Origin of the sequence: Burkholderia arboris, from assembly GCF_038723655.1 — a bacterium.
Taxonomy (GTDB): Bacteria; Pseudomonadota; Gammaproteobacteria; order Burkholderiales; family Burkholderiaceae; genus Burkholderia; species Burkholderia arboris.
This window is the reverse complement of record NZ_CP109822.1, coordinates 3,123,379-3,238,721: the sequence shown is the minus strand read 5'-3', so window position 1 is coordinate 3,238,721 and position 115,343 is coordinate 3,123,379. Positions and strand designations below refer to the sequence as shown.

Sequence of the window (115,343 nt, the reverse complement as noted above, 5' to 3'; positions counted from 1 at the left end):
TCGATCGGCAACGTCGCGCCGACGCTCGTCGACAACGAGCGCTACGAGCCCGAGCAGGTGCTCGTCGCCGAAACGTCCGACGGCGTGCGCAGCGTCGATCTCGCCGCACGCGCGAAGGCATGGGTGCTGCCGAAGCGCAAGCCCGGTGTCGAGCAGTCGGACGACGATCCGCCGTACGAATGGAACGTGGCCGACATCAGCGACGCGGTGCTGAAGCAGTCGAAGCCGCTGCCGCTCGAAGCGGTGCCGACCGAGAACGATTTCGCGACGCTGCAGAGCTTCAAGTATCACGCGACACCGGGCGACCGCGTCGTCGTGCGGTTCGAGGGCGACCTGAAATCGGCCGGCGGCTACCTGCTCGGCAAGCCCGTGACGAGCGCGTTCACGGTGCCCGACTATCCGAAGCTGCTGCGCTTCATGGCCGATGGCTCGCTGCTGTCGATGAGCGGCAGCAAGCGGCTGTCGGTCGTGTCGCGCAACCTGCCGGGGATGAAGGTCGAGATCGGCCGCGTGCTGCCCGACCAGATCCAGCATCTCGTGAGCTTCAACAACGGCACGTACGCGCGGCCGGAGCTGTCCTATTCGTTCAGCGAGGACCACATCGTCGAGCGCTTCGTGCAGACGCGCGCATTCCCGGCCGGCGAGCCCGGCAAGGCGCATTACGAAGGCATCGATCTCGGCCAGTACCTGAAGGGCGGCAAGCGCGGCGTGTTCCTGCTACACCTGTCGCAGTACGACCCGGCGGCCGAGAAGAAGAAAGCCGACGATGCGAAGGACGGCGATGCATCGTCCGGCGACGGCAGCCAGGATCAGTCCGGCGATGCCGATTCGGGCGACAGCAGCGGCAATGGCGACAACAGCGACAGCGCACTCGGCGACACGCGCCTGATCGTCGTGACCGATCTCGGGATGCTGGTCAAGCGTTCGCTGGACGGCAGCCAGGACGTGTTCATCCAGTCGATCCGCACCGGCAAGCCGGTTGCGGGCGCAACCGTGTCGGTGCTCGCGGTGAACGGCCAGGCGCTGTTCACGCAGACCACCGGCGCCGACGGCGTCGTGCATTTCCCCGCGTTCAAGGGGCTCGACCGCGAGAAGCGTCCGCAGCTGTACGTCGTGAAGAAGGACACCGACCTGTCGTTCCTGCCGGTGGCGGGCCGCGATCGCCAGCTCGACTTCTCGCGCTTCGACGTCGACGGCGAACGCAACGCGACGGGCCAGGGGCAGCTGTCCGCGTACCTGTTCTCGGATCGCGGCCTGTACCGGCCCGGCGATCCGTTCCACATCGGCCTGATCGTGCGTGCGGCCAGCTGGGCGCGCAGCCCGGCCGGCGTGCCGCTGCAGGCGGAGATCGTCGACCCGCGCGGGATCACCGTCGAGCGCAAGCCGGTGACCGTCGACGCGACGGGTTTCACCGAGCTCGGCTATACGACCGCCGAAACGGCGCCGACCGGCACGTGGACGGTCAACCTGTATATCGTGAAGGACGGCCAGCCGGGTGCCGAACCGATCGGCAGCACGACCGTGCAGGTGAAGGAATTCCTGCCCGACCGGATGAAGGTCGACGCGAAGCTGTCGCAGCAGGTCGTCGAAGGGTGGGTGAAGCCGAAGGGGCTGAAGGGCATCGTCGATGCACAGAACCTGTTCGGCACGCCGGCCGAGAAACGCCGCGTCGCGGCGACGCTGACGCTGCGTCCCGTGTGGCCGTCGTTCCGTAGCTGGCAGGGCTATCACTTCTTCGATGCACGCCGCGCGAAGGAGGGCTATACGACGACGCTGCAGGACGGCACGACCGACGACCGCGGCCATGCCGAATTCGATCTCGATCTCGACAAGTACGCGGACGCGACCTACCAGCTCTACTTCCAGGCGAAGGCGTATGAAGCGGAAGGCGGGCGCAACGTCGCCGCGAACGCGCAGACGCTCGTGTCGAACAACGACTGGCTGGTCGGCTACAAGTCGGTCGACGATCTCGGCTACGTGAAACGCGCCAGCCCGCGCACGGTGCGGCTCGTCGCGATCGACCCGGTCGCGAAGGCGATCGACGTGAAGGACCTGCGCGCGCAACTCGTCGAGGAACGCTACGTGTCGGTGCTGACCAAGCAGGATTCCGGCGCGTACAAATACGATTCGCGGCTGAAGGAAGTGCCGGTCGACGAGAAGCCGCTGTCGATTCCGGCGGCCGGGCTCGACTTCGCGCTGCGTACCGACAAGCCGGGCAGCTATGCGCTCGTGATCCGCCGCGCGGACGGCACCGCGGTGAACCGGATCGAGTATTCGGTCACCGGCGCCGCGAACGTCACGCGCTCGCTCGACCGCAACGCCGAGCTGCAGGTGAGCCTCGCGAAGCACGACTTCAAGCCGGGCGAGCAGGTGGAAATTGCGATCCGCGCGCCTTACGCGGGGAGCGGCCTGATCACGATCGAGCGCGACAAGGTGTATGCGCATGCGTGGTTCCATGCGGATACGACGAGCTCGATCCAGCACATCACGGTGCCGGCCGGTTTCGAGGGCAACGGCTACATCAACGTGCAGTACATCCGCGATCCGTCGTCGGACGAGATCTTCATGAGCCCGCTGAGCTACGGCGTCGTGCCGTTCTCGGTGAACCTCGACGCGCGCCGCAACGCGGTGAGCGTCGATGCGCCGGCGCTTGTGAAGCCGGGCGACACCGTCAACTTCACCGTGCATTCCGCGAAGCCGGCGAAGGTCGTCGTGTTCGCGGTCGACGAAGGCATCCTGCAGGTCGCACGCTACAAGCTCGGCGATCCGCTGAAGTTCTTCTTCCGCAAGCGGATGCTCGAAGTCGGCACGTCGCAGATCCTCGACCTGATCCTGCCGGACTTCGAGAAGCTGATGGCGATGGCCGCACCCGGCGGCGACGCCGACGATGCGATCGGTCGCCAGTTGAACCCGTTCAAGCGCAAGCGCGACAAGCCGGTCGTCTACTGGTCGGGGATCGTCGACGTGAACGGCGATACGCGCCTGAGCTACACGGTGCCCGACTACTTCAACGGGAAGCTGCGCGTGATGGCCGTGTCGGTGTCGCCGGACCTGGTCGGCACGTTCGAAGGCGCGACGACGGTGCGCGGCGATTTCGTGTTGTCGCCGAACGTGCCGACGACGCTCGCGCCGGGCGACGAGGCCGACGTCAGCGTCGGTGTCGCGAACAACCTGACGGGCGTCGGCAACCAGCCGGTGCCAGTGGCGGTCACGCTGAAGACGGGCCCGCAGTTGCAGGTGATCGGGCCGGCGACGCAGAACGTCGCGCTTGCGCCGCAGCATGAAGGCGTCGCGATGTTCCGCGTGAAAGCGACCGAGACGCTCGGCTCGGGCGCGCTGTCGTTCGGCGCGCGCTACGGCGCGAAGGGCGCTCAGCAGCGCGTCGACGTATCGGTGCGGCCGGCCGCCGCGTTCCGCACGCAGCTCGACATCGCACGCGTCGATCCGGGCAAGAAGGCGAGCGTGCCGAACCTGCGGTCGATGTACGACGCGTATGCGTCGCGCGACGCGAGCATCTCGACCGCGCCGCTGGTGCTGTCGGAAGGGCTGTCGTCCTATCTCGTCAACTTCGACCACTACTGCAGCGAGCAGATGGTGAGCGCGGTCGTGCCGCGCGTGTTCGCGGCGAAGTGGCTGTCGGTGCGCGCGCTGACGAGTGCGATGCATGCGCCGGAAGCCGGCGCCGATGCGGCAAACGCGACCGCGATCACGCAGTTCCTTGACGTGCTGCGCGGCCGGCAGAACGCGCAGGGCGGTTTCGGGTTGTGGAGTGCAACGCCCGATGCCGATCCGTTCGTGTCAGCGTATTCGATGCACGTGCTGCTCGATGCGCGCGATCGCGGTGTGGCGGTGCCGAAGGACATGCTCGACGCGGGCAATGCGTATCTGCAGAAGCTCGCCGCGAACGATTCGCTCGGCTCGCTCGACCTGCTGCGGCAGCGCGCGTATGCGGTGTACCTGCTGACGCGCCAGGGCAACGTGACGACCAACAGTCTCGCGGCCGTGCAGAAGCGGCTGCAGGATGCGTATCCGAAAGACTGGAAGAACGATCTCGCGGCGGCGTGGCTCGCCGCGTCGTATCAGTTGCTGAAGCAGGACAAGGAGGCCGCCGCGCTGATCGCGGGCCCGCAGGCGTTGCTCGAGCGCAAGCGCGCGTCCGACGGCGACTACGTGACCGGTTACTACATCGACCCGCTGACGCGCGACGCGAGCGTGCTGTACCTGCTCGCGAAGCACTTCCCGGAACGCGTGAGCAAGCTGTCGCCGCGCGCGATGGACAACATCGCCGCGCCGCTCGTCGACAACCGTTACAACACGCTGTCGTCGGCAATGACGATCCTCGCGCTCGACGCGTATGCGGCGTCGAACGCGGGCCAGCTCGACCAGCTCGCGATCGACGAAGTGCGTGCGGGGGCCGGCGCGAAGGACGTGTCGTCGATCCAGGCGAACCTCGTGCGTTCGGGCACGTGGGCGGCCGGCGCGTCGCGCGTCGACTTCGTGAACGGCAGCGCGTTGCCGGCGTGGTGGATCGCAAGCCAGTCGGGTTACGATCGCGGCACGTCGACGAAGGCGATCAAGAGCGGGCTGGAGATCGTGCGCGACTACACCGACACGAACGGCAAGCCGCTCGACAAGATCACGCTTGGCCAGGAGATCGACGTACACCTGAAGATCCGCGCGACGGGTTCGGCGAGCGTCGGCAACGTCGCGATCGTCGATCTGCTCCCGGGCGGCTTCGATCCGGTGATCGCGCCGCCACCCGTGACCGACGCGCAGGAGGGTGACAGCACCGGCGGCGGCGCGCCGGCGCCGGTGGCCGATGCGCCGTGGCGTTCGCCGATCGGCGTGACGGGGTCGACGTGGCAGCCGCAGTTCGCGGATGTGCGCGAGGACCGCGTGGTGATCTACGGCACCGCGACGACCGACGTGCGCGAATTCGTCTACCGGATCAAGGCGAGCAACGCGGGCCGCTTCATTGCGCCGCCTGCTTACGGCGAGTCGATGTACGACCGCCGCGTGCAGGCGCAGGCGCCGGGCGGCGCGGCGCTGACGGTGGAGCGCGTGCGATGACGGCGCGGCTGCAGCGGCGTGGCAGGCCGCGCCGAAAGCGAGGAGCACCCGCGCGTGGCTGAAGCACCCATGCTCCGGCGCGCGCTGCACGGCGCCGGCCGCTGGCTGCATCGCTGGCAGAACTGGCTCGTCGGCGTGCTGCTCGTGTTCGGCATGCTGGCCGCATGCCGGCTGTGGCCGCATCCGCCGTTGCGCGACTGGAAGCCGTCGTCGGTCGCGGTGACGGACGCGCAGGGCCGGTTGCTGCGGCTGACGCTCGCGAAGGACGACCGCTACCGGCTGTGGGTGCCGCTCGACCGGATGTCGCCGCAGCTCGTCGAAGCGGTGATGCTGCACGAGGACCGCTGGTTCTGGTGGCACCCGGGCTTCAACCCGTACGGGCTCGCGCGCGGCGCGTGGATCACGTACGTACGCGGCGGCAATCCGCAGGGCGGCTCGACGCTGACGATGCAGCTCGCCCGCTCGCTGTGGAAGCTGAACACGCGCACGCCGGCCGGCAAGCTCGCGCAGGTCGCGCGTGCGATGCAGCTCGAACTGTTCTACTCGAAGCGGCAGATCCTCGAAGCCTATCTGAACGACGCGCCGTACGGCCGCAACGTCGAAGGCGCGGGCACCGCGAGCGTTGTCTATTTCGACCGGATGCCCGATGCGCTGACGCTGCCCGAAGCGCTCGCGCTCGCGGTGATTCCGCAGGACCCGGCGCGGCGCGTGCGTGGCGGGCAGGACGAGATCAACCGCGCGCTGGCGGCGTCGCGCAACCGGCTGTATGCGCGCTGGCTGACGGCGCATCCGGGCGATGCGTCGCTGAAGCCGCTGTTCGCATTGCCGCTCGCGATGCGGCCGCTGTCCGCGCTGCCGTTCGACGCGCCGCATGCGGTTGCGCAGGCGCTCGCCGCGCGCAGCGCGTGGCGCGCGACGTCGGGCGGCGCGGCGGACGACAGCGATGCCGGCGCGCGGCTCGCGACGACGCTCGACCTCGACCTGCAACGCACGCTGGAGCGGCAGATCGCACGCTATGTCGCGCGCAACGATACGCGCGGCGTGCGCAACGCGGCGGCCATCCTCGTCGATACGCGCGACATGGGCGTGAAGGCGCTCGTCGGCTCCGCGAACTTCTTCGACCGCTCGATCGACGGGCAGGTGAACGGCACGCTCGCGCGGCGCTCGCCGGGCTCCACGCTCAAGCCGTTCATCTATGCGCTCGGTTTCGACCAGGGTGTATTGCATCCGCAGACCGTGCTGCGCGACGTGCCGACTTCGTTCGGCCCGTACGCGCCGGAGAATTTCGACGGTCACTTCCTCGGGCCGATCACCGCGACCGATGCGCTGAACCGCAGCCGCAACGTGCCGGCCGTGTGGGTCGCGTCGCAGCTCAAGTCGCCCGACCTCTACCAGTTCCTGCAGGAAGCCGGCGTGCGCCGGCTCGCGAGCGCGCAACACTACGGGCTCGCACTCGTGCTCGGCGGCGGCGAAGTGACGATGCAGGATCTCGCGGCGCTGTACGCGATGCTCGCGAATCGCGGCGAGTTCCGGCCGCTGCGGCTGCGCGCGGACGAGCCGGCGCTGCCCGGCCGGCGCCTGCTGAGCGCCGACGCGAGCTACATGACGATGGACATGCTGCGCCAGCACTTGCGCCCCGACGAGACGAGCGGCGCGCAGCCGTCGAGCGTGCCCGTGTACTGGAAGACCGGCACGTCATGGTCGTTCCGCGATGCGTGGACGGCCGGCGTGTTCGGCCCCTATGTGCTGGTCGTGTGGGTCGGCAACTTCGACAATTCGACCAATACGGCGTTCGTCGGCGTCGATGCGGCCGCGCCGCTGTTCTTCCAGGTCGTCGATGCGCTGAATGCGGAGCGCACGCTCGTCGAGCCGCCGCGCGCGGTGCCGCCGCGGCTGAAGCGCGTGCGGATCTGCCTCGCGAGCGGCGATCTGCCGAACGAGTGGTGTCCGCAGCAGGGCTGGACGTGGTTCATGCCGGGCACGTCGCCGATTCGCGTGAGCACCGTGCACCGGCCCGTCGTGATCGACGACGCGACGGGGAAGGCCGCGTGCCCGCCGTACGACGGCAAGCGCACGCATACGGAAATCTTCGAGTTCTGGCCGTCGGATCTGCAGCAGGTGTTCGCGCAGGCGGGCATTCCGCGCCGGCGGCCGCCGCAGAATGCGGACTGTCGCGAGGCGGGGCAGGTCGAAGGCGATCCGCCCCGCATCACGTCGCCGCTGCGCGGCAGTACGTATGCGATGCGGGTGAAGCGCACGGAGGAGACGCGCATCGCGTTCAACGCCACGGCCGATGCGAGCGCGCATGCGTTGTACTGGTTCGTCAACGATGCGTATGTCGGCAGCAGTACGCCGGGCGATGCGCTGTTCTGGCAGCCGCGGACGGCCGGCAACTATACGGTGCGGGTGGTCGACGATCACGGGCGCAGCGATCAGCGGCCGTTGGGCGTGGGGTTGGAGCAGTAGGGGGCGGCAGTGCTTCCTTTGCTGCGTTTTTCAGTTATCCGCTTTCGGCTATACCGGAGTGACCATGACGCACCCTGTTTCGCAATCCGTCGACGGCTTGGCACGGCACACGCGCGCCGTCGCGCTGGTCGCGCTGATCCTGGGAAGCGCCGGCACGGCCTTCGCTGGCCAACTCGAGGATGCTGACAGGGCGTTTCAGCATGCGGACTACGCAACAGCCTTTGCACTTTGGCGCCCGCTTGCCGAACACGGCAACGCACGAGCGGAAGTCGGTCTGGGCAGGCTCTACGACTCCGGATTTGGCGTGCCAAAAGATCACGCGCAAGCCACCGTCTGGTTTCAGAAAGCCGCGAATCAAGGTGACGCCGAAGGCGAATGCATCGTCGGTCTGGGAAATGTGATTGGGGCCGGCGGCCAGCCTCAGGATGTTTCGCGGGGAGTGGCCCTGATGAAGAAGGCCGTCGATCACGGAAATGCAGGATGTGCAACTCAGATCGGAGAACTCTATCGAAACGGTTTGTTTGGCGTACCCAAGGATCACGTCGAGGCAGTCGCATGGCATAGACGTGGCGCGGAGATGGGGGATGCGCTTGCCGAAAGGCGACTGGGGACAGACTATGAGCTCGGCATTGGCGTGCGTCAGGATTCCATGCTGGCTGCATACTGGCATGGAAAATTTGTAGAACACGTGCGCAAAGAGGCTGATCGAGGCGATGCCGTTGCGCAACTGATCTTGGGCGAATCCTATCAATGGGGCGGATCGGGCCTTGTCACGGACAAGGCTGCGGCCATGTATTGGTGCAAAAAGGCGGCGCAACAGAAGAGCCGCGTTGCAGATTCCGCCAAGCAATGCGTCGCGCAGATCGAACGGGCATCATTCGCTACCGAGTCAAAGTGACGATCGCGTTGGCGTCGTGAATGGCGGATCTTTGCGCTCCTCGATCGCGGAACGGGGCGGCAAGCGTCAACCGGAGGAACCGGCGCTCGCCTTGACGCGCGTCCCGTCACCCCAGCTCGAACGACGTCACCCCGAACACACGATCGATCGCAATCGCGGGTGCGCGTTGCGTATACATCCGCGCGGTTTCGAACACGCTCGTCATGCCGTGCCGTTCCGCCAGCGCAACGGCCGCGGGATTCGTTTCCGGTACGTCGAGCACGATGACCTCGCCGGGCATGCGTGCCGCCAGCGCACGAAACAGCCCGGTGGCGACATCTGCGTCATCGGCGAATAACGGGCCGATCTTGCAGCCGGCCTCGCAGCGTCGTATGACACCGTATCCGGCGATACGGCCGTCATCGACAGTTGCGAGCGCAATGGCATCCGGCTGCGCAATCCACGCCGAGATGAAAGGTTCGCGCGCGGCGGGGAAACACTGGCGATCGTACGCGAGCAATTGCCCGAGCGGCACATCGGCCGCCGCAGTCACCAGCGCGCATCCGATACCGCTCACAAGCCCCTGATAGCGAATGTTGCGATATGCGAGCCGGAAGCCGGATTTCCGGTAGTTCGCCTGCTGCGCGACGACGCCATCGAGTCCGATGTTGCGTTCTCCAAGGTAGCGCATCCCGTGCTGCCAGATCCGCATGCCGAAGCCTTGGCCGCGAAACCCGGGTTTGACGATGTAGAGGCCGATGAAGCCGAAGCGGTCGTCGTAGGCGACGGCGGCGAGGCATGCGACCGGTTCGTTGCGCCAGACGCCAACGAAGAAGCCGGCCGGGTCGGCTTCCCTGAAGCAGGGCGGGTCATGCAGGCCGGGGTTCCAGCCTTCCGCGGCCGCCCATTCGACCGACAGGGCGACCTCGTCGGCCGACATGGTGCGCACGATGAAGTCTTCGTCTCGATCCATGGTTCGCCCTCGCGCTGCTGACCGAATCATCATAGTCGCGGGGGCGGCAATCGGCACGGGCATTTCATGCCGTCACCGGCGCGCGGGTTGCCGGTGGAAGCGGACGGGGCGGTCTGCGCTTCCTTCAACTGCCCCATCACCCGTCATCCGCCTTCGCCTGCAAGTCCTTCAACCCCTGGATCACGACCAGCAGCGCGCGGCCGTGCTCGTCCGACCCGTCCCATGCGTCGACGATCGCGTCGCGCAGCAGGTCGTTATAGCGGCGGCGCGACGGCTCCGTATCGACTCCATAGAAACTGCATAGCTTGGTGAATGGCGCGCTGCGGCGCAGCCGCCGCCCGTTCGATAGCCGCAGGCGCGACACGGTCGGCTGGCTGACCCCGGAAAGTCGCGCAATTTCGCTGGACGAGCGTGTATCTGCCATCAGGCGGCGCAACAGGTCTTGAACGGGAAAATCTTGGTCCGGGGCTTCCATGCAATGCATTATACCTATACAGTTACGGCTGTTGAATGGGCTTGCTGTCACCAGCGAGGCTGTATCCCGAGAAAGTTGATGACACTGAAACACCTCCCACCCACGTTCTGCTGGACCAAGATCGGTACCGAGTCCGGCGAGGAACTGCCGACCGTCGTGCTCCGCAAGGAATGGGAGCGCCGGCTCGGGGGCGGACGTTTTCTGTGGGGCATCAACCAGCCGCTCGGCAGCAGCGCACAAGTCGCCGCGCATCGCACGGGCTCGCTGCTCGCGCTGTTTTCGCCGGTCGCATCGCGCCCGCGCGCGGGCGAGCGCAAGGACGCGCTGCTGTGGAATGCATGGGTCGACGCCAGTGGCCAGGTGCGGCCGTTGCCGCCGCATACGTTCATCGCCAGCCGCTCGACGTTGCCGTCGGGCCGGCGCCGCGAACAGCACTACGCGCTCGTGTGTGCGTCGTCCACCGCGCTGACGGTGGGTACGCAGCTGCGCGTGTTTCCCGATCACCTGCGCAGCGTGAGCACCGGCCAGCCGCTGGGTGCCGCACAGGGTGCGGCCGTGGTCGATTGCGTCGGGCGGGCGAAGGAGCAGACGGGCAAGAGCTACCCGCTCGCGCTGTCGGTCGAACTCGAGGCGCCGTATTTCGTGCGGCTTGCGCAGCCGTGCGTGCTGAAGGCGCGCGATCTCGCGGAGGTGAACAAGGCGACGCGCGCGGGCGATTTCGATCGCTTCGTCGAGCTCGTCGCGCGCTTGCGCGGCCGTTCGCCGACGGATGCCGTGCGCGGCGTCACGCGCGATTTGTTCGACGTGCCGCCGATCGAAACGGCGGCCGCGTATGTTGCGCCCACGCATGCGGCGCGCTTGCGCAACCGGCCGGCAGCCGAGCATCCGCGCGATCTCACCGGCGACCTGTTCGACCTGTCGCCGGGCGAGGCGGCTGCGTTCGCGGGTCTTGCGCATCCGCGCATCGGGCGCGCGTGACGCCCGGCGCGAAGCTCATCGCGCAAGAATTTGTTGCAATCTCGCCGTAGCGGATCGGCGAGCGTAGAGGGACAATCGGCACGAAGCGCGCTGCGCGGCGGCCGATGCGTCGACACTCGATGGATCGCGGTTCACGCCGCCGACATGCGCACCACGCACACTGAGCGTCGGCGTGCTTCACACTGCAATCCTGAGGGAGGAGTGTCGATGTCGACCCACATCTGTTCGCGGGAAGCGCAGGCCGCACAACGCTTCGTCGAAGCCACGCGCAACGTCGATCAGGCGTTTCGCGCGGTGCGCGGCGAAAGCGACGACGACGCTTCGTCGGCCGAATACGCACGCGCGATGTCGCGCCTCGATTGCGCGCTCGACGAGCTGGCGCGTGCACAGGAATGCTTCGATCGCGTCGTCGGCGCAGGCGCTGCGCACGGCAACTGACCATTCGTCGCTGCTGCTTGATTCGCGCGTCGGACGACGCGCGTGCCTCTTCATGCCGGGCGTGTCGCCCGGCATGTCCGTTCATCCTCCCGTTCCGGCTTCAGACCTGGCGGCCTTCGACCGGATAGCCGGGATCGGTATAGCCGTGCGTCGATACGTGCCCGGGCGGTACGAGTGCATCGACGAACCGTTCGTCGTCGGGGCCGAGTTCGAGCGTCAGCGCATCGATGTAGCTGTCCCAGTGCGCTTCGGTGCGCGGCCCCGCGATCGTCGAACTGACGATGCGGTTCTTCATCACCCATGCGAGCGCGAACGCGACCGGCGTCGTGCCGCGCGCGGCCGCATGCGCAGCCACCTGCTGCGCGATATGCAACGATTCGGGGCGCCATTCCGTTTGCTGGATGCGCCGGTCGCCACGGCCGGCGCGCGAATCGGCGGGCGGTTGCGCAGCCATCGCGTATTTGCCGGTCAGCACGCCGCGTGCGAGCGGGCTGTACGGCACGACGCCGATCCCGTAATGCGCGGCGGCAGGAAGCTGTTCGACCTCGGCCGTGCGATCGACGAGGTTGTACAGCGGTTCGCTCGCGACCGGACGATCGATGCCGAGCTGATCCGCGAGCCGCACGATCTCGGCGATGCGCCAGCCCTTGAAGTTCGACAGTCCGAAGTAACGCACCTTGCCCTGCCGGATCAGGTCGGCGATCGCGCGCATGCCTTCGTCGAGCGGCGCGTCGGTCAGCGCGCGATGGAAATAGAGGATGTCGATGTAATCGGTACGGAGCCGCTTCAGGCTCGCGTCGACCGATTCGACGATCCATTTCCTCGACTGGCCCTGCCGGTTCGGCCCGGCGTCCGGCCCGCCCGGATAGCCGAACTTCGTCGCGACGATCCAGCTGTCGCGACGCGGCGCGATCGCGCGGCCGACGACCTGTTCCGAGCGGCCGGCGTGATAGACGTCGGCCGTGTCGATGAAATTGACGCCCTGGTCGAATGCCTTGTCGATGATGCGCGCCGACGTCGCTTCGTCGGTCTCGCCGCCGAACATCATTGCGCCGAGACACAGCGGCGACACCTTCAGCGCGCTGCGCCCGAGATAGCGGTAATCCATGTGAGGCTCCATGCAGGCGTGCGCCTGCCGGTTGAATGAAGGGCCGCGCTCAAACGCCGGCTTCGTCGAACACGCGTTGTGCGATCGGCAGCGCCGAGCTTGCGGTCGGCCAGCCCGAGTAGAACGCGAGGTGCGTGATCGCCTCGATCAGCTCGTCGCGCGTGAGGCCGTTGTCAAGCGCTTTCTTCAGGTGGAACGGCAGTTCGTTCACGCGATACAGCGACACGAGGCTGGCGACCGTGACGAGGCTGCGGTCGCGCGGCGACAGGCCGGCACGCTGCCAGACGTCGCCGAACAGCACGTTGTCGGTGTAGTCGGCTAGCGCGGGCGCAATCGCGCCGAATGCCTTGTGCGCGGGGGAAGTCGGTTCGGACATCGAGGGCTCCGGAGAACGTGGGGAATACCGGCGATGGTAGTCACCGACGCGCCTATCGATAATCCCCAACAATTCGCATGCACTTATCGAACGGATTCATGAATCGCGGCGGGTGGGCGATATCCGCGGTTCGGCCGGGGCCGGCTCAGGCTCACGCTCACGCGCGAATTCGCAGCGCCTCGACGATCACCGCGAGCGCACGCGACGACTGCCGCCGGCTGGCGTAATACAGGTGATGGCCGGGGAACGTCGGGCACCAGTCGTCGAGCACGCTGTCGAGGCGGCCCGCTTCGACGTGCGGCGCCGCGAGTTCGGCAGGCACGTACGCGAGCCCGTAGCCCGCGAGCGCCGCGTCGAGCATTTCGTACGTGCCGTTGAACGTGACTTGCCCGTCGACGCGCACTTGCAGCGCCTCGTCGCCGCGTGCGAGTTCCCACGCATACAGCGCGCCGTGCGTCGGCAGGCGCAGGTTGATGCAGTCGTGCGTGACGAGATCCTGCGGCGTGCCGGGCCGCGCACGTTCCGCGAAATACGCGGGCGCGCCGACGATCGCCATCTTCAGGTCGGGCGAGATGCGCACGGCGATCATGTCCTTCGCGACCTGGTCGCCGAGCCGCACGCCGATGTCGAAGCGTGCCGCGACGATGTCGGACAGCCCGTAGTCGGTCACGAACTCGACCTTCAGGTCGCGATAGTCGCGCAGCATCGGCGCGAGCTTCGGCCACAGCAGCGTGCGGATCACATAATCGGTCGCGTTGATGCGCACGGTGCCGGCCGGCTTGTCGCGCAGCTCCGCGAGCGCGGACAGCTCGGCCTCGATTTCGTCGAAGCGCGGCGCGAGGTTTTGCAGCAGGCGTTCACCGGCTTCGGTCGGCGCGACGCTGCGCGTCGTGCGCGTGAGCAGCCGCACGCCGAGGCGCGTTTCGAGCGAACGGATCGTATGACTGAGCGCCGATTGCGACACGCCGAGCCGGGCGGCCGCACGCGTGAAGCTGCGCTCGCGCGCGACGGCGATGAAGGCGAGCAGGTCCGCAAAGTTGTCGCGCGGCATGGAAGGAGTCGGGTGGTCGATTCCAGCGCATCGTATCACCGCGTTCGGCGGGCCGCGCGGCGGCGCGGCGCGTGCGTCAGCCCGCGCGCGTCATGCCCGGCGCAGCGGGCGCGGGGCGGTACGCGTAGCCGCGATGCTGGAACGAGGACGCGAAGAACCGCATCTGGTAGCGGATCGCGTTCGACCAGTAATCCCAGGTATGACCGCCGGGCCGTTCCGTGTAGTCGTGCGGCACGCCGAGCGCGACGAGCCGTTCGTGCAGCGCGCGGTTCGAGCCGACGAACGAATCGTCGCGGCCGCAATCGATCGTCAGGTCGAGATGCGCGCGCACGAACGCACGCGCGCTTTCGACGATCACGTTGCGATTCCAGAACGACGGATGGCGGCCGGGATCGCCGAACACGTGGTCGATGCCGGGCTCGTCCTCGCAGCAGCGCGGATCGACCGCGCCGCTGATGCTGCCGACCGCGCCGAACGTGTCGGGCCGGTCGAGCGCGATGCGCAGCGCGCCGAAGCCGCCCATGCTGAGCCCCGTGATCGCGCGCGCGTGCTGGGTCGCGATCGTGCGGAAATGGAGGTCGACATAGGACACGACTTCGTCGCCGATGAAGGTTTCGTAGCGGCTGCCCGAATCGAACGGGCTGTCGATGTACCAGCTTTCGTGTCCGCCGTCGGGCATCACGAGGATCACGTGATAGCGGTCGGCCAGCGCGGCGATGCGCGTGTTCGACGTCCAGTCGGTATGGTCGCCGCCCGAGCCGTGCAGCAGATAGACGACCGGATAGCGTTCGTCGCCGCGGTTGCTGCGTGCGTAATCGTCGGGCAGCACGACGGTCGCCTTGAGCGTCTCGCTCATCGCGGCGCTCGGGATCGCGACGACCCGCGCATGGAACGCGAAGGCAGGGCTCGCGACGGCGATCAGCAGAAGCAGCCAGAAGGTACGTGCCAGGTTCATCGATCCTCGCATGTGTCGACCCAGTCCGGCGCGGGGCGCCGGGAAAACCCTGTTCCGGCGACTCTAGCAACCGCGCCTTTCAACCATATTTCGGCGAATCCTACGGGTTGTCAGGCAGGCGGCGCGCATGCAATGCGCTCGATGGCGGCGCGCAACGCGTCGGGCCGCTCGGCCGGGATCAGGTGCCCGCAGCGCCCGATTGTCTCGAAGCCGGCGCAGCGTGCGAGCGCCCAGTCGGGCACATGCCAGCCCGCGCGCGAGCGTTCTCCGGCGACCAGCCAGACGGGGTGGCGCTCGAACACCTTCTCGAGCACCGGCAGGTAGCCCGCATCGCCCGTCGTCGCGACCACCGAGCGGCCCATCGCGCGCAGCGTCGATGCCGGCTGGTGCGCGAGCCAGCGGCGCGCGTCGTCGAGCTGGCCCGGCGACGGTGCGTCGATCGCGCCACGCAGCCAGTCGAGCGGGGCCGCGCGCAGGCCGTTCAGCATGGCATCGGCTTCGCCGGGCGTCATGCGGCCGACCGATGCCGACCAGAACGCGTCGTCGAGCGTGAAATTGCCTTCGACGTTGACGATGTACCGCACGCGTTCGGGGTGCGCATGCGCGAACAGCATCGCGATTGCACCACCGACCGAGTGGCCGACGATATCGACCGGCTGCGCGCCGAAATGTGCGTCGATGGTTTGTCGCACGTGCTCGACCTGCGCATCGAGCGAGATCGCATCGAACGGCACCGCGCGATACGCGCCGTAGCCGAGCAGGTCGGGGCAAAGATGCGGGCCGTTCCAGGCGCGCACGTCGAACGTGCCGATGAAACCGTGCACGAAGACGACGGGTGTGGGCCGGGTCATTTCGCGGCTCCGGAGGGCAGGGGCGGCAATTGCAGTTCGGCGAGCAGTTCGTCGAGTTCCAGCACGTGCGTGCGGTCGTGATCGAGCAGTTCGCGCACGAGTTCGTCGAGCGACATGCGGCGGATGCCGTCGCGCAGACCGCAACGGGCGAGTTGCGACGGCTCCAGCGCGGCCGCGGTGGCGCACAGCGCGGCGCGGCCGGTGCGGAACGCCGCGACCGCGTGGTCGAGCGGCTGGGCGAGGTAGTCGCGTTGCGCGGCGAGCGCGGTGCCGTCGACGGATGCGATCACCGGCAGCTCCGCCGTGCGCACGGCGTCGATGCGTTCGGCGAACACCGAGTCGAGATCGCGCAGGTGGCACGCATGTTCGACGAGCGAGAAGCCGGTACCGGCCGGGCGGCGCGTGGCCAGCGCGGCCGGCACATGCGAGGTATACGCGGCGAGCCGGTCGGGCATGCGCGCCAGCGCGGCGGCGACGTCGGCGAACGGCAGCCGGTGCGGGAACGGGCTGAACACCGCGCCATAGCTGAACAGCGCACCGCCGAGCCGCCCGCGCACCTGCACGACCTCGTGACGGTGGCGGCGCATGACTTCCGCGACCATCGCGCCGCAGAACTGGCGGGCCGTCGTGTCGGTTTCGATTTCGGGGAATGTGCGCGCGATCTCGTCCTGGATCGCGCCGATCGCGGCCACGCCGACGCGCGACAGCGCCGCGAATTCCGGATAGCGCTCGGGTTGTGCAATCAGCGCCTCGAGCTGCATGCCGAGCGCGGTGGTGCGGAAACGGTCGAAACGGGAATGCATGGCGAACCGGCCCTGGCTAGTAACGTATCAAAACGATACGTTACTAGCCAGGGCCGCGTCAACTGCCCGGCGCTAGCCGGCGAGCGCCGTGAGCAGCTGGTTCCGGACGATCGCGGTCGCCAGCGGCTGGCGGCCGAATTCGTACCACCCGATGTGACGCCGCCACGTCGCGCCCGGAATCGGCTTCACGAACAGCAGCGGATCGTCGCTCCACGCGGCATGCCGCAGGCGCGGCACGATCGTCACGCCGACGTTCTGCCGCACGAGATCGGCGATTGCGGCGATCGAGTTCATTTCGAGCACGGGATTCACCTCGACGTGCAGGCGGCGCAGCAGGCTCGTGACATGCCGTCCGGTCGGCGACGCGGCTTCGAAGCCGATGAACGGGTGACGCTTGAGCAGCGACGCCACCGATGCATCGGCCGGCGCGAGCGCCGGGTTGGCCAGCAGCACGAGCGGTTCGTCATACAGGTACTCCCACGATTCGGGCAGCGTGGTCGCGCGCGGCTCGCCGATCAGCACGGCCGCATCGATCTCGCCGGCGCGTACCTGGCGCTCCAGTTCCGGGCTGCCACCGTGCGTGAGCCGCACGTTCAGGCCCGGATACTGCACTTTCAGCCGGATCACGTTGGCCGCGAGAAACCCCATCGACGACACCGTCGCCCCGATCGTGATCGAACCTTCGATGCTGTGCTGCCCGCTCACGCCGCGCACCAGCGAGTCGTACGCGGCCACCACCGAGCGCGCCTGCTCGAGGATCGAACGGCCGGCATCGTTCAGCTGCACGCTGCGCCCGCTGCGGTCGAACAACTGCCGCTGGCATACGCGCTCCAGCGTGCGCATCTGCGCGCCGACCGCCGCGTGCGTCAGCGCCATGCGGTCGGCCGCGGCGGCCATCGTGCCGTGTTTCTCGATGGCCAGGAACGTCCTCAGCATTCGAATCTCGCTCATCCCTCTCTCCTGGAAGCCGTCCGGCAACGTGCGCGCGCTGCACGTTCGACCGGTGTCGCGATGCGCCGGATGATCGCACGAAACTAAAAAAAATCTTTCGTTTATGGAAAGAAAATAACGCTTTTTATTTTGTTTATCGCGCCCGAGAATCGTTTCGTCCGATTCAGCGCAAGGAGTGTTTCGATGTCGTCCATCCAGCCTTTTCCCTTCGTCAGCGTGTCCGGCAAGCCGTACGAGCGGGGCGTGCAATACGGCCGTGCCGTCGCGGCGCGCGTACGCCTGAGTGCGTCGCGTTACGGGCAGACGCTGCGCAACCTCGGCTACGGCGCGGCCGCGCAGGCAGCGTTCATCCGCTCGCTCGAACAGGCGATCGGCGCGTTCCAGCCGGCCTGTCTCGACGAGATGCGCGGCATTGCCGACGGGGCCGATGTGGCGTTCGACGACATCGTGCTCGTCAATGCACGTACGGAAGTGCTCGCGAAGGCGCGCGCGGAGCACGCGCTGCCGGCCGGTGCGGACGCCGAGGACGAAGATGGCTGCACCGGCGTGCTCGTGCTGCCGTCGCGTTCGGCGACCGGCAAGCTGATCCACGCGCAGAACTGGGACTGGAAAGCCGACTGCGTCGATACCGGCATCGTGCTGCGCGTGCATAACGACGACGGCCCCGACTTCCTGACGTTCGTCGAGGCGGGCGGGCTCGCGCGCAGCGGGCTGAACGCGAGCGGCGTGTCGATCACCGCGAACTATCTCGAATCCGACCGCGATTTCACGCAAACCGGCGTGCCGCTGTCGCTGCTGCGCCGGCGCGTGCTCGAGGAGCCGGTGTTCGCGAATGCGCTGCGCGTGATCGCGACGACGCCGAAGTCGTGCTCGAACAACATCATGCTCGGCATGGCCGACGGCTTCGGCATCGATTTCGAATGCGCGCCGGACGAGGCGTTTCCGGTCTATCCCGGCGACGACGACCTGATCGTCCATGCGAACCACTGGGTCAGCCCGGTCGCGCGCACGAAGCTGCGCGACACGGGGTGCGAGAACTCGCCCGACAGCTACTACCGCGACTGGCGTGTGCGCCGGCTGCTCGGTGCGCTGCCGAAGATCGACCGCCAGGCGGTCAGCGCGGCGCTGTTCGACGACTTCGGCGCGCCGTACTCGGTCTGCCGGCCGCCGCGCCCCGGCACGCGCCACACGCTGTCGGCGACGGTCGCGATGATCGTCATGCAGCCGGGCGACGGGGAGATGGACGTCGCGCCGATGCCCGCGCTCAACCGGGTGTTCACGCGCTACAGCCTGACGCGCGAGCCGCTTCGCGAAGCGGCCTGAACGGCGGCCGCCGCCCGCACGCGATCCAGCACACCAGAATCATTCAGGAGACAGACAGATGTTCGATACCGCAACGACGCCGGCCGGTTCCGGCGAAGCCCGCGCAGAGGCGCTGTACGACCTCGGCTCGACCACGGTCTACGCGAGCCGGCACGATGCGCGATTTCCGTACGTGCTGTACGTGCCGGACGACATCCGGTCGCCGGACAACGACGTCGAGCTGGTCGTCGTGATACATGGCACGGGGCGGCAGTTCACGCAGTACCGCGACGCGTTCGCGCCGTTCGGCCGCTGGAACCGCTGCATCGTGCTGTGCCCGCTGTTTCCGGTCGGCGTGTGCGGCGACGGCAATCGCAACGGCTTCAAGCGGCTCGCCGAAAGCGACATCCGCTATGACCGCGTGCTGCTCGACATGGTGAGCGAAGTTGGCGAGCGCTACGGCAAGCGCTTCGACCGGTTCGCACTGTCCGGCTATTCGGGCGGCGGGCAGTTCGCGCACCGCTTCGCGTATGTGCATCCCGAGCGGCTGTGGGCCGTGTCGATCGGCGCGCCGGGCAACGTCACGCTGCTCGATCCGCAAAAGGCGTGGTGGCTCGGCCTCGGCGACGTCGAGCGGCAGTTCGGCAAGCCGTTCGACGCGGCGGCGCTGGCGCGCGTGCCGGTCCAGATGGTGGTCGGCCGCGCCGATCTCGAGACGTGGGAAATCACGGTGCGCGAAGACAGCGCGATGTACGTGCCCGGCATCAACGATGCGGGCGCGACGCGGCCCGAGCGGCTGCGCGCGCTCGCGGCGTCGTTCGAGGCGGCCGGTGTCCGCGTGCGCTTCGACGCGTTGCCCAACGTCGCGCACAACGGGATGCAGACCGTCGAGACGGTGCAGGACTTCCTTGCGCAGACGCTGCGTGCATTGCGCACTGGAGGCTAGGCTCATGGAAATCGGCGACGAAGCGGGGCAGGCCCGCAAGGTCATCGTGTCGACCGTGATCGGCGGCACGTTCGAGTGGTTCGACTTCATGGTGTACGGCTACTTCTCGAGCCTGATCGCGCGGACGTTCTTTTCCGGCGTCGGGCGCGGCGAATCGATGCTGCTGACGTTCGCGACGTTCGCCGTCGGGTTTCTCGCGCGGCCGGTCGGCGGCGTCGTGATGGGGATGTATGCGGACCGTGCCGGGCGCATGAAGGCGTTGTCGTGGATCATGGTCGCGATGTCGGTCGGGTCGCTGCTGCTCGGCCTCACGCCGGGCTACGCGACCTGGGGCATCGCCGCGCCGGCGCTCGTCGTGGCGGGCCGGCTCGTGCAGGGGTTCGCGGTCGGCGCGCAGTTCGCGCTGTCGTCGGTGTCGATCTACGAGGTTGCGCCGCCGGGCAAGAAGATGTTCTACGGCAGCTTCAACATGCTGTCGCTCGGGCTCGCGGCGATGTTCTCGTCGGGCGGCAGCTACCTGCTGTCGCGCTACCTGTCGCATGCGGCGATGGCCGAATGGGGCTGGCGCGTACCGTTCCTGATCGGCGCGCTGGTCGGCCCGCTCGGCTTCTACATCCGCCATCACGTCGACGAATCGGCGGCGTTCCAGCGGATGCGCGCGCGGCCGGCCGCGCGGGCGCCGGCCGGCGTGCGCGCCCGCGCGTTCGTCCGCGAGAACGGCGATGCGCTCGTCTGCGCGATCGGCGTGATGATCGCCGGCACGTCGCTGAACTACGTGTGGAATGCGTACCTGCCGAACTACGCGCAATTGCAGCTGCATTTGCCGCTCAGCTCGTCGCTGCAGGCCGTGTTCGTCACGAGCATCCTGTCGTGCGTGCTGTCGCCGCTGTTCGGCAAGCTGGCCGACCGGATCGGCCCCTACCGGTTGTTCTGCTGCTTCATCGCCGGCTGGCTCGTGTGCGTGTTCCCGCTGTTCTGGTATCTGCTGGACGCGCCGACCGCGAACCGGCTGATGATCGTGCATCTGATCGGCATGCTGTTCCTGACGCTGCAGGGCGCCGCGCATCCGGGGATGCTCGTGCAGATCTTCACGGTCGAAGGGCGTTCGACCGGGGTGGCGATCGCATACAACTCGTCGGTGACGCTGTTCGGCGGGCTCGCGCCGTTCTACATCTCGGTGGTCGCGCACCTGACCGATGCGCGGTTCATCCCGCCGAGTTACCTGTTCGGCACGAGCCTGCTCGCGATCGCGCTGGTGCTGGCCACGCGTACCGGACGGCGCTCGATACGGCACGACTGCGCGCAGCGCGGGCGCGGCGACGCCGTGCATGCGGGCGAGTTTGCCGGTTCGGGCGGCACCGTTCCGGCGCATGAACGGACGCAGGCGCGGCCGTGACGTCGCCGGTTGCCGCCACGGCCGACGGCAACCGTGCGAAGCGGGGCGGGCGCGAGGTGCACGCCCGCCCGCCGCTCACGACTTCGGCCGGGCGTCGACTTCCGCACGCATCCGCGCTTCCTGCTCCTTCAGCTCGGGCGTGAAGGCGTCGCCGAAATCGGCGGCTTCGAACAGCGGGCGGATCTCGATGTCGGAGTCGCCCGGCATCGGATTCGGGCAGCGCTTCACCCATTCGACGGCTTCTTCCATCGATTTCACCTGCCACAGCCAGTAGCCGGCGACGAGTTCCTTCGTTTCGGCGAACGGGCCGTCGATGACGGCGCGGTTCTTGCCGGAGAAATGGACGCGCTTGCCGTGGCTGCTCGGGCGCAGCCCGTCGGCGTCGAGCAGGATGCCGGCTTTCACCAGCGCCTCGTTGAAGCGGCCCATTTCGGCCATGCTTTCGGTGTCGGGCAAGCGGCCGGATTCGGAATCGGCGGTGGCTTTGACGATGACCATGACGCGCATTGTCGTATCTCCTGAAAAATGAACGGGTAACCGCCGACGGTATCGACGGCAAAAAAGACCGGTTACGACAACACGACGCACGAGAATGACGCGAATCGACATCGTGCACGAAGAATTTTCGATGACAGGCCGGCCGGCGGGCGCCGCCGCGGAGCGCGCTGCCAAAACTGGTATGCTGATCCTCGCCACGTTGACGCGGAGGGTGCCATGGCTGCTAAGGAAGTCTCGAAGAAGAAGTACCTGAAAATCCTGAACAAACGCCTGCGTGCGGAGCCGAAGGCCCCGGCCGGCGCGTCGTTTGTGTTTTTCCCGCTGGGCGCGAAGGCGAAGCACGCGACGGGTGTCGTGTCCGGCGACGCGCGCAGCAAGGGCGAACTGGCCGTGATGGCCGCGGTCCAGCGCAAGGCGGCCGAAGAGTTCGTCGTCGCCGGCGCCTGACCGGCACCCGCTCGACCTCCATTGGAATGCCGCCGCCGCGGCTTACGCGGCGGCGGCTTCGCAGTGCGCGATCGCGCCGGCGAGCACACGCGGGATGTCATGCGTAATCGCCGGGCCGTGCATCGGCAGGATGAGGTCGAGATCGAGCGCCTGGATCCGCCGCAGTGCGCTCGCCATGTGCGCGAGCGACGGCAGATAGTCCGAGCGCCGGATCGACTCGAGGATGACCGGCAGCGGGTCGTCCGTTTCCTCGTCGCCGAAGCGCATCAGGATGTCCGACGACAGCAGCGCCCTGTACGCCGGCAGGTACACGACCAGCGCATCCCATTGATGGACATGCTTCGTGAAGACCGGCACGACGTCGACGCCTGCAATGGTCGTCGGCTCGCCGTCCTTCAGCAGCTTCGTGCGCACGCCGAAGATGTCGGCCAGCCCGTGCGTGCACATCGGATGGCCGTACGCGACGAGCGCCGGATTGGCCGCGAGAAAGTCGGGCAGCGCGCCCATCTCGTCGACTTCGAAATGCGGCACGATCACGCTGCTCACCATCGACGGCGTGATGCCGACGGTCGCGAGGCTCGCGCTCAGTTGCGGAAAATTGGCGCGCGTGCCCGTTTCGATACACACGACGCCGCCGTCCGGCGCGCGCACGAAGAACTGGCTGAAACCGAGCTTCAGCTTGTCGATGTAGGTCGTCGCGCGAAACAGGCCGCTGCGGATTTCTTCGATTCGGGCGTGGTCCATCGATGCAATCCTCGCGCGGGGAGTGGGGCGGGACGGCACCGTCGCGCGCTCGCCGCGACGTATTGAACGAGGGCTGCGCGTGAACCGGTGCGTCGATGCAGTCTAGCAGCGTCGCCCCGGATCCGAAGCCTGCCGGTTTGCGTAGCGGCCGGGAACGGCGCTGAACGCGTTCCCGGCCTGACAGCCAACCCCGACGGTCAGGACAGCTTGTCGGCCGCCGTCGCCGGATAGCGGCCGTTGCCGCCTGTCTCGCCGCCTGCCGCCAGTTGCTCCAGCGCGAGGCCCTTCGTCTCGATCCCGAGCGTCCACACGGCGATCGCCGCCGCGATGAACGACAGCGCGCCGAGCGTGAACACACCGCCCTGGCCGAACACCGGCAGCACGACGCCGACCACGTAAGGCCCGATCAGCGAGCCGACGCGCCCGATCGCCGATGCAAAGCCCGAGCCCGTCGCGCGCGCGCCGGTGCCGTACAGCTCGGGCGTGTACGTGTACAGCGCGGCCCACATCCCGAACAGGAAGAACTGCATTGCGAGGCCCGTGACGATCAGTAGCGTCGTGCTGCCGCCGTACAGCGCGCTCTGGCCATAGGCGTATGCCATCGCACCGCCGCCGATCAGCGACGCGATGCAGGTCGGCTTGCGCCCCCAGCGTTCGACGAGCCACGCGGCGCACAGGAAGCCCGGCACGCCGCCGAGCGAGATCAGCACCGTGTAGAACACCGATTTCGTGACTTCGAAGCCGGCTTGCTGCAGCAGCGCGCCGAGCCACGAGGTGAGACCGTAGAAGCCGAGCAGCGCGAAGAACCACAGCAGCCACACCATCACCGTGCGGCGACGGTACACGCCGCTCCAGATCTCGCGCAGCGCGCCGTGGCCGCGTGCCACAACCGGTTCGGCGAGCCGCGACGGCGGCGGCAGCGTCGTGACGCCGGCCGAGCGCATCACCTTCGCCTCGATCGTGTGCATCACGGTGTCGGCTTCCGTGTGCCGGCCCGCATGTTCGAGCCAGCGCGGCGATTCGGGCACGATCCGGCGCACGACGAGCACGAACACCGCGGGAATCGCGAGCAGCGCGAACACGGTGCGCCAGCCGAACTGCGGCAGCACGAAGTACGCGACGACGCCGGCCGTGATGAAGCCGAGCGGCCAGAAGCCGTCCATCAACGCGATCAGGCGGCCGCGCTTCTCGGTCGGCACGAACTCGGACAGGAGCGTCTGCGCGACCGGGAATTCCATCCCCATCCCGATGCCGAGCAGCACGCGGTAGACGATCAGCGCGTCGACGCTCTGCGCGGTCGAGCACAGGTACGACGCGGCGCCCCACAGCACCATGCTCCACTGGAACACCGGCCGGCGGCCGAAGCGGTCGGCGAGCAGGCCGGCGACGGCCGCGCCGAGCACCATCCCGAAGAAGCTCGCGCTCGCGACGAGGCCGGCTGCCGCGGTCGACAGACCGAACTCCTTGCGGATCGAGCCGAGCACGAACGTCATCGTGCCGAGGTCGACCGAGTCGAAGAAGAACGCGATCGCGATGATGAAGAAGATGCGCTTGTGATAGCCGGAGAACGGCAGGCGTTCGAGCCGGGCAGCGGCGGAGGCGGGAGCGGTGGCGGCGGGCATGGCGTCCTCTGAAATGAAAAAGGGGCCGCGCAGCGCATGCTCCAGGGCCCCGATGCTTCACATTCAGTAGACGCGACCACAAACTGCCGCATCAGAGGAAAAGCGCCGCCTGCTTGCCCAAATGCGTCATCGGCGGGCGGCGCGTGCCACGTCAGTTCTTCAGCTTGTAGCCGGTGCGGAACATCCACGCGACGATCGCGAGCAGGATCACGAGGAACAGCCCGGTCGCGGCGAGGCTGATCCATACGTGCACGTCGGCGAGCCCGTAGAACGACCAGCGGAAGCCGCTGATCAGGTAGACGATCGGGTTGAACAGCGTGATGACGCGCCATGCGGGCGGCAGCATGTCGACCGAATAGAAACTGCCGCCGAGGAACGTGAGCGGCGTGATGATCAGGAGCGGCACGAGCTGCAGCTTCTCGAAGCTGTCGGCCCAGATGCCGATCACGAAGCCGAACAGGCTGAACGTGATCGCCGTCAGCACGAGGAACAGCACCATCCAGAACGGATGCAGGATGTGCAGCGGCACGAACAGGCCGGCCGTGGCGAGGATGATCACGCCGAGCAGCATCGACTTCGATGCGGCCGCGCCGACGTACGCGATCACGATCTCCCAGTACGACACCGGCGCGGACAGGATCTCGTAGATCGTGCCGGTGAAGCGCGGGAAGTAGATGCCGAACGATGCGTTCGAGATGCTCTGCGACAGCAGCGACAGCATCACGAGGCCCGGCACGATGAACGACCCGTAGCCGATGCCGTTCACGTCGCTGATGCGCGAGCCGATCGCGGAGCCGAACACGACGAAATACAGTGACGTCGAAATCACCGGCGCGATGATGCTCTGCATCAGCGTGCGGCGCGTGCGGGCCATTTCTGCGCGGTAGATCGCGCGGATTCCATGCCAGTTCATGCGTCAGGCTCCTTGCACGCCGTTGCGGCGGTTGTCGATCAGGCTGACGAAAATGTCCTCGAGCGAGCTCTGCGTCGTGTGCAGGTCGCGAAAGCCGATGCCGGCCGAGCCGAGCGCGTTGATCAGTTTTGCGATGCTCGCGTCGTCGCGCTGCGAGTCGTACGTGTAGACGAGCGCGGCGCCGTCGTCCGCGCGTTCGAGCCCGAACGGCGCGAGCGCAGGCGGCACGTCTGCGAGCGGGTGCTCGAGCTGCACGGTCAGCTGCTTCTTGCCGAGCTTGCGCATCAGCTCGCGCTTTTCCTCGACGAGCACGAGCTCGCCGCCGAGGATGATGCCGATCCGGTCGGCCATTTCCTCGGCTTCCTCGATGTAGTGCGTGGTCAGCAGGATCGTCACGCCGCTTTCGCGCAGCGAATCGACGAGCTTCCACATGTCGCGGCGCAGTTCGACGTCGACGCCGGCCGTCGGCTCGTCGAGGAACAGGATGCGCGGCTCGTGCGACAGCGCCTTCGCGATCATCACGCGACGCTTCATGCCGCCCGACAGCGTCATCAGCTTGTTGTCGCGCTTGTCCCACAGCGACAGCGCCTTCAGCGTCTTCTCGATATACGCGGGATCGGGCGCCTTGCCGAACAGGCCGCGGCTGAACGACACGGTCGCCCAGACGGTTTCGAACGCGTCGGTGGTCAGTTCCTGCGGCACGAGGCCGATCATTTCGCGCGCCGCGCGGTATTGATCGCGGATATCGTTGCCGCCGACCGTCACACGGCCTGCGGTCGGCGTGACGATCCCGCAGATCGAGCCGATCAGCGTCGTCTTGCCGGCGCCGTTCGGCCCGAGCAGCGCGAAGATCTCGCCGGGGCGGATGTCGAGGGTCACGTGCTTCAGCGCCTGGAAGCCGGACGCGTAAGTCTTGGAGAGGTCGGAGACGGAAAGGATCGGTTGCATGCTCACGGATGGCACGGCCGGCCGGCGCGACGCGGGGTGCCGCGCGTGCCCGGTGTCGCCGCCGCTGCGAAGCGGACGGGACCGGGGACGGCATGGCGAACGGGCGTCATGTCGAACGGCGTTGTGGTGCGGGATCGCGGGACCGCCATATTAGCAATCGGTAGATCGAAATGCATTCTGATGGAAAGGCGGGGCATTGCCGATGCCGGATTGGCATGAACTGAGCGGTCATCAGTCAATAAAAAAGAGCTTTATTTGAATTGAGCGAACAATTGCGGGCATTTTCCGCAAACCGGGCCGTGACCGCGTCGCCGCGCGTGCGGCCGGCCGACTGTGCTGCCCGAAGGACCTTGCGCCGTATCGGGACGGAACGCATCGCGCTCGCGATAATGCGTTCCTTTCATCGTTTACGGAGCGGCGCGCATGTCTTTGATCGATTTCAAATCCGTGGCGGACGCCCAGGCCGCCGCATGGAAATCCACGATCGTCGGCGAGGTCGGGCCGGCCCGGATCAAGGTGCTGCGCATGGATGCGCAGCCCTACGAGGCGGAAGTGCACGACTACAACGAGGGATTGCTGGTGCTCGACGGCACGCTGATGCTCGAAGTCGAAGCGGAAACGGTCGTGGTCGGGGCCGGGCAGATGTATCTCGCGCGGGCCGGCATCCGTCACGCGGTGCTGCCCGGCAGCCACGGCACGCTCGCGATCATCGACGTGTAAGGTTGCGCTGCAACATGCGCGGCGGCCGCTGAAGGCCGGCTGGCTTGGCTCGGCGCGGATTGGCGGTCGCCGTTCAAACGCGTGTTCCACGGCCCCGGTATTTGTCTGAGCAAATAAAATGAAGGCTGTTTGAAAATCTGTCAAATACCGTGTAAACGCTAGGATCGCGCGGGTTCATTCGTTTGGAACTCTGCATCCATTTACTTGTTTGAATGGTCCGATCATAGTCTCGACAAACGACGCATCACGATAACGAATCAAGCGTACGGATGGAGACCACACCATGAGACGCCTATCCGCGGGGCCAGCCGGACTGCCGTTTCCCGATTTTTCGCTGCATGCAGGCGCGACGCAGGTCGCATGCCTGCGTCGTCACCTCGCCGTGTAGCGGCGAACCACTTTCCGTTTCGATCGTTCCGACGGCGCCGTGCCGCATGACGGCGCTGCGGGAGCGCGCTCGTCTGCCGCCGCGGCATGTGCCGCATCCGCCTGACCGGCATCGCGGCTGCCTTGCGCGCACCGTCATGCGCCGCGCATTCGTGCGGCGGCGCGATACCAACCGGCGGGCCATGCAGCCCGGCCGGACGAGACTTGTCGTACCTGAAAAGGAGGGGTTGATGATTTGCATTCCTGAATGGCGGAAGGCGATCCTGTCGTGCGCGGTGCTTGCGTTGCCGTTCGTCGCCGGTTGCGGCGGCGGCGACGATCCGGGGCCGATCAACGTGCCGCAGTGCTCGGGCAGCGCCTGCGGGCCGAGCGGTGCTGAAACGACGCCGCCAGTGGTGACGAAGCTGTGTCCGGACGCGCTCGATTACACGACGACGTATACGGGCGGTTCGGGCAGCGGCGAATACGTGAAGGTGAAGTTCGACACGACGAAGCTCACCTATCAGATGCAGTTCATCGACTCGTCGGTGCCGACCTCGGCAGGGCAGATCAACAACACGCGCGCAGGCCTGACGATCAGCGGCGCGTTCCATCATCCGACCAATCTCCCGACGGCCGAGCAGAATCGTTGCGCGTTCGTGCTCGACAGCGGCGCGACGAGCGACGGTACGTATTCGGTGACGATCAACCGCGCCGATCCGCCGATGCTGTTCGTCGGCAACGGCGTGGTGGGCGGCGGGATTCCGGGCGCGACGATCGCGTTCCAGGGCATCGACGTCTTTGGATCGATCATCGGGGCGGTGCCGTCGCGTACGTTCGACTTCTACCCGTTCATTGGCTTCACCAACACCGAAACGGATTTCACGAAGGTGGCCGGCGCGTATAACGAGGTCGGCATTCACCTGTCTCCGCCCGGTACCGGCTATCAGACCAGCACTCCGGAAGGGTGGCAGCCGGACGTCGTGAACTGGAACCAGACGTTCAATGCGGACGGGACGTGCACGATCACGCAAGGCAGCGACTACTCCTGCCAGACGACCGGTACGCCGTGGACGTTGCGTAAAAACGCGGACGGCACACCCGATAACGTATTCGTCAGCAACGCGCAACCGGGGCAGGCCTATCCGACGGCCGGCCAGGGACAGCCGCTGGTGCTCATCGTGCCGAGCCAGGCACACGGCGTGATGATCGTCGGCAAGCTGAATGGCGCGCTGGTGCCGATCGTGATCCGCGTCGGGTATGCGTATGCTCCGGCGGGTAATCCGCTGGGCTCGGTGGCCGATGCGGAAGTCGGCATCTCGATGCTCGCGCCTTCCAAGGCTGTTGCGACCAACCTGCTGAAGGGCGGTTTCATCGGTGCGACGAGCGCATCCGCGTGTGGTGTGGTGACCTCCAACGGGCCGTCGAGTGTCGCAGCGACTTCGAAGCCGAGCTTCAATGCGCTCGTCCCGCATCCGGACCTGCCTGGCGTGTACAACACGACGTTCAATTTCTTCATGCCGGCCGCCGGCAACTGCAGCGACGGCACCGCCGTGTCGACCATCGCGGCGAATTACACGTCGACGCTGTTCCAGGGCAATACCGCGGCTTTCATCGACCCCCAGACGTCGTCGGAGACCGCGCAGTTCGGGCTGGACTATACGCAAGCCACACCCGGCAAGATCGCGGTCACGGCCAACAGCGACTTCAACGCGAAGGGCGCGAACGGCAACGTGGCGATCTTCAAGAAGGGCGATACGGGCTGGATCCTGACGGCTGGCAACGTCTACGCGATGGTCGTCAACAACAGCCAGGTCAACCCGTTCTTCACGGTCGGCGCGTTCGTCCAGTAACCCTGCATTGAACACGTAACACCGGCGGCGCATGCGTCGCCGCCGGCGAATCGAATTTCAAGAGGATTCCTATGAATTTGAAACAATGGATGGCTGCGGCGTCGCTCGCGCCCGTGCTGGCCGCATGCGGTGGAGACGGCGACCCGCCGCCCGCGCCGGTGGTCCGGCTGTGCCCGCAGACGATCGACTACAACACGGTGTTCATCGGCGGGTCGGGGTCGGGCGAACTCGTGAAGGTGCAGCTCGACACGACGAAGATGACGTACCGGATGACTTACCTCGCATCGCCGGTGCCGACCACCGCGGGCACCGTTCAGCCGACGCGCGACACGGCCCCCGCGAATGTGGTCGACGGCACGCTGGCCGACGAAACGGGGCTGCCGACGGTGAAGCTGAACCAGTGCACGTTCCGGATGCAGAACGCGAGCCTCGACCCGAGCCGGCCCGCGCGGCTGTTCCTCGGCGAAGGCGTGCTGGGCGGCGCGATTCCGGGCGCGACGATCCAGTTCAACGGCGTGATCGGCGTCGGCAAGATTCCGCAGACGACGTTCCCGTACTACCCGTTCATCAGCTTCTCGTCGCTCGAAACCGACCTGACGAAGATCGCCGGCACGTACAACCAGCTCGGCTATCACCAGGTGCCGTCGCAGAACTTCCAGCCGGTGGCGCTCGACCAGAAGGTGACGATCAACGCGGACGGCAGCTACATCGAGACCGACAACTTCGGCAAGAAGAACGGCGGGCAGCCGCTTGCGTCGAGCGCGACCGTGAACCAGCCGTTCACGCTGCGTCCGGATGCGCCGGCGTTCCAGTCGCTCAACTACCTGCCGCAGATTCCGCCGACACTCGCCGCGCTCGATCCGGCGAAGGCCGGCAAGGGGATCCTGATCGTCGGCAAGCTGCGCAACCAGCTCGTGCCGATCTTCATCCGCACCGGCGCCGCGAACGCGGACCTCACGCAAGGGCCGCCGAGCGCGGACGACGAATCGGGCATCTCGTTCCTGAGCCCGCAGACGGCGATCGCGCAGGGCTCGCAGGACGGCGAGTACACGGGCGTCGACAGTGCGTTCAACTACCGCGCGACCGCGCTCATCGGTGCACAGGCCACGCTGCTCGATCCGTTCAACGCGTCGCAGGCCGCGCTCACGCGCGCGCTGAACCTCGACTACACGCAGAAGGTGCCGGGCGTCGTGACGACCGTGCATGCGGATGCGGCGTCGGGGCCGGCAACCGGCAAGTTCGTGTTCACCGGCGGCGTATTCGGGTTCCTCGACATGAACGATACGAGCAACCCGTACTTCACGGTCGGCGCATTCGTGCAGTGACGCACGCCTGGATGGAGACACGGCGGCGCCGCGCGCAGATGCGCGGCGCCCGGACAGAATGAGGGGAGACTTCATGAAGAAGCTGATTGTCGCGGGTATCGTCGCAGGCGTGTCGACGCTCGCATCGGCCCAGCAGGCGGGCGACAACGTCGCGACGCTGGGCTGGCTGCACATCATGCCGCAGGATTCGACCAACGGGCTGACGACGAATCTCGCGGGCATGCCGATCAACGGGCCGCTGCGCCTGCCCGGTTCGTTCACGTCGCCGGGTACGAGCCTGACGGTCAACAACGCCGATACGGTCGGCCTCACGCTCACGCACTTCTTCACCGACCACATCGCGGTGACGTCGGTGCTCGGTGTGCCGCCCGAGTTCACGCTGACCGGGCACGGCACGATCAAGCCGCCGGGCCCGGCCGGTGCGCTCGGCAGCGTCAACATGGACGACCCGGCGAACCAGCCGGCGGTGAAGAACGCGCGGCAGTGGAGCCCCACGATCATCCTGCAGTACTACTTCAATTCGTCGACGGCGCGGTTCCGGCCGTTCGTCGGGATCGGCGTGGCGTACAGCTGGTTCAGCAACATCGAACTGAACGGCAACTTCGCGAGAGACATCAACCAGAACCTCGGCAGCGTACTCGCGGCCGGCGCCGGCAAGCCGGGGCCGACGTCGGTGGAGGGCAAGGCGTCGTCGTCGTTCACGCCGGTCTACAACATCGGCGCGAGCTATGCGATCGACAAGCACTGGGGGCTGACGGCAACGCTGACGTACATGCCGCTGAAGACCTACTCGTCGCTCGTGATCAAGGCGGCCGACGGCTCGACGCTCGCGACCACGCGCACGAAGTTGAAGGCCGACCCGCTGATCACGTTCGTCGGGATTTCCTACAAGTTCTGAGCCGACCGGCGCGCATGACGCGTGCCGGCGGTTTCCTGCGACCGGCTGGCCGGATCGTTCCGGCCGGAAGGTTGCGTTCCTGGCGGCGTGCCGCCATTTGTAAAGAGAGGGGGCAGTTCAAATGAGCATTCGCAAAATCGTATCGCTTGTTGCTGCAGTGGCTTTCACCGCGGTTTCGGCCGCGCCTGCTTTTGCCGTCACCGTTTCGCGCGTGGACGGTCAGCCGATGAATCCGAACGGCGAGCCGTTTTCCGCGTCGGGGCTCACGAATCTGAGCAAGGGGCAGATCAGCGCGCCCTGTACCGCGACCTTTAACGGCACGATCACGTCGACCGGCATCGTCAACATCACGTCGACGACGTTCTCGGGCGGCGCGACGTGCGGCCTGATCAGCGGCAGCGCGAGCAGCACGTCGCCGTGGACGGGCCAGGCCGACAGCACGACGCAGCTGTCGATCAACAACGTGAAGGTGAACGTCACGCTGCTCGGCGCGTGCGGGCCGAGCAAAGTCGTGACGGCGTGGAGCGATGCGAACTCGTCGCTGACGTTCAACAACGCCACGCTGACGCCGGACTGCACGGTGGGCGGCACCGTTCTGACGTCGCCGAAGTTCCACGTGCAGTAAGCATTGCGGATCGAAGCGGATACCCGTTGCGCGCGAGGGCCGTGCGGTAGGCGCGGCGGGTTTTCGCGGTTTCGATGGGTTCGTGCCGTCGCGCGTATCGGCGCGGCGGCCGGATTCATTCGCAGAGCGGCCGCAGTTCGGGTGGCAGGCCGCCGCATATCGAGAGAGAGAGGGCCTCACAAATGAAAGCTCGTCGAATCACGTTGCTTGTTGCGGCTGTGGCATTCGCCGCGGTTTCGGCCGTGCCTGCATTCGCAGTGACTGTTTCGCGCGTGGACGGCATGCCGATGAATCCGAATGGCGAACCGTTTTCCGCGACGGGGTTGATGAACGTCGGTAAGGGAGCGATTGTCGCGGTCTGCAGTACCACGTTCAACGGTACGATCTCGGCGACCGGTATCGTCAACGTGACGTCGACGCAGTTCACCGGGGCTCCCCTCTGCGGCTTGTTCGCCGGTAGCGCGAACAGCGCTTCGCCGTGGACGGGACAGGTGGATAGCACGACGCAGTTGTCGATCAATAACGCGCAGATGAACGTCAATTTGCTCGGGGCTTGCGGGCCGGGAAAGATAGCAACGACATGGAAAGACTCGGACTCGTCGCTGACGTTCATGAACGTCGTGCTGCCGCGTGATTGCACGTTCGCCGGGACGCTCGCGACGTCGCCGAAGCTCCACGTACAGTAACCATGACCGAGCGAAGCGGGGCGCCCGCCCGTGCATGAGGATCGTGTGGTTCGCACGTGAGTTTTCGCTTCCTCGATGTATTCGCGTCGTCGCGCTTATCCGCGTGACGGCCGAGCCACCCGTGTCGCGATCCGATTCGGGTGGACTTGCCGGGCTGGCGTGACGTACTGCGCCCCCGACTCGATCGAAACAAAACGATTCCAATTCGACCAGAACTATCCCGGACGACCCATGCTTACCGATCCAGCAAAGTATGGCGAGGCCCGCGGTGCGACGCCTGACCGGCTGCGCACGGCCGCGTGGCTGCAGTACCTGATCGACCATCTCGACGCGATTGCTTGCGCGGCGATGGCGGGCGACGCGTACGACATGACTGTCGTCGCGTCGCACGCGATACGCATGCAGGCCGGCGTCGACCTGTCTCATGAAGCCGCCGCGATCCTCCACCGGCTCGTTCCGTGGATCGCGACGGACGGCGGCGGCTGCGCGTGCGACCCGGCCGATCCGCTCGGCGCATGCTCGCATGTGCCCTCCGCGCAGCAGCTCGCGGAGGCCGAACGTTGCTGCCCCGGCTCGCGCGCCGCATTCGACACCGCGCACGGCGTGATCGATGCGTGTGCGTTCGACGACCCCGAGGTCGGCTGGGCCGCGCTCGAACGGATTGCCGGCGGCGTCGAATGCAGCAACGAAGACGCCGTCGAACGCATCGCCCACGAAAATGACGCGCCCGGCGAGACGCCGCCTGCGAAGAACCTGAGAGAACGACTGACCGCCATCGCGGCGACAAGCGCGCAAACACCGGACCGCCCCGGCGCCGTCATCGACGCGATCGTGTTGCGCGCATGCGGCCCGCGCGACGACGCGGCGCGCATCGACGAGATGGCCGCGCTCGCGATGTTCGCGGCCGAACTCGCCGCCGGCAACGGGGTGTCGGTCGCAGCGTACGGCGGCCAGCACAACCTCGTTGCGCAAGCGATCGGAACGCATCGCGCCGATCTCGCGTCGGTGGACGGGCTGTTCGCGGCGCTATCCGTATGCCGGCTCGATCGACTGACGGGCGCCGGCAGTTTCTGGGCTTACTCCCTGCTGGCGGGCATCGTGATTGCCGCGCCGGACACGGTTCGGGAAGTCGGCCGCCGCTTTCATGGCGACACGTGGCAAACGTGGCTCGACCACGTGCTCGCGTGGCCTGCGGTCAGCCGCTTCGGGACGAAGGAGGATGTCGCGTTCGACCGTTTGCGCGGCGCGATGAGTCTAACGTCGCGCAGGAACCCGATCATCCGCGCCAAGCGGATGCGGACGCGCGCCGTCGCGATCTCCCGGTTCGGCGAAGACGAGGGCAACGCCGGCTGACGCGAAGCCTTTGCCGAAACGAAACGACGGGTATCGCCCGGCGCGAGCGTCCCGTTTGCGCTGAAGAAACACCGGGCCCCGTTCGCACGCGCGAGCGGGGCGTCACGCCGTCGCCATCCACGCGCGACCGCGCCTCATCCCCATCCGACCGCCCGCGCGGCACCCTCCGTTCCAGGCCTCGTCGCCCGGACGCAGTATGATTCCGCAGGCGATGCGGTCGATCGGCCGATCCGGGCCAACCGATCGACCGCACCGCCGAAGATCCGCCAGGCTGGTTGAAAGCCGGACGCAAGATGCCGCCGCGTAACCGCGCTGCTGCCGACCCGCATCCGGACCCCCTTCATCGAAACGGTCAGTCAGATGTCAAAGCAAAACAAGAAAATCCTGCTCCTGAGCGTCAGCGCCGGCGCCGGGCATACCCGCGCGGCCGAAGCGATTCGCGCATTCGCCGATCACCATCCGGCCGGCATCGAAGCCACCCACCTCGACGTAATGGATTTCGTGTCCACCGGCTTCCGCAAGCTGTACACCGATTTCTACATCAAGCTCGTCAGCAGCCAGCCCGCACTGTGGGGCTACTTGTACCAGAAGACCGACGAAGCCGATCCGGCCGCCGCGTCGCAGAAGATCCGCCGCGCGATCGAGCGGCTCAACTGCCGCCAGCTGCTCGCGGAGATCGAGCGGCAGCGCCCGGACGCGATCATCTGCACGCACTTCCTGCCGGCCGAACTGTTGTCGCGCGAGATCCGCAAGGCGCGCATCGACACGCCGGTGTGGGTGCAGGTCACCGATTTCGACCTGCACAGCATGTGGGTCGTGCCGCACATGCGCGGCTACTTCGCGGCCAACGACGAGATCGCGTGGCGCATGCATGCACGCGGCATGGCGCCGGAAACGGTGCACGTGAGCGGCATCCCGATCATGCCGGCGTTCGGCCAGCCGCTCGATCGCGCAGCGTGCGCGGCCGAGTTCGGCCTCGATCCCGCGCGCCGCACGTTCCTGATGATGTCCGGTGGCGCCGGCCTCGGCGGGCTCGACGTGCTGGCCGCGCGGCTGCTCGAGATGGACGCCGATTTCCAGCTGATCGCGCTGGCCGGCAAGAACCAGGCGATGCTCGCGTCGCTGCAGGCGCTCGCCGCGCAGCATCCGGGCCGGCTCTTTCCGCAGGGCTTCACGCAGCAGGTCGAACGCCTGATGGCGTGCGCCGACCTCGTCATTACGAAGCCGGGCGGCCTGACGACGTCCGAATGCCTCGCGATGCAGTTGCCGATGATCGTCAACTCACCGATTCCGGGCCAGGAAGAGCGCAACGCGGATTTCCTGCTCGAACAGGGCGTCGCGCTGAAGGCCATCGACGACGATGCGCTCGTCTACCGGATCCGCGCGCTGCTGCAGACGCCGGAGCGCCTGGCCGACATGCGTCGACGCCTCGCGCCGCTCGGGCGGCCGCTGGCCGGCCGTTTCGTGCTCGACCGCGTGCTGGGCCTGGAGCCGGTCGCATGAGCGTTGCGCGTTTCATCCCGGCGCGCCATACGCTGTTCGTCGTTGCCTGGGTCGTGCTGCTCGCGTATTGCTTCGCGAACGTCGAGATCCAGATCGAGGGGAGCGCGGGCTGGGCCGCGAACCTGCCGACCTGGCGCATCGAACATCACTGGCTGCTCGACCTCTTTTGGGGCGGGCGGCCGATGACCGGCTACCACGCATGGGTGTTCCCGTTCGTCGCGCTGTTCTTCCACTTGCCGCCGATCTTCAACGGGCGGTGGTCGTGGCGCATCGAAGCGCGGATCGTCGCGTGCATCATGGTGTTCTGGCTGACCGAGGATTTCCTGTGGTTCGTGCTGAATCCGGCCTACGGTCTGTCCCGCTTCAATCCGGCCCACGTGCCGTGGCATATCCACTGGCTGGGCGTCGCGCCGACCGACTACTGGACCATGAGCGCGGCCGCGATCGTGCTGTTCGTCCTGTCCCGCGAGCGCAAGCGCGCATTCTATTGAACCGACATGAAAATCGCCGTCATTGCCTCGCTCGCCGTCACGCTCGCCGCGCTCGTGCAGCCGGCCCACGCGGACCCGGCCTCCGACGCGTCCGCCCGGCCGATCAAGTGGGCGCAGAGCGTGGTCGATGCGCACGTGAACAACCTGCATCGCATCACGCCGACGCTGTACCGCAGCGCGCAGCTGTCGCGCGCGGACGTGCCGGAACTGCAGAAGCTCGGCATCCGCAAGGTAATCAGCTTCCGTTCGTTTCACGCGGACGACACCATTCTGGCCGGCACGCAGATCCGGATGCAGCGCATCCGGATCAACACGTGGGACATCCGCGACGAAGACATGGTCACCGCGCTGAAGGCGCTGCGCACGGCCGACCAGGACGGCCCGGTGCTGATCCATTGCCAGCACGGCGCCGATCGCACGGGCCTCGTGTCCGCGCTGTACCGGATGGTGTACCAGGGCTGGACGCGCGAGCAGGCGCTCGATGAACTGCAGCACGGCGGCTACGGCTTTCATCCGGTCTGGCAGAACATCACGAACTACCTGAAGCACGTCGACGTCGAGCGTTTGCGGCAGGCAGTGAACAACGGCTGAGCCGGAAAGGAAAACGCCGCCGACGGGAACCGTCGGCGGCGTTTCTTTTTGGGCGACCGGACGGCATGCCCGAGGTCGTCAAACCGTCTCCGGCTGCCGCGCCGCCTTCGCGATAATCCACGCCATTGCCCCTGTTCGCGACGAAATAAGGCACGTCCACGCGCGCGAGCGGTTGCTTGCCACGGATCTTGTCAGGGATATCGATCGCCGATTGGCGCATCGTTTCACGTCATCCAGGTTTGATTCCCGATCAAAATGCCTTGCTGAAGGTTTGTTAGATGCAATGCAATGCTCATGAAAATCGCTTGATGAATTTCTGATTCGTCCGATAGACCTTAAGGCGATTGACCGGTACTTTTGGTCCCCGTCCAACAGGCGCCGACGCTATTCGCTATAGCGGGACAGGAACGGGGGAAACCTGATGATCACAAAGCTTGAACTGCAGCAATGGTCTCGCCGAGTGGTGAAAGCACTGCCACATACGAACTGGACGACGTTGACGCAGGGGCCACGTCCGTGGCTTTGCCTGAGCGGTACTCACAGCGATTCGCTTGAAGAGGAAGTCCAGGCCGTGACCGGGCGGTTCCAGTATCGCTGGGTCTGGCGCGATACCACCTGGGAGTATGGCATCCCCGGTTACCGCCAGGGGCCGCTGCTGGTTCCCCTTGACGAGCCGCTCTATGCACATGCCGTCGAGTGCTGGCTACGCCGGCAGGCCGGATTTATCCTGCTGGGTCCCGACGAAGAAGACGCCTTGGTATTCCACCTCCAGCGATTGCGTTTGCTGGAGGCATCCGACGGCTTTCCGATCAGCATCGGCCTGCATGCCGGGCGACCACTCGAAGAACTGTGCGAAGGGTTGCCGGCGGATCGTCTGTCCGAACTGTTCGGCCCCATCAAACGCCTCATCTGGTATGCGGGCGACGAGCATGCGGGTGAGTGGCTGTTTGCCGATGTGCCGGCCACCGATCGCCCGACATCAGTGCCAGACGGGCACATCGCGTTGACGTTGAACGACGAGATCGCACTCGATCAGGCCAGCCTTGCGTGGTTCATGCGCGACTGCGCCCGCGCGTTCCGTCAACGCTTTCCGGCCTACAACCATCCGGATAACGAACCGGTGCTATGGCAGCATCTGGCCCACTTTGCCAACGAAGCGACCGACCCACTGGCGCTCACCACGGAGCGCGACGTGCGCCATTACATGGAACTGCGCTTCCGGTATTCGCATGAACTGTTTGCCAAGGATGCCACGTTGCGTGACATCTTGATCCAGCGGCAGGTGGATGGGAAGCAGCGCCTGTTCGCAGCCGAAGCGCGGCTCAAGACACTCGCTTTGACGGCGTAAGGAAAGGATTATGGCAGCCCAGTACGACAAGGCGTTAGGCCCGAATCATCCCAGCGAACAACAAGTCGGCAAAGCCATCTCGCCGCCGCCGTGCGAGCACGGTATCCCCATCTATCCGTTGCGATATGGCGTGGCGGACGCTCCGTGTCATGCGAGCACCGGGTTGAGCAGTCCATACCCGGCACTTTCGGCGGGGAAGCAGCAGGGGCTTCGCATGTTGCGGTCGGGATGTTACCTCTATGTTCGTTACGTCAGGAACGGGCGTATGTGGGCGCGGCAATACAGAGTGACTGAAAACGGGCGCTTCATCGCATTGTGGTGGACAGAGAAGGACTATCAGGGCGAATTCCCGGGGCGCCATGCGCGAATCGATGTCGGCACCGACCGGCCGTATGTGCTCATTCCCAAGGAGCAGGCAAGCGGTTCGGTGTGGTTGATGGTGAGCGACAGCATGCTCAGTCATCGCGCGTTATGCGAAATAGAGCGTGATTCAGCACAGCGGGATTTGCTGGCGCGCGAGATTAAACCACTCGGTGGCAAGCAAGCCCACTGCTTTGCTGCTGATCACCTTCCGCAGGCGCTACCGGAGCATTCAGGGCAGGTCTATCCCTGGAGTGCGAGCTTGCCGAAGAAGGCGGCAGGGCAATCTGTTGCTGATGCCATGCGGGTTGCTGCGCTTCCTCAGAAGGACGTGGACCTACTCGCCGTGGCACTGCCTGATCCAGTAGGCATGCTGATGGATCTCAATCAGTTGGTGGGTGCTGCGCTTCAGGATCAAGAACCCTATGTGACGGAGGCCGCGCGCAAGCTGAGAGTATGGGGAATGATCGAGTCGCTTGCTGATGCAGCTCGACAGCGTGCGATCCAAGAGGCCGTGGCGAGCGTGACTATAGGGGGCGTCAGGACACACGCGGATTATCCCTATCAGCGCGGCAAAGCCGGCTACGCCAGTCGTATGCGCTTCGCCGACCATCAAGCTTACGACGCGTTCATCAAGCAACACCCGAAACGGTTGGCCAGTCTTCAGAAAGCGGTGGATGTGGCTGCGGCGGATTTGTGGGAGGTATTTCAGTCAGTCAAGCCCGCCTATACCACGCTGCTGACGCTTTACGAAAATAAGGACATCGAAAATTTTATCGACAGGCGACAAGTCGGCGCTTGCACATTGACAGGTCTGGTCCACCATCCGAAGGGCGAAGCATACCTGCAAAAGTGCGTGACGACGGATGGCTTGACGGGTTGGCTGCACGATCTCGTTCTCGGAAATCCGCTAGTCGGCGACTGGGTGGACTGGCGCAACAGTGGTGCCGTGGCTGGTGGCCTCATCAACGACACGGTCATCGAGCGTGCGCAGACGCTGTTGAAGTCGATTCCGGCGGATGCCGCGTCGCAGCAGTTGAGCGTCATGATCGGCGCGCTTGTCGCCAGGAGCAAACTGCGCAGCCCGGCGCAGTTTTGGACGAGTGCATACCGTCCTGCGTTGGAAGAACTGGATGGTCAATTGGCGGGCGCTGTACCGGTCAAGCTAAAGGACGCGGGTACTTGGGTGCGGGACCAATTGGGGATCGAAGGCGGGGATGGTTTTCGGCCACGCACCGTCGCGCAAAAGGCCAACGAAATGCTTGTGCTGTACAAGATGCAGGATGTCCAACAAGCGCTGAACGACATGGAAAAAGCACCTGCCGAACTTCGGCGGGCGCATAACACGCGTGTGGGCATCGGCGGGCTCGCCGTTATGGTGTCTACCTATAACGCGGCCGTGGCTTTCAATGCATTGGGCAAAGAGGATGGTTTGACTTTGGCGAGCGCATTGGATGCTGGCGGTAAGGTGCTCGGCTTCGGTTCCAGCAGTTTGTTCATGGCGCAGGTGTATCGGAATCGGTTGGCGAATCTTGCGAGGGAAGCTGGTCAAGGGGCGAAGTCCGAGGTGTTGATCGCTTCGGCTAACAAATTGGAGCTTTGGGCTATTGGAACTGCCGCGATAGCTGCCGGAGTCTTCGCATTAAAGGACTTCTACAGTGCTACATCTGGTACCGAAAAGGGTGGATCCGCGGCGTGGAGTGTAATTAGTGGTGCGATTTCTGGCACAGCCAGTGGTTTAGGTGGCCTTTACGTACTCGGCACGGTCAGTCCAAAGTGGCTGACCAAACTCGCTGCCGCCGAGGTTTCAGTTGCCCGCGTTCCGTTCGCTGTCGCGAGGATGGGATCCGGACCCCTAGGGTGGACGTTACTTGCGCTTGATGGCCTCTACTCAGTCGCTCGTGTTATTCATGATCGCATGGCCGCCGAACAAGTGGTGGCCGAGTGGATTGCTCGCAGTGTCTGGGGTAACCGACGCAGCAGTAGCCTCTTCGATCATAAGTCGTTAGAGCCGTACAAGGACGATATCGAGGAACTACACGCGTTTTACACATTGTTCCTCAAGCCAACTATTACGACAGACGTGCAGGTTCTCAATACCGTTGGGACATTGACGATTCCCGGGGTGGCGGAACTGCGCCGCATTACGATCACTCTTCCGGGGTGGAGGTCACAGATCAGCAAATTCGAGCTGACACAGATTCACGGTGCGCTAGGTCGTGTCGCCACGTATAAGGATCCGGATCTGGTGGTTGAACAGGATGGAGTGGGTGTCATCACGTTGTCGAACGATACATTGATTGGCCAGACCAAAGTCGTGTATTGGCCGAACCACTTCACCGAGCCTGATTACAAACTTCCAGCAAGCAACTACCTATGAGTGCGACTAAGGACGATCCCAGCCTGCTGCCGATGGATGCAGCAGGCTTCGAAAAACAGATCGAGGCACTCCGTGCCAAAAGTGACCATATCGGATTGCCAGGCATCACGATAGCGATGTGGCCACCTAAAGTTTGTTTTGCTGACGATGTGTCGGATCCGCAAGTGTTTAACGAACGATATATCGAACCAGATTTTATTCGAGGGCAATGTTCGATGATTATGTATTGCTCTGCACTGATGCATCACTTTTCTCTGGCAATTCTACTGATTGCATTTTTCAAGAATCTGGGCGGCATCATTGAGGCAATTTTACAAACGGGTGTTGCATATGCTTTTTTTTTGATCATCTATGGCTTTATCTTTCGGCTTGCGGCCCTAGGTGCGATATCACCAACGCACCGCTTCAACCGCCAGGCGCAAGTCGTACACATTCCATGGGGCAATCAAACATTGCATCTGAGGTGGCGAGACGTCCGGCCGTTCACTCAAATTGGACAAACGTTGAATGGCCGATTCCGTCTTCATCTCTACTTCCCCCAACCGCACCTGACATTCGGAAAGGTATCCAAGAACTTTATTCGTAAGCTTTACAGTGGACCATTCGATTTAGAAGGTGACTTTGCCTCGCATGACGGCACGACCTTTTGGGCCAATCTGGATCGCCTCGAATTCATCCGTCGCTACATGGAGCACGGCCTGGAGGCGATCCAACCGGATGATCATTTGCGAAGACTCGGCCGCGTACACAAACCGAGCGGCTTTCCAGTGAGCACCCCCAATCCGGACTGGTGGGACCTGTATGTCAGTCGCCCCTTTGTCCGTCTGCTCTACTGGTGTGCGACCGGACCGCTGATCGACTGGTGGGTAGCACGCAAGCGGGCCGCCTATCGCTGGCCCGAAGAGGTGGAACGTTTGTGTGCCCCGGATGCGGATTTGAGCGGCTTCGACACGACGCCTGTCAAATCTCGCACGGACGTTTTCTACCGCTATGCAGGCGACCGCGGCTACGAGTTGGTCGATGCCAAGGGGCGTCCAGTCTCGGAGTGGGGCGTGTCTCGATAGAGGCCGCGGAAACTCGGCGTTCAACACAACGGATTTCATTGGCCGTAGCAGGAAGCGGGGCGCATCCCGCGGACCGAGTGCTGAATCGAAGGCGAGCCCGGCATGAGGCATCAGCCACCACCGTTACGATACCTGGCGGCATGTGTTGGCTTCGTAACTCGACAGAACTGCCGCGAAAGGGACGCCCCTTCTGCAGAATACGAAACCGATCGAACTGGCTTTAACCGGGAGCATGCGCGTCACGGAGAATGCAGACCGGGATAGAGCAGACGTCATGCGAATCCCGGTCATGCCTTGTATCGGCGTCGCCCCCGTCAGACCGTCTCGGGCTGCCGCACGGCCTTCGCGACATTCCGCGCCAGTGCGCCGTTCGCGACGAAGTACGGCACGTCGACGCGTGCGAGCGGCTGGCGGCCGCGGATCTTGTCGGCGATCTTCTCGGCGATCATGATCGTCGGCGCATTGAGGTTGCCGGTCGTGATGATCGGCATGATCGACGCATCGACGACACGCAGCCCTTCGAGCCCGTGCACGCGGCCTTCCTCATCGACCACCGCCATGTCGTCGTAACCCATCTTGCACGAGCACGACGGATGGAACGCGGTTTCCGCGCGGGCGCGCACGAACGCGTCCAGTTCCTTGTCGCTCTTGCAATCGGCGCCCGGGTTCAGCTCGCGGCCGCGATAGCGGTCGAGCGCGGGCTGCCGCATGATCTCGCGCGTCGCGCGGATCGCATCGCGGAACTCGCGCCAGTCGAGCGCTTCGGCCATGTAGTTGAACAGGATGCTCGGATGATCGTTCGGGTCGCGCGAGCGCAGCTTCACGCGGCCGCGGCTCGGCGAGCGCATCGAACCGACGTGCGCCTGGAAACCGTGCATCTCGATTGCGTTCGAGCCGTTGTAGTTGATCGCCACCGGCAGGAAGTGGTACTGGATGTTCGGCCACAGATCGTCGTCGCGCGTGCGGATGAAGCCGCCCGCTTCGAAGTGGTTGCTCGCGCCGAGGCCGGTGCCGTTCAGCATCCATTCGAGACCGATCTTCGGCTGGTTCCACCACTTGAGCGCCGGGTACAGCGAAACGGGCTCCTTGCACTCGTACTGGATGTACATCTCCAGGTGGTCCTGCAGGTTCTGGCCGACACCGGGCAGGTCGAGCACGACGGGAATGTCGAGTGCCTTGAGCCATGCGCCGGGGCCGACGCCCGAGCGCTGCAGCAGTTGCGGCGACGCGATCGCGCCGCTGCATACGAGCACTTCGCGGCGCGCATGCGCGGTCGCGCGCTCGCTGCCGCGCAGGTAGGCGACACCCGACGCGCGCTTGCCGTCGAACAGGATGCGGTCGGCGAGCGCGTGCGTGACGATCTCGAGGTTCGACCGCACCTTCGCCTGGTCGAGGTAGCCGCGCGCGGTGCTCGCGCGGCGGCCCTTCGGCGTGACGGTGCGGTCCATCGGGCCGAAGCCTTCCTGCTGGTAGCCGTTCAGATCGTCGGTGCGCGGATAGCCGGCCTGCACGCCCGCGTCGACCATCGCCTCGAACAGCGGGTTCACGCCCGGCTTGCTGGTCGTGACCGACACGGGGCCGCTGCCGCCGTGATAGTCGTTCGGGCCGACGTCGCGCGTCTCGGCTTTCTTGAAGTACGGCAGGCAGTCGAGATACGTCCAGTTCTCGAGGCCCTTGTGCGTTGACCAGTTGTCGTAGTCGAGCGCGTTGCCGCGGATGTAGCACATCCCGTTGATCAGCGACGAGCCGCCGAGCCCCTTGCCGCGGCCGCATTCCATCCGGCGGTTGTCCATGTGCGGCTCGGGGTCGGTCTCGTACGCCCAGTTGTAGCGGCGGCCCTGCAGCGGGTAGGCGAGGGCGGCCGGCATCTGCGTGCGGAAGTCGAAGCGGTAGTCGGGACCACCGGCTTCGAGCAGCAGCACCGTGACGTCCGGATCTTCCGTCAGGCGCGTTGCGAGCACGTTGCCCGCGGAGCCTGCGCCGCAGATGATGTAATCGTATTCGCGTGTCGTCATGACGGTCAGTCTCCTTTCGTGATCCTTAAAACACCGGGTTGTAGCGGCCGAGCTCGACCTGCACCGACTTGATTCGAGTGTAGTGCTCGAGCGTCGTGATGCCGTTCTCGCGTCCGACACCGGATTGCTTGTATCCGCCAACCGGCATCTCGGCCGGCGATTCGCCCCACGTGTTGATCCAGCAGATGCCGGCTTCGAGGCGGTGGATCGTGCGGTGCGCGCGCGACAGGTTCTCGGTCACGACGCCGGCTGCAAGCCCGAAGTGCGTGTCGTTCGCGCGGGCGATCACTTCGTCCTCCGACTCGAAATCGAGGATGCTCATCACCGGCCCGAAGATTTCCTCGCGGACGATCTTCATGTCGTCGCGGCAATCGCCGAACACGGTCGGCGCGACGTACTGGCCGTTGCCGAAGTGGCCGTCGGTCAGGCGCGTGCCGCCCGCGAGCAGCTTCGCGCCTTCCGCCTTGCCGCTTTCGATGAAGCCGAGCACCTTGTCGAGCTGCGCGGCCGACACGAGCGGGCCGAAGTTGGTGTCGGCATCGGCCGGCTTGCCGACGCGGATGCGCTTCACGCGCTCGAGCACCTTCTGCGTGAACGCGTCCTTGACCGAGCGGTGCACGAACACGCGCGTGCCGTTCGTGCAGACCTGGCCCGAGCTGAAGAAGTTGGCGGTCACCGCGATGTCGGCCGCACGGTCGAGGTCCGCATCGTCGAACACGATCAGCGGCGACTTGCCGCCCAGTTCCATCGTCACTTCCTTCAGCGACGACGCGCCGGCCAGCGACATCACCTTCTTGCCCGTCTCGACACCGCCCGTGAACGAGACCTTCGCGATGTCCGGGTGGCCAGTCAGCAGCGCGCCGACCGAGCCGTCGCCCTGCACGACGTTGAACACGCCGGCCGGCACGCCGGCTTCCGTATAGATTTCCGCGAGCTTGAGCGCGGTCAGCGGCGTGACTTCGCTCGGCTTGAACACCATCGCGTTGCCGGCCGCGAGCGCGGGTGCCGTCTTCCAGCACGCGATCTGGATCGGGTAGTTCCACGCGCCGATGCCCGCGCACACGCCGAGCGGTTCGCGGCGCGTATAGACGAACGATTCGGCGCGCAGCGGCACCTGCAGCCCTTCGATCGCGGTCGCGAGGCCCGCGTAGTACTCGATCACGTCCGCGCCGGTGACGATGTCGACCGCGAGCGTCTCGCCGATCGGCTTGCCGGTGTCGCGCGTTTCCAGCGCCGCGAGCGCGTCGTTGCGCTCGCGCAGCAGGTCGACCGCGCGGCGCAGGATGCGCGAGCGCTGCATCGCGGTCATCGCGGCCCATTCGCGCTGGCCTTCCTGGGCGGATGCAACGGCGCGGTCGACGTCGGCCGCGCTCGCCTGCTGGACCTGCGCGAGCAGTTCGCCGGTGGCGGGATCGAAGGTGTCGAAAGTCTTGCCGCTCGTGGCGTCGACGTAACCGCCGCCGATGTAGAGGCGCTGCAAACCGAATACGGACATGAGGATCTCCTTGAGGGCGACTGCGTGACGCGTCAGGCGGACGCGAGCAGCAGGTCGATGTAATCGTGGGCGAGCTTCAATGCCGCCCGGGTGTCGATCGGACCGCCGGCGAGCGCGCCGCGCAGCCACAGGCCGTCGATCAGCGCGGCGAGGCCGCCGGCGGCTTCGCGCGCTTTCGCGCGCGGCAACGCCTTCGCGAATTCGGCGCACAGGTTCGAATGGAGGCGCCGCGTGTTGACGTGCTGCAGCCGCTTGAGCATCGGGTCGTGCATGCTCTGCGACCAGAACGCGAGCCACGTCTTCATCACGGGCGCGCTGACCTGCGTGTCGTCGAAGTTCGCGGCGACGATCGCGCGCAGCCGCGAACGCGGATCCTTGCGCGCAGCCGTGCGGCGGCGCGTGGTGGCCGACCACAGGTCGCGCAGCACGTGCCGCATCGTTGCTTCGAGCAGGCCGTCCTTGTCGCCGAAGTAGTGGCTGACGATGCCCGTCGAGATGTTCGCGCGTTGCGCGACCGATGCGAGCGTCGTGCCGGGCAGGCCCGCTTCGTCGATCGAGCGCAGCGTGGCATCGATCAACTGTGCGCGGCGAATCTCCCGCATTCCGACTTTCGGCATCGCGACTCCCTTCGCCCGGACGGGCCGTCCATGGAAGTCGAGAGCTTAGCGGTTTTTTATTGATCGTTCAATCAACAAAAAACCGGGGTCGGACGATCAGGCTGCCCTCGATAACGGGTCTCGATTGCGTCCGCAGTCATGTGCAGGTGCGGAAAAACGCATTGAAAGAAGGTTAATTAAATTGGAATCTGTTTAAAACGGTTTCTGATAAATGACGCAATGCGGAGAAAAGTTTCCACTTCCGCATCCATTACAAATCGAAAGAGTGTCGAATTCTGTAATATTATTCGCGATGTGAAATCGTCAATTCGGATTGTGAAGATGCGCGGCTTTGTAAAAACCGTTTCAATCGGGCGATTGAAATGAGACTAGTGATTGAATATAAATGATTATTTGTGATTTTTGAGCGCCGGCGCAACCTGCCCGCAAACGATTGCGATCACCTTTCGGAAAATTCCGCTTACCATAGAAATTGATAAAAAAATTTGAATCCGGCCCATTTCCGGGTGGAGTAGAGGGGATCCTTGGAATGACTTGAGTAAGTAATATCGACCGTATTAGTATGGCGCCGCACTACGAGGAATGAATGGGCGCCGCCGGCAATTGCCGCGGTGCGTCGGCAACGGGCGCGTGGACAGACCGCGCACGGGGCCGGCGCCAGCCATTGCGCACCTGCAGCATGCCGCGACGTCGAGACGCCGCATCCACCGGAGAACGACGATGCCGACCGAAAAACACGTGGTCCCGCTACCGAATGGTCTGAAGGTCTACGTCGAACGGAACGTGTTCGACCCGGCATTCGACACGGCGATGCTCGTCAACGGCGCACTCGCGACGACCGCGTCGTTCGGCCAGACCGTCCAGTATCTCGGCGAGCGGATGAATACGATCTGCTTCGACCTGCCGTATGCGGGGCAGTCGCGTCAGCACAACCCGGGCTGCTACATCCTGACCAAGGACGACGAAGCCGCGATCCTGCAGTACCTCGTCGAGCATTTCGCGCCGGCGTTTCTCGTGTCGGTGTCGTGGGGCGGCGTCGCGTCGCTGTTCGCGCTCGCGCGCGGCTGCCCGAGCGTGCGGCGCGCGGCGATCTGCTCGTTCTCGCCGTTCCTGAACGCCGCGATGGTCGACTACGTGACGCGCGCCCGCGACCACATCGCAGCCGGCGAGAATCTCAAGGCCGCGCAGTTGCTGAACGACACGGTTGGCCGTTACCTGCCGCGCATCATGAAGCTGTACAACTACCGGTATCTCACGCGCCTGCCGCGCGACGAGCAGGACCAGGTCGCGTTCCACGTCGACCAGATCCTGTCGCTGCAGCCCGAGCGCTACTTCAGCGAGTTCGCGAACATCGGCTGCGAGCTGCTGTTCCTGAACGGCGAGCGCGACGACTACACGACGCCGGCCGACGTGCGCCAGCTCGGCGCGCATGTGTCGCGTGCGCGCTTCGCGACGGTGCCGGACGCCGGCCACTTCCTCGACATCGAAGGCCGCGCGCAGCGCGAATACACGCGTACGGCGCTGCTCGACTTCTTCTGCGGCGAGTCGTCCGTCGCGGCCGGCATTGCACGCGCGGCCGCGCATGCGTGCGTGCCCGCGCCGATGCACGCGCTGTCGTCGTGACCTCATCCGTCGTGCGTCGGGCTCGTCCCGCGCATCCGAATTCCCATCCCACCGAGGCAGGCCCGCCGTGAATATCGTTCAGACCATCGCCATCGTCGTTCCGTGGGCCGTGTGGCTCGCGTACTGGATTGCCACGTCGCAGGGCGTGAAGGCGACCGTGCGCAAGGAGGCGTCGCGCTCGCGCACGCTGCAGTCGATTCCGCTGATCGTCGGCGGCGCGCTGATCATCCTGCCCGATCCGTCGTGGCGAGCGCTCGTCCCCGACTGGCAATGCTTCGGGCTGCAGGCGCAGTGCGGGCTCGCGGTGCTGGTGGCCGGCCTGCTGTTCTCGGTCTGGGCGCGGCTGCACCTCGGCACGAACTGGAGCGTGTCGGTCACGCTGAAGGAAGACCACGAACTCGTCCGCACGGGGCCGTACGCGCTCGTGCGTCACCCGATCTACACGGGTTGCCTGATCGCGCTCGCCGGCGCCGCGCTGATCGGCGGCGAATGGCGCGGCGTGATCGGCGTGCTGCTCGTGTTCGCATCGCTCGCGTACAAGGTGCGCGTCGAGGAAAGCTGGCTGACCGGGTATTTCGGGCCGGCCTACGCGCAGTACCGCCGTGAAGTGGCGGCGCTGATTCCCGGCTTCTACTGACCCCGGCGAGGCGCGCGATGGCGAAGATGATCGTGACCGCGATCGGCTCGGCGGGCGACGTGCATCCGCTGCTCGGCGTCGCGCGCACGCTCGCGGCGCGCGGTCACGACGTCGTGTTCTGCACGCACGCGCCGTTCGAGGCGGCCGTGCGCCGCTGCGGCTTCGCGTTCGTGCCGGTCGGTACGGCAGCCGAATACGACGCGGCGATGGAGAACCCGGCGCTGTGGGATCCGCGCACGTCGTTCCGCACGCTGTGGCAGGTGATCGCGCCGACGCTGCGCCTGCACTACGACGCGCTGCATGCGCTGACCGATGCCGACACGGTGCTCGTCGGCACGCTGTGGGCGTTCTCCGCGCGCTTCATGCAGGAGCTGCACGGCACGCCGTACGTGTCGGTGCAGGTGTCGCCGTCGACGCTGCTGTCCGCGCATGCGCCGCCGACGCACCCGCGCCTGACGATTCCTGCGCGCTGGCCGCTACCGGTGAAGTCGGCGCTGATGACGCTGATCGAGCGCCAGGTGCTCGACCGCGTGTGCGGCCCCGCGCTCAACGCGGTGCGCCGCGAGCTGGGGCTTGCGCCCGCACGGCGCGTGCTCGGCCGCTGGCTGCATTCGACAGACGGCGTGCTGTGCCTGTTTCCCGGCTGGTTCGCGCCGCCGCAGCCCGACTGGCCGTCGAATCATCTGCAAAGCGGTTTTCCGTTGTTCAACGATATTGCGACACCCGACGATGATGTGGCACTCGATGCGTTTCTCGCGGCCGGCGAGTCCCCGGTCGTGTTCACGGCCGGTTCGACACGCGTCGATCACGCGGCATACGCGGGCGCGGTGGCGCATGCGCTGCGCGCGACCGGCGCGCGCGGGATCCTGCTGACGCCGTACGATGCGGCCCCTGGCGACGACCGGCTGCTCGTGCGCCGCTTCGTGCCGATGCGCACGCTGCTGCCGCGTTGCCGCGCGCTCGTGCATCACGGCGGGATCGGCACCGCGGCGCTCGCGTGCGAGGCCGGGATCGTGCAGGTGGTCACGCCGTTCGCACACGACCAGTTCGACAACGCGCAACGCGTCGTCGCGAACGGCTGCGGCGTGCGCGTCGACGGCCCGGTCGACGGCGCGCGGCTCGCCGCGGCGCTCGCGCGCGTGCTCGCCGAACCGGCGTTCGCGGTGCACGCGAAGCGCACGCGCGCGCTGCTCGCGGCCGGGCCGGACGGCTGCGGCGCGGCCGCCGATTTCATCGAACGATTCGTGCCGACGCGCGCTCGCGTGGCCGCGCGGGCCGATCTCGCGGTGGCCGGCGCATGAGCACCGCATCGCCGCTTCACGACGGGCCCGTCGCGCCGTCCGCGTTCGACGCGCCGGCGCCTGCGCCGGCCGCGCAGCCGGTGCGCGGGATCCGGCTCGCGCTGCTGACGTTCGCGCTGTCGCTCGCGACCTTCATCGAGGTGCTCGACTCGACCGTGACGAACGTCGCGGTGCCGGCCATCTCCGGCAGCCTCGGCGTATCGAACAGCCAGGGCACGTGGGTAATCAGCTCGTATTCGGTCGCGGCCGCGATCGCGGTGCCGCTGACGGGCTGGCTCGCGCGCCGTGTGGGCGAGCTGCGGCTGTTCGTCGGCGCGGTGCTGCTGTTCACGCTCACGTCGCTGCTGTGCGGGTTCGCGCGCGACCTGCACGTGCTGGTGATCTGCCGCGCGCTGCAGGGGCTGTGCTCGGGGCCGATGGTGCCGCTGTCGCAGACGATCCTGCTGCGCACGTTCCCGCCCGACAAGCGCACGATCGCGCTCGCGCTGTGGGCGATGACGGTGCTGCTCGCGCCGATCTTCGGGCCGGTGGTCGGCGGCTGGATCGTCGACAACTTCTCGTGGCCGTGGATCTTCCTGATCAACTTGCCGATCGGGCTGTTCTCGTTCGCGGTGTGCACCGCGATGCTGCGCCCCGACGCGCAGCGCGGCGCGGCCGGCCCGATCGACGTGCCGGGCATCGTGCTGCTCGTGATCGGCGTCGGCTCGCTGCAGGCGATGCTCGACCTCGGCCACGACCGCGGCTGGTTCGGTTCGCCGCTGATCGTCACGCTCGCGGCGGTCGCGACGCTCGCGATCGTGTCGCTGCTGATCTGGGAGGCGGGCGAAGCGCATCCCGTCGTCGATCTCAGCCTGTTCCGCGACCGCACCTTCTCGTTCTGCGTGCTGATCATTTCGCTCGGGATGATGAGCTTCTCGGTGGTCGGCGTCGTGTTCCCGCTGTGGATGCAGGCCGTGATGGGCTACAACGCGTTTCATGCGGGGCTCGCGACCGCGTCGCTCGGCGTGCTCGCGCTCGTGTTCTCGATCCTCGTCGGGATCCACGCGCACCGCTTCGACGCGCGCGTGCTCGCGACCTTCGGCTTCCTCGTGTTCGCGGCCGTGCTCGCGTGGGATGCGCATTTCACGCTGAAGATGACGTTCGCGCAGATTGCCGCGCCGGGGCTGATCCAGGGGATCGGGCTGCCGTGCTTCTTCATTCCGCTGACCGCCGCGACGCTGTCGCGCATTCCGGACGACCGGCTCGCCGCCGCGTCGAGCCTGTCGAACTTCCTGCGCACGCTGTCCGCTGCGTTCGGCACCGCGATGAGCGTGACGCTGTGGGAAAACCGTGCAATCTATCACTACGACGTCGTGTCGCAATCGGTCACGCACGCATCGGCGAACACGCAGCGATTCGTCCACGCGCTGAACGCGATGGGCGTGGACGGTGTGCGCGAGCTATCCACGCTGCACCAGGTCGTGATGCAGCAGGCGTACATGATGGCGACCAACGACATGTTCTGGATGGCGAGCATGACGTGTCTCGCGCTCGCGGCGATGATGTGGCTGACGCGGCCGAAGCGTGGCGCGGCCGCGTCGTTCGGGCATTGAGGAGAAGACCATGACGACACTCGGCGCACTCGTGATCCTGTATCACCCGAGCGATGCGCAGCTCGATGCGCTCAAGGCATGGCGGCACGCGTGCGACGCGCTGCTCGTCGTCGACAACACGCCGCAGCCCGATGCACGGGCGCGCGCGCTGTGCGACGGGGAAGGCATCGCGCTGCTGCATCACGGCAATCGCGGCGGCATCGCGGGCGCGTACAACGCGGGGCTCGCGGCGCTGTTCCGCGACTGCATCGACGCGGTCGCGCTGTTCGACCAGGATTCGTCGGTGCCGGCCGCGTATTTCCCGGTGATGCGCGACGTGTGCGCGGGGCTCGCGGGGCGCGCGTTCCTGGCCGGCCCGCGTATCTTCGACGAGAACGCGCGCAGCTTCCTGCCCGAACTCGCGACGAACGGCATCGGCTTGCGCCGCCTGCGCATCGAGCCGGGCGCGCCGCTGCAGCGCTGCGCATTCCTGATCTCGTCGGGCTGCGTGGTGTCGCGCGACGCGTTCGATCTGCTCGGCCGCTTCGACGAGACGCTGTTCATCGATCACGTCGACACCGAATACAGCTTCCGCGCGCTGTCGCGCAACGTGCCGCTCTATGTCGTGCCGTCGCTGGTGCTGCCGCACCGGATCGGCGCGAAGCAGCGGCATGCGATCGGCCCTTTCGAAATGACGTCGATGAATCATTCGTGGCAACGGCGCTACTACAGCGCGCGCAATGCGGTGCAGCTCGGGATGCAGTACGGGCTGCGCTTTCCGGTGGCGATCGTGCCGAACCTGCTGACGGTGTGGCAGGTCGTGCAGATCGCGCTCGTCGAGCGCGACAAGCGTGCGAAGCTGGCCGGCATCCTGTTCGGCGTCGCGGACGGCCTGTTCGGCCGGCTCGGCCCGCTCGAGCGCACGCGGCCGCGTCTGGCCGCGCGTGCACAGCGCGTTCAGCAGGGGTGACGATGCGGCGCATGGGGAAAGCGGCGGGCTCGGCGCGCGGCGTGAAGGGCGGCTCGATGATCGCAGCGGCGGTTGCGCTGCTCGCAATGAGCGGATGCGTGCCGTCGGGCTTCCTGCCTTCGCTGTCGCTGCGCGCGCCGGCCGACGATGCGCTCGCGCATACGACCGGCCCCGGTGCGAACGGCGCGTGGCCGGCGCCGGATTGGGTGAAGCAGCTTCAGGATCCGCAGCTCGACGACCTGGTGGCCGACGCGTCGCAGAACAGTCCCGATGTACAAGTCGCGCAGGCGCGGTTGCGGATCGCGCAGGCGCAGCTTCAGCAGTTCGATTCGCTGACGGGACTCACGGGCACGGCCGGCGCGACGATCAGCCGCGCGCGGATGCCGAAGCCCGGCGACATCGCCGACGTGACGGCCGGCGGCTATCGCGTGCCGGTACAGATCTTCGGCGATCCGAACGTGTCACCGTCGTCGATCTTCGTCGGGCTGAACTACCAGCTCGACCTGTGGGGCAAGAACCGCGCGGCGACGAAGAGCCTGATGTCGCTGCGAGATGCGGCCGGCGTCGAAGCCGAACAGGTGCGGCTGACGCTCGCCGTTGCGATCGTCACCGTGTACTGCCAGCTCGACCAGGCGTACGCGGCGCGCGACCTGTTGCAGCAGAAGCTGAAGATCGGCCAGCGCGTGACGGCCGTGCTGCGCGAGCGCACCGCGCGCGGCCTCGACAACGCGTACGACGCGAGCGACGCATCGATCAAGCGCAGCCGCCTGCTCGAACAGATCGCGTTGAACGACGAGCAGATCAAGCTCGCGCAACTGCAGCTCGGCGTGCTGTCGGGGCGTGGCCCCGAGCGCGGGCTCGCGCTGCAGCGGCCGCGCGTCGGCGCGTTCGCGGGCGGTGCGGTGCCTGCGCGGCTGCCGGCCGATCTCCTCGGCCGCCGGCCCGATATCGTCGCCGCACGGCTGCGCGTCGAAGCCGCGTTCGCGAATGTCGATTCGACGCGCGCGCAGTTCTATCCGGACGTGAACCTCGTCGCGCTCGGCGGCGTATTTGCGCTGACGCCCGCGTCGTTGTTCTCGCGCGATTCGCTCGCCGGCTCGGTCGGCCCGGCGATCTCGCTGCCGATCTTCGATCGCGGCCGGTTGAAGGCGAATCTCGGCGCGGATGTCGCGCAGGCCGACGTCGCGATAGGGCTGTACAACAAGACGGTCGACGACGCGCTCGGGCAGGTCGCGCAGCTCGTCACGTCGCTGCAGACGTCGCAGACGCTCGTCGCGCAGCAGCAGGACGCGGTCGCGGCCGCGCAGAAGATCGTGCAGATCGCGGCCGACCGCCACCGGCGCGGCGTGCTGATGCAGAAGGATGTCGATGTCGCAGATCTCACGCTGATCGACGAGCGCGCGCAGATGATCGCGTTGCTTGGCCGGCAGCGGTCGCTGCGCGTTGGGCTGATCGGTGCGCTCGGCGGCGGGTTCGATGCGGGCGCAACGGTGGCGCAGGCGCAGATACCGGCGGTGCATCGGGCGCATAGCGGGGCGGCGCGGCGTGGCACAGCGACCTCGGCGTCTGCTGCTGCCGCGAACCGCGCTGCGGCCGCCGGACCGGCGGACGACGGACGCGCGGGGAGCACGGCCACGTCACCGGCCGGAGCCGCGGCGAGCGCCGCACCCGTCCTTGCGCGGCGTGACGATTCGGCGCGCCGGTCGACGGCCGGTGCGACGCCTCGCAGCACGCCGGTTCTCGCCCGTGCGGCAGCGACGATCGCGGCACCGGCCCCGTCGATTCCCCAGCCGATCCCCCTGTTCCAGCACGATCGACTGATTGTTACGCAAAGCGACTGATGCACCACGACAACCTCCATACCGCCGCGCCGCCGGCCGCACCGACCGGCCCGGCACTCGATGCGCGCCGCGCGACGCGCCGCAAACGCTTCACCGTATTCTTCGCGATCGTGCTGCTGGCCGCGATCGCATGGATCGCGTACTGGCTGCTGAGCGACCGCTATTACGAAGACACCGACGACGCATACGTCGCGGGCAGCATCGTGCAGGTCGCCGCGCAGACTCCGGGTGCCGTGACCGACGTGCTGGTGGCCGATACGCAGGCCGTGCGCGCGGGGCAGACGCTCGTGAAGCTTGACGACACCGAAGCGTCCGTTGCGTTCGCGCAGGCGAAGGCGCAGCTCGCGCAGGCCGTGCGGCAGGTCGCGAACGCGAAGATCTCGAACACGATGTACGTCGAGGCCGTGAATGCGCGGCGCGCCGACCTGTCGCTCGCGCAGCGCGCGTTCGTCGCCCGCTCGGGCGCGTCGGTCGAGATCGTCGCGCCCGAGGAACTGGCGCGCGCGCGTGCGGCGGTGGCCGGCGCGCAGGCGAACCTCGCGGCCGCGCAGGCGCAGCTCGACGCGGCGCGCGCGCTCGGCAGCAAGCTGCCCGTCGACGAAAGCCCGGCCGTCGTGCAGGCGGCCGCGCAGTTCAAGCTCGCGTACCGGAACCTGAAGCGCACGACGATCGTCGCACCCGTCGACGGCACGATCGGGCAGCGCTCGGTGCAGGTCGGCCAGCAGGTCGGGCCCGGCGTGCCGCTGATGTCGGTCGTGCAGCTCAACCGGCTGTGGATCGAGGCGAATTTCAAGGAAGGGCAGATTCGCCACATGCGCGTCGGCCAGCCGGTCGAGGTCGTGTCGGATCTCTATGGCTCGCGGATCGCCTATCGCGGCCGCGTGCAGGGCTTCTCGGCCGGCACGGGCAGCGCATTCTCGATGCTGCCGTCGCAGAACGCGGCCGGCAACTGGATCAAGGTCGTGCAGCGCGTGCCGGTCGTGATCGCGCTCGATCCGCGCGATCTCGCCACGCATCCGCTGCGCGTCGGGCTGTCGATGCGCGCGACGGTCGATACGCACGACCGCAACGGTCATGCGCTCGACAGCGAGCCGCCGACGCCGGCCGTCAGCACGCGCGTGCACGACGGCGTTGCGAGCGAAGCGGAAGCGGCGGCCGCGGCGATCATCCGCGAGAATCAGGGCGGGTAACGCCCGTCAGCAAAGGAGCGGACCGTCCGCGAACGGCGGTCCGACCCTCGGCACGGCGCACTCGCGGCCGAAGCCTTCCCGTCGTTTCCCGCCCGACTTTCGTCTTTCCGCCATCGATGTCGGCGCCGATCAAACGCATGTCGCGTTTGAGACATCGGCGCCCCTGCCTCCGGGACTACTCTCGAACAGCACGTTGCGTGTGCGCCGCATGAGCCGGCGCGCCGCGACGCCATCCAACGAGACATGGAGACAATACGATGAGCAGCAATCGAGGTGTCGTCTATCTTGGACCGGGCCAGGTCGAAGTCCAGAAAATCGATTATCCGAAGATGGTCGACCCGAGCGGCCGCGCGATCGGCCACGGCGTGATCCTGAAAGTGGTCAGCACGAACATCTGCGGCTCCGACCAGCACATGGTGCGCGGCCGCACGACCGCACCGGTCGGCCTCGTGCTCGGTCACGAGATCACCGGCGAAGTGGTCGAAGTGGGCCGCGACGTCGAGACGCTGAAGATCGGCGATCTCGTGTCGGTGCCGTTCAACGTCGCCTGCGGCCGTTGCGCGATGTGCAAGGACACGCATACCGGCGTGTGCCTGAACGTGAACCCGTCGCGTGCCGGCGGCGCGTACGGCTACGTCGACATGGGCGGCTGGATCGGCGGCCAGGCCGAGTACGTGCTCGTGCCGTACGCCGATTTCAACTTGCTGAAATTCCCGGACCGCGATCAGGCGATGTCGAAGATTCGCGACCTGACCTGCCTGTCCGACATTTTGCCGACCGGTTATCACGGTGCGGTGAGCGCAGGCGTGAAGCCGGGCTCGACGGTCTATATCGCGGGCGCGGGCCCGGTCGGCATGGCGGCGGCCGCATCGGCGCGCCTGCTCGGCGCGGCCGTGACGATCGTCGGCGACATGAACGCGGAACGTCTCGCGCATGCGCGTGCGATGGGCTTCGAGACGGTCGACCTGTCGAAGGACGCCTCGCTCGGCGAGCAGATCGAACAGATCCTCGGCGTGCCCGAGATCGACTGCGCGGTCGATTGCGTCGGCTTCGAGGCGCACGGCCACGGTTCGTCGGGCCATTCGGAGGAAGCGCCCGCGACGGTGCTGAACTCGCTGATGGAAATCACGCGCCCGGCCGGCGCGATCGGCATCCCGGGGCTGTACGTGACGGACGATCCGGGCGCGAAGGACAAGGCCGCGCAGCACGGCAGCCTGAGCATCCGCTTCGGCCTCGGCTGGGCGAAGTCGCACTCGTTCTTCACGGGCCAGACGCCGGTGCTGAAGTACAACCGCAACCTGATGCAGGCGATCCTGTTCGACCGGCTGCCGATCGCGAAGATCGTCAACGTCGAAGTGATCTCGCTCGACCAGGCGCCGGAAGGCTACAAGAAGTTCGACGGCGGCGCACCGCGCAAATTCGTCATCGACCCGCACGGGTTGCTGGCGGCCTGATGCACTAGCGTTCGTTCGCTACGCGTGCGACGACACGGGCGGCTCCGGAAACGGGCCGCCCGTTTTCGTTGGAGGCATGCCGGTGCGGGAGAGTGACCCATTGAACGTCATGCGTCCGTCGCGGCACAAACGAGGTTTTATGAAGGGTGGGTCAGAAGAATGAATCGTCGGCCGAGAAGGCGCGAATCGCGCGCTCAGTGGCCGCGATAGAGTTTCGCGATCCCGGCGTTGCCGGATGCGGTGTACCGCCCGTGGCGCGCATGCAGGCTCACGCGGCGGATCGGATGCGAGCGATGCGCGGCATCGCGGCTGCCTTTCCAGTCCGCCACGCGAACCGTGCTGGCGTGTGTCCGGTCGGGTACGCGCATCGACGTTGCGGCTTGCGCAACCTGCATCTTGCCTGCAGGCGGGCTGGCATTCGCGTCGTCGTGTGGCGGAATGGCTGCCGGTTGCGGCGTTCCGTCGGGCGCATGAAACGGAAAAACGGGCGTCGGCAATACCGGCAGTACCGGCTCGTTCACGGTATGCAAGCCGGATTCGGTCGCGGCCGCTGCCGGCGTACCGGAACCGCGGCAGACGGGATCGGCCTTGCACGTTCGATCGACCACCACGTAACCGCCGACCAGCAGGACGAGCGTCAGGATGCTCAGGATCGGTGCGCTCGACGCACTCGGCCGCCGGAACGCCGCATCGCGCAGCGCGTGCGCGACGCGCGACGACCACGAACGGACGGCATGCGGCGCCTGTGCGGCGTGCGCAGGGTCGGGCGTATGGCGAATCGGATCGAACGGCCAGTCCCACTGGCCGCAGACGGGGCAGCGCTCGAGTGCGCGGAGCGTGACGAATCCGCATTCCCGGCAACGGCAGCTCGCGGCGTGCCGCGATTCGGCGCGTGAGTTCAACACGGCGCGCCACGCATCGCGCGTGCGCACGTTCCGGTTGGGCAGGACGCGCATCGTCAGCGGCGGGCGGGCGCCATCAACGGAGCACACGCCGGCTGTCGTTCGCATTCGGTGTTCATGTGATTCTCCATAACATCGGACGCGAGGAATCCGTTCGTCCGCGGCTGCCTGTCGCTTCATTCTTTGCCGCTTGCGCGTGAAAGGCAAGGACGATGTCGGTCGTCGTGGGCCGCGCGCCGGGCGCTAACCGTCGTGCCGCTGGCGCGCCGCAAGCGTCCCGATGGTCTCCATCGCGCGCTCGACGGCCGGTGTCCACGGCCGGCCGTAGTTGAGGCGCAGATAGCGGCGGAATCCGCCGGTCGCGGAAAAGATCGGCCCCGGCGCGATGCTGACGCCGCTTGCCATCGCAGCGTCGAACAGGTGCATCGCGTCGACGCGCGGCGGCAGTTCGAGCCACAGGAAATACCCGCCGCGCGGCGCGAATACTTCGGTGTCCGCCGGAAAATACGCGCGCACGGCCGCGAGCATCTGTTCCTGGTGCGCGGCGAGATTGCGCCGCAGCTTGCGCAGGAAGCGGTCGTATGCACCGTCGCGCAGGTAGCTCGAGATCGCCAGCTGCGCGGGCACGTCGGCGGCCGGCGCGCTCGCGCCTTTCGCCTGCCGGATCTGCCGCACGAAGCGTCCGGCCGCGACCCAGCCGATCCGGAACCCGGGCGCGAGACATTTCGAGAACGACCCGCAATGCAGGACGAGCCCACTGTCGTCATACAGTTTCGCGGGGCGCGTGGGCACCGTGCCGAAATGCAGTTCAGCGTATACGTCGTCCTCGATCAGCGGCACGCCGCGCGACGCGAGCAGGTCGATCAGCGCACGCTTGCGCTCGTCGGACAGTGTCGCGCCGGTCGGGTTGTGGAACGACGTCATGAACCAGCACGCGCGCACCGGATGCGTGTCGAGCACCTGCGCGAGCGCATCGAGATCGAGGCCCGTGCGTGGGTCGACCGGAATCTCGACGGCTTTCAGGTGCAGGCGCTGCACGGCGTGCAGCACCGCGTGGAATGCCGGGCGTTCGATCGCGACGATGTCGCCGGGGCGCGTCAGCGCCTGCAGGCAGAGTGTCAGCGCTTCGAGCGCGCCGGTCGTAATGACGATCTCGTCCATCGGCAATGCAGCGCCCGCATTCAGGTAGCGCAGCGCGATCTGGCGCCGCAATGCGTCGTTGCCGGGCGGCAATCCCGACAGCAGTTTCGTGCGATCCATGCTGCGGGCCGCCGACGCCACGTAGCGCCACAGGCTGCTCATCGGGAACAGCGAATAGCTGGCGAATGCCGAGCCGAGCGGGACGATGTCCTCGCATTTGAGGGAATCGAGCAGGCGGAGCAGCGTATCGTCGTCGCCGGCCGGCGGGGGGGCGGGCTTGCGCGGGGGATCGTGGCCGATCCGCACGCGCTTGTCTTCGACGTTCGCAACGAAATATCCGGACCGCGCCCGCGCGACGATCAGACCCTCGCTCTCGAGCGCGTAGTACGCGCGGAACACGGTGGACGGGCTCACGCCATACGCGCGGCACGCGGCGCGCACGGTGGGGATGCGCGCACCGGCCGCCAGGTCGCCGCGCCGGATCGCGTCGGCGATCGTCTGTGCCAGCGCCGCATATCGCTTCATGCCTGCCCCCCGGCCGCTCGAAGCCTCGCTGAAAAAAGAGTAGGGCACCGCACCCGTCGCACGCAAGCGCACCCCCAATCGCTGATCCGTATGTTTTTTGAGCGCTCTGATGCTGTTCTTTCGTCTGACAAGCAGGCATCCTGCAGCACGTTTTATTCCCGATATCCAACCGAGACGGAATCCACGCTGCCTGGCAGCGGCTCCGTGACCCACGCGCGTCTTGCATGGGTTCTTGTCTGCGGCGTCCTGACCCTACCCGGAAGCATCCAGCGTGAAACTGAAGACCCTCGCCGCCGGCCTCGTGGCCGGCATCGCACTCAACCTGTTCAGCGGCGTCGCAGCCGCGGCCTGCATCAACAATCCGGCGGCGCAGCCGAATGCGACGTTTCCCGCCGCGCTGTCCGGCAAGCTCGTGTACCACAGCTACGTGAAGTACGGCGACGGCACGAGCCAGCTGTTCCTCTACGACTTCTCGGCCCATACGCTGACGCAACTGAGCAAGAGCACGTGGGGCATCACCGATCCGATGAACGGCGTGTTCAGCCCCGACGGCAAGTGGCTGGCGTTCATGGGAATCAGCAACGGCGCGTGGAACGTGTTCATGCTGCAGCTCGGCGCCGGCACGCCGCCCGTCAACCTGACGAACAGCACGGGCGCGACGCGCAACGAGGACCCGAAGTTCAGCGCGGACGGCAAGACGCTGGTGTTCAAGCAGAACGGCGACGTCAAGCAGGCGACGCTGTCGTACACGAGCGCGGGCCCGACGCTCACGTCGGTTGTGAGCCTGACGAATGCACCGGCCGGCGCCGAGTATTCGATGCCGTATCTCGCGCCCGATTCGAGCGCCGTGTACTACGCGACGGGCACCGGCGCGAACATGGGGCTGATGAAGCGCACGCTCGCGACTGGCGTGACCGCGACGTTCGACAATCCGGCCGGGCTGCAGACGTACTACCCGATCGTGCGTGCGGACGGCATGGTGTTCTACGCGCGCTGGAAAGACAGCGGCCAGGCCGACCAGATCTATACGAAGACCGCGGACCCGGCTTCGACGCCGAACGCGTTGCCGATCAACGACTGCGTGAGCAACAACTCGGATCCGGCGCCGGTGAGCGGCACGAACTACGTGTTCTTCTCGTCGACGACGGCAGGCGGCTATCAGCTCTACGTCGGCGACGTGACGACCGGCCAGCGCTGGAGCCTGTCGCAGTTCGGCGTGAACGCCGACACGACGAAGGCCAAGCTTGGGTCGAGTTACTACGGCGGCCCGGCCGCCGCGCAGCCGACGCTGCTGTCGCAGGGGCACCCGGCCGCCGCGTCGGCGAGTTACAACGCGTCGCTTACGCCGGACAAGGCGTTCGACGGCAACACGACGAGCACGCGCTGGGATTCACCGGAAGGCGCCGGTGTCGGTTCGCAATGGATCTCCGTGGATCTCGGCGCGGTGAAGCACATCGATCACGTCGATCTGTACTGGGATGCGGGCGCGCTCGTTTATCAGATCCAGACGTCGAACGACAACGTCAACTGGACGACGATCTATTCGACGAGCAACGGCGTTTCATATACCCACGTCACGCTGCCGCATCTCAACGGCAGCGGTCGTTACGTGCGGATGCTCGGCACGCAGCGCGCGACGCAGTGGGGTTACTCGCTCTATGAAATGCAGGTGTGGGGATCGTAATCGCAAAGAAAAAAGCGGCCGCCAGGGCCGCTTTTTTCATGTGCCGGTCGCGGTGACGCTTATGCGTGCAGCACATGCGCCGGAAAGGCGGGGCTGGCGCTCGCCACACCCTGCGCGAGCGGCGCGACCTGCTTGCGGCGTTCGCGCGTCGGCGCGACGCCGAACGCGTCGCGATAGCTCTTGCTGAAATGGCACGCCGACTGGAAGCCGCACGCCATCGTGATGTGCATGATCGACATGTCGGTCTGCAGCAGCAACTCGCGCGCACGGCGCAGCCGCAGCGTCAGGTAGTAATGCGTCGGCGTCATGCCGAGGTGTTCGCGGAACAGGCGCTGCAGTTGCCGCTGCGACATGTTCGCGAGCCGCGCGAGCTCTTCGCGCGACAGCGGCTCCTCGATGTTGTTCTCCATCAGCGAGATCACTTCGAACAGCGACTTGTTCGCCGAGCCGAGCCGCGCGACGAGCGGCATGCGTTGCTGCGCGCTCGTGTCGCGCACGTGTTCGACGATGAACTGCTCGGCGATCTGCGTGACGCGCGCGGTGCCCACGCGCGCGGCGATCAGGTTCAGCATCATGTCGAGCGGCGCGACGCCGCCCGTGCACGTGATGCGGTCGCGGTCGATCACGAACAGTTCCTTCAGGAAGCGCGTGTCCGGAAACTCTTCCTTCAGCGCCGACATGTTTTCCCAGTGGATCGCGCACGCGTAGCCTGCGAGCAGCCCCGATTTCGCGAGTGCATAGGTGCCCGTGCACAGGCTGCCGAGCGGGATGCCCGAGCGCGCGAAGCGGCGCAGCGTCGACAGGTGGGCCGGCGTGGTCGCGCGCTGCACGTCGACGCCGCCGCACACGAAGACGATGTCGGGCTGCCCCACGCATTCGGCCGGGCCCGTGTCGACCGTGAGGCCGTTGCTCGCCGTGACCGGGCCGCCGTCCGGGCTGATCACCGACCAGCGGTAGAGCGGCTGGCCGCTCAGGTAGTTCGCCATCCGAAGCACCTCGATCGCATTGGTGAACGCGATCATCGTGAAATTCGGTAACGGCATGAACGCGAAGTGGGACAGCGACGCTGTGCGGTCGGGCGACATGGGGAGCGTTCCTAGAATCTCTAATAGCTATACGCCCGGGAGGCACGGATCGGGCTGCGGTATTGTGTGAGCGAGCGCAACAAGCGTGCCATACGGCTAAACCCTAGCTCCATACGTTGTCTGGGTGTAAGGGCGATGTTGCACTGCACCGCATCCGGGAGATGCCGCACCCCGAACGGGCGGCAAACGCACTGCCGGTGTGCGTGTCCATAGGTGAACAGCCGACGCCGTTTTGGTGGGTCATCCGAAAAAGCACGACCGGTCACTTGTATAAAACGGACGTGCATGGCGGAAAAGGCAAAGAACGCGTCTAAATTCATCAATCCGCCGAAAATCCGAACGACAAGAATAGAGCCGTCGGCAACCTTGCACTGGCGTAGCGGGAAACCCAGGCAGGGCGGGCCTTGAGCTTTGGTTGCAGCCCTTTATTCTTCGTCACGGACGCACTATGTCGAACACCCAGCCTTTCTTCTCGCAGCCCCTGGCCGAGCGCGACGCGCCGGTGCGCAGCGCCATCCTGAAGGAACTCGAGCGTCAGCAGTCGCAGGTCGAGCTGATCGCGTCGGAAAACATCGTGTCGCGCGCCGTGCTCGAGGCGCAGGGCTCGGTGCTGACGAACAAGTACGCGGAAGGCTATCCCGGCAAGCGCTACTACGGCGGTTGCGAGTTCGCCGATGAAGTCGAGGCGCTGGCGATCGAACGCGTGAAGCAGATCTTCAACGCCGGCTATGCGAACGTGCAGCCGCACTCGGGCGCGCAGGCGAACGGCTCGGTGATGCTCGCGCTGGCCAAGCCGGGCGACACGGTGCTCGGCATGTCGCTGGATGCCGGCGGCCACCTGACGCACGGCGCGAAGCCGGCGCTGTCGGGCAAGTGGTTCAATGCCGTCCAGTACGGCGTGAACCGCGACACGATGCGGATCGATTACGACCAGGTCGAGGCGCTGGCGCACGAGCACAAGCCGAACCTGATCATCGCCGGCTTCTCGGCGTACCCGCGTGCGCTCGACTTCGCGCGCTTCCGCGCGATTGCCGACAGCGTCGGCGCGAAGCTGATGGTCGACATGGCGCACATCGCCGGCGTGATCGCCGCGGGCCGCCACGCGAACCCGGTCGAGCACGCGCACGTCGTCACGTCGACCACGCACAAGACGCTGCGCGGCCCGCGCGGCGGCTTCGTGCTGACCAACGACGAGGACATCGCGAAGAAGATCAACTCGGCCGTGTTCCCCGGCCTGCAGGGCGGCCCGCTGATGCACGTGATCGCCGGCAAGGCCGTCGCGTTCGGCGAAGTGCTGCATGCGGACTTCAAGACCTATATCGACAACGTGCTCGCGAACGCTCAAGCGCTCGGCGAAGTGCTGAAGGCCGGCGGCGTCGATCTCGTCACGGGCGGCACCGACAACCACCTGCTGCTGGTCGACCTGCGCCCGAAGGGCCTGAAGGGTGCGCCGGTCGAGCAGGCGCTGGAACGCGCGGGCATCACCTGCAACAAGAACGGCATCCCGTTCGACACCGAGAAGCCGACCGTTACCTCGGGCATCCGTCTCGGCACGCCGGCCGGCACGACGCGCGGCTTCGGCGTCGTGGAATTCCGTGAAGTCGGCCGCCTGATCCTCGACGTGTTCGACGCGCTGCGCGCGAACCCGGAAGGCGACCACGCGACCGAACAGCGCGTGCGCCGCGAGATCTTCGCGCTGTGCGAACGCTTCCCGATCTACTGATCGACCCCACAAGAACAGACCCACGAGCGAGAGCAGATATGAGCACGCTGCATCAGGACAGCATCATCATCGACGGACTGAACATTTCGAAGTTCGAGAAGCCGGTGTTCGAGGACATGCGCCGTGGCGGCATCACGGCCGCGAACTGCACGGTGTCGGTGTGGGAGAACTTCGCCAAGACCGTCGACAACATCGGCGTGATGAAGAAGAAGATCCGCGACAACGGCGAGCTGCTGACGCTCGTGCGCACGACGGACGACATCTTCCGCGCGAAGAAGGAAGGCAAGACCGGGATCATCCTCGGCTTCCAGAACGCGCATGCGTTCGAGGACAACCTCGGCTACATCGAAGCGTTCGCCGACATGGGCGTGCGCGTGGTGCAGCTCTGCTACAACACGCAGAACCTGGTCGGCACCGGTTGCTACGAGCGTGACGGCGGCCTGTCGGACTTCGGCCGCGAAGTGATCACCGAGATGAACCGCGTCGGCATCATGGTCGACCTGTCGCATGTGGGCGGCAACACGTCGTCGGAAGCGATCGCGTTCTCGAAGAAGCCGGTGTGTTACTCGCACTGCCTGCCGTCGGGCCTGAAGGAGCATCCGCGCAACAAGAGCGACGTGCAGCTGAAGGAGATCGCCGATGCGGGCGGCTTCGTCGGCGTGACGATGTTCGCGCCGTTCCTGAAGCGCGGGATCGAAGCGAACATCGACGACTACATCGAGGCGATCGACTATGTCGTGAACCTGATCGGCGAGGACGCGGTCGGCATCGGCACGGACTTCACGCAGGATTTCGCGAAGGAATTCTTCGACATGCTGACGCATGACAAGGGCCGCTATCGCCAGCTGACGAACTTCGGCAAGGTGATCAACCCGGACGGCATCCGCACGATCGGCGAGTTCCCGAACCTGACCGCGGCGATGGAACGCCACGGCTGGAAGGAGTCGCGTATCCGCAAGATCATGGGCGAGAACTGGGTGCGCGTGTTCAAGGACGTGTGGGGCGCATAAGCGCCGCATCGAGCCGAACCGCTACCCGCGATTCAACATTAGAAAAATCGGGACGTGCCCGCGCAAGCCGCGCGGGCGCGCGGACGATGTCGCGCCTGCGCACTGAGCCGCGCGGCCACTTTCCTCACGGAGTCACCACGATGCAACCGCAACTGCCGATCAACGTCGATCCCGATACCGGCGTCTGGACCACCGACGCGCTGCCGATGCTGTACGTGCCGCGCCACTTCTTCACGAACAACCACGTCGCCGTCGAGGAAGCGCTCGGCGTCGAAGCGTATGCCGAGATCCTCTACAAGGCCGGCTACAAATCGGCCTACCACTGGTGCGACAAGGAAGCGAAGCTGCACGGCCTGACCGGCATGGCGGTGTTCGAACACTACTTGAAGCGCCTGTCGCAACGCGGCTGGGGCCTGTTCTCGATCATCGAAGCCGATCCGGCCAGCGCGCGCGCGAAGATCGAGCTGCGCCACTCGTCGTTCGTGCTCCAGCAGCCGGGCAAGGAAGGCAAGCTCTGCTACATGTTCGCAGGCTGGTTCGCCGGCGCGATGGACTGGGTCAACGACACGACGCCGGAAGGCAAGGGTGCGCCGCGCGCACAATCGAAGGAAGTGCAGTGCGCGGCCGAGCATCACGACCACTGCGTCTTCGAAGTGTCGCCGATCGCGCACTGATGCACTGACTCACTGAAACAGAACAACACCCGCAACACGAGACATTCGAACGCCAGAGGTCGCCAGCGATGCGTTATCCCCACCTGTTCAAACCCATGCAGCTGAACCAGCTGACGCTGCGCAACCGGATCGTCAGCACCGCGCACGCGGAGGTGTATGCCGAGCCGGGCGGCCTGCCGGGCGACCGCTATATCCGCTACTACGAAGAAAAGGCCAAGGGTGGCGTGGGCCTGGCCATCTGCGGCGGGTCGAGCCCCGTGTCGATCGACAGCCCGCAGGGCTGGTGGAAATCGGTGAACCTGTCGACCGACAAGATCATCGATCCGCTCACGCGTCTCGCCGACACGATGCACAAGCACGGCGCGAAGATCATGATCCAGGCGACGCACATGGGCCGCCGCTCGTCGTTCCACGGCGAGCACTGGCCGCACCTGATGTCGCCGTCGGGGGTGCGCGAACCCGTGCACCGCGGCAATGCGAAGATCATCGAGATCGAGGAAATCCGCCGCATCATCGGCGATTTCGCGGCGGCCGCGAAGCGCGTGAAGGCAGCCGGCATGGACGGCATCGAGATCTCGGCCGCCCACCAGCACCTGATTGACCAGTTCTGGAGCAAGCGTTCGAACCACCGCACCGACGAATGGGGCGGCAGCCTCGAAAACCGCCTGCGCTTCGGCATCGAAGTGCTGACGGCCGTGCGCGAAGCGGTCGGCAAGGATTTCTGCGTCGGCCTGCGCATGTGCGGCGACGAATTCCACGAGGACGGCCTCGATCACGAAGCGCTGAAGGAAATCGCGCAGGCGATGTCGGAGACGGGCCTGATCGACTACCTGAGCGTGGTCGGCTCGGGCGGCGACACGCACAACACGATCGCGAACTGCATGCCGCCGATGGCATTGCCGCCGGAGCCGTTCGTGCACCTCGCGGCCGGCATCAAGTCGGTCGTGAAGATTCCGGTGATGCACGCGCAGAGCATCCGCGACGCGGGCCAGGCCGAGCGCCTGCTCGCGACCGGCATGATCGACCTGGTCGGCATGACGCGCGCGCAGATCGCCGATCCGCACATGGTGATCAAGATCCGCGACGGCCGCGAAGACGAAATCAAGCAGTGCGTCGGCGCGAACTACTGCATCGACCGCCAGTACAACGGCCTCGACGTGCTGTGCATCCAGAATGCGGCGACGTCGCGCGAAGCGACGATGCCGCACATCATCGAGAAGTCGCGCGGTCCGAAGCGCAAGGTCGTGGTGGTCGGCGCGGGCCCGGCGGGCCTCGAGGCGGCGCGCGTCGCGAAGCTGCGCGGCCACGACGTCGTGCTGTTCGAGAAGAACGCGGAAGTGGGCGGGCAGGTGATGATCGCCGCGAAGGCGCCGCAGCGCGAGCAGATGTCGGGGATCATCCGCTGGTTCGACATGGAAACGAAGCGCCTGGGTGTCGACCGCCGTCTCGGCGTCGCCGCCGACGAGAAGATGATCATGGCCGAGAAGCCGGACATCGTCGTGCTCGCGACGGGCGGCTCGAGCTTCACGTGGCAGGTTCCGGGCTGGGGGGTGGCCGAAGGGCTCGCCGTCAGCTCGTGGGACATCCTGACCGGCAAGGTCGAGCCGAAGCAGAACGTCCTGCTGTTCGACGGCGTGAGCACGCATGCAGGCGCCGGCGTGGCCGATTTCATGGCAAGCCGCGGCTCGAAGGTCGAGGTCGTCACGCCGGACGTGAAGGTCGCCGACGATTGCGGCGGCACGACGTTCCCGATCTTCTATCGCCGCCTGTACGCGTTCGGCGTGATCCCGACGCCGAACACGATGCTCGATCGCGTCTACGAAGAGGAAGGCAAGCTGATCGCCGTGCTGCGCAACGAGTACACGGAAGAACTGGAAGAGCGCGCGGTCGACCAGGTGGTGATCGAGAACGGCTCGTCGCCGAACGACGAACTGTACTGGAAGCTCAAGCCGGAATCGGTGAACCGCGGCCAGATCGATCCGCACACGCTGTTCGCGGCCGAGCCGCAGCCGTGCCTGTCGGAAGCGCTCGGCAACGGCCGTTTCCTGCTGTTCCGTGTCGGCGACTGCATCTCGATGCATAACGTCCACGGTGCGATCTACGACTCGCTGCGTCTCGTGAAGGATTTCTAAAAGATGAATCCGTCCTTCCTCATTACCGCCCTGTTGTGGCTGTCGGTGGCGGGGCTCGCGTTCGCGGTCGCGAAGCGCTCGTCCTACTGGCGTCTGGGCCGCGCCACGGCGCCCGGCTCGTTCGGTGTCGCGAACCTGTTCGCGATCCCGAAGCGCTATTTCGTCGACCTGCACCACGTGGTCGCCCGCGACCCGTACATCGCGAAGACGCACGTCGCGACCGCCGGCGGCGCGATCGGCGCGCTGGCGCTGGTGTTCATCAACTACGGCCTCGCGATCTACTCGCCGTGGCTCGACAAGCTGATCTTCCTCGCGGCGCTCGCGATGCTGGTCGGTGCGGTGTTCGTGTGGCGCCGGCGCGCGGCCAAGGATGTGCCGGCCCGCCTGTCGCGCGGCCCGTGGAATACGCTGCCCTGGCTGCTCGGCTCGTTCGCGCTCGGCCTCGTGCTGTTCATGCTGGTGCCGACCGGCGCGATGTCGGGCGCGTTCGCGGTGCTCTGCGCGCTGCTGATCGGCGTCGGCGCATTCACGATGACGGTCGGCGCCGCGAAGGGCGGCCCGATGAAGCATGCGATCGCCGGCCTGCTGCACCTCGCGTTCCACCCGCGCCAGGAGCGTTTCGCCGCGACGCGCGAATCGTTCACCGGCAACGGTACGGCCACGCCGCCGACCGCGCTGAAGCTGCCGGACATCGAGCATCAGGAATACGGCGTCGAGAAGCCGGTCGAATTCCGCTGGAACCAGCTGCTGAGCTTCGACGCCTGCGTGCAGTGCGGCAAGTGCGAAGCCGCGTGCCCCGCGTTCGCGTCGGGCCAGCCGCTGAACCCGAAGAAGCTGATCCAGGATCTCGTGGTCGGGATGGCGGGCGGCACCGATGCGGCGTACGCCGGCAGCCCGTCGCCGGGCCTTGCAGTCGGCCAGCATCGCGGCGAGCCGAACGGCCCGATCGTGTCGGGCCTGATCGAGGAACAGACGCTGTGGTCGTGCACGACCTGCCGCGCATGCGTGCAGGAATGCCCGATGCTGATCGAACACGTCGATGCGATCGTCGACATGCGCCGCAACCGCACGCTCGTGCACGGCACGGTGCCCGGCAAGGGCCAGGAAGTGCTCGCGAACCTGCGTGAAACGGGCACGATGGGCGGCTACGACACGGCCGCGCGCTACGACTGGTCGGTTGACCTGAGCGCGCCCGTCGCGCAGCCGGGCAAGCCGGTCGACGTGCTGTTCGTCGCGGGCGAAGGCGCGTTCGACATGCGCTACCAGCGCACGCTGCGCGCGTTCGTCACGGTGCTGAACAAGGCGGGCGTCGACTACGCGGTGCTCGGCTCGACCGAGACCGACACGGGCGACGTCGCCCGCCGGCTCGGCGACGAAGCGACGTTCCAGCAGATGGCGAAGCGCCTGATCGGCACGCTCGGCACGCTGTCGTACAAGCAGATCGTGACGGCCGACCCGCACGTGATGCACAGCCTGCGCAACGAATACCGTGCGCTCGGGCTGCGCGTGACGGTCAAGCATCACACGACCTATCTCGCAGAACTGGCCGACAGCGGCAAGATCGTGCCGAAGGCCGTCGAGGCGCTGCAGGAGAAGCGCACCACGTATCACGACCCGTGCTACCTCGGCCGCTACAACGGCGAGACGGAAGCGCCGCGCAAGCTGCTGAAGACGATCGGCATCCAGGTCGTCGAGATGGAGCGCAACGGCATGCGCGGACGCTGCTGCGGCGGTGGCGGTGGAGCGCCGCTGACCGACATCCCGGGCAAGCAGCGCATTCCCGACATCCGCATCGCCGACGCACGCACGATCGGCGCGGACGTGGTCGCGGTTGCGTGCCCGAACTGCACGGCCATGCTCGAAGGCGTCGTGGGCCCGCGCCCCGATGTGCTCGACGTCGCCGAACTCGTCGCCGCCTCGCTGGAGTGAATCGATGAACACGATCAAACGAATCGATCCGCGCCGGCCGTTCATCATCACGGCCGCCGGCCTGAAGCGCATCACGCTCGGCGAGGAAGGCAGCGCCGATGCGAACGCCGCGCAGTGGTCCGCGCACGGTCACGGCGCGGCGGCCGCGAAGCCGCGCCGTGCGTTGCAGGACCCGAAGCACGTGATGCTGGTGGTGGCGCACAGCGAGCGCGGTGCGCTCGACGACCATTCGCGGCAGGCGATTGCCGCCGCCGCGGTGCTGGCCGACGCACAGACCGAAGTCGCGCTGCTCGCGTTCGGCGAGCTGAAGGACGACGCGGCTGAACTCGGCGTCGACAAGCTGCTCGAGCTGACCGGCTTCGAGCGCCGCGCGTTCGATCCCGAAAGCGAACTGCAAGCGTTGCAGGCCTGTGTGGCCGCGCTCGCGCCGAAACACGTATTCGTGCCCGACAACGCGACGGGCGACGGCGATCTCGGCCGGCGTTACGCGGCGGCCGCCGGCGCGAGCGTCGCGACCCACGTCGTCGAAATCGGCGCGAAGCATGTCGGCGCGTATGTGCAGGCCGGGCGTGCGTTTGCGACGCGAGCGCTCCCCGACGTGATCCTGCTTGCGCAGAACGCGGTCGACGCGAAGCTGCCGTTCGTCGGTGCTGGCGAGCGCCTGGCCGCCGACTTCATCCGCCCGGCAGGCGATGCCGCACAGCCATACCGCGATCTCGGCCTCGACGAAATCGACGCGGCCCAGGTTGCGCTCGAGGAAGCCGATTTCATCGTGTCGGCCGGCAACGGCGTGTCCGACTTCGGCGCGTTCGAGCAGCTGGCCGGTGCGTTCGGCGCGGCGATCGGCGCGAGCCGCGTCGCGGTCGACAACGGCCACTTCACGCGCGACAAGCAGGTCGGCGCGACCGGCAAGACGGTCGAGGCGAGCGTGTACATCGCGTTCGGCATCTCGGGCGCGGTGCAGCACTTGCAGGGGATCAAGGATTGCCGCCACGTGATCGCGGTGAACCTCGACGGCAGCGCGCCGATCGCGAAGCGCGCGAACCTGACGGTGGTGGGCGACGCGCAGGGCACGATTGCCGCGCTGATCGAACAGGTGCAGGCTGCGCGCGCCGCGCGCGGCGAATCGCCGGCCGCGGTCGGCACGCGTGAACCCGAAGGAGTCGCCGCATGAACGCCCCCCGTCCGCTGCAACGCATCGCGGTGCTCGTGTCCGTAGGCCGGCATCCGGTCAGCGGCGTCGCGCGCTACAGCCGCAACGACGCAGCCGCGCTCGAAACCGGTCGCCAGCTCGCCGGGCAACATCGCGCGAAGCTCGACGTGATCCATGCCGGCGACCCCGCGAATGCGGCGCTTGCCGACTATCTCGCGCTCGGTGCGCGGGAGGTCGAAGTGCTGGCCTGCCGCGACGGCGACGATGCCGTGCACGCGCTTGCCGCACGCATCGAAGGCTACGACCTCGTGCTGACCGGCACGCGCGCCGAGGGCGCGTACGACACCGGGATGTTGCCGTATCGCATCGCCGCGGCGCTCGGCTATCCGCTCGTCGGCTCGGCCGTCGACGTGACGGTCGAAGGCGGCCGTGCGGCCGTCCGGCAATTTTTGCCGAAAGGGCTGCGGCGGCGCGTCGATGCCGCGCTGCCGGCCGTGATTGCCGTCCATCCGCTCGCCAATGCCGAGCCGCGCTACGCGTATGCGCGGCTGCGCGCCGGCGCGATCCGGCCGGCGCTCGCGGCGCCCGGCGCGGACGCCGACGCGGCCGCGTGGACGGTCGGGCCGGTCGAGCGTAAACCCGTAAAACTGGTCGCCGTCGAGAAGCGTTCCGGGCATGCCCGGATGCTGTCCGCGACGACGACCGAAAGCCGTGGCGGCAACGTCGTAAATGAAGGGAGTTCGGTCGAAAAAGCACAAGTGATCCTCGCGTATCTGCGAGAGCATCAGCTCATCGACTACTGATTTTGATGCCTGTCGGCAAGAACCCAGGGATGCAAGGAATCCGGAGCAAACGATGAAAGTATCGGCAGACATTCGTGCACTGATCGAGCGGCGCAAGGAAGGGCACAGCCTCGATGCACCGTTCTACACGAGCGAGGACATCTTCGCGCTCGACATGGAGGCGATTTTCCGCCAGCACTGGATCCAGGTGGCGGTCGAACCGGACATTCCCGAGCCGGGCGACTACGTGACCGTGGAACTGGGGAGCGATTCGATCCTGATCGTGCGCGACGACGACATGGCGATCCGCGCGTTCCACAACGTGTGCCGTCACCGCGGTGCGCGCCTGTGCAACGAGGACAAGGGCTCGGTCGGCAACATCGTGTGCCCGTACCACAGCTGGACGTACAACCTGACGGGCCAGCTGATGTTCGCCGAGCACATGGGCGAGAAGTTCGACCGCTGCAAGCACAGCCTGAAGTCGGTGCACGTCGAGAACCTCGCGGGCCTGATCTTCATCTGCCTGGCCGACGAGCCGCCGGTCGATTTCGCGCAGATGCGCGCCGAGATGGAGCCGTACCTGCTGCCGCACGACCTGCCGAGCACGAAGATCGCCGCGCAGATCGACATCATCGAGGAAGGCAACTGGAAGCTCACGATGGAGAACAACCGCGAGTGCTATCACTGCGTCGCGAACCATCCGGAGCTGACGATCTCGCTGTACGAATACGGCTTCGGCTACCAGCGTTCCGACGCGAACGCCGAAGGCATGGACGCATTTGCAGAGACGTGCGTGCGCCGCGGCAAGGAGTGGGCCGAGATGGGCCTGCCGTCCGAGGAGATCGAAAAGCTGCTGGACGTGACGGGTTTCCGCACGCAGCGCCTGCCGCTCGACCGCAGCGGCGAATCGCAGACGCTCGACGCGAAGGTCGCCTCGAAGAAGCTGCTCGGCGGCTTCGACAAGGCCGACCTCGGCGGCCTGTCGTTCTGGACGCAGCCGAACTCGTGGCACCACTTCATGAGCGATCACATCGTGACGTTCTCGGTGATCCCGCTGTCGGCCGGCAAGACGCTCGTGCGCACGAAGTGGCTCGTGCACAAGGACGCGAAGGAAGGCATCGACTACGACGTGAAGAACCTCACGGCCGTGTGGAACGCGACCAACGACCAGGATCGCGCGCTCGTCGAATTCTCGCAGCGCGGCGCGACCAGCAGCGCGTACGAACCGGGCCCGTATTCGCCGTTCACGGAAGGTCTCGTCGAAAAATTCTCGGCCTGGTACATCGGCCGGCTCGCCGAAAAAACCGGCGAATAGGTCATAGCAGCGGACAAGCGGAGCAAGACATGATGCGAGATGCGGCCAATTTCGAGCCGACGGACAGCCGGGTCACGCGCCCGGCGTTCTGGAACGCCCTTCCCGAGCGCTGGACGAGCGACGTCGAGGAAACGCTGGTGTGCTGCCAAGTGCGGCAGGAAACGCACGACGTGAAGAGTTTCTTCTTCCGTTCGCCGCAGGGCCGCTCGTTCTCGTTCGAGCCCGGGCAGTTCCTCACGCTCGAGCTCGACATCGACGGCGAAACGATCAACCGCTGCTACACGATCTCGTCGTCGCCGGCGCGGCCGCACACGGTGTCGATCACGGTGAAGCGCGTGCCGGGCGGCAAGGTGTCGAACTGGCTGCACGACAACCTGCAGCCGGGCGCACCGGTGCGCGTGCTCGGCCCGGCCGGCGAGTTCACGTGTGCACGGCATCCGGCGCGCAAGTACCTGTTCCTGTCGGCCGGCTCGGGCGTCACGCCGCTGATGTCGATGAGCCGCGCGCACCATGATCTCGCGGAAGATCGCGACATCCTGTTCGTGCACAGCGCGCGCACGCCGGACGACATCATCTTCGCGCGCGAGCTCGACCTGATCGCGTCGAATCATACGAACTTTCGCACGTCGTTCGTCGTCGAGCGTCTGGGCGCGCGCACGAACTGGCCGGGCGTCACGGGCTTCCTGACGCTGCCGCTGCTGAAGCTGATCGCACCGGATTTCATGGAGCGCGAGATCTTCACGTGCGGCCCCGCGCCGTACATGAAGGCCGTGCGCGACCTGCTCGACGAAGCCGGCTTCGATCGCAAGCAGTATCACGAGGAGAGCTTCTCGTTCGAAACGCTCGCGCAGACCGCGAGCGACGAGCTGCTTGCCGATCTCGCGCCGCCGGCCGAAGGCGGCGACGCCGCGACGAAGCAGTTCACGGTGAGCTTCGCGAAGAGCAAGCGAGAGATTGCGTGCGGGTCGGAGCAGCACGTGCTGGATGCTGCGCGCCAGTCGGGCGTGCGGCTGCCGGCCTCGTGCACGCAGGGCATGTGCGGCACCTGCAAGGTGAAGCTCGTGTCGGGGCAGGTCGACATGAAGCACAACGGCGGCATCCGCCAGCGCGAGATCGACCAGGGGATGGTGCTGCTGTGCTGCAGCAAGCCGCTGTCGGATCTCGTGATCGACAAGTAGTCGAAACCCGCCATCGGCTGTCCGGGTGCGTCGCACCCGGACAAGCATCCGTCGGAAAACAACGATACCGCGGATTTGTGGTTGAAGAACCTAGAGAGACAACGCGCACGGTGCGCATATCAAGGAGATCGACCATGAAGCTGTTCGGAAAACTGTTGTGGACCGGCGCACTGTCGGCGATGGTGGCACTGAGCGCGTCGGCGCTCGCCGATACGAAGCCGACGTTGAAGATCGGCTACGTCGAAGGCTGGGACGACAGCGTCGCGACGTCGAACGTCGCGGCCCGCGTGATCGAGAAGAAGCTTGGCTACCAGGTCCAGCTCGTGCCGGTCGCGGCCGGGATCATGTGGCAGGGCGTCGCGCGCGGCGATCTCGATGCGACGCTGTCCGCGTGGCTGCCGGTCACGCACGGCTCGTACTGGGATGAATACAAGGCCAAGGTCGTCGACCTCGGCGCGAACTTCCCCGATGCCAAGATCGGCCTGATCGTGCCCGCGTACGTGAAGGCGAAGAGCATCGACGACCTGAATGCGGAGAAGGGCAGCTTCGGTGGCCGGATCGTCGGTATCGACGCAGGTGCGGGCGTGATGCGCAAGACCGACGACGCGATCAAGAGCTACGGCCTGAGCTACACGCTGATGCCGAGTTCGGGCAGCGCGATGACGGCCGAGCTGTCGCGTTCGGTCAATGCGAACAAGCCGGTGATCGTGACGGGCTGGGCGCCGCACTGGATGTTCGCGAAGTGGAAGCTGCGCTTCCTCGAGGATCCGAAGAAGGTGTTCGGCGGCGCCGAGCACGTCGACAGCGTCGTGAATCCGGGGCTCGAAACGAAGGCCAAGCCGGTTGTCGCGTTCCTGAAAAAATTCCAGTGGAAGCCGGGTGAAATCGATAGCGTGATGCTCGCGATCCAGAACGGCTCGAAGCCCGAAGCGGCCGCCGATGCGTGGATTGCGGCGCATTCGGACCGTGTGAATTCGTGGACGGAAGGCGCGCAGTAAGTACCAGACGATACGTCATACGAACCATTAAAGAGACACGCCGGGAGTGGTACGCAGGAATCCGAAATAATCGTGATGCAATGCGGCCATTTCCCGGAATTGTTTTTCTGATTCTGCAAAAAAGCGCGTAAGTTGTTACACTAGCGCCCTTGTGCGGAGTCATCACAGGAGGAATTGGATGAGTCAGGCAGGACTGCGTGCGAACAGCACCAGTGATGTTGAGGCAACCATCTCACATGATTCGACGGGCCACACGCTGCATCGTGGCCTGACTTGGAAAGACGCATTCTGGGTAACGAGCGGCGTGCCGGCAGGCGTGCTGTTCACGATCGGCGGCGTATGCGCGACGATCGGCCAGCCCGCGTGGGCGATCTGGATCGCCGCGATCACGATGGGGCTGATTCAAAGCGCGACTTATGCGGAAATATCGGGGCTATTTCCCCATAAATCGGGCGGCGCGTCGGTGTATGGCGCGATCGGCTGGGTCCGTTACAGCAAGCTGATTGCCCCGGTGTCCGTGTGGTGCAACTGGCTCGCGTGGTCGCCGATGCTCGCGCTCGGCTGCGGCCTCGCGGCGAGTTATGCGCTCACGAGCCTCTTTCCCGCCAACGCGGCGGTGCTGCAGTGGCAGCTCAAGATTGCGGATCTCGGGTTCATCAAGCCGGGTCTGTCCCTGCGGATCAATGCGACGTTCATCATCGCGACGATCCTGCTTCTCATCACGTTCAAGCTTCAGCACAGCGGTGCATCGAAGGCGGCGCGCACGCAGCGCATCCTCGGCATTGCATCGCTCACGCCGCTGCTGATCGTCGGCATCGTGCCGTTCGTCACCGGCGACGTGCCGATGTCGAACCTGCTCCCGCTGCTGCCGCTCGGTCACGACGCGCACGGCAACCTCACGGCCGCGACCTTCGGCTCGTGGAACGGGCAGGGCGTCACGATGGCGCTCGGCGCGATGTTCATGGCCGGCTGGGCGTCGTACGGCTTCGAAACGGCCGTCTGCTACACGCGCGAATTCCGCGATCCGCGCCGCGATACTGCGAAGGCGATCTTCTGGTCGGGCGCGCTGTGCCTCGTCGTGATGACGCTCGTGCCGCTGGCGTTCCAGGGCGCGCTCGGCACGCAGGCGATGCTCGATCCGTCGATCGGCGACGGCACCGGCGTCGCGGCTGCGATGGCGAAGATCGTCGGCGGCGGCGCGTGGGTCGCGAATGCGGTCGTCGTGATGCTGATGCTGTCGATCCTGCTGATCGTGATGACGTCGATGATGGGCTCGTCGCGTACGCTGTACCAGGCATCGGTCGACGGCTGGCTGCCGAAGTACCTGTCGCACGTGAACGAGCACGGCTCGCCCACGCGTGCAATGTGGACCGACCTCGGCTTCAACCTCGTGTTGCTGATGATGTCGGACTACATGACGGTGCTGTCGATCTCGAACGTCTGCTACATGCTGTTCGTATTCCTGAATCTTCAGTCGGGCTGGATCCACCGGATGGATCGCGGCAACTGGGATCGGCCGTTCCGCTGCCCGACCTGGCTGCTCGTCGCAGGCTCGCTGTGCGGCTACGCGAACCTCGTCTATGTCGGCGCGGGCGCGAACCTGCAGGGCGACGGCACGCTGCGCAACGGGCTGATCGCGATGCTGCTGATCGTGCCGGTGTTCCTGTTCCGCCACTACTGGCAGGATCGCGGCCGTTTCCCGGCGCAGATGCAGCGCGACATGGAGCTCGAAGTGCCGAAGCGCGCGATGTGGCTGAACCTGATGCCGTACGCCGCGCTGATCGGCGCGGGGCTGACGATCTGGCTGTCGTATTACTTCGCGTGGGTGAAGTGACGCGTCGGGCCGTGTAACGGCGCGCACCGCCCGGAAACCGCACACGGGCGGCGCGATCGATCTCGCGGCAAGCAACGAAAGCCCGACCGGCTGCAACCGGTCGGGCTTTCGTCGTTCAGGGCCGGCACCATTGCCGGCGTGCGCCGCGCAAGCAAGCGATCGACGGCGCTTGATTTTGGGAATGATCGGTTCTAATATCAGGACTCATGAGCCCGACCTCTCCCGGCTCCCGTGACAGGGGGCGCCCACGCGAATTCGACCCCGACGAGGTGATCGACGCGGCTGCGCGCGTGTTCTGGGAGCAGGGGTACCACGCGACGTCGATCGATACGCTGTGCGAGGCGACCGGCGTGTTTCGCGGCAGCCTGTACCGCACGTTCGGTGACAAGCACGGGTTGCTGGTCGCTGCGTTCGATCGTTACGCGGAAGGGGCGATCGCCCGGCTCAAGGAGCGTCTCGCGGCAGATCTGCCGCCGCGGCAGGCGCTCAGGGAAGCGCTGCTGTACTACACGGAAATCGGTGTGCGGCTGTCGGAGCGCCGCGGCTGTCTCATCACGAATTCGGCCGTCGAGCTGCTGCCCGGCGACGACGCGTTGCGGCCGTACATCGAATCGACGCTGCTGCGCATCGGCACGCAGTTCAGCCTTGCGGTCGCACGCGGCCAGCAGTCGGGCGATTTCGACCGGAACCTCGATCCGGAGGAGATCGGCCGGTTCCTGCTGTGTCTGATCCAGGGCATGCGCGTGCTGGGCAAGTCGAGTGCGTCGGAGGCGGAACTGGCCTCGATCGTCGAAATCGCAATGCGGGCGCTGACCTGATTTTTTTGATTATTTTGAGAATGATCGGTTTCAAATGGTGCGTATTTCAGGTACGGCCGCAGAAACCATGAAGGGCCGGCAGATTCGGTAAGGAAGTTCAAGACATCCCGCCGCTGCACGCAGCCGCACCGGCGTCATTGTTCAATTAATTTGGGAATGGTCGGTCATGAATGGTGCAAATTTCGCAGCACCCGCCGCAAGCGCGTACGGGAAAGGCATCGCGGCATGTGTATGCGCGACGATCCTGATGGGCGTGATGTTCCCGGTGATGACCGACGCGTTGCGATACATCGATCCGTTCACGTTTACGTCGCTGCGCTATCTGATCGCGGGCAGCGCGTTCATCGTGCTGTTGCGGATCGTCGAAGGGCCCGGCGCATTCCGCCCGGCGGGTGAATCCGTGCCGCTGGCATGGCTGCTCGGTTCGATCGGCTTTTGCGGCTTCGGATCGTTCGTGTTCCTGGGCCAGCAACTGGCCGGCGCCGAAGGCGCGCTGACCGCATCGATCATGATGGCGACGCAGCCGATGATGGGGCTGCTGCTCAACGCGCTGGTGCGACGCGTCGCGCCCGCACCGGTGTCGGTGCTGTTCGTCGTGCTGTCGTTTGCCGGCGTGGCGCTCGTCATCACGCGCGGCGACGTGATTGCCGCGCTGCACGAACCGCAGCACGAGGCGGCCAATGCGCTGATCGTCGCCGGTGCGTTGTGCTGGGTCGTCTACACGTTCGGCGCGGCGCGCTTCACCGGCTGGTCCGCGCTGAAGTACACGACGTTCACGACGTGCCTCGGCCTGACCACGATCGTCGCGGTCAATCTGGTGCTGATCGCGACGCACGGGATCGCGGCGCCGTCATGGGCCGCCGTGCGCGCGGTGCTGCCGCATCTCGCGTACATGGGGCCGGTGGCCGGTTTCGGCGCGATCCTGCTGTGGATGACGGGCAACCGGATCCTGGGGCCGATGAACGGCGTGCTGTTCATGGACGTCCTGCCGATCACCGCGTTCATCGTGTCTGCCGCGACGGGCGTGGTGCCCAATCGCGCGCAGATCGCGGGTGCCGCGCTGACGGGCGTGGCGCTGATTCTCAACAACCTGTATCTGCGGCGCCGGGCGCGGCGCATCGGCACGGCGCCTGCGCGCGTGCCGTCGCCTTCCGCATGACGCACGGCCGTTGCCGTGGCCGGGCGCTTACGAAAACACCACCGTGCGATCGCCGTTCAGGAACACGCGCCGCTCGATGAACGCCTTCACTGCGCGCGCGAGCGTGATGCTTTCGACGTCGCGCCCGACCGCGAGCAGTTGCTCGGGGCGCAGCGCATGATCGACGCGCTCGACGACCTGTTCGATGATCGGGCCTTCGTCGAGATCGTCGGTGACGAAGTGCGCGGTCGCGCCGATCAGCTTCACGCCGCGCGTATGGGCCTGGTGGTACGGCTTCGCGCCCTTGAAGCCGGGCAGGAACGAATGATGGATGTTGATCGCGCGGTTCGCGAGCTTCGCGCTCGTTTCCTGCGACAGCACCTGCATGTAGCGTGCGAGGATCACGAGCTCGGCGCCGCTCGATTCGAAGAAGTCGAGCCACTGCGCTTCCTGCTGCGCCTTGGTATCGGCCGTGATCGGGAAGTGCCGGAACGGCAGCCCGTGCTGCGCGGCGAGCGGCTCGAAATCGGGGTGGTTCGACACGATGCCGACGATGTCCATCTTCAGCTCGCCCATCCGCCAGCGGAACAGCAGGTCCGCGAGGCAGTGCTCGAGCTTCGACACCATGATCAGCACCTTCGGCCGCGCGTTCACGTCGTGGATCGCCCACTGCATGTCGCCCTGCGCGCCGCCGAGGCTGGTGGCGATCGGCGCGAATTCCTGGCGCAGCGCGTCGATCTGCAGCGTTTCATCCGTCGGATGAAAGACGCAGCGCACGAAGAAGCGGTTACTGAGATCGTCGTCGAACACGTTCAGCGCGTCGACATAGCAGCGATGGCGATCGAGAAAGCCGACGACGGCGGCGACCTGGCCGGCCGCGCTCGGGCACGACAGCGTCAGGACGAATTGATCGGGGCGGTGCTCGGCGGTCATGAGACTCCTCGGATGGCATGGGGCGCACGGCCGTGCGGCGGCGCACGACGGCGCCGCACCGCGCGGGTAGCGGGAGGCTCAAGTAAATCAGGACGATTTCGGGGCGGATAGAACCAACGCGCCGTGTGGCTGGTATCGGCGCGCCAGCAAGCGGCGGCGGGCGCGCCCGGTCAGGCCCCCGCGCACGCGTCGAGCAGCCAGCGCCGGAACACGTGGGTCGCGTCCGGCTCGGGCCGCTGCGGCGGCCGCACCAGGAAGTAGCCGCGCGAGGTGACGACGGGCGCGTCGACGAGCTTCACGAGCTGGCCGGACGCAACGAGCTCGTCGACCAGCGGCGACCAGCCGAGCGCGACGCCTTCGCCGAGCAGCGCCGCATGGATCACGAGCGCGTAGCTGTTGAAGGTCACGCCGCGCGCGGCGGCCGGCGGTTCGAGGCCGTGCGCGTCGAACCAGCCCGACCACGACAGCCAGCGTTCGGGGCGCGTCGGCTGCACGTGCAGCAGCGGCAGCGCGAGCAGGTGGTCGGCCCGCGCGACGTCGGGGTGCGTATCGCGGAACGCGGGCGAGCATACCGGCGTGACCGATTCGGGAAACAGCCGCGCGGCCGTGCACGACGGCCAGTGGCCGTCGCCGAACAGGATCGCGATGTCGCCGTGGTCGCGCTGCGCGTCGTAATCCTGTGACGTGACGACGCGCACGTCGACGTCCGGCATCACGCGCTTCAGCCCGGCCAGCCGCGGCATCAGCCAGTAGGTCGCGAAGCCGAAGTCGGTGACGATCGTGAGCGCGCCGTGCTCGCGGCGCGCGCGCAGCGTCGCGGTCGCGCCGCGCAGCGTGTCGAGGCTCAGCCGCACCGCCTCGTACAGGCACTGGCCGTCGGCCGTCAGCGTGACGCCGCGCGGGCTGCGTTCGAACAGCGGCACGCCCAGTTCGGCTTCGAGCTGGTACACCTGCTGGCTCACGGCCGGCTGCGTCGAGCCGAGCTCGCGCGCGGCGGCCGTGAAGCTCGCGAGCCGGGCGGCCGATTCGAACGCGCGCAGCGCCTGCATCGACGGTAACGGTTCGGGTTTCGACATAAGTCTCTCTAATGGCCCCATAAGGGCCGGACGCCTACCCGCGCGAATTCGGGCGGGCGATAGTGCATCGGACGGTACGGCACACACGCTTCACGCGCACCGCGCAACGCATTCCGCGATTCTAGCCAGCGCGGCCCGTACGCGCGGCACTTTCTGCGGGCCGCTTCCGTCATGCCGGACGTCTTGCCGCCCGAGCGGCGCGCCGTTCCATTCGAACACCGTTTTCCCCACGACCGCCGATGACGAACCCGACACCCAACATCCTGATCCTGATGGCCGACCAGCTTACGCCGTTCGCGCTGCCGGCCTACGGCAACCGCGTCGCGCGCACGCCGACGCTCGACCGGCTCGCCGCGCAAGGCGTGGTGTTCGACGCCGCGTACTGCGCGAGCCCGCTGTGCGCGCCGTCGCGTTTCTCGCTGCTGACCGGCAAGCTGCCGTCGGGGATCGGCGCCTACGATAACGCCGCCGAATTGCCGGCGCAAACGCTGACGTTCGCGCATTACCTGCGCGCGGGCGGCTACCGGACGATGCTGTCCGGCAAGATGCACTTCTGCGGGCCCGACCAGCTGCACGGTTTCGAGGAGCGCCTCACGACCGACATCTATCCGGCCGATTTCGGCTGGGTGCCCGACTGGGACCAGCCGACCGAGCGGCCCAGCTGGTATCACAACATGAGTTCGGTGCTGGAGGCCGGCCCGTGCGTGCGGACCAACCAGCTCGATTTCGACGACGAAGTCACGTTCGCCGCGAAGCAGAAGCTCTACGACGTCGCCCGCGAGCGTGCGGCCGGGCACGATGCGCGGCCGTTCTGCATGGTCGTGTCGCTGACCCATCCGCACGATCCCTATGCGATCACGCGTGACTACTGGGATCTCTACAACGACGACGAGATCGACATGCCGGCCGTGCGGCTCGATGCGGCGGAAAGCGACCCGCATTCGCAGCGGTTGCGCTTCGTCTGCGAGAACGACCGCACGCCGCCCACCGACGCGCAGATCCGTGCCGCGCGCCGCGCGTACTACGGCGCGACGTCCTACGTCGACACGCAGTTCGGCAGCGTGCTGGCCGCGCTCGAACAATGCGGGTTCGCCGACGACACGATCGTGATCGTCACGTCCGACCACGGCGACATGCTCGGCGAGCGCGGGCTCTGGTACAAGATGACGTTCTTCGAAGGCGGCTGCCGCGTGCCGCTGATCGTCCATGCGCCGGGCCGTTTCGGCGCCGCGCGCGTGCGCGGGCCGGTGTCGCATCTCGACCTGCTGCCGACGCTCGTCGATCTGGCCGGCGCCGCGCCGGCCGGCGGCTGGCCCGATCCCGTCGACGGCGCGAGCCTCGTGCCGCACCTGCACGGCACGCCCGCGCACGACGTCGCGCTCGGCGAATACCTCGCGGAAGGCGCGGTCGCGCCGGTGGTGATGATCCGCCGCGGCGACTGGAAGTACGTGCATTGCCCGCTCGATCCCGACCAGCTCTACAACCTGTCGGACGACCCGCGCGAGCTGACGAACCTGGCCGGCGTGCCCGAAGCCGCCGACGTGCTTGCCGCGTTCCGCGCGGAAGCCGCGCGGCGCTGGGACCTGCCCGAACTCGACCGGCAGGTGCGCGCGAGCCAGCGGCGCCGCCGCTTCCATTACGCGGCGACGACGCAGGGCCGCATCCAGGCGTGGGACTGGCAGCCGTTCACCGACGCGAGCCAGCGTTACATGCGCAATCACATCGAACTCGACACGCTCGAGGCGATGGCGCGTTTTCCGCGTGTCGGGCGCTGAGTGGCCCGCATCGCGAACCTGAACGAACGACGGAGGAAGCGGACGATGAAACGGCAATGCAATGCAGCAATCCGGATCGGCGCGGCGCTCGCCGCGGCCGCGTGCCTGATGACGGCGCAGGGCGCACACGCGGCCGACGCGCAGACATGCAACGACGTGAAGATGGCGGCGCCCGGCTGGACCGACATCGACGCGACGAACGCGATGGCGGGCGTCGTGCTGAAGGCGCTCGGCTACCGGCAGGACGTGGCGAACCTGTCGGTGCCGATCACGTACCAGGGGTTGAAGAAAGGGCAGGTCGACGTGTTCCTCGGCAACTGGATGCCCGCGCAGGCGCCGCTCGTGAAGCCGTTCGTCGACGACAAGTCGATCGACGTGCTGCACGCGAACCTGAGCGGCGCGAAGTTCACGCTGGCGGTGCCCGACTACGTGGCGGCCGCCGGCGTGCATACGTTCGCCGACCTTGCGCGCAACGCAGACCGCTTCGGCGGCAAGATCTACGGGATCGAGCCCGGCGCCCCCGCGAACCAGAACATCAAGCGGATGCTCACCGACCACGCGCTCGGCCCGGCGAACTGGTCGCTGGTCGAATCGAGCGAGACGGGCATGCTCACGCAGGTCGAGCGCGCGGTGCGCGACAAGCGCTGGATCGTGTTTCTCGCGTGGGAGCCGCATCTGATGAACACGAAGTTCCATCTGACCTATCTGTCGGGCGGCGACGCGTACTTCGGCCCGAACTACGGCGGCGCAACGGTCAATACGGTCACGCGTTCCGGATTCGCGGGCCAGTGCGCGAACCTCGCGCGGCTGTTCCGGCAGATGACGTTCTCCGTCGACGTCGAGAACCGGATGATCGCCGACATGCTCGACAACAAGACGTCGCCCGCGCTCGCGGCGCAGCATGCGCTGAAGGCCGACCCGGCACTGGTCGCCGGCTGGCTGGACGGCGTGACGACGGCGGCCGGCGCACCGGGCCTGCCGGCCGTGCGCGCGGCCCTCGACGGCCATTGATCCCCTCCCTCCGGGCGGCCGGTTTTACCGCGCCGCCTGTCTACGTGTTTTCCCGACCGGTCGCATCGTGACCATTTAGTGTCGCCTTCAGACGGGTGATGCGAAATATGGGTTTGTATTTTTCGCCAATGGCTGCGTTATTGCGAAAAACGAAATGCCGAAGCCAGCGGGCGTATTGAATTCGAATCCACCTGCGCATCGCGGTACGCGCCGGGACGAGATTCTATCCATCGAACGGTTCAGGGAGGGTGGTCGACAATGAAGCACACGAAAGTTGCCGTAGCCGCCGCGCTTGCATGCGCGGCCTGTATTCCCGCCATCGGGCATGCACAGAGCAGCGTGACGCTGTACGGGATTCTCGACGCGGGCATTACGTACGTGAACAACACGGGCGGCTCGCACGTCGTCAAGTTCGACGACGGCGTTGCCTACGGGAACCGCTTTGGTCTCAAGGGCACCGAAGACCTGGGTGGCGGCCTGAAGGCCGTGTTCACGCTCGAGAGCGGGTTCCGCCTCGGCAACGGGCAACTCGGCTTCGGCGGCGCCGAATTCGGCCGGCAGGCGTATGTCGGCCTGCAGAACGACTGGGGCACGCTGTCGTTCGGCAACCAGCTCGACATCACGAACGAACTCGTCTCGATCTACAACATCTCGGCGTGGGGCAGCGGCTATGCGATCCACCAGGGCGACTTCGACCGCTTCAACGGCGACCGCCTGCCGAACTCGGTGAAGTTCCTGTCGAACGACCTCAGCGGCTTCAAGTTCGGCGCGATGTACTCGTTCGGCAACGTCGCGGGCAACTTCCACCGCAACAGCGCGTGGAGCGCGGGCGCGAGCTACACGAAGGGCGACTTCTCGATCGGCGCCGCGTACACGCGCCTGAACAACCCGAACGGCATCTACGCGTTCGACCCGTACGCGATGATCGGCACGCACACGTTCCTCGGCCAGCAGACGGTGACCGTCGATCCGGCGACCGGCGCGCGCACCGACCTGTTCTCGAACACGGCGATGGACGTCGACAGCCAGGGCACGTTCGGCATCGGTACGAGCTACACGATCGGCAAGCTGACGCTCGACGGCAACTTCTCGTACACGACCATCAAGGGCTTCGGCCAGTCGTCGCACATGCAGGTGTATGAAGGCGGCGGCTCGTACCAGTTCACGCCGGCGCTGAGCCTGATCGCGGGCTACCAGCACACGCGCTTCGAAGGCCATCACTGGAACCAGGGCACGGCGGGCCTGCATTACCTGCTGTCGAAGCGCACCGACGTGTACATCTCCGGCGACTACCTGCGCGCGTCGCAGGGTGTCGATGCGGTGATCGGCTACAGCTTCACGCCGTCGACGACGCAGACGCAGGCCGATGTGCGGATCGGGATGCGGCATTCGTTCTGAGCGGGGCGGTGTGGCGTAGCGATGTCTTCAGCGAGGTCTCTCTTTGGCGCGAACCGAGGTTCGCGCTTTTTTTTGTTCGCCGGGTGTGAGCGGGCACGAGATCCGTCCCGTCGATGCCGACGGCCTGGCCGGCGCCCCGGGATCGTTACCGGGAACGGCGGTCGGATGGTCTTGACCTGTGCCGTCCATAGACGCTAGCATCGTCCGCATGCTTGATCGCACCCATTCCCTCTCCTCGGTTACCCGTGCATGTTGTCAGAACGTGCCAGGGGGAATTTGCGTCTAGCGAACTCGCTAAACTTTCAAGCAATCGCCTTCCGGCCGCCTGTGATGCAAAACAGGCGGCCTTTTTGTTTTTGGGCCCACCTCTTCGGAACGGAGAAACTCGATGCCGCTTGCGCTGTATGACACCTGGTCGCGTACCGTGCGCCCGTTCACCCCCATCCGTGCCGGGCAGGTGGGCATGTACTGCTGCGGCCCCACGGTCTACGACGATGCGCATATCGGCAACCTGAGAACCTACGTGTTCGAGGATCTTCTGCGCCGCGTACTGGAGCGCAACGGATACGCGGTCCGGCACGTCGTCAACATCACCGACGTCGGCCATCTGACTTCGGATGCGGACGAAGGCGAAGACAAGATGGAGAAGGGGAGCCGTCGCACCGGCGAGTCGGCATGGGCCATCGCGCGGCGCTACACCGACGCGTTCGTCCGGGACTGGCGCGCGCTCCATCTGCTCGAGCCGACGGTCTGGTGCCGTGCCACCGATCACATCGCCGAACAGGTCGCGTTCATCGATACGCTCGACCGGGCCGGCTACGTCTATCGGACGGACGATGGTCTCTACTTCGATACCAGCCGGCAGGACGACTACGGCTATCTCGCGCGGCTGGACCGCGCCGGGTTGCAGGCGGGGAAGCGGGTTGCGCTGGGCGAGAAGCGGAGCATCACGGATTTTGCGTTGTGGAAGTTCAGCCCGGCCGGCGTCAAGCGGCAAATGGAATGGGACAGCCCGTGGGGCCGGGGCTTTCCGGGCTGGCATATCGAATGCTCGGCGATGTCGGCGAAGTATCTCGGGACGTTGTTCGATATTCACTGCGGCGGCGAGGATCATATCGCCGTGCATCACAGCAACGAGATCGCGCAGACCCGGGCGGCCCACGGCACGCAGCTCGCGAATTACTGGATGCACGGGCACTTTCTGACGCTCGACGCCGATGCGAAGATGTCGAAGTCGAGCGGCGACTTCATCCGTCTGCAGTCCTTGCAGAGCCGGAACGTCGATCCGCTCGCGTACCGTTACCTGTGCCTGACGGCCCACTACCGAAGCAAGCTGCATTTCACGTGGGCGTCGCTCGACGCGGCGCACACCGCGCTGAATCGACTCCGGCACCTGTACGCCGGCTGGCCGGAAGGCGGGCGCGTCGACGCCGATTTCGCCGCGCGATTCGACGCCGAAGTGAACGAGGACCTGAATCTGCCCAGGGCACTCGCGGTGCTGTGGGATCTGGTCAGGAGCAACCTGCCGCCCGCGACCCTGAAGGCGACCGTGGACAGCTTCGACACCGTGCTTGGTCTCGGCTTACGCGAATGGCGGCCGGTTGCGTTCGACGTTCCGGAACACGTTCGCGTGTTGCTCGGTGATCGTGAGCGCGCGAGGGCGGACCGGGACTGGGCGCAAGCCGACCGGATACGGGAGGCGTTGAGCGCCGAGGGCTGGCGAGTCGAGGACACCCGGGAAGGCCAGCGCCTGTTCAGCATCGCGATGGACTCGACCGATACGGGCGGCACGCCGCGGTAAAACTCGCGGGCCGCGTGCATCGAACGATCCGGTGCACCCGCCACGCCCCGGCGGCCGCGATCGGCGCGGCCGCCGGAATCGTCGGCACCCGCACCCGCACGATGTCGCCGGCGTTGCCCCCGGCCCGTTTTCCGAGGTTGGCATATCATCGCGATTTGGCCGCGCCTGCACCGTCGTCGCGCCCCTGCATCGGCGGGCGTCGTCGTGTTCCGGACGGTTGCCGTGCGCAGTGCCGCCCGCCCAGACCCCGATGACCGACCCCGTGCCCGACTCCAGTCCTTTATCCCCGTTACCCGTCAATCTGTTCCGCCACGCGCCGTTTCAGCGTTTCTGGGGCACGCGCGTGATGTCCTCCCTGGCCTTCCAGATCCTGTCGGTCGCAATCGGCTGGTATGTCTACGCGCTCACGCACAGCGCATTCGCGCTCGGCCTCGTCGGGCTCGCGCAGTTCGTGCCGATGTTCGCGCTGACGCTCGTTGTCGGGCAGGTGGCCGACCGCTACGACCGCCGGCGCATTGCGACGATCTGCCAGGGCGTCGAGGCGCTGGCCGCCGGCGTGTTCCTGCTCGGCGCCGTGCAAGGATGGCTGGCCGCGCCGGCCGTGTATGCGCTCGCGGCGATCGTCGGCACGGCCCGCGCGTTCGAGTCGCCGTCGGTGTCGTCGCTGCTGCCGGCCGTCGTGCCGCGCACCGACCTGCCGCGCGCGACCGCGCTGTCGACGTCCGCGAACCAGGCCGCGCAGATCCTCGGGCCCGCGTTCGGCGGGTTGCTCTATGGTGTCGGTGCGCCGGCCGCGTTCGGCACGAGCGTCGTCGCATTCGCGATCGCGGCCGTGCTCAGCGGCACGATTCCGCTGCGCAGCGCGCTGCCGGCTCGCGAGCCGGTCACGCTGCGCTCGGTGTTCTCGGGAATCGCGTTCATCCGGCGCGAGCCGGCGATTCTCGGCGCGCTGTCGCTCGACCTGTTCGCGGTGCTGTTCGGCGGCGCGACCGCGCTGCTGCCGATCTACGCGCGCGACATCCTGCAGGTCGGGCCGTGGGGCCTCGGGGCGCTGCGCGCGGCGCCCGCGGTCGGTGCGCTCGCGGGCACGCTGTGGCTCACGCGTTTCCCGTTGAAGGGGCGGCCGGGCCGCGCGATGTTCGGCGGCGTGATCGCGTTCGGCATCGCGACGATCGTGTTCGGGTTGTCGCGGCACGTCGCGCTGTCGCTCGTCGCGTTGGCGGCGCTCGGCGCGTCGGACGTGATCAGCGTCGTCGTGCGCCTGTCGCTCGTGCAGTTGCGCACGCCCGACGACATGCTCGGGCGCGTGAGCGCAGTCAATGCGCTGTTCATCGGCACGTCGAACCAGCTCGGCGAATTCGAATCGGGCGTAACGGCCGCCTGGTGGGGCGCCCCAACGGCGATCGTCGTCGGCGGCGCGGCGACGATCGCGGTGGCGCTCGCATGGATGCGGCTGTTTCCGCAGCTCACGAACATGAAGTCGCTCGAGCGCGACGCGTGACGCGCCGGGCCGCGGCCCGGCCCCGTCAGAAGAGCCGGTGGCCGAGCCACCATCCGCCGGCCGCGAACAGCGCGGCCGCGGGCAGCGTCAGCACCCACGCCCACACGATGTTGCCGGCCACGCCCCAGCGCACGGCCGACAGCTTCTGCGTCGCGCCGACACCGACGATTGCGCCGGTGATCGTATGCGTGGTCGACACCGGAATGCCGAGGAACGACGCGATGAACAGCGTCATTGCGCCACCGGTTTCCGCACAGAATCCGCCGACCGGCTTGAGCTTCGTGATCTTCTGGCCCATCGTGCGCACGATGCGCCAGCCGCCGAACAGCGTGCCAAGGCCCATCGACAGGTAGCACGCGCCGATCGCCCACGCAGGCGGCGCATCGGCGGTGGCCGATGCGTAGCCGCTCGCGATCAGCAGCATCCAGATGATGCCGATCGTCTTTTGCGCGTCGTTGCCGCCGTGGCCGAGACTGTACAGGTCGGCCGACAGCAGCTGCAGCCGGCGGAAACGCCGGTCGACCTTGCTGGGCGCGGTACGGAAGTACAGCCACGACACCCCGAGCATGAACAGCGAACCGAGGATGAAACCGAGCAGCGGCGAGATGAAGATGAACGCGACGGTCTTCAGCAGCCCGTCGATGTTCAGCGAGCTCCAGCCCGACTTCGCGAGCGCCGCGCCGACGAGGCCGCCGATCAGCGCGTGCGACGAGCTCGACGGAATCCCGTAGTACCAGGTGATCACGTTCCAGCCGATCGCGCCGACCAGCGCGCCGAAGATGACGTAGTGGTCGACGATCTCGGGATCGATCGTGCCTCTACCGACGGTCTGCGCGACTTTCAGGTGGAAGATGAAATACGCGATCACGTTGAACGCGGCCGCGAACACGACGGCCTGCCGGGGTTTCAGCACCCCGGTCGACACGACGGTGGCGATCGAGTTCGCCGCGTCGTGAAAGCCGTTCATGAAGTCGAATACGAGCGCGACGAGCACCAGCGTCGCGACCATCCACAGGGCGAGTTGGATCGAATGCATCTTCTTCAGTCACTCACGCGTTTTCCAGCATGATGCCTTCGACGATGTTCGCTACATCCTCGAATTTGTCGGTGATGCGTTCGAGCAGGTCGTACACGCCCTTCAGCTTGATCAGTGTCTTCACGTCGATATCGTCGCGAAAGAGTTTCGATATCGCCGCGCGCAGCACGCGGTCGGCGCGGGTTTCGAGCGCATCGATTTCTTCGCATGCCTTGAGGATCCGCGGCGATTGCTTCAGGTCGTACAGGTGGTTGATCGCCAGTTGCGCCTGCATTGCCGACTGCACGACGATGTCCGCGAGTTCACTCGCTTCCGCGGTGACGGACTTCAGGTCGTAGACCACGACGGTGGTCGCGACGTCCTCCATCAGGTCGAGGATGTCGTCCATCGTCGTGATCAGCTTGTGGATCTCGTCGCGATCGAGCGGCGTGATGAACGTCTTGTGCAGCAGGTCGATCGCCTCGTGTGCGAGCGTGTCGCCGGTGCGTTCGGCGGTCTGCACGTTGGCCATGCCCGATTCGGCGTCGTCGAGATTGTCGAGCAGCATCTGAAGCTCGCAGGCGGCTGACACGATGTGCTGCGCATGCGTATCGAAGAGATCGAAAAACCGGTTCTCGACCGGGAGGAAGCGTCCAAGCATGGTGTCTCCGGGGGAAAGTCGGGCGGGAGGCGTCGGGTCAGGCCGCGCAAGGGTGGCCCAGCGTGCTGTTGCCGAACGCGACGTGTCTTTGCTCGGCAAGGGCCCGCAGGTCCAGCGGCCGCCGGTGGACGATCGTGCTGGCGTATCCCGCCGACAGGTCGGGATTGACGAAATACATCAGCGACGTGCGCCGCACGCGCGCGCGCGGCCGCTCGACGGCGTGCTGCATTGCCGGCACTTCGCCGTCGGTCAGCGCCTCGAGGAGCGAGCCGGCCAGCACGATCATTTCGTCCGGCCGCGGCAGCGCGGAAACCGGCGATGAATCGGGCAGCAGCACCAGGCCGGGGGCGGCCGGCCGGATGAACGACAGCAAGTGGCCGTCCTCGTGCGGATCCTGCAGGTACGCACGGTCCTGGCTGCAATGGTGTGGCTCGTATGCGCAGAACTGCAGGTAGGAGCTGTGCCGGACCGGCGGCTGCGCGGTGCCGCCGAGGTTTTCGCATACCGCATCGAGCAGGTCCTGCGCGATCGCGTTGATGCAGGCTTCGTATGCGGCCAGCTCGCGATAGAACGCGGACTTGGTCAGCGCATAGCCGTGATGCGCATCGCGGCGCGCAACCCAGTAGCAGAACCGGTCGCACAGATCGGGCCGCTCGGGCGTACGCGAGTATTCGAGGCCGAACGGCAGGAATCCGTCGGTATGCTCAGGAAACGAGAATGCATGTTTTTGCCGCCGATCCAGTTGGTCGTAGGCGGCCGCGATCCGGTCGGAATGCAGATGCAGCGCGTACGGCATCCTGAAGTAGACGTAGCTGTCACGGATCAAGCGGCTGGCATGGAGTTTCATCGTGGGTTGCATGGTGTTCTCCCGGTACATCGGACATGGAGTGAGTCGTGCGGGTCCGGCCGGCGGCGATTGCGAAAGACGGGCTTCGCGGCCTTGCCGGAACATGGAGATGACGCGCGGCGCGGGCGAGCCGGACCGTGTCATCGCGAAGTGCGTGACGGCAGCGAGGCGGATTGCCGCAGAGGCCAGGGAGGGCCGCGACGCGGGAAGGCGTCGTACCGGTTGTGGTGAACGGGCCGCGGTTGCGCGGCCGGGTGGGCGAGAAAGGCGAGTCGTGTCATGCGTGCTCCTGGCGCCGGACTGCACACGGCGGGAGCGTCATGACGTCAGCGACGGACGAACGCTTCCCGCCGCGCCGCGTCGGGCGCGATCGGCTGATGAAGGGCTGGGAGTCGGGTGCGTGCCGGCATGGCGTGCGAACGCGCGCCGGCGCTGCTTAATCGGCTACTGTCGTCGTCCATTTCGAACTCCTGTCTATCGAGGCGACGCACGCGTGCAACGGCCGCGCATGCACGAGCATGCGGCCGGACACACGCGCGCGACGCGGGTCACGCACGGACGCCGCTCGAGCGTCGAGCGGCAACTGAATTGTCGAGTACGGGATTTTCGGATCGACGGTACGCCGATCCTGAAAGACACCGCATCCTGCTATCCCGGGATGCGGCAGAAGACAAGGCTCTGCGAAGCTTCCTCAGGCGGCAGTCAGGTTGGTCCAGGACCAACTACAACTCGCATCGGTAGGCACAGACGCCTCCATGAATTGAAACGAGTGCGATGGTAAGAGGGAACCGCGCGGCGCGTCAATCGAAAACTTCGCACGCGTTTCGCGCGGTTTCCACCGCCCGGGCCGGCTTCGGGCATCAAGCCGGTGCGACAATGACGGCCGTGCCGTAGCAGATCACTTCGGTCACGCCCGAACCGATTTCGGTCGAGTCGTAGCGCATTGCGACGATCGCATTCGCGCCGAGCTTGCGTGCATCGGCGAGCATCTTGTCGAAGGCCTGCTGGCGCGCCTTCTCGCACAGCGACGTATAAAGCGTGATGTTGCCGCCGAAGATCGTCTGCAGCGAGGCGCCGAACGAGCCGACGATCGAGCGCGAGCGCACGATGATGCCTTGTGCGACACCGAGCGAGCGAACCGTCGTATGGCCGGGCAGGTCGAATGCAGTCGTGACGCGGGCGGGCGGCAGGTCGTCGTAGGAGCGGGTGGATTCGGTCATGGCGGAAGTGTGTCGCGGAGTGGACGAATGACGATTCTAGCCGCACGCGCGGGCATGAACGGCAACCCGAACGGGAGGTGGACAGTGTTTAACGAATGTATCGATGCGTTCTGGCAGCAGAAATTTTCAGGAAACCGGCGCATTTACGAGGGTGACGATCTGCAGATTGCCGTCAGCGCCGAACTGGACGACGAGCAGGGCATGATTCTCGTACCGACCGACGGGAGAAGCCGGATCGTCGTGCAGGGCGAGGTTGCGCGGAGGCTGCGCCTGAACGAAACGAACGCATGGTCGATGACCGCGTTCCTCGACCGGCTGTCGGCATCCGGCGGCGAACTGTGCGGTGCGGACCATCTCTTCTACTATCCGGCGTCGGTGTTGGCCGACCTGTCGGCGCACGTGTTGCCCGAGCGGGTCCGGTTGCTGACGGCAACGGATCGCGCGGCGTTCGAGGCATTCCGCGCCGCGATGCCGGAGGACGATTTCGATACGGCGAGCGTCGAACTCGGCCATTGGCGCGTCTTCGGCGCGTTCGAGCAGGATCGGCTGGTCTGCGCGGGCAGCGTGTACGCGTGGTGGGAATCCTGTCTGGCCGACATGGGCGTACTGACGCTACCCGAATTCCGGGGACGCGGCCACGCGCGCGGGGTCGTTCACGCAATGAGCATGGCAGCCCTGGGTGACAGGCTCGAACCGCAGTACCGGTGCCAGCTGGACAATCCGGCTTCCGCAGCGGTCGCGCTCGCATTGGGCATGTGTCTGTACGGGACGCTGGACGAGATCGTCTGAGCGCAGGAAGGCGTCGGGAAGGAAGCGTGCGCGGGCCTCGCGTACACGCTTCCTTCATTCTCGGGCGTCAGGGCTTCGCAGCTGTCCCGCCATTGCCGCCGAGATCAACCGCATAGGCCAGCGCCAGCTTGCCGAATTTCAGCGCGTGGTTCGCCTGCCGGTCCGAATTCTCCAGCGTGTCGTTCACCGTATGGATGTACGGGCTGTCGTTCTGGTCGGCCTCGAACGGGAACGACGCCGGATACCCCTGCGCATTCCACGACGCGTGATCCGAGCACGCATACCCGCACTGCGACGTGCCGATCGCGAGCTCCGGCAGGTAGGTCTTCGCCAGGTTCGTCACGTAGGTGTTCTGCGCCGCGTTCGTGTAGTCGGTGATCAGGTAGATATCCTTCGGATCGCCCTTGTAGTTCGTCATGTCGAGCTGCAGCACGCCGACCACGTTCGCATTCTGCATGCGGAACTGCTTCGCGATCGCCTTCGAGCCGAGCAGGCCGGCTTCCTCGGCCGCATACCCGACGAACTTGATCGTCCGCTTCGGCCGGTAGTTGTTCGCGAGCAGCACGCGCAGCGCTTCGGTGAGGCTGGCGATGCCCGACGCATCGTCGTCCGCGCCGGGCGAACGCGTGTTCTCCGTCGTGCGGCCGACGGTCGAATCGAGATGGCCGCCGAGCACGACGGTGCCCGCCGCCGGATCGCTGCCGCGGATCGTCAGGATCACGGATTTCTGCGGAAAACCGGTATGCGTGAACTGTTCGACGGTGATGTCGGCACGCGAGCCGGCCAGCTGTTTCCACTGGAGCGCGAGCCAGTCCGATGCGGCGACGCCGTGTGACGTCGTGTAGTACCGGTTCGTGAAGCCGGACAGCGACGTGATCGTGCCGACGATGTTGCTGGCCTGCAGCTGCTGGATCCAGGTGCCGATCTGCGGCGCGTTCGATATCTTGTACGCGGGGGCTGCGGCCTGCTTGGCCAGCGTGGCCGGCAAGGGCTGCAGCGCCTGCCGCGCTTCGTCGAACGAGTCGTGCACGACGTAGCCGGGCCCGTGGCCGCGCGTATGGTGGACGGCGTGTGCCAGCTCGCCCAGCCGTGAATCGTCGATCTCGACGACGTGAACGGTTTCGCGGCGCGCGGCGCCGTCGGCCGTCTTGCCGGCGTCGACGGTCGTGCTGTACTGCGCGGTGGCGCTTGCGTCGATGCGTTGAAGCTGGCGGAACGCGGTGTCGCCGAGCGTGATCCAGACAGGTGTCGCGTGCGCGGCGGCGGTCAGTAGCATGCCGCCCAGTGCGGCGCTCAGGCGGGTCAGTGTCAGAGTAGGCATGTTCGATCTCGTGAGGATGGCGATGTCGATGAAGGGAGCGCGCCGCAGGTCGTGCGACGCGCCCCCGCCTGCTGCGGGGAACTACGACTTCTGCGGGACGGTCACGCCGTACGTGCAGCTCTTGTTGTACGCGTTGCCGATCGCGGTGAGTTGCGCGCTGCTGTAGCCGAGCGCGGATGCGGCCGTCAGGACGGCCTGCGCGGCGGCCTTCTGGTTGGTCGAGCTGTTGGTCATCGACAGCCCCTTCAGGAACGCCTTGTCCATCGCCTGCGCGCCGATCGCGTCGCGCGCGACGAGGTTGCACGACGCCCAGTACTGGCCGGCCGTGTGGATTTCCGCCCCGCGTGCCTGCGCATAGGTACGCCCGACGTTCCAGTTGGTCACGCGGCCGCCCCAGAACTCGTTGTGGCCGTCCCAGTTGTAGACCCAGTGGTACTGCGCGTCCGACGGGCTCCACTGGTTGAAGTCGCGGCTGTAAGCGGCGGCGAGATAGTCGCCGGTGCCTTCGGACAGCCCTTCCTGCTGCGACAGGCCGCCGTTCGTCACCCAGTCGTGGATGCCGTGGCCAAGCTCGTGGATCACGACGTCCGCATCTTCCGCGTCGTCGACGCCGCCCTGGCCGAAGGTCAGCCGGCCGCTGCTCGACGAGTACGACGAGTTGTCGTCGCCCGATTCCCCGTGCGGGTCGTACTGCACGCCGCCCGTGTACTGATAAGGCAGCGCCTTGATGCCGAGCGTCTGGTTCACGTAACGCAGGAACGTGTCGATGTGGTAGTACGCGTTCACGGCCTCGAAATACAGGTTGCCGCGCGTGAACTCGAACGCAGGCGTCGACTGCGTGGGACAGGCCTTGTCGAGCGGTGCATCGAAATCGACGCACGCCGCGTACGGGCCGGTCAGCGTGTAGCGCGAGCCCGACTGCGCGAGATCCTTGAGCGTGACGCGCACGCGCGCGGCCGTGAGCTGCGTCGAATCGGCGTCGTTGTTGTCCTTGTAGCCCGTGCTGCCGTAGCTGCTCTTCGTCGGCGAAAGCGGATCGGGCCGGAACACGAAGCCGGTGCCGTCGGTCGCATAGAACGCCTTGTCCTCGGCGCGCAGCACTTCGCCGCTGCCCGAGTCGATCAGCAATTCCCAGTCGCCCTTCGGGCCGTCCTGCGGGCGGCCGCGCACCTTCCACGCGGTGTGCGTGCCGGTCTTGTCGACGAACGCGACGAGCTGCGCGTCGAGATTCGTGAAACCGCTGACGCCGAGATACGCGCGGGCGCGGTCGAGCGCCTGCTGCTGGTCGACGGCCTGCGACTTGCGCGTTGTCGCGACCACGCCGTTGACCGTGTTGCTCGCGACGTACAGGATGCGGCCGTCCTTCGCGACCGTCACCGCGATCTCGCTGCCGTACACGGGCAGTCCGGCGGCTTGCTGCTGCAGGCGCACGACGGTGAAGTCCGCGTCGTTGCGCTCCGACGTGACGACGAGACTCGCGAGTGCGGCCGAATCGAGCCCGAGCTGTGTCGCCTGCGATGCGACGAAGTCGCGTGCAGTGGCGGCGGGCGTCGTGGCTGCTTTCTTGACGCGATAGGCCGGGTTGTACAGCGTGACGGCGACGCCGTCTGCGCGGAACTGCCCGCCGGCCGTATCGGATTTCGCGGCCGGCGGCGCGACGCCGCGCGTCAGGCTTTCGCGCAGGCTCACTGCCTGCGGATTCGAGACTTTCGTATCGGCCAGGGTGCCGCCGACGATGCCGAAACCGAGCGCGAGACCCAGGGCGAGCGGCAGTGCTTTGCGTGATGTCTGCATACGTGATCCTCATCTCAACGGTTGGACACGCCCGCGCGCTTGTGGCGGGCAGGCACGACACGGCCCGCGCGCCGGTTCGATGGAACCGGTGCGGCGAAGCGGTGTTGGGAGTGTCGACTGACTAAGGAACCCTAAATGTCAGGTCGAAAAGAAACGGGCGGAAGAGGCGAATGAGAAGCGAACGGCAGGCAGGTGCGGCGACGGCGAATCGAGCATCGTCATGTCATACCCCTCGGATCGATATTGATATCGGTGGCAGCCTGCGTGGCGCGACGTGCGTCGAGCCTGCGGATCGTCTCGTTAGGCAGCCTATCTAATTTCAACTTATGTTACAGAATATTTTCAGCGACATTCCAAATTATTTTCGATGATCGCTTCGGTCGGCCGATCAATCGCCGGCATTGTTCAGCGAACGACGGGAAACGCTGCCGGAACGCGTAATACCGCGCAGGATTGTGATTAAAACGCGCGACGATCAGCGCGTCGCACGCCGGTCGCTGCGCGGGCTGACGCCGAAGCGTGCGCGATAGGTGCGCGAGAAATGCGACGGCGATTCGAATCCGCACGCGACGCACACCGACGTGATGCTCATGTCGGTCTGCTGCAGCAGCTCGCGTGCGCGATCGAGGCGCAGGTTCAGGTAGAAGTGCGTCGGCGTGTCGTTCAGCGTCGCGCTGAACAGCCGTTCGAGCTGACGCCGCGTGATCGACACATCCTGCGCGAGCGCGTCGGAGCCGAGCGGGTTCTCCATGTGCTGCTGCATCGTGCCGATCACCTGGATCAGCTTGCGGTTGTGCACGCCGTAGCGCGCGGCGATCTCGAGCCGCTGGCTGTCCGAACGCTGCCGGATGCGGCTGACGACGAACTGCTCGGAGATGGCCGCCGCGAGATCGGCGCCGTGCCGTCGGCCGATCAGGTCGAGCATCATGTCGATCGACGCAGTGCCGCCCGCGCACGTGATGCGCCGGTCGTCGATCTCGAACAGCTCCTGCGTCGCGTTGAGGCCCGGATAGCGCTCGCGGAACGCGGCCAGCGCTTCCCAGTGCAGCGTGAGCGGTTGCGACGCGTCGAACAGCCCGGCTTCCGCGAGCACGAAGCTGCCCGTATCGATGCCGCCGAGCGTTGCACCATGCCGGTGCTGGCGGCGCAGCCAGTCGGCGAGCGGGCGCGTGTAGCACACGAGCGGATCGAAGCCCGCGACGACGAACACCGTGTCGACCTGCTCGACGTCCGCGCACGCGGCTTCGGCAGCCACCGGAATGCCGTTGCTCGCGGCGACGGGTGCGCCGTCGGCGCTGATCACGTGCCAGCGATACAGCTCGGTGCGGAAGCGGTTCGCGACGCGCAGCGGTTCGACCGCCGACATGAAGCCGAGCGCGGAGAAACCGGGCAGCAACAGGAAGTGGAAATCCTCGGGCATCGGGGCAGGGGATCGAATCCGGTGGTCGTCACGCATCGCACGGGGCTACGCTCGGGCGGGCTGGCGCCGCGCCGGTTCGCACGCGCCGAACGGTCAGCGGGAGATTATCGCGGGTTTTGCGCGCGTCAGCGCGTTTTTGCGCTGCGCACGGAACGGCGCGCGGTGGTCGACGGCAGTTCGCCGAATTGCGCCTTGTATGCGTTCGCGAAATGGCCGAGGTGGATGAAGCCCCAGCGTGCGGCTGCATCGCTGATCGGCAAATCGGCCTGCCGCGTGTCGAGCAGCATCCGCCGCACCTGCGACAGGCGCAGCGAGCGCACGTAGTGCAGCGGGCTTGTCTGCACGACCGACTGGAAGCTGTTCTGCATCGTGCGCCGGCTCACGCGCAACTGCGCGCACAGGCTCAGCACGTCGACCGGCGCTTCCGGATGCTCGATCACGTAGTCGTGCACTCGGCGCACGATATCGGCACGGCACGCGTGCGTGAGCCGGTTCGACGCCTCGGGTATCCGGTACGTGAGGAGATCGACGAGCACGTTGCCGACTTCGCCGCGCAGTTCGCGCTGCACGCGTGCATCACTGTAGGTATCGGGCGACGACAGCACGCGTTCGAGCTGCGTCGCGATCTGCACGCTCGCGCGCATCAGCACGGCCGTCGGCATGTCGACGACGCCGCGCCGCAGCGTCGTTTCGTCGAGCCGCACATCGGCCGCATCCTCGACCTGCTGCAGCAGGTCGGCATCGACGACGACGCCGATCAGCGACATGTCGTCGGGCGAATGCAGTTCGAACGGTGCGCCGCCGCGCGCCATCACCATCGTGCCGCGCTCGATACGCGCGCCGCCGAACGCGAACGCGCCCGAGCCGGTGAGCGGCATGCCGAACACCGTATGGCCGGGCGGCAGCCGGCCGCGCTGGATGATGCGCACGTTCGCGGCTTCCTGGAACAGCTGCAGGCCGTCGAGCACCGCGTGCTTGACCGCGCTGCGGTACGAACCCGGACCGATCTGGTCGTAGCGCTGATTCCAGCCGCGCAGCGCCTCGGCATGCCGGTCCGCGTCGTCGAACATCTCGTGAAACACGAACACAGCGCCTCCGGGGGTGTCGAGCAGGACCGCGAAAGATTAAACCGACCAAGCGGTCGGCGCAATAAGGGGGAGCGCTATTCCGCGCGCATTCTTCAGAGGGTCGGAAGGCGCGTGGCCACGAGGCTTTCACGCGCATTTCCAATATCCCGAATCGGCACGCTCGCGTTGCCGGTCCTGGTGCTGACCGCATTTATTGTCGAACTACAGTCGCCCCACATAACGTGAATCCCCAACTGGAGGCGACATGAGGACAAGGCGACGAACCGCGGCGCTCGCGGCGACGCTGGCGTTCGCGGCGGCGTGGGCCGGCAGCGCGAATGCGACGGAACAGCCCGAGGAACTGGTCGTGCAGAAGATGCCGCCGTGGCATCCGCACGAGGTCTATATCGTCGACATCTCGATGCCGTCGATGACCGACGGGCGCATCTATGTGTACGACGCCGACGCGAAGAAGCTGCTCGGCCAGATCGACGGCGGCTTCGGCCCCGGTCTTGCGATCTCGCCCGACCACAAAACAAGCTTCGTCGCGACGACCTACTTCTCGCGCGGCTCGCACGGCACGCGTACCGACGTCGTCGAGATGACCGACAACACGACGCTCGATCACACGGGCGAGATCGTGATTCCGGCGAAGCACGCGCAGCATGTGCCGTCGCCGTACAACACCGCGTTCAGCGCCGACGGCAAGCGGCTGTACGTTGCGAACATCACGCCGGCCGCGTCGATGACGGTGATCGACGCGGTATCGAAGAAAGTGCTGTCGGAGATCGACACGGCCGCCTGCGTGCTCGCGTATCCGTCGGGCAACGATCGCGTCACCGCGCTGTGCGAAAGCGGCAAGGCGCTGACCGTCACGCTCGACGCGAACGGCAAGGAAACGAAACGCACGATGTCGGACGCGTTCATCGACGTCGACAAGGATCCGGCTTTCGTGAACGCATCGCGATACAAGGGCGACTATCTGTTCACGACCTACGGCGGCAACGTGCGCAGCGCCGATTTCAGCGGCGACAAGCCGGCGTTCGGCAAGCCGTGGTCGCTGCTGACGGATGCCGAACGCGCCGAAGGCTGGCGCCCCGGCGGCATGCAGCAGACGGCCGTGCAGGCGAAGCAGAACCGCTACTACGTGCTGATGCACAAGGGCACCGACGGTTCTCACAAAGACCCCGGCACGCAGGTGTGGGTGTACGACCTGAAGTCGAAGCAACGCGTCGCGCGCTGGGATCTCGCGCAGCAGAAGGTCGATCCGCTCGTGTCGATCCAGGTCAGCGAGGACGACAAGCCGCTGTTCTACGGGCTGACGGCGACATCCGACCTCGTCGTGATGGATGCGCGCACCGGCAAGCTGCAGAACGTCGAGAAGCAGATCGGCAATACGTCGTCGCTGCTCGTCAACCCGTGAGGCCGCGATGACCCTCGATCCCGTTCTCGCCACCAGTGCGCAGGCCGGCGCGGCCGCCGTCGTGCTGCTCGGCGCCTTCGCGAAAATGCGCCGTCCCGCTGCCTTCCGGCAGGCGCTCGCCGGCTACCGGCTGCTGCCCGATGCGCTGACCGCGCCCGTCGCGTTCGCGATTCCGCTCGCGGAAGCGCTCGGCGCCGCCGCGCTGCTGTTTCCCGATACGCGCATGGCCGGTGCGGCCGGCCTGATCGCGCTGCTGTTGACCTTCGCGGCCGGGCTCGCGATCAACCTGCTGCGCGGCCATACCGACATCGATTGCGGCTGTTCCGGCTTCACCGCCGCGCGCACGGACGCGCCGCGCGGCATCGGCTGGCTGCATGTCGGCCGCGTGCTGCTGCTCGTCGTGCTGGCCGCCACCGCGTTCGTCGAACCGGGCACGCGCGCCGTCGTGTGGTTCGACTACCTGACATTGTTCTTCTCCGTGCTGCTGATCGTCTGCGCGCTGCTCACCGTCGACGTGCTGCTCGCCAACGTACCGCGCCTTTCCCACCTGAGGAATTCATGATGCAAACCGCTCTCACCGTTTCCACCGCCCTGCTGTGGGTGGCCGTCCTCGCGCTCGGCGCGATCTGCCTCGCGCTGGTGCGCCAGATCGGCATCCTGTACGAACGCATCATGCCGGCCGGCGCGCTGATGATCGACAAGGGGCCGGCGGTCGGCGCGATCGCGCCGACGTTCGAACTGACCGACATCCGCGGCTCGCAGGTGAAGGTCGGCGGCATCGACGCATCGGGCAAGGCGACGCTGCTGTTCTTCCTGTCGTCGACCTGCCCGGTCTGCAAGAAGCTGCTGCCGCTGCTGCCGTCGCTGCAGGCAAGCGAATCGACGCCGGTGAACATCGTGCTCGCAAGCGACGGCGATGTCGACGAACACGCGCGCTTCGCGCAGAAGCACGACCTCGGGCGCTTCCCGTACGTGCTGTCGCAGGAGCTCGGCCTCGCGTACCAGATCGGCAAGCTGCCGTATGCGGTGCTGCTCGACGAAACCGGCACGGTGCGTGCGAAGGGGCTCGTCAATACGCGCGAGCATCTCGAGAGCCTGTTCGAGGCGAAGGAGCGCGGCGTCGCATCGTTGCAGCAGTTCGTGCATGGCGATCACAGCCACGACGCGCACGCGCAGCACGCATGACCGGCCGACCCACTTACAACGTCATGGGAGAACAACGACATGGGCCTGTTTGATTCATGGTTCGAGCGGTCGGCGCGCGGCGTCGCGCAGCACAGTTCGCGGCGCAGCGCGATGGCAAAGCTCGGCAAGGTGCTGGTGGGATCGGCGCTGCTGCCGCTGCTGCCGGTCGATCGCACCGCGTATGCGGCCGACGCCGGAGCCGGTGCGTCCGGTGCTGCATCGGGCGCGAGCGACGACCCGATGAGCTGCGACTACTGGAAGTATTGCGCGATCGACGGCTGGCTTTGCAGTTGCTGCGGCGGCACGTCGAGCAGCTGCCCGCCGGGCACGACGCCTTCGCCGATCACGTGGATCGGCACCTGCCGCAACCCGCACGACGGTTCGGACTACATCGTGTCGTACAACGACTGCTGCGGCAAGACGTCCTGCGGCAAGTGCTTCTGCAACCGCAACGAGCGCGAGAAGCCGCTGTACAAGCTGTCGCTGAACAACGACATCAACTGGTGCATGGCGAACGGTAATTCGAATTACCACTGTTCGGTTTCGGTTCTGCTGGGAGCGGCGAAGCAATGAAAGTGAAGCAAGCAGGAAAGCGGGTCTTTGCATGCATGGCGGCCGCGGCAGCCTTCGCGTTGCCGGGCACGGCCGGCGCGCAGGAAACCGTGCATTACCCGGCCGGGAAAAGCCTGTTCGATGCGCAGTGCGCGGTGTGCCACCAGGCGGGCGGGAAAGGGCAGGACGGCCTTGCGCCGCCGCTGACCGAGTATCCGGGCAAGTATGCGGCGGCCGAGCCGGGGCGCGCGCAACTGGTCGCGACGCTGCTGCACGGGATGTTCGGCGAGATCGAGGTGCACGACAAGCGCTACAACTTCAAGATGCCGTCGTTCGCGAGCGCGACCGACGACGACATCGCGCACGTGCTCAACTACGTCGTGTTCGACCTCAACGCGCAGCACGGTGACGCGAAGCCGTTCACGGCGGCCGATATCCGCGCGGCGCGTGCGAAGCAGATGGACGGCACGGCCGTGCATGCGCAACGCGCGGTGGTGATCAAGGGGCTCGGGCTGTGAACGGCGCCTGCGCGTCCCGTGCGGACGCCTCCGCGCAGGGCACGCGGGGCGCGTCGTCGTGGCTCGTCGGCGTGTCGCGCCGCGTGGCGGCGTGGCTGCTGCTGGCGGGCGCTGCCGCATGCGCGGTCGCACCGCCCGCGCATGCCGACGGTGCGGCCGATGCGACGCTCGCGCGTCAGCACTGGGTGCTCAACTGCATGGGCTGCCATACGGCGACGGGCGGCGGCATCCCCGGCAAGGTGCCGCCGCTCGCGAATTCGCTCGGCTATTTCACGCACCTGCCGGCCGGGCGCGAGTATGTGATGCGCGTGCCCGGCGCATCGAACTCGGCGCTGTCCGACCAGGATCTGGCCGACGTGCTCAACTGGGTGCTCACGACGATGAACCGCGATGCGCTGCCGCGCGGCTTCAAGCCCTACACGGCCGCCGAAGTCGCCGCGCATCGCCGTCCCGCTTTTGCCGACGTCGCGACCGTGCGCGCGGGCCTGGTCCGCGCGTTGCAGGCACGCGGGATCGACGGCGTCACGGATCGCTACTGACCGACTCATTCAAACAATCAAGGAGACGTGGACATGGAGACGAACGAAACCTTTGCGTTGCTCGACGCGACGCGCGCGTTCCTCGCGAAGCCGAAGAAGATGCTGATCGGTGCCGAGTGGAGCGATGCCGTGTCGGGCCGCCAGCTCGACGTCGTGAACCCGGCCGACGGCGCCGTGATCGCGCGTGTGCCCGAAGCGGACGAACGCGACGTGCAGCAGGCGGTCGCCGCGGCGCGGCGTGCATTCGATTCAGGCCCGTGGCGTACCGCGAAGACCACCGATCGCGAGCGCCTGCTGCTCGTGCTCGCCGACCTGATCGAAGCGAACGCGCGCGAGCTCGCCGAAATCGAATCGCTCGACAACGGCAAGCCGGTCATGGTCGCGCAGGGGCTCGACGTCGCGATGGCCGCGCAATGCTTTCGCTACATGGCCGGCTGGGCGACGAAGATCGAAGGCAGCGTGATCGACGCCGGCATGCCGTACATCCCGGACAGCGAGATCTTCACCTATACGCGCAAGGAACCCGTCGGCGTGGTCGGCGCGATCATCCCGTGGAATTTCCCGCTGCTGATGGCGGCGTGGAAGATTGCGCCGGCGCTCGCAACCGGTTGCACCGTCGTGCTGAAGCCTGCCGAAGATACGCCGCTGAGCGCACTGCGACTGTGCGAACTGATCCAGGCAGCCGGGTTCCCGGACGGCGTCGTCAATATTGTCACCGGTTACGGCCACACGGCCGGCGCGGCATTGTCGCGCGATCCTCGCATCGACAAGATCGCATTCACGGGTTCGACGCAGACGGGCAAGACGATCGGCCACGCGGCGCTCGACAACATGACGCGGATGTCGCTCGAACTCGGCGGCAAGTCGCCGGTGATCGTGCTGCCCGACGTCGATCCCGACAAGGCCGCGCTGGGCGTCGCGAATGCGATCTTCTTCAACCAGGGGCAGGTGTGTACGGCCGGTTCGCGTGCGTATATTCATTCGAAGGTGTTCGACGGCGTGATCGAGCGCGTCGCGAAGATCGCCGCGAGCCTGAAGATCGGCCCGGGGATGGACCCGTCGACGCAGATCGGCCCGCTCGTCTCGGCGAAGCAGCGCGAGCGCGTGTGCAGCTATATCGACTCGGGGTTCGGCGAAGGGGCGCGCGCGGCGGCGGGCGGCCGTGCGATCGACGGCCCCGGCTTCTTCGTCGAACCGACCGTGCTGGTCGATACGACGCAGGCGATGCGCGTCGTGCGCGAGGAGATCTTCGGGCCGGTGCTCGTCGCGATGCCGTTCGACGATCTCGACACGGCCGTGCAGCTCGCGAACGACACGCCGTATGGCCTCGGCGCGAGCATCTGGTCGAACGACCTGTCGGCGATCCACAAGCTGATTCCGCGTATCGCGGCCGGCACCGTCTGGGTCAACTGCCATTCGCTGCTCGACAACGCACTGCCGTTCGGCGGGATGAAGCAGTCGGGCTTCGGCCGCGAACTCGGCCGCGCGGTGATCGACCAGTACACGGAAAGCAAGTCGGTGATGATGAACTACGCGTAAGCGTAGCGGCGAGCGCGTGCGTGGCCGGTTATCGGCCGCGCACGCGAGCCGACAGCAACGCGCTTCAAGCGCGGATCAGCACGACCCCGAGGATCAGGCACGCTGCGCCGGCAATGCGGACCGGGCTGGCCGAATGCTGCTCGATACCCAGCACGCCGAAGTGGTCGAACGCGAGTGCGCCGGTCATCTGCCCGACGACGATCAGCGCGAGCGTCGTGGCCGCGCCCAGTCGCGGCACCATCAAGATCGCGACGCCGACGAACACCGCACCGAAGAATCCGCCCGTCCAGCTGAACCACGATCCTGCGCCGGAAACGGTGCCGCTCAAGCGCGGATGCGGCGACAGCAGCGCGACGGCCAGCATCGCGGCCAGGCCGACGAGGTAGCTGACCGACCCGGCCCACCACGGCGAGCCGATCTGCGCGCGGAGGTTTGCGTTGAGCACCTGCTGCAAGGCGACGCTGATGCCGGCCGCCACGACCAGCAGATAGGACAGGAGGGTAGTCACGTCGATGAGCGCTCCGACAGGATGGCCGGAACGGTGATTCCGGCACGGCAGGCTTTCATTCTGCGGAGCGCACCGGTATAACGCAAATATCGAATCTGGCACTCATCCATCTCGTTTCGGCATGCCATCACTCCGGCAAATCCAGTATTTCCTGACCGTGGCGGATCTCGGCGGCTTCACGCCGGCCGCGGGCGCGCTCCATGTCGCGCAGTCGGCGCTCAGCCGGCAGATCGGCCAGCTCGAGGACGAACTGGGTTTCGTGCTGTTCGACCGGGAGCCGCGAGGCGTCCGGCTCACGCCGGCCGGCGCGATCTATCGTGAACGCGTGGCATCGATCCCGGCGACGCTGACGGCTGCGGCCGAAGAGGGCTCGCAGTTGTCGCGCGGGGAAGCCGGCGTGCTGCGGCTGCTGCATTCCAGCACCGTTCCGGCCAGCAGCCTGATGCCGGATCTCGACCGTTTCATGAGCGACTGCCCGGGCGCCCGGGTCGATCTCGACCGTGCGTCGTCCGAGGATCAGGTGACGGAAATCGCGAACGGCCGTGCCGATATCGGGATCGTCCGCTTGCCGGTGCTGCGGCGCGATGCGCGTGTCCGTTTCGTCGAACTGGCCGCCGAGCGCCTGTGCGTGGCGGTGCCTGTCGATCATCCGCTCGCGGGCCGCAAGCGCGTCGCGGTATCGACGTTGCGGCGGGAACCGTTCGTGTCGGCCGTGTATCGGGAGCGCGGCGGGCTGGCGCGCGTCGTGACCGATCTGTGCCTGAAGCGCGGGTTCGTACCGGCGGCCGCGCGGATCGTGTCGCCGAAGACGTCGATGCTGAATCTCGTCGCGGCCGGGCGCGGCGTGGCGATCGTGCCGGAGCGGATGGCGAGTCTCGGGATCGACGGCGTCGTGTTCGTGCCGATGTCGGATGAAGACGCGCAGTCGGTGTGCGCGCTGGTGCTGCCGGCGGAGCCGACGGTGCTGGCGGAGGCGTTTGCGCGCATCGTGGCGCCGGATCGCTGACGTTGAGCGCGCGGACTGCATGATGCCGGAACAGGCGCACGACCCGCGAGGCGCGCGTGATTTCGAGGATCGGGGGCAGGTGCCTGTTCAATTGACGCCAGATGCAACAGCATCGACCGCGCTGGCGGGCTCCTTCCGATACACCTTCATCGGGCCCGCCTGCGCTGGATCGTCGATCGGGTACGACGGGCCAGCCGCGAGGATATGCCGGCCGCGCGCGTTACCGAGGTCGACAACGGTCAGACGCAATGAAGCCCGGTATCGCTCGATGCAAGCGCGTCGATGCTGACCGGCACGCGCGGCGCGAGCGCGCACATCAGTTCATAGCCGATCGTTTTCGATGGCTCGGCGACGGCGTCCACGCCGAGCTGCGTTCCCCATAGCTCCACGGGCGAGTCGACGCCCGCCGTCGGGCAGGGCGTGAGGTCGACGGTGAGCATGTCCATCGACACACGTCCGACGATGCGTGTGCGCACGCCATCGACCAGCACCGGCGTTCCTTCCGGCGCATGACGCGGATAGCCATCGGCGTAGCCGCATGCGACGACGCCGATCCTCATCGCACGCGGTGCGGTGAAGATGCTGCCATAGCCGGTCGACTCGCCGGCTTCGAGTGCTTGTACGCCAATGATGCGGCTCGCCAGTGTCATCGCGGCGCGCAGCGGGAAACCTTCGGTATCGCGAGCGCGGCCCGTCGGCGAAGCGCCATAGAGAATCGTGCCGGGCCGCACCCAGTCACGGTGCGCGCGCGGATGCCACAACACGGCGGCGGAATTCGACAGCGACCGCGTGCCTGGCAGATCGCGCGTGGCATCGTCGAAGGTGTCGATCTGCCGGTCGACGCTTCCGTCGTCTGCATTCGCGAAGTGGCTCATGAGGCCGATCGAGCCGGTCGCGTGGATGTCCGACGCGCGCTGCCATGCACGCCGGTATTCGCCGGGCCGGAAGCCGAGCCGGTTCATGCCCGAGTTCATTTTCAGCTGGATGTCGATGCGCTCGCGTGGCCTCGCCGCGTTCAGCAGCGCGAGTTGTTCGTCGCAGTGAACCGTCACGGTCAGCCGATGGCGGTCCGCGATCTCGATATCACCGGGTTCGAAAATGCCTTCGAGCAGCAGAATCGGCTTGGCCCAGCCCCGTTCGCGTACCCGCACGGCCTCGTCGAGATCCAGCAGCGCGATGCCGTCGGCGTCCGAGAGCGCAGGAAGGACGCGTTCGACGCCATGACCGTAGGCGTTGGCCTTGATCACGGCCCAGATGCGCGACGATGCCGCCAGGCGCCTGGCTAGCTGCAGGTTGTGCCGGATGGCATCGAGATGAATGTGTGCGGAAATCGGTCGCGGCATGTGTCCTCCGGTGATAGTGCGCGGCGAGCGCATCGGTCTGAGTGAGCAACGGACTGGCCGACCAACCCGTCGCCAGGTGGACTGTAGGCAGCAAATAGCGTGATGTATATTGATCGATTCTTGGGTAATGCATTAGCGTTTCTGTTCAATTGAATGCCGAGGAGAGTCACGTTGGAAGTCGGACGATTGAGGGCGCTGCTGGAGCTGGCGAGGTGCGGCACGATGGCCGCTGCTGCCGACGCGCTGTTCCTGACGCCGTCGGCGGTGTCGCAGCAGATTGCACAACTGGAAGACGAGGCGGGCGTCGAGCTGACCGAGCGCGTTGGTCGCGGGGTCAGGTTGACGCCCGCCGGGCACGCATTGGCGGGGTATGCCGAACGCGTCATGGTCGTACTGGACGAGGCGCGCTCGGAACTGGCGGAACTGCGACGCGAGATTGCGGGAGCGCTGCGCGTCGCCGCGTTTCCGTCGATCGCATCGGCGGTGCTCCCCGATACGGTCAAGGCATTGCACCGCGCGTATCCGCGTCTCTCGATCGAAATAGCGGAGCTGGAGCCGATCGACGCGGTCGCGGCATTGCGATCCTGGCGGGCGGACATCGCGATGATCGATGATCTTTCGATCGCGACCGGCAATCACCGGGAGAGTGTCGAGATCGTGCCGCTGGCAGAGGATGTGCTGTACGTGGCAGTTGCCACGGATCACCCGTTGAGCAGGAAGTCGTCGCTGGCCATTGGCGATCTCAGGGACGAAACCTGGGCGATCGAATCGACGTGGAGTACGTTCGGCAGCTTCGTCACGGAGTTATGCCGCCGCGCCGGGTTTGAGCCCCGGATCAACGCCCGGTGTCGCGGGTCCGAAATGGTCGAGTCGATGGTGGCGTCCGGCTGTTCGGTGTCGGTCGCCCCGGGGCTCAGGGTGTTGCGCGCGCCGGCGGGCGTTGCATGGATCAAGCTGAAGCCGGAGATTCGTCGCAAGATCTACGTTGCCTATCGCCGCGGCGAGCGCAGCCACCCGACAGTCAAGGCGTTCGTCGACGAAATTGTCCGGACGACGGCGAGACTCCTCGGATAGCCGATCGACCGCCGGCGTCCGGACCGACGTCGATACTCAGACGTTGTACCCCGCGTCGCGCATCAACCGGCGCGATACCTCGCCGCGCTGGCCGTCCGCGTCGAACAGCGCGCGAAGTTTTGCATCTGCGGTGCGGGTGACGCCGCGATGCATGGCCACAATGATTGTGACAAGGGCGACGACGAAGAAAGTGGCAAGGGTCATGTTGCTCCTGACCAATCGGACCGGATGGGTACGTCGTGACGGCCGGTCATGTCCGTCTGCATCGATTCCGATGACGCGCAATGTCCACGCCCCGGGGCGGCGGCCCGCGCCCGCGCGTGATGCGCGCTGACCCATCGAGCATAGGGCCTGCCCGCCGCAGCGGAGACCTGTCGGAAATCTGTCAGCATCGGCGCGGCAGAATCGAAAGACTCGCGCCGCACCCGGGCAATCCCGACGCTCCTCGGAAAACCTCCAAACCCCCACCCATCAAGACACTGGCAAAACCTAGTGGTTTCCACTCATAGTCGCAAATAGTCAAGAACAGGTCGCCGGCGGTCTTCTCGCGGCGAATATGGCTCGTTACTTTTACTCCCACGATGCAGGCCGGCGCACACTCCGCGCACCGGCTGCCGCGAGACCAACCGGGAGGAACCGAACCATGAAGTCGACGAAGATCGCCGCGCTTGTCGCGGCCGTGCTGGCGACAAGCGCGTTCACGAACGCGGCGCTGGCCGAGACCGATGCCGCGACCTGCCGCGCCGTGCGTTTCGCGGATATCGGCTGGACCGACATCACGTCGACCACCGCGCTCGCGTCGACCGTGTTCGAGGCACTCGACTACAAGCCGACCACGACGATCGCGTCGGTGCCGATCTCGTTCGCCGGCCTGAAGAGCAAGCAGCTCGACGTGTCGCTCGGTTACTGGTGGCCGGTGCAGCAGAAGCAGCTCCAGCCGTTCCTCGACAGCAAGTCGATCAACGTCGTCGAACCGCCGAACCTGTCCGGTGCGAAAGCGACGCTCGCGGTGCCGAGCTACGAATACCAGGCCGGCCTGAAGACCTTCGAGGACATCGCGAAACACCGTGCGGAACTCGACGGCAAGATCTACGGGATCGAGCCGGGCAGCAGCGCGAACGCGACGATCCAGAAGATGATCGACACGAACCAGTACGGGCTCGGCGGCTTCAAGCTCGTCGAGTCGAGCGAGGCCGGGATGCTGGTGACGGTCGAGCGCGCGATCCGCGAGAAGAAGTGGGTGGTCTTCCTCGGCTGGGAGCCGCACCCGATGAACATCCAGCTCAGCATGAACTACCTGTCCGGCGGCGACGCGTCGTTCGGGCCGAACTACGGCGAAGCACGCGTGTACACGCTCACCGCGCCCGACTTCATTTCGCGTTGCCCGAATGCGGGCAAGCTCGTCACGAACCTGCGCTTCTCGACGCAGCTGGAGAACCAGCTGATGCAGTCGGTGATGAACAAGACGAAGCCGGCCGACGCCGCGAAGGCCTACCTGAAGAAGAACCCGCAGGTACTCGATCCGTGGCTTGCGGGCGTCAAGACGTTCGACGGCAAGGACGGCCTGCCTGCCGTGAAGGCGTATCTCGGCCTGTGACGGCCCGCGCCACCCCAGCAATGCGACACAACCCGATTCAAGCGAGGCACCCAGCATGAACCATGACGTCATCATCACCTGCGCCGTCACCGGCGCGGGCGACACGGTCGGCAAGCATCCGGCGATTCCGGTCACGCCGAAGGAGATCGCGGCCGCCGCGATCGAGGCCGCGAAGGCTGGCGCGACCGTCGCGCACTGTCATGTGCGCGATCCGCAGACCGGCCGCGGCAGCCGCGACCCGAACCTGTACCGCGAGGTGGTCGACCGCATCCGCTCGGCCGACGTCGACGTGATCATCAACCTGACGGCCGGCATGGGCGGCGATCTCGAGATCGGCCCCGGCGAAGACCCGATGCGCTTCGGCAAGGGCACCGACCTGGTCGGCGGCCTGACGCGCCTTGCGCACGTCGAGGACCTGCTGCCCGAGATCTGCACGCTCGACTGCGGCACGCTGAATTTCGGCGACGGCGACTACATCTACGTGTCGACGCCCGCGCAGTTGCGCGCCGGCGCGAAGCGCATCCAGGAACTCGGCGTGAAGCCGGAACTGGAGATCTTCGACACGGGCCATCTGTGGTTCGCGAAGCAGTTGCTGAAGGAAGGGCTGCTCGACGATCCGCCGCTGTTCCAGCTGTGCCTCGGCATTCCGTGGGGCGCGCCGGCCGATACGGGCACGATGAAGGCGATGGTCGACAACCTGCCGCCGGGCGCGCACTGGGCCGGCTTCGGGATCGGCCGCATGCAGATGCCGATGGTCGCGCAGGCAATGCTGCTCGGCGGCCACGTGCGGGTCGGTCTCGAAGACAACATCTGGCTCGACCGCGGCGTGCATGCGACCAACGGCACGCTCGTCGAGCGCGCCCGCGAGATCGTCGAACGGCTCGGCGGCCGCGTGCTGACGCCGGCCGAAGGCCGCCGCAAGCTCGGTCTGCCGGCGCGCGGCGAGCGTCCGCTCGAACGGCGTGCGATCGCCGAATTCGCGTGAGTTTTTTCGCCGACTGACCTGACACGGCGGCATGCGCACCGGCATCGCCGCCCACCGATTTCCCCTGATTCGAAGGATGCGTTGACATGGCTGTGAAGACCGATATCAAGACGTTTGCCGCCATCGGCACCGGCGTGATCGGCAGCGGGTGGATTTCCCGCGCGCTCGCGCACGGACTCGACGTGGTCGTGTGGGACCCGGCGCCGGGCGCGGAAGAGCGGTTGCGCGCGAACGTCGCGAACGCGTGGCCCGCGCTCGAACGCGTCGGCCTCGCGCCGGGCGCCGATCCCGCGCGGCTGCGCTTCGTCTCGACGATCGAGGCGTGCGTCGCCGATGCCGATTTCATCCAGGAAAGCGCGCCCGAGCGCGAGGCGCTGAAGCTCGAACTGCACGAGCAGATCAGCCGCGCGGCGCAACCCGACGCGATCATTGCGTCGTCGACGTCGGGGCTGCTGCCGACCGATTTCTACGCGCGGGCGACGCATCCGGAGCGTTGCGTGGTCGGCCATCCGTTCAACCCCGTCTACCTGCTGCCGCTCGTCGAAGTGCTCGGCGGCGCGCGGACGTCGCCGGAAGCAGTCGAAGGCGCGATGGAGATCTATCGCAAGCTCGGCATGCGGCCGCTGCACGTGCGCAAGGAGGTGCCGGGCTTCATCGCCGATCGCCTGCTCGAAGCGTTGTGGCGCGAAGCGCTGCACCTGGTCAACGAAGGCGTCGCGACGACCGGCGAGATCGACGATGCGATCCGCTTCGGCGCGGGTATCCGCTGGTCGTTCATGGGCACGTTCCTGACCTACACGCTGGCCGGCGGCGACGCGGGCATGCGACACTTCATGCAGCAGTTCGGCCCGGCGCTCGAACTGCCGTGGACGAAGCTGGTCGCGCCGACGTTGACCGACGCGCTGATCGACAGCGTCGTCGAAGGGACGACCGAGCAGCAGGGCACGCGCAGCATCAAGGAGCTCGAACGCTATCGCGACGAGTGCATCACCGAGGTGCTGAAATCGATCGCCGCGGTGAAGGCGCGGCACGGGATGCGATTCGAGGACTAGACGATGACGGGCGATACCCCGCTGACGATTTACCGCGACGTGGTGCGGCCCGAATGGGTCGACTACAACGGCCACTTGCGCGATGCGTTCTACCTGCTGATCTTCAGCTTCGCGACCGATGCATTGCTGGATCGCATCGGGCTCGACGACACCGCGCGTCGCGAGCGGGGGCGCTCGGTCTATACGCTCGAAGCGCACGTGAACTACCTGCACGAGATCAAGGAAGGCACGCAGGTGCGTGTCGATGCGCGCGTGCTCGCGCACGATGCGAAGCGGCTGCACCTGTATCTCGAACTGTTTGCGCAAGGGCATGACGACGCGGTATCGGCGAGCGAGCAGATGCTGCTGCACGTCGATACGCGTGACGGCGCGAAGTCGGCGCCGTTCGACGACGACGTGGCCGCCCGCGTGGCCGAACTGCATGCGTTGCAGCGCGATTGCGCGGCGCCTGCGTATGCAGGCCGCGTGATCGGGTTGCCGCCGCGCCGCTAACCGCGATCTTCGCTCTTCAATCCTCAATCTTCGCCCGCGGGGTGCGCACGATGCTCGAACCGGAAATCGCGGCGTTCGTCGCAGCCGTTGACGCATGGTATCCGGCCGATGCGGCGGCGCGCTCGGCCGACGAGCAGCGTCGCCTCTACGACCGCTTCGCGGCCGAATGGACGCCGGCCGCGCTGCCGGCCGGCATCGCGCAGCAGGACGCCGTGTGGCACGCGCCGGACGGGCGCGCGATTGCACTGCGGCGCTACACGTCCGTGCACCGCACATCGCGCGGCACGGTGCTGTTTTTTCATGGCGGCGGCTTCGTCGTCGGCTCGCTCGACAGTCACGCGCTGATGACCGCGCAACTGGCAGCCGATACCGGGCTCGACGTGATCGCGGTCGACTACCGGCTTGCGCCAGAACACCGCGCGCCGGCCGCGCTCGAAGATTGCCTCGAAGTCACGCGCGCCGCGCGCGATGCACGCTGGCCGTTCGGTCCATGCGCGCATCCGTTGACGCTCGCGGGCGACAGTGCGGGCGGGATGCTCGCGGCGGCCGTGGCCACCGCGCTGCGCGACGCAGGCGAACGCAACGTTGACGGCATCGCGCTCGTGTATCCGATGCTCGGCTTCGAACCGCAATCGCCGGCACGCGAAACGGAAGCGCACGCGCCGATGCTGACGCTCGACGACGTGCATCGCTATCGCGAACTGTATTGGGACGGTGACTTGTCCGACGTGCTGCAGGGCGGCAACCCGCTGTTGCGCGCGTCGGTGCCGCTTGAGGCGGCGCATTTCGACGGCCTGCCGCCGGTGCTCGCGATCGGCGCGGAACACGATCCGCTGCGCGACGACGCGCGCGTGTACGTCGAACGAATTCGCGCGGCCGGCGGGGTCGCGCATGGCTGGACAGGAGCAGGACTGGTGCACGGCTGCTGGCGCGCGCTCGGGACGAGCCCGCAGGCCGCACGCATGCACCGGAGGGTCGGCGGGTTTTTGCTCGCACCACACGCGTAGCGGGCGTTTCCGGGAGGCAACGATGCAGACAGCGGCGCAACACCGTATCGAGGACTGGCGGACGTTTTCGGCCGACGCGGCCATCGCGGCGGCGACGATCGGCGATGGGGCGGTGGACGTCGAGTGGAGCGATACGCGACGATCGCCGTTCCATTTCGACTGGTTGCGCGACAACTGCGCGTGTGCCGCGTGCGTGCATGCGGTCACGCGCGAACAGGTGTTCGAGATTGCCGATGCGCGCGCCGATTTGTCGGCGCTCACCGTGCATGTCGAAACCGACGGCGCGCTGCATGTGGAATGGAACGACGGGCATCGCAGCGCGTGGTCGCCGGGCTGGCTGCGTGCGCATGCGTACGACGATGCGTCGCGCGCGGAGCGTCTGGCCGCGCATGGGCGGCACGTATGGGCCGGTGACGATGCGACGGCGATCGGCGTGTTCGCGTGGCGCGACGTGATGGAGGACGACGGTGCGCTGCTCGCGTGGCTCGCCGCGTTGCAGCGCACGGGGCTGACGCTCGTCGAAGGCGTGCCGGCCGAGCGCGGCCGCGTCGACGAAATCGCGCGCCGCATCGGCCTGATCCGCGAAAGCAATTTCGGTGTGCTGTTCGACGTCGAATCGAAGCCGCGTCCGGACAGCAATGCGTATACGTCGCTGAACCTGCCGCCGCATACGGATTTGCCGACGCGCGAATTGCAGCCGGGCGTGCAGTTCCTGCATTGCCTCGCCAACGAAGCGACGGGCGGCGACAGCATCTTCCTCGACGGCTTCGCGCTCGCCGATGCGCTGCGGCGCGAGCATCCGGCCGATTTCGAGCACCTGGCATCGACGCCGTTCGAGTTCTGGAACAAGAGTGCGAACAGCGACTACCGCTGTTCGGCGCCGGTGATCGGGCTCGATGCGCGCGGCAACGTCACGGAAGTGCGAGTCGCGAACTTCCTGCGCGGGCCGCTCGATGCGCCGGCCGGCTCGGTCGCGGCCGTCTATCGCGCGTACCGGCGGTTCCTCGCGCTCGCGCGCGAGCCGCGCTTGCGCGTACACCGCCGGCTGCGGGCGGGCGACATGTGGGCGTTCGACAACCGGCGTGTGCTGCATGCGCGCACCGAGTTCGATCCGTCGACGGGCCGGCGTCACCTGCAGGGCTGTTACGTCGATCGCGACGAGCTGCTGTCGCGCTGGCGTGTGCTGTCGCGATCGGTGCCTGCCGTCGCTGCGGTGCGCTGATCGGCGCACACGGCGTCTTCACGCATACCCGCCGGGAAAAAGCACCCGGACGCAAAGCGTCCGGGCGAAGCCACCCGCTGCCGGGCGGCGGAGGTATGCGTTTCATAAAACAAGACGAGCCCCGCGAAGGGGCTCGTCCGGACTGCGGTACTTCATCGCGCGGCGCGCGGCGCCCGCCGAGGGCGCATCGGCTTACTGGCCGAAGAAGATCGAGTCACGCGCGTTCGACGACGTGGCTGCCGGGGCGCCCGAGTGGACGAGCGGAGCCGGCTGTGCGCCGTAGCCGCTGGTGTCGGCACCATGAACACGCGCTTCGGCGCTCTGGATGTCGTTCGGGTAGTACGGGCTCGACACGCCCGGCTTGTAGCCGGCTTGTTCGAGCTGGACCAGTTCGCCGCGCACTTGTGCGCGGGTCACGGTGCTTTGAGCGAATGCGCCGAACGAAGCGGACAGGGCGACAGCAGCAACGACTGCGGAAACGAGCGATTTCATGGTGACCTCCGGGTGTTTTATTGAGTTCGCTCTCGACACCGTGTCTTAAGCGATTGATCAAATCTTAGTCACCGGGAGCTTCAGGGTAAACGCTGATTTTGACGATAGATTGTTTCCTGGGCGGTAACAGTTGTGCGTCGCACCAGTCTTTCAACGGGCTTTCTTTTCGGATCGCGTAATAAGTATGAAGAATGTTGACGCCGGCGATCCGCCGTTCAACGCGCTTCGGCCGCCGTATCGAACGGCCGGCCCGGCGCGCGTCCGGCGGGCGCCCCCGAACTGAGGAAGCGCACGCCCGTCGCGGCTTCCGACGCTTCCCACAGCAGCGCCGCCGAGGCCACGTCGCGCGCCGAACGCGGCACGCTCGCGGGCGCCGGCAGCCCGCGCGACTCGAACCAGCCGGACGGCCCGATGTATGCGCCACCCGCGAGATCCGGCGATGTCGCCGCGTGAATCGCGGGCAGCGCGCCCTGGTCGGCCGGCTGGGCGAGATAACGGTTCGCCGCCCGCATCAGCGCGGCGCGCGCGGGGGAGCTATCCATCGCGGGGCCTGCGAACTGCAGGTTGGTCGCCGCATAGCCGGGGTGTGCGGCCACGCTGATCCCCGCGAACGCCGCACGCTCGAAGCGGCGCTGCAGCTCGATCGCGAACACGAGGTTCGCGAGCTTGCTGTCGCAATAGGCGAGATAACGGTT

Annotated in this window: 100 protein-coding genes (2 of these 100 only partly in view); 65 read left to right on the top strand and 35 right to left on the bottom strand. The window is 66.5% G+C overall.

The genetic code is table 11. From position 1 onward, the window contains the following. The 3 genes from OHZ10_RS31965 to OHZ10_RS31955 form a co-directional block, all read left to right on the top strand. Positions 1-5,070: the 3' portion of an MG2 domain-containing protein gene (locus OHZ10_RS31965; protein ID WP_342705347.1), read on the top strand. It extends 930 nt beyond the left edge of the window; the window shows 5,070 of its 6,000 coding nt (coding positions 931-6,000); the start codon falls outside the window, past its left edge; its stop codon occupies positions 5,068-5,070. A 54-nt stretch (positions 5,071-5,124) separates the two neighbouring features. Further along, positions 5,125-7,536, top strand: coding sequence for a penicillin-binding protein 1C (gene pbpC / locus OHZ10_RS31960; protein WP_340625719.1), 2,412 nt, complete (start codon positions 5,125-5,127; stop codon positions 7,534-7,536). 64 nt (positions 7,537-7,600) lie between these two features. After that, on the top strand, positions 7,601-8,434 hold the full coding sequence (locus OHZ10_RS31955; protein WP_342705346.1) for a tetratricopeptide repeat protein: 834 nt from the start codon (positions 7,601-7,603) through the stop codon (positions 8,432-8,434). 106 nt (positions 8,435-8,540) lie between these two features. On the opposite strand, the gene OHZ10_RS31950 is transcribed toward OHZ10_RS31955, so the two are convergent. Beyond that, entirely contained in the window at positions 8,541-9,386 is an 846-nt protein-coding gene (locus OHZ10_RS31950) for a GNAT family N-acetyltransferase (protein ID WP_342706010.1), read from the bottom strand. Positions 9,387-9,522: 136 nt separating this feature from the next. Further along, complete coding sequence (locus OHZ10_RS31945; protein WP_059239146.1) at positions 9,523-9,861, bottom strand: helix-turn-helix domain-containing protein; 339 nt, start codon at positions 9,859-9,861, stop codon at positions 9,523-9,525. Positions 9,862-9,939: 78 nt separating this feature from the next. On the opposite strand from OHZ10_RS31945, the gene OHZ10_RS31940 reads away from it, so the two are divergent. Both OHZ10_RS31940 and OHZ10_RS31935 read left to right on the top strand, forming a co-directional pair. After that, a complete protein-coding gene (locus tag OHZ10_RS31940) occupies positions 9,940-10,839 on the top strand; it encodes a hypothetical protein (RefSeq protein WP_059239147.1) in 900 nt (299 codons plus the stop codon). 207 nt (positions 10,840-11,046) lie between these two features. Beyond that, positions 11,047-11,277: a hypothetical protein gene (locus OHZ10_RS31935; RefSeq protein ID WP_059240912.1), complete on the top strand. Its 231-nt coding sequence runs from the start codon at positions 11,047-11,049 to the stop codon at positions 11,275-11,277. Positions 11,278-11,377: 100 nt separating this feature from the next. On the opposite strand, the gene OHZ10_RS31930 is transcribed toward OHZ10_RS31935, so the two are convergent. The 7 genes from OHZ10_RS31930 to OHZ10_RS31900 form a co-directional block, all read right to left on the bottom strand. After that, the gene (locus OHZ10_RS31930; RefSeq protein ID WP_342705345.1) at positions 11,378-12,385 is read right to left on the bottom strand and encodes an aldo/keto reductase; all 1,008 of its coding nucleotides are present in this window, start codon (positions 12,383-12,385) and stop codon (positions 11,378-11,380) included. Positions 12,386-12,434: 49 nt separating this feature from the next. Continuing rightward, positions 12,435-12,761: a carboxymuconolactone decarboxylase family protein gene (locus OHZ10_RS31925; protein WP_059239151.1), complete on the bottom strand. Its 327-nt coding sequence runs from the start codon at positions 12,759-12,761 to the stop codon at positions 12,435-12,437. Positions 12,762-12,918: 157 nt separating this feature from the next. After that, the gene (locus OHZ10_RS31920; RefSeq protein ID WP_059239153.1) at positions 12,919-13,812 is read right to left on the bottom strand and encodes a LysR family transcriptional regulator; all 894 of its coding nucleotides are present in this window, start codon (positions 13,810-13,812) and stop codon (positions 12,919-12,921) included. Positions 13,813-13,888: 76 nt separating this feature from the next. Beyond that, positions 13,889-14,767 (bottom strand): alpha/beta hydrolase, encoded by an 879-nt coding sequence (locus OHZ10_RS31915; protein ID WP_196486614.1) that lies wholly within the window; start codon positions 14,765-14,767, stop codon positions 13,889-13,891. 110 nt (positions 14,768-14,877) lie between these two features. After that, complete coding sequence (locus tag OHZ10_RS31910) at positions 14,878-15,618, bottom strand: alpha/beta hydrolase (protein ID WP_342705344.1); 741 nt, start codon at positions 15,616-15,618, stop codon at positions 14,878-14,880. Then, the gene (locus OHZ10_RS31905) at positions 15,615-16,421 is read right to left on the bottom strand and encodes a DinB family protein (RefSeq protein WP_342705343.1); all 807 of its coding nucleotides are present in this window, start codon (positions 16,419-16,421) and stop codon (positions 15,615-15,617) included. Before OHZ10_RS31905 ends, OHZ10_RS31910 begins: the two co-directional genes overlap by 4 nt. 72 nt (positions 16,422-16,493) lie before the next feature. Further along, on the bottom strand, positions 16,494-17,372 hold the full coding sequence (locus OHZ10_RS31900) for a LysR substrate-binding domain-containing protein (protein ID WP_226196209.1): 879 nt from the start codon (positions 17,370-17,372) through the stop codon (positions 16,494-16,496). A gap of 183 nt (positions 17,373-17,555) precedes the next feature. On the opposite strand from OHZ10_RS31900, the gene OHZ10_RS31895 reads away from it, so the two are divergent. The 3 genes from OHZ10_RS31895 to OHZ10_RS31885 all read left to right on the top strand — a co-directional run bounded on the left by OHZ10_RS31895 (position 17,556) and on the right by OHZ10_RS31885 (position 21,016). After that, on the top strand, positions 17,556-18,695 hold the full coding sequence (locus OHZ10_RS31895) for a C45 family autoproteolytic acyltransferase/hydolase (protein WP_059239164.1): 1,140 nt from the start codon (positions 17,556-17,558) through the stop codon (positions 18,693-18,695). A gap of 172 nt (positions 18,696-18,867) precedes the next feature. Beyond that, on the top strand, positions 18,868-19,620 hold the full coding sequence (locus tag OHZ10_RS31890) for an alpha/beta hydrolase (RefSeq protein WP_342706009.1): 753 nt from the start codon (positions 18,868-18,870) through the stop codon (positions 19,618-19,620). Positions 19,621-19,624: 4 nt separating this feature from the next. Continuing rightward, positions 19,625-21,016 carry an MFS transporter gene (locus OHZ10_RS31885; RefSeq protein WP_342705342.1) on the top strand — a complete coding sequence of 464 codons (1,392 nt, stop codon included), beginning with the start codon at positions 19,625-19,627 and terminating at the stop codon, positions 21,014-21,016. Between the two features lie 75 nt (positions 21,017-21,091). On the opposite strand, the gene OHZ10_RS31880 is transcribed toward OHZ10_RS31885, so the two are convergent. Beyond that, the gene (locus OHZ10_RS31880) at positions 21,092-21,523 is read right to left on the bottom strand and encodes a YciI family protein (RefSeq protein WP_059239170.1); all 432 of its coding nucleotides are present in this window, start codon (positions 21,521-21,523) and stop codon (positions 21,092-21,094) included. A gap of 207 nt (positions 21,524-21,730) precedes the next feature. On the opposite strand from OHZ10_RS31880, the gene OHZ10_RS31875 reads away from it, so the two are divergent. Then, positions 21,731-21,961, top strand: coding sequence for a hypothetical protein (locus OHZ10_RS31875; RefSeq protein ID WP_059239172.1), 231 nt, complete (start codon positions 21,731-21,733; stop codon positions 21,959-21,961). Between the two features lie 42 nt (positions 21,962-22,003). Here OHZ10_RS31875 and OHZ10_RS31870 read toward each other — a convergent pair whose 3' ends face one another. From OHZ10_RS31870 to OHZ10_RS31855, 4 genes are all read right to left on the bottom strand, one after another. Continuing rightward, on the bottom strand, positions 22,004-22,705 hold the full coding sequence (locus tag OHZ10_RS31870) for an MBL fold metallo-hydrolase (RefSeq protein WP_342705341.1): 702 nt from the start codon (positions 22,703-22,705) through the stop codon (positions 22,004-22,006). Positions 22,706-22,902: 197 nt separating this feature from the next. Then, the gene (locus tag OHZ10_RS31865; protein WP_059239176.1) at positions 22,903-24,327 is read right to left on the bottom strand and encodes an MFS transporter; all 1,425 of its coding nucleotides are present in this window, start codon (positions 24,325-24,327) and stop codon (positions 22,903-22,905) included. Between the two features lie 151 nt (positions 24,328-24,478). Beyond that, positions 24,479-25,240: an ABC transporter permease gene (locus OHZ10_RS31860; protein WP_059239178.1), complete on the bottom strand. Its 762-nt coding sequence runs from the start codon at positions 25,238-25,240 to the stop codon at positions 24,479-24,481. A gap of 3 nt (positions 25,241-25,243) precedes the next feature. After that, on the bottom strand, positions 25,244-26,188 hold the full coding sequence (locus tag OHZ10_RS31855) for an ABC transporter ATP-binding protein (protein ID WP_059239180.1): 945 nt from the start codon (positions 26,186-26,188) through the stop codon (positions 25,244-25,246). A gap of 423 nt (positions 26,189-26,611) precedes the next feature. On the opposite strand from OHZ10_RS31855, the gene OHZ10_RS31850 reads away from it, so the two are divergent. The 13 genes from OHZ10_RS31850 (at position 26,612) to OHZ10_RS31790 (ending at position 41,751) form a co-directional block, all read left to right on the top strand. Continuing rightward, entirely contained in the window at positions 26,612-26,908 is a 297-nt protein-coding gene (locus tag OHZ10_RS31850) for a cupin domain-containing protein (RefSeq protein WP_059239182.1), read from the top strand. Positions 26,909-27,525: 617 nt separating this feature from the next. Beyond that, positions 27,526-29,127, top strand: a complete 1,602-nt coding sequence (locus OHZ10_RS31845; protein ID WP_059240913.1) for a DUF2957 domain-containing protein — start codon at positions 27,526-27,528, stop codon at positions 29,125-29,127. Positions 29,128-29,198: 71 nt separating this feature from the next. Next, the gene (locus OHZ10_RS31840) at positions 29,199-30,452 is read left to right on the top strand and encodes a DUF2957 domain-containing protein (protein ID WP_059239184.1); all 1,254 of its coding nucleotides are present in this window, start codon (positions 29,199-29,201) and stop codon (positions 30,450-30,452) included. 73 nt (positions 30,453-30,525) lie between these two features. After that, the gene (locus OHZ10_RS31835; protein ID WP_059239186.1) at positions 30,526-31,350 is read left to right on the top strand and encodes an OmpW/AlkL family protein; all 825 of its coding nucleotides are present in this window, start codon (positions 30,526-30,528) and stop codon (positions 31,348-31,350) included. A gap of 121 nt (positions 31,351-31,471) precedes the next feature. Then, a complete protein-coding gene (locus OHZ10_RS31830) occupies positions 31,472-31,975 on the top strand; it encodes a hypothetical protein (RefSeq protein ID WP_059239188.1) in 504 nt (167 codons plus the stop codon). Between the two features lie 182 nt (positions 31,976-32,157). Continuing rightward, positions 32,158-32,661 (top strand): activator protein, encoded by a 504-nt coding sequence (locus tag OHZ10_RS31825; protein ID WP_174993841.1) that lies wholly within the window; start codon positions 32,158-32,160, stop codon positions 32,659-32,661. A gap of 231 nt (positions 32,662-32,892) precedes the next feature. After that, a complete protein-coding gene (locus OHZ10_RS31820; protein ID WP_059239192.1) occupies positions 32,893-34,014 on the top strand; it encodes a hypothetical protein in 1,122 nt (373 codons plus the stop codon). 360 nt (positions 34,015-34,374) lie between these two features. Beyond that, complete coding sequence (locus OHZ10_RS31815) at positions 34,375-35,517, top strand: MGDG synthase family glycosyltransferase (protein ID WP_059239194.1); 1,143 nt, start codon at positions 34,375-34,377, stop codon at positions 35,515-35,517. Next, the gene (locus OHZ10_RS31810) at positions 35,514-36,008 is read left to right on the top strand and encodes a hypothetical protein (protein WP_059239196.1); all 495 of its coding nucleotides are present in this window, start codon (positions 35,514-35,516) and stop codon (positions 36,006-36,008) included. The genes OHZ10_RS31815 and OHZ10_RS31810 overlap by 4 nt, the downstream gene beginning before the upstream one ends. A 6-nt stretch (positions 36,009-36,014) precedes the next feature. After that, a complete protein-coding gene (locus OHZ10_RS31805; protein WP_059239198.1) occupies positions 36,015-36,599 on the top strand; it encodes a dual specificity protein phosphatase family protein in 585 nt (194 codons plus the stop codon). A gap of 421 nt (positions 36,600-37,020) precedes the next feature. Beyond that, positions 37,021-37,947, top strand: coding sequence for a hypothetical protein (locus tag OHZ10_RS31800; RefSeq protein WP_342705340.1), 927 nt, complete (start codon positions 37,021-37,023; stop codon positions 37,945-37,947). Between the two features lie 10 nt (positions 37,948-37,957). After that, on the top strand, positions 37,958-40,687 hold the full coding sequence (locus OHZ10_RS31795; protein WP_342705339.1) for a toxin VasX: 2,730 nt from the start codon (positions 37,958-37,960) through the stop codon (positions 40,685-40,687). Continuing rightward, entirely contained in the window at positions 40,684-41,751 is a 1,068-nt protein-coding gene (locus OHZ10_RS31790) for a hypothetical protein (protein ID WP_342705338.1), read from the top strand. Before OHZ10_RS31795 ends, OHZ10_RS31790 begins: the two co-directional genes overlap by 4 nt. Positions 41,752-42,065: 314 nt before the next feature. On the opposite strand, the gene betA is transcribed toward OHZ10_RS31790, so the two are convergent. Genes betA through betI form a run of 3 tightly spaced genes read right to left on the bottom strand, consistent with a single transcriptional unit; the run spans position 42,066 to position 45,878 of the window. Then, on the bottom strand, positions 42,066-43,766 hold the full coding sequence (betA, locus tag OHZ10_RS31785; RefSeq protein WP_342705337.1) for a choline dehydrogenase: 1,701 nt from the start codon (positions 43,764-43,766) through the stop codon (positions 42,066-42,068). 25 nt (positions 43,767-43,791) lie between these two features. Next, positions 43,792-45,261, bottom strand: coding sequence for a betaine-aldehyde dehydrogenase (betB, locus tag OHZ10_RS31780; protein ID WP_174993835.1), 1,470 nt, complete (start codon positions 45,259-45,261; stop codon positions 43,792-43,794). A gap of 32 nt (positions 45,262-45,293) precedes the next feature. Next, the gene (gene betI / locus OHZ10_RS31775; protein ID WP_059239210.1) at positions 45,294-45,878 is read right to left on the bottom strand and encodes a transcriptional regulator BetI; all 585 of its coding nucleotides are present in this window, start codon (positions 45,876-45,878) and stop codon (positions 45,294-45,296) included. A gap of 720 nt (positions 45,879-46,598) precedes the next feature. Here betI and OHZ10_RS31770 point away from each other — a divergent pair. The 8 genes from OHZ10_RS31770 to fdhA all read left to right on the top strand — a co-directional run bounded on the left by OHZ10_RS31770 (position 46,599) and on the right by fdhA (position 56,465). Beyond that, positions 46,599-47,501, top strand: coding sequence for an alpha/beta fold hydrolase (locus OHZ10_RS31770; protein ID WP_059239211.1), 903 nt, complete (start codon positions 46,599-46,601; stop codon positions 47,499-47,501). Between the two features lie 67 nt (positions 47,502-47,568). Further along, on the top strand, positions 47,569-48,138 hold the full coding sequence (locus tag OHZ10_RS31765) for a methyltransferase family protein (protein ID WP_059239213.1): 570 nt from the start codon (positions 47,569-47,571) through the stop codon (positions 48,136-48,138). A 17-nt stretch (positions 48,139-48,155) separates the two neighbouring features. Then, the gene (locus tag OHZ10_RS31760) at positions 48,156-49,439 is read left to right on the top strand and encodes a glycosyltransferase (protein ID WP_342705336.1); all 1,284 of its coding nucleotides are present in this window, start codon (positions 48,156-48,158) and stop codon (positions 49,437-49,439) included. Beyond that, complete coding sequence (locus OHZ10_RS31755; RefSeq protein WP_059239217.1) at positions 49,436-51,031, top strand: DHA2 family efflux MFS transporter permease subunit; 1,596 nt, start codon at positions 49,436-49,438, stop codon at positions 51,029-51,031. Before OHZ10_RS31760 ends, OHZ10_RS31755 begins: the two co-directional genes overlap by 4 nt. Before the next feature lie 10 nt (positions 51,032-51,041). Beyond that, entirely contained in the window at positions 51,042-51,980 is a 939-nt protein-coding gene (locus tag OHZ10_RS31750) for a glycosyltransferase family 2 protein (protein WP_342705335.1), read from the top strand. A gap of 2 nt (positions 51,981-51,982) precedes the next feature. Further along, positions 51,983-53,821 (top strand): efflux transporter outer membrane subunit, encoded by a 1,839-nt coding sequence (locus OHZ10_RS31745; protein ID WP_425394788.1) that lies wholly within the window; start codon positions 51,983-51,985, stop codon positions 53,819-53,821. Next, entirely contained in the window at positions 53,821-55,011 is a 1,191-nt protein-coding gene (locus OHZ10_RS31740; protein ID WP_342705334.1) for an efflux RND transporter periplasmic adaptor subunit, read from the top strand. Before OHZ10_RS31745 ends, OHZ10_RS31740 begins: the two co-directional genes overlap by 1 nt. A gap of 257 nt (positions 55,012-55,268) precedes the next feature. Further along, positions 55,269-56,465, top strand: coding sequence for a formaldehyde dehydrogenase, glutathione-independent (fdhA, locus tag OHZ10_RS31735; protein ID WP_059239222.1), 1,197 nt, complete (start codon positions 55,269-55,271; stop codon positions 56,463-56,465). Positions 56,466-56,659: 194 nt separating this feature from the next. Here the strand turns inward: fdhA and OHZ10_RS31730 are convergent, their stop codons facing one another. Further along, the gene (locus OHZ10_RS31730) at positions 56,660-57,421 is read right to left on the bottom strand and encodes a hypothetical protein (protein ID WP_174992542.1); all 762 of its coding nucleotides are present in this window, start codon (positions 57,419-57,421) and stop codon (positions 56,660-56,662) included. A gap of 189 nt (positions 57,422-57,610) precedes the next feature. After that, positions 57,611-59,032, bottom strand: coding sequence for a PLP-dependent aminotransferase family protein (locus tag OHZ10_RS31725; RefSeq protein ID WP_340624626.1), 1,422 nt, complete (start codon positions 59,030-59,032; stop codon positions 57,611-57,613). 271 nt (positions 59,033-59,303) lie between these two features. Here OHZ10_RS31725 and OHZ10_RS31720 point away from each other — a divergent pair, with 271 nt between their 5' ends. Further along, entirely contained in the window at positions 59,304-60,716 is a 1,413-nt protein-coding gene (locus tag OHZ10_RS31720; RefSeq protein ID WP_256087210.1) for a discoidin domain-containing protein, read from the top strand. 59 nt (positions 60,717-60,775) lie between these two features. Here the strand turns inward: OHZ10_RS31720 and OHZ10_RS31715 are convergent, their stop codons facing one another. After that, entirely contained in the window at positions 60,776-61,801 is a 1,026-nt protein-coding gene (locus tag OHZ10_RS31715) for a GlxA family transcriptional regulator (protein WP_059239228.1), read from the bottom strand. A gap of 448 nt (positions 61,802-62,249) precedes the next feature. Here OHZ10_RS31715 and OHZ10_RS31710 point away from each other — a divergent pair, with 448 nt between their 5' ends. The 13 genes from OHZ10_RS31710 (at position 62,250) to OHZ10_RS31650 (ending at position 78,506) form a co-directional block, all read left to right on the top strand. Beyond that, entirely contained in the window at positions 62,250-63,524 is a 1,275-nt protein-coding gene (locus OHZ10_RS31710; RefSeq protein ID WP_342705333.1) for a serine hydroxymethyltransferase, read from the top strand. Between the two features lie 38 nt (positions 63,525-63,562). Further along, positions 63,563-64,534 (top strand): dipeptidase, encoded by a 972-nt coding sequence (locus tag OHZ10_RS31705; protein WP_059239233.1) that lies wholly within the window; start codon positions 63,563-63,565, stop codon positions 64,532-64,534. A 140-nt stretch (positions 64,535-64,674) separates the two neighbouring features. Beyond that, entirely contained in the window at positions 64,675-65,208 is a 534-nt protein-coding gene (locus OHZ10_RS31700; RefSeq protein WP_006488993.1) for a DUF5943 domain-containing protein, read from the top strand. A 68-nt stretch (positions 65,209-65,276) separates the two neighbouring features. Next, on the top strand, positions 65,277-67,340 hold the full coding sequence (locus OHZ10_RS31695; protein WP_059239235.1) for an NADH:flavin oxidoreductase: 2,064 nt from the start codon (positions 65,277-65,279) through the stop codon (positions 67,338-67,340). 3 nt (positions 67,341-67,343) lie between these two features. Continuing rightward, a complete protein-coding gene (locus OHZ10_RS31690; protein WP_256087212.1) occupies positions 67,344-69,269 on the top strand; it encodes a (Fe-S)-binding protein in 1,926 nt (641 codons plus the stop codon). 4 nt (positions 69,270-69,273) lie between these two features. Continuing rightward, positions 69,274-70,443, top strand: a complete 1,170-nt coding sequence (locus OHZ10_RS31685) for an electron transfer flavoprotein subunit alpha/FixB family protein (RefSeq protein ID WP_342705332.1) — start codon at positions 69,274-69,276, stop codon at positions 70,441-70,443. After that, positions 70,440-71,225 carry an electron transfer flavoprotein subunit beta/FixA family protein gene (locus OHZ10_RS31680; RefSeq protein WP_342705331.1) on the top strand — a complete coding sequence of 262 codons (786 nt, stop codon included), beginning with the start codon at positions 70,440-70,442 and terminating at the stop codon, positions 71,223-71,225. Before OHZ10_RS31685 ends, OHZ10_RS31680 begins: the two co-directional genes overlap by 4 nt. Positions 71,226-71,277: 52 nt before the next feature. Beyond that, positions 71,278-72,519, top strand: coding sequence for an aromatic ring-hydroxylating oxygenase subunit alpha (locus OHZ10_RS31675; RefSeq protein ID WP_059239243.1), 1,242 nt, complete (start codon positions 71,278-71,280; stop codon positions 72,517-72,519). 29 nt (positions 72,520-72,548) lie between these two features. Continuing rightward, a complete protein-coding gene (locus tag OHZ10_RS31670; protein WP_342705330.1) occupies positions 72,549-73,697 on the top strand; it encodes a hybrid-cluster NAD(P)-dependent oxidoreductase in 1,149 nt (382 codons plus the stop codon). Positions 73,698-73,831: 134 nt separating this feature from the next. After that, positions 73,832-74,695, top strand: a complete 864-nt coding sequence (locus tag OHZ10_RS31665) for a glycine betaine ABC transporter substrate-binding protein (RefSeq protein WP_174992523.1) — start codon at positions 73,832-73,834, stop codon at positions 74,693-74,695. A 178-nt stretch (positions 74,696-74,873) separates the two neighbouring features. Then, positions 74,874-76,529: an APC family permease gene (locus OHZ10_RS31660; RefSeq protein ID WP_059239249.1), complete on the top strand. Its 1,656-nt coding sequence runs from the start codon at positions 74,874-74,876 to the stop codon at positions 76,527-76,529. A gap of 206 nt (positions 76,530-76,735) precedes the next feature. Then, positions 76,736-77,347: a TetR/AcrR family transcriptional regulator gene (locus tag OHZ10_RS31655; protein ID WP_342705329.1), complete on the top strand. Its 612-nt coding sequence runs from the start codon at positions 76,736-76,738 to the stop codon at positions 77,345-77,347. A 166-nt stretch (positions 77,348-77,513) separates the two neighbouring features. Then, a complete protein-coding gene (locus tag OHZ10_RS31650; RefSeq protein WP_342705328.1) occupies positions 77,514-78,506 on the top strand; it encodes a DMT family transporter in 993 nt (330 codons plus the stop codon). 27 nt (positions 78,507-78,533) lie between these two features. Here the strand turns inward: OHZ10_RS31650 and purU are convergent, their stop codons facing one another. Then, complete coding sequence (gene purU / locus OHZ10_RS31645; RefSeq protein WP_059239255.1) at positions 78,534-79,418, bottom strand: formyltetrahydrofolate deformylase; 885 nt, start codon at positions 79,416-79,418, stop codon at positions 78,534-78,536. Between the two features lie 170 nt (positions 79,419-79,588). Next, positions 79,589-80,494 (bottom strand): choline sulfate utilization transcriptional regulator, encoded by a 906-nt coding sequence (locus OHZ10_RS31640; RefSeq protein ID WP_059239257.1) that lies wholly within the window; start codon positions 80,492-80,494, stop codon positions 79,589-79,591. Between the two features lie 239 nt (positions 80,495-80,733). On the opposite strand from OHZ10_RS31640, the gene betC reads away from it, so the two are divergent. The 5 genes from betC (at position 80,734) to OHZ10_RS31615 (ending at position 87,980) form a co-directional block, all read left to right on the top strand. Next, positions 80,734-82,269 (top strand): choline-sulfatase, encoded by a 1,536-nt coding sequence (gene betC, locus OHZ10_RS31635; protein ID WP_342705327.1) that lies wholly within the window; start codon positions 80,734-80,736, stop codon positions 82,267-82,269. Positions 82,270-82,314: 45 nt separating this feature from the next. Then, entirely contained in the window at positions 82,315-83,280 is a 966-nt protein-coding gene (choX, locus tag OHZ10_RS31630) for a choline ABC transporter substrate-binding protein (RefSeq protein ID WP_256087215.1), read from the top strand. Between the two features lie 258 nt (positions 83,281-83,538). Then, on the top strand, positions 83,539-84,678 hold the full coding sequence (locus tag OHZ10_RS31625; RefSeq protein WP_059239261.1) for a porin: 1,140 nt from the start codon (positions 83,539-83,541) through the stop codon (positions 84,676-84,678). A gap of 388 nt (positions 84,679-85,066) precedes the next feature. Beyond that, positions 85,067-86,479: a cysteine--tRNA ligase gene (gene cysS / locus OHZ10_RS31620; RefSeq protein ID WP_342705326.1), complete on the top strand. Its 1,413-nt coding sequence runs from the start codon at positions 85,067-85,069 to the stop codon at positions 86,477-86,479. A 250-nt stretch (positions 86,480-86,729) separates the two neighbouring features. After that, positions 86,730-87,980, top strand: a complete 1,251-nt coding sequence (locus tag OHZ10_RS31615; protein ID WP_174992518.1) for an MFS transporter — start codon at positions 86,730-86,732, stop codon at positions 87,978-87,980. A 25-nt stretch (positions 87,981-88,005) separates the two neighbouring features. Here the strand turns inward: OHZ10_RS31615 and OHZ10_RS31610 are convergent, their stop codons facing one another. The 4 genes from OHZ10_RS31610 to OHZ10_RS31595 form a co-directional block, all read right to left on the bottom strand. Further along, a complete protein-coding gene (locus OHZ10_RS31610; RefSeq protein ID WP_342705325.1) occupies positions 88,006-89,016 on the bottom strand; it encodes an inorganic phosphate transporter in 1,011 nt (336 codons plus the stop codon). A gap of 13 nt (positions 89,017-89,029) precedes the next feature. Beyond that, a complete protein-coding gene (locus OHZ10_RS31605; RefSeq protein WP_342705324.1) occupies positions 89,030-89,656 on the bottom strand; it encodes a DUF47 domain-containing protein in 627 nt (208 codons plus the stop codon). A 37-nt stretch (positions 89,657-89,693) separates the two neighbouring features. Beyond that, complete coding sequence (locus OHZ10_RS31600; RefSeq protein WP_342705323.1) at positions 89,694-90,515, bottom strand: 2OG-Fe(II) oxygenase family protein; 822 nt, start codon at positions 90,513-90,515, stop codon at positions 89,694-89,696. Positions 90,516-91,363: 848 nt separating this feature from the next. Continuing rightward, positions 91,364-91,723 (bottom strand): YbjQ family protein, encoded by a 360-nt coding sequence (locus tag OHZ10_RS31595; RefSeq protein WP_059239270.1) that lies wholly within the window; start codon positions 91,721-91,723, stop codon positions 91,364-91,366. 54 nt (positions 91,724-91,777) lie between these two features. On the opposite strand from OHZ10_RS31595, the gene OHZ10_RS31590 reads away from it, so the two are divergent. Next, positions 91,778-92,512: a GNAT family N-acetyltransferase gene (locus OHZ10_RS31590; RefSeq protein WP_342705322.1), complete on the top strand. Its 735-nt coding sequence runs from the start codon at positions 91,778-91,780 to the stop codon at positions 92,510-92,512. Between the two features lie 67 nt (positions 92,513-92,579). Here OHZ10_RS31590 and OHZ10_RS31585 read toward each other — a convergent pair whose 3' ends face one another. The 4 genes from OHZ10_RS31585 to OHZ10_RS31570 all read right to left on the bottom strand — a co-directional run bounded on the left by OHZ10_RS31585 (position 92,580) and on the right by OHZ10_RS31570 (position 98,117). After that, entirely contained in the window at positions 92,580-93,833 is a 1,254-nt protein-coding gene (locus OHZ10_RS31585; protein WP_174992514.1) for a M20/M25/M40 family metallo-hydrolase, read from the bottom strand. An 81-nt stretch (positions 93,834-93,914) separates the two neighbouring features. Beyond that, positions 93,915-95,627, bottom strand: coding sequence for a M36 family metallopeptidase (locus OHZ10_RS31580; protein ID WP_174992513.1), 1,713 nt, complete (start codon positions 95,625-95,627; stop codon positions 93,915-93,917). Between the two features lie 475 nt (positions 95,628-96,102). Beyond that, positions 96,103-97,047, bottom strand: a complete 945-nt coding sequence (locus tag OHZ10_RS31575) for a GlxA family transcriptional regulator (protein WP_174992541.1) — start codon at positions 97,045-97,047, stop codon at positions 96,103-96,105. Between the two features lie 125 nt (positions 97,048-97,172). Next, positions 97,173-98,117, bottom strand: coding sequence for a helix-turn-helix domain-containing protein (locus tag OHZ10_RS31570; protein ID WP_264168280.1), 945 nt, complete (start codon positions 98,115-98,117; stop codon positions 97,173-97,175). A 262-nt stretch (positions 98,118-98,379) separates the two neighbouring features. Here OHZ10_RS31570 and OHZ10_RS31565 point away from each other — a divergent pair, with 262 nt between their 5' ends. The 7 genes from OHZ10_RS31565 to OHZ10_RS31535 all read left to right on the top strand — a co-directional run bounded on the left by OHZ10_RS31565 (position 98,380) and on the right by OHZ10_RS31535 (position 103,870). Then, complete coding sequence (locus OHZ10_RS31565; RefSeq protein WP_059239280.1) at positions 98,380-99,537, top strand: amine dehydrogenase large subunit; 1,158 nt, start codon at positions 98,380-98,382, stop codon at positions 99,535-99,537. Positions 99,538-99,544: 7 nt separating this feature from the next. Further along, entirely contained in the window at positions 99,545-100,099 is a 555-nt protein-coding gene (locus OHZ10_RS31560) for a MauE/DoxX family redox-associated membrane protein (RefSeq protein ID WP_256087222.1), read from the top strand. Then, entirely contained in the window at positions 100,096-100,722 is a 627-nt protein-coding gene (gene mauD / locus OHZ10_RS31555) for a methylamine dehydrogenase accessory protein MauD (protein WP_256087223.1), read from the top strand. The genes OHZ10_RS31560 and mauD overlap by 4 nt, the downstream gene beginning before the upstream one ends. Positions 100,723-100,761: 39 nt before the next feature. Continuing rightward, a complete protein-coding gene (locus OHZ10_RS31550) occupies positions 100,762-101,295 on the top strand; it encodes a methylamine dehydrogenase light chain (protein WP_256087224.1) in 534 nt (177 codons plus the stop codon). Continuing rightward, positions 101,292-101,792, top strand: a complete 501-nt coding sequence (locus tag OHZ10_RS31545; RefSeq protein ID WP_059239288.1) for a c-type cytochrome — start codon at positions 101,292-101,294, stop codon at positions 101,790-101,792. Before OHZ10_RS31550 ends, OHZ10_RS31545 begins: the two co-directional genes overlap by 4 nt. Before the next feature lie 71 nt (positions 101,793-101,863). Further along, on the top strand, positions 101,864-102,331 hold the full coding sequence (locus tag OHZ10_RS31540) for a c-type cytochrome (protein ID WP_425394799.1): 468 nt from the start codon (positions 101,864-101,866) through the stop codon (positions 102,329-102,331). A 33-nt stretch (positions 102,332-102,364) separates the two neighbouring features. Continuing rightward, positions 102,365-103,870 (top strand): aldehyde dehydrogenase family protein, encoded by a 1,506-nt coding sequence (locus tag OHZ10_RS31535; RefSeq protein WP_342705320.1) that lies wholly within the window; start codon positions 102,365-102,367, stop codon positions 103,868-103,870. Positions 103,871-103,934: 64 nt separating this feature from the next. Here OHZ10_RS31535 and OHZ10_RS31530 read toward each other — a convergent pair whose 3' ends face one another. After that, positions 103,935-104,378 carry a DMT family transporter gene (locus OHZ10_RS31530; RefSeq protein ID WP_059239294.1) on the bottom strand — a complete coding sequence of 148 codons (444 nt, stop codon included), beginning with the start codon at positions 104,376-104,378 and terminating at the stop codon, positions 103,935-103,937. Positions 104,379-104,499: 121 nt separating this feature from the next. On the opposite strand from OHZ10_RS31530, the gene OHZ10_RS31525 reads away from it, so the two are divergent. Further along, positions 104,500-105,384 (top strand): LysR family transcriptional regulator, encoded by an 885-nt coding sequence (locus OHZ10_RS31525; protein WP_342705319.1) that lies wholly within the window; start codon positions 104,500-104,502, stop codon positions 105,382-105,384. Positions 105,385-105,623: 239 nt separating this feature from the next. Here the strand turns inward: OHZ10_RS31525 and alr are convergent, their stop codons facing one another. Continuing rightward, on the bottom strand, positions 105,624-106,727 hold the full coding sequence (gene alr, locus OHZ10_RS31520; protein ID WP_342705318.1) for an alanine racemase: 1,104 nt from the start codon (positions 106,725-106,727) through the stop codon (positions 105,624-105,626). Between the two features lie 171 nt (positions 106,728-106,898). On the opposite strand from alr, the gene OHZ10_RS31515 reads away from it, so the two are divergent. Beyond that, the gene (locus OHZ10_RS31515; protein ID WP_059240919.1) at positions 106,899-107,801 is read left to right on the top strand and encodes a LysR family transcriptional regulator; all 903 of its coding nucleotides are present in this window, start codon (positions 106,899-106,901) and stop codon (positions 107,799-107,801) included. A 36-nt stretch (positions 107,802-107,837) separates the two neighbouring features. On the opposite strand, the gene OHZ10_RS31510 is transcribed toward OHZ10_RS31515, so the two are convergent. Continuing rightward, positions 107,838-108,005: a hypothetical protein gene (locus OHZ10_RS31510; RefSeq protein WP_256087229.1), complete on the bottom strand. Its 168-nt coding sequence runs from the start codon at positions 108,003-108,005 to the stop codon at positions 107,838-107,840. 439 nt (positions 108,006-108,444) lie between these two features. On the opposite strand from OHZ10_RS31510, the gene OHZ10_RS31505 reads away from it, so the two are divergent. The 6 genes from OHZ10_RS31505 to OHZ10_RS31480 all read left to right on the top strand — a co-directional run bounded on the left by OHZ10_RS31505 (position 108,445) and on the right by OHZ10_RS31480 (position 114,156). After that, positions 108,445-109,398 (top strand): choline ABC transporter substrate-binding protein, encoded by a 954-nt coding sequence (locus tag OHZ10_RS31505; RefSeq protein ID WP_342705316.1) that lies wholly within the window; start codon positions 108,445-108,447, stop codon positions 109,396-109,398. A 55-nt stretch (positions 109,399-109,453) separates the two neighbouring features. Further along, positions 109,454-110,383: a 3-keto-5-aminohexanoate cleavage protein gene (locus OHZ10_RS31500; protein ID WP_174992508.1), complete on the top strand. Its 930-nt coding sequence runs from the start codon at positions 109,454-109,456 to the stop codon at positions 110,381-110,383. Between the two features lie 86 nt (positions 110,384-110,469). Then, entirely contained in the window at positions 110,470-111,435 is a 966-nt protein-coding gene (locus OHZ10_RS31495) for an L-carnitine dehydrogenase (protein ID WP_174992507.1), read from the top strand. A 3-nt stretch (positions 111,436-111,438) separates the two neighbouring features. After that, on the top strand, positions 111,439-111,927 hold the full coding sequence (locus tag OHZ10_RS31490; protein WP_059239306.1) for a thioesterase family protein: 489 nt from the start codon (positions 111,439-111,441) through the stop codon (positions 111,925-111,927). 50 nt (positions 111,928-111,977) lie between these two features. After that, the gene (locus tag OHZ10_RS31485; RefSeq protein WP_340624647.1) at positions 111,978-112,934 is read left to right on the top strand and encodes an alpha/beta hydrolase; all 957 of its coding nucleotides are present in this window, start codon (positions 111,978-111,980) and stop codon (positions 112,932-112,934) included. A 22-nt stretch (positions 112,935-112,956) separates the two neighbouring features. Beyond that, the gene (locus tag OHZ10_RS31480) at positions 112,957-114,156 is read left to right on the top strand and encodes a TauD/TfdA family dioxygenase (RefSeq protein WP_174992505.1); all 1,200 of its coding nucleotides are present in this window, start codon (positions 112,957-112,959) and stop codon (positions 114,154-114,156) included. A gap of 192 nt (positions 114,157-114,348) precedes the next feature. Here OHZ10_RS31480 and OHZ10_RS31475 read toward each other — a convergent pair whose 3' ends face one another. Continuing rightward, entirely contained in the window at positions 114,349-114,648 is a 300-nt protein-coding gene (locus OHZ10_RS31475; RefSeq protein WP_059239310.1) for a DUF4148 domain-containing protein, read from the bottom strand. A 215-nt stretch (positions 114,649-114,863) separates the two neighbouring features. Beyond that, positions 114,864-115,343: the final stretch of an oxidoreductase gene (locus OHZ10_RS31470; RefSeq protein WP_342705315.1), read on the bottom strand. The gene runs 507 nt beyond the window's last position; 480 of the gene's 987 nt are visible here — the last part of the coding sequence; its start codon lies beyond the right edge, outside the window; its stop codon occupies positions 114,864-114,866.

What these genes read in the sequence shown, in the direction of transcription:
- OHZ10_RS31545 (WP_059239288.1), top strand. Translation starts at nt 101,292, where the DNA reads ATGAAAGTGAAGCAAGCAGGAAAGCGGGTCTTTGCATGCATGGCGGCC.
- OHZ10_RS31745 (WP_425394788.1), top strand. Translation starts at nt 51,983, where the DNA reads ATGCGGCGCATGGGGAAAGCGGCGGGCTCGGCGCGCGGCGTGAAGGGC.
- OHZ10_RS31625 (WP_059239261.1), top strand. Translation starts at nt 83,539, where the DNA reads ATGAAGCACACGAAAGTTGCCGTAGCCGCCGCGCTTGCATGCGCGGCC.
- fdhA (WP_059239222.1), top strand. Translation starts at nt 55,269, where the DNA reads ATGAGCAGCAATCGAGGTGTCGTCTATCTTGGACCGGGCCAGGTCGAA.
- cysS (WP_342705326.1), top strand. Translation starts at nt 85,067, where the DNA reads ATGCCGCTTGCGCTGTATGACACCTGGTCGCGTACCGTGCGCCCGTTC.
- OHZ10_RS31760 (WP_342705336.1), top strand. Translation starts at nt 48,156, where the DNA reads ATGGCGAAGATGATCGTGACCGCGATCGGCTCGGCGGGCGACGTGCAT.
- OHZ10_RS31715 (WP_059239228.1), bottom strand. Translation starts at nt 61,801, where the DNA reads ATGTCGCCCGACCGCACAGCGTCGCTGTCCCACTTCGCGTTCATGCCG.
- OHZ10_RS31835 (WP_059239186.1), top strand. Translation starts at nt 30,526, where the DNA reads ATGAAGAAGCTGATTGTCGCGGGTATCGTCGCAGGCGTGTCGACGCTC.
- OHZ10_RS31930 (WP_342705345.1), bottom strand. Translation starts at nt 12,385, where the DNA reads ATGGATTACCGCTATCTCGGGCGCAGCGCGCTGAAGGTGTCGCCGCTG.
- OHZ10_RS31565 (WP_059239280.1), top strand. Translation starts at nt 98,380, where the DNA reads ATGAGGACAAGGCGACGAACCGCGGCGCTCGCGGCGACGCTGGCGTTC.
- OHZ10_RS31750 (WP_342705335.1), top strand. Translation starts at nt 51,042, where the DNA reads ATGACGACACTCGGCGCACTCGTGATCCTGTATCACCCGAGCGATGCG.
- OHZ10_RS31935 (WP_059240912.1), top strand. Translation starts at nt 11,047, where the DNA reads ATGTCGACCCACATCTGTTCGCGGGAAGCGCAGGCCGCACAACGCTTC.
- OHZ10_RS31495 (WP_174992507.1), top strand. Translation starts at nt 110,470, where the DNA reads ATGGCTGTGAAGACCGATATCAAGACGTTTGCCGCCATCGGCACCGGC.
- OHZ10_RS31840 (WP_059239184.1), top strand. Translation starts at nt 29,199, where the DNA reads ATGAATTTGAAACAATGGATGGCTGCGGCGTCGCTCGCGCCCGTGCTG.
- OHZ10_RS31885 (WP_342705342.1), top strand. Translation starts at nt 19,625, where the DNA reads ATGGAAATCGGCGACGAAGCGGGGCAGGCCCGCAAGGTCATCGTGTCG.
- OHZ10_RS31480 (WP_174992505.1), top strand. Translation starts at nt 112,957, where the DNA reads ATGCAGACAGCGGCGCAACACCGTATCGAGGACTGGCGGACGTTTTCG.
- OHZ10_RS31955 (WP_342705346.1), top strand. Translation starts at nt 7,601, where the DNA reads ATGACGCACCCTGTTTCGCAATCCGTCGACGGCTTGGCACGGCACACG.
- mauD (WP_256087223.1), top strand. Translation starts at nt 100,096, where the DNA reads ATGATGCAAACCGCTCTCACCGTTTCCACCGCCCTGCTGTGGGTGGCC.
- OHZ10_RS31830 (WP_059239188.1), top strand. Translation starts at nt 31,472, where the DNA reads ATGAGCATTCGCAAAATCGTATCGCTTGTTGCTGCAGTGGCTTTCACC.
- OHZ10_RS31705 (WP_059239233.1), top strand. Translation starts at nt 63,563, where the DNA reads ATGAGCACGCTGCATCAGGACAGCATCATCATCGACGGACTGAACATT.
- OHZ10_RS31510 (WP_256087229.1), bottom strand. Translation starts at nt 108,005, where the DNA reads ATGACCCTTGCCACTTTCTTCGTCGTCGCCCTTGTCACAATCATTGTG.
- OHZ10_RS31880 (WP_059239170.1), bottom strand. Translation starts at nt 21,523, where the DNA reads ATGCGCGTCATGGTCATCGTCAAAGCCACCGCCGATTCCGAATCCGGC.
- OHZ10_RS31925 (WP_059239151.1), bottom strand. Translation starts at nt 12,761, where the DNA reads ATGTCCGAACCGACTTCCCCCGCGCACAAGGCATTCGGCGCGATTGCG.
- OHZ10_RS31725 (WP_340624626.1), bottom strand. Translation starts at nt 59,032, where the DNA reads ATGAAGCGATATGCGGCGCTGGCACAGACGATCGCCGACGCGATCCGG.
- OHZ10_RS31490 (WP_059239306.1), top strand. Translation starts at nt 111,439, where the DNA reads ATGACGGGCGATACCCCGCTGACGATTTACCGCGACGTGGTGCGGCCC.
- OHZ10_RS31845 (WP_059240913.1), top strand. Translation starts at nt 27,526, where the DNA reads ATGATTTGCATTCCTGAATGGCGGAAGGCGATCCTGTCGTGCGCGGTG.
- OHZ10_RS31580 (WP_174992513.1), bottom strand. Translation starts at nt 95,627, where the DNA reads ATGCAGACATCACGCAAAGCACTGCCGCTCGCCCTGGGTCTCGCGCTC.
- OHZ10_RS31850 (WP_059239182.1), top strand. Translation starts at nt 26,612, where the DNA reads ATGTCTTTGATCGATTTCAAATCCGTGGCGGACGCCCAGGCCGCCGCA.
- OHZ10_RS31650 (WP_342705328.1), top strand. Translation starts at nt 77,514, where the DNA reads ATGAATGGTGCAAATTTCGCAGCACCCGCCGCAAGCGCGTACGGGAAA.
- OHZ10_RS31575 (WP_174992541.1), bottom strand. Translation starts at nt 97,047, where the DNA reads ATGCCCGAGGATTTCCACTTCCTGTTGCTGCCCGGTTTCTCCGCGCTC.
- OHZ10_RS31940 (WP_059239147.1), top strand. Translation starts at nt 9,940, where the DNA reads ATGACACTGAAACACCTCCCACCCACGTTCTGCTGGACCAAGATCGGT.
- OHZ10_RS31755 (WP_059239217.1), top strand. Translation starts at nt 49,436, where the DNA reads ATGAGCACCGCATCGCCGCTTCACGACGGGCCCGTCGCGCCGTCCGCG.
- OHZ10_RS31605 (WP_342705324.1), bottom strand. Translation starts at nt 89,656, where the DNA reads ATGCTTGGACGCTTCCTCCCGGTCGAGAACCGGTTTTTCGATCTCTTC.
- OHZ10_RS31865 (WP_059239176.1), bottom strand. Translation starts at nt 24,327, where the DNA reads ATGCCCGCCGCCACCGCTCCCGCCTCCGCCGCTGCCCGGCTCGAACGC.
- OHZ10_RS31805 (WP_059239198.1), top strand. Translation starts at nt 36,015, where the DNA reads ATGAAAATCGCCGTCATTGCCTCGCTCGCCGTCACGCTCGCCGCGCTC.
- betI (WP_059239210.1), bottom strand. Translation starts at nt 45,878, where the DNA reads ATGCCGAAAGTCGGAATGCGGGAGATTCGCCGCGCACAGTTGATCGAT.
- OHZ10_RS31740 (WP_342705334.1), top strand. Translation starts at nt 53,821, where the DNA reads ATGCACCACGACAACCTCCATACCGCCGCGCCGCCGGCCGCACCGACC.
- OHZ10_RS31560 (WP_256087222.1), top strand. Translation starts at nt 99,545, where the DNA reads ATGACCCTCGATCCCGTTCTCGCCACCAGTGCGCAGGCCGGCGCGGCC.
- OHZ10_RS31910 (WP_342705344.1), bottom strand. Translation starts at nt 15,618, where the DNA reads ATGACCCGGCCCACACCCGTCGTCTTCGTGCACGGTTTCATCGGCACG.
- OHZ10_RS31680 (WP_342705331.1), top strand. Translation starts at nt 70,440, where the DNA reads ATGAACGCCCCCCGTCCGCTGCAACGCATCGCGGTGCTCGTGTCCGTA.
- OHZ10_RS31810 (WP_059239196.1), top strand. Translation starts at nt 35,514, where the DNA reads ATGAGCGTTGCGCGTTTCATCCCGGCGCGCCATACGCTGTTCGTCGTT.
- OHZ10_RS31670 (WP_342705330.1), top strand. Translation starts at nt 72,549, where the DNA reads ATGATGCGAGATGCGGCCAATTTCGAGCCGACGGACAGCCGGGTCACG.
- OHZ10_RS31710 (WP_342705333.1), top strand. Translation starts at nt 62,250, where the DNA reads ATGTCGAACACCCAGCCTTTCTTCTCGCAGCCCCTGGCCGAGCGCGAC.
- OHZ10_RS31660 (WP_059239249.1), top strand. Translation starts at nt 74,874, where the DNA reads ATGAGTCAGGCAGGACTGCGTGCGAACAGCACCAGTGATGTTGAGGCA.
- OHZ10_RS31875 (WP_059239172.1), top strand. Translation starts at nt 21,731, where the DNA reads ATGGCTGCTAAGGAAGTCTCGAAGAAGAAGTACCTGAAAATCCTGAAC.
- OHZ10_RS31695 (WP_059239235.1), top strand. Translation starts at nt 65,277, where the DNA reads ATGCGTTATCCCCACCTGTTCAAACCCATGCAGCTGAACCAGCTGACG.
- OHZ10_RS31590 (WP_342705322.1), top strand. Translation starts at nt 91,778, where the DNA reads ATGAACGGCAACCCGAACGGGAGGTGGACAGTGTTTAACGAATGTATC.
- OHZ10_RS31550 (WP_256087224.1), top strand. Translation starts at nt 100,762, where the DNA reads ATGGGCCTGTTTGATTCATGGTTCGAGCGGTCGGCGCGCGGCGTCGCG.
- betC (WP_342705327.1), top strand. Translation starts at nt 80,734, where the DNA reads ATGACGAACCCGACACCCAACATCCTGATCCTGATGGCCGACCAGCTT.
- OHZ10_RS31915 (WP_196486614.1), bottom strand. Translation starts at nt 14,767, where the DNA reads ATGAACCTGGCACGTACCTTCTGGCTGCTTCTGCTGATCGCCGTCGCG.
- alr (WP_342705318.1), bottom strand. Translation starts at nt 106,727, where the DNA reads ATGCCGCGACCGATTTCCGCACACATTCATCTCGATGCCATCCGGCAC.
- OHZ10_RS31690 (WP_256087212.1), top strand. Translation starts at nt 67,344, where the DNA reads ATGAATCCGTCCTTCCTCATTACCGCCCTGTTGTGGCTGTCGGTGGCG.
- OHZ10_RS31600 (WP_342705323.1), bottom strand. Translation starts at nt 90,515, where the DNA reads ATGCAACCCACGATGAAACTCCATGCCAGCCGCTTGATCCGTGACAGC.
- OHZ10_RS31535 (WP_342705320.1), top strand. Translation starts at nt 102,365, where the DNA reads ATGGAGACGAACGAAACCTTTGCGTTGCTCGACGCGACGCGCGCGTTC.
- OHZ10_RS31570 (WP_264168280.1), bottom strand. Translation starts at nt 98,117, where the DNA reads ATGTTCGACGACGCGGACCGGCATGCCGAGGCGCTGCGCGGCTGGAAT.
- purU (WP_059239255.1), bottom strand. Translation starts at nt 79,418, where the DNA reads ATGACCGCCGAGCACCGCCCCGATCAATTCGTCCTGACGCTGTCGTGC.
- OHZ10_RS31870 (WP_342705341.1), bottom strand. Translation starts at nt 22,705, where the DNA reads ATGGACCACGCCCGAATCGAAGAAATCCGCAGCGGCCTGTTTCGCGCG.
- OHZ10_RS31675 (WP_059239243.1), top strand. Translation starts at nt 71,278, where the DNA reads ATGAAAGTATCGGCAGACATTCGTGCACTGATCGAGCGGCGCAAGGAA.
- choX (WP_256087215.1), top strand. Translation starts at nt 82,315, where the DNA reads ATGAAACGGCAATGCAATGCAGCAATCCGGATCGGCGCGGCGCTCGCC.
- OHZ10_RS31815 (WP_059239194.1), top strand. Translation starts at nt 34,375, where the DNA reads ATGTCAAAGCAAAACAAGAAAATCCTGCTCCTGAGCGTCAGCGCCGGC.
- OHZ10_RS31770 (WP_059239211.1), top strand. Translation starts at nt 46,599, where the DNA reads ATGCCGACCGAAAAACACGTGGTCCCGCTACCGAATGGTCTGAAGGTC.
- OHZ10_RS31800 (WP_342705340.1), top strand. Translation starts at nt 37,021, where the DNA reads ATGATCACAAAGCTTGAACTGCAGCAATGGTCTCGCCGAGTGGTGAAA.
- OHZ10_RS31855 (WP_059239180.1), bottom strand. Translation starts at nt 26,188, where the DNA reads ATGCAACCGATCCTTTCCGTCTCCGACCTCTCCAAGACTTACGCGTCC.
- OHZ10_RS31950 (WP_342706010.1), bottom strand. Translation starts at nt 9,386, where the DNA reads ATGGATCGAGACGAAGACTTCATCGTGCGCACCATGTCGGCCGACGAG.
- OHZ10_RS31610 (WP_342705325.1), bottom strand. Translation starts at nt 89,016, where the DNA reads ATGCATTCGATCCAACTCGCCCTGTGGATGGTCGCGACGCTGGTGCTC.
- OHZ10_RS31790 (WP_342705338.1), top strand. Translation starts at nt 40,684, where the DNA reads ATGAGTGCGACTAAGGACGATCCCAGCCTGCTGCCGATGGATGCAGCA.
- OHZ10_RS31525 (WP_342705319.1), top strand. Translation starts at nt 104,500, where the DNA reads ATGCCATCACTCCGGCAAATCCAGTATTTCCTGACCGTGGCGGATCTC.
- OHZ10_RS31500 (WP_174992508.1), top strand. Translation starts at nt 109,454, where the DNA reads ATGAACCATGACGTCATCATCACCTGCGCCGTCACCGGCGCGGGCGAC.
- OHZ10_RS31860 (WP_059239178.1), bottom strand. Translation starts at nt 25,240, where the DNA reads ATGAACTGGCATGGAATCCGCGCGATCTACCGCGCAGAAATGGCCCGC.
- OHZ10_RS31640 (WP_059239257.1), bottom strand. Translation starts at nt 80,494, where the DNA reads ATGTCGAAACCCGAACCGTTACCGTCGATGCAGGCGCTGCGCGCGTTC.
- betB (WP_174993835.1), bottom strand. Translation starts at nt 45,261, where the DNA reads ATGTCCGTATTCGGTTTGCAGCGCCTCTACATCGGCGGCGGTTACGTC.
- OHZ10_RS31820 (WP_059239192.1), top strand. Translation starts at nt 32,893, where the DNA reads ATGCTTACCGATCCAGCAAAGTATGGCGAGGCCCGCGGTGCGACGCCT.
- OHZ10_RS31920 (WP_059239153.1), bottom strand. Translation starts at nt 13,812, where the DNA reads ATGCCGCGCGACAACTTTGCGGACCTGCTCGCCTTCATCGCCGTCGCG.
- OHZ10_RS31595 (WP_059239270.1), bottom strand. Translation starts at nt 91,723, where the DNA reads ATGACCGAATCCACCCGCTCCTACGACGACCTGCCGCCCGCCCGCGTC.
- OHZ10_RS31730 (WP_174992542.1), bottom strand. Translation starts at nt 57,421, where the DNA reads ATGCGCGTCCTGCCCAACCGGAACGTGCGCACGCGCGATGCGTGGCGC.
- OHZ10_RS31905 (WP_342705343.1), bottom strand. Translation starts at nt 16,421, where the DNA reads ATGCATTCCCGTTTCGACCGTTTCCGCACCACCGCGCTCGGCATGCAG.
- OHZ10_RS31485 (WP_340624647.1), top strand. Translation starts at nt 111,978, where the DNA reads ATGCTCGAACCGGAAATCGCGGCGTTCGTCGCAGCCGTTGACGCATGG.
- OHZ10_RS31825 (WP_174993841.1), top strand. Translation starts at nt 32,158, where the DNA reads ATGAAAGCTCGTCGAATCACGTTGCTTGTTGCGGCTGTGGCATTCGCC.
- OHZ10_RS31585 (WP_174992514.1), bottom strand. Translation starts at nt 93,833, where the DNA reads ATGCCTACTCTGACACTGACCCGCCTGAGCGCCGCACTGGGCGGCATG.
- OHZ10_RS31795 (WP_342705339.1), top strand. Translation starts at nt 37,958, where the DNA reads ATGGCAGCCCAGTACGACAAGGCGTTAGGCCCGAATCATCCCAGCGAA.
- OHZ10_RS31665 (WP_174992523.1), top strand. Translation starts at nt 73,832, where the DNA reads ATGAAGCTGTTCGGAAAACTGTTGTGGACCGGCGCACTGTCGGCGATG.
- OHZ10_RS31895 (WP_059239164.1), top strand. Translation starts at nt 17,556, where the DNA reads ATGTCGTCCATCCAGCCTTTTCCCTTCGTCAGCGTGTCCGGCAAGCCG.
- OHZ10_RS31505 (WP_342705316.1), top strand. Translation starts at nt 108,445, where the DNA reads ATGAAGTCGACGAAGATCGCCGCGCTTGTCGCGGCCGTGCTGGCGACA.
- OHZ10_RS31655 (WP_342705329.1), top strand. Translation starts at nt 76,736, where the DNA reads ATGAGCCCGACCTCTCCCGGCTCCCGTGACAGGGGGCGCCCACGCGAA.
- OHZ10_RS31475 (WP_059239310.1), bottom strand. Translation starts at nt 114,648, where the DNA reads ATGAAATCGCTCGTTTCCGCAGTCGTTGCTGCTGTCGCCCTGTCCGCT.
- OHZ10_RS31685 (WP_342705332.1), top strand. Translation starts at nt 69,274, where the DNA reads ATGAACACGATCAAACGAATCGATCCGCGCCGGCCGTTCATCATCACG.
- OHZ10_RS31615 (WP_174992518.1), top strand. Translation starts at nt 86,730, where the DNA reads ATGACCGACCCCGTGCCCGACTCCAGTCCTTTATCCCCGTTACCCGTC.
- OHZ10_RS31900 (WP_226196209.1), bottom strand. Translation starts at nt 17,372, where the DNA reads ATGAGCGAGATTCGAATGCTGAGGACGTTCCTGGCCATCGAGAAACAC.
- betA (WP_342705337.1), bottom strand. Translation starts at nt 43,766, where the DNA reads ATGACGACACGCGAATACGATTACATCATCTGCGGCGCAGGCTCCGCG.
- OHZ10_RS31945 (WP_059239146.1), bottom strand. Translation starts at nt 9,861, where the DNA reads ATGGAAGCCCCGGACCAAGATTTTCCCGTTCAAGACCTGTTGCGCCGC.
- OHZ10_RS31700 (WP_006488993.1), top strand. Translation starts at nt 64,675, where the DNA reads ATGCAACCGCAACTGCCGATCAACGTCGATCCCGATACCGGCGTCTGG.